At 61.6% G+C, this 114,394-nt stretch carries 98 protein-coding genes and 1 pseudogene (2 of these 99 cut by a window edge); 59 read left to right on the top strand and 40 right to left on the bottom strand.

Translation table 11 applies throughout. From position 1 onward, the window contains the following. The 9 genes from ACLH0H_RS03985 to ACLH0H_RS03945 form a co-directional block, all read right to left on the bottom strand. Nucleotides 1–54: the 5' portion of a DUF1120 domain-containing protein gene (locus tag ACLH0H_RS03985; RefSeq protein WP_411381072.1), read on the bottom strand. 576 nt of this gene lie to the left of the window's left edge; only the first 54 of its 630 coding nucleotides appear in the window; the start codon lies at nt 52–54; its stop codon lies off the left edge, out of view. A gap of 79 nt (nt 55–133) precedes the next feature. Continuing rightward, nucleotides 134–757 (bottom strand): DUF1120 domain-containing protein, encoded by a 624-nt coding sequence (locus ACLH0H_RS03980; protein WP_411381071.1) that lies wholly within the window; start codon nt 755–757, stop codon nt 134–136. A gap of 36 nt (nt 758–793) precedes the next feature. Next, entirely contained in the window at nt 794–1,417 is a 624-nt protein-coding gene (locus ACLH0H_RS03975; RefSeq protein ID WP_411381070.1) for a DUF1120 domain-containing protein, read from the bottom strand. Nucleotides 1,418–1,626: 209 nt separating this feature from the next. Then, nucleotides 1,627–2,250, bottom strand: a complete 624-nt coding sequence (locus ACLH0H_RS03970) for a DUF1120 domain-containing protein (RefSeq protein WP_411381069.1) — start codon at nt 2,248–2,250, stop codon at nt 1,627–1,629. A gap of 146 nt (nt 2,251–2,396) precedes the next feature. Beyond that, a complete protein-coding gene (locus ACLH0H_RS03965) occupies nt 2,397–3,038 on the bottom strand; it encodes a DUF1120 domain-containing protein (RefSeq protein WP_411381068.1) in 642 nt (213 codons plus the stop codon). 209 nt (nt 3,039–3,247) lie between these two features. Then, nucleotides 3,248–3,868, bottom strand: a complete 621-nt coding sequence (locus tag ACLH0H_RS03960; protein WP_411381067.1) for a DUF1120 domain-containing protein — start codon at nt 3,866–3,868, stop codon at nt 3,248–3,250. Nucleotides 3,869–4,072: 204 nt separating this feature from the next. After that, nucleotides 4,073–4,717 (bottom strand): DUF1120 domain-containing protein, encoded by a 645-nt coding sequence (locus ACLH0H_RS03955; RefSeq protein WP_411381066.1) that lies wholly within the window; start codon nt 4,715–4,717, stop codon nt 4,073–4,075. Then, a complete protein-coding gene (locus ACLH0H_RS03950) occupies nt 4,717–5,340 on the bottom strand; it encodes a DUF1120 domain-containing protein (protein WP_411381065.1) in 624 nt (207 codons plus the stop codon). Before ACLH0H_RS03950 ends, ACLH0H_RS03955 begins: the two co-directional genes overlap by 1 nt. Nucleotides 5,341–5,551: 211 nt before the next feature. Then, a complete protein-coding gene (locus ACLH0H_RS03945; protein ID WP_411381064.1) occupies nt 5,552–6,178 on the bottom strand; it encodes a DUF1120 domain-containing protein in 627 nt (208 codons plus the stop codon). A gap of 338 nt (nt 6,179–6,516) precedes the next feature. On the opposite strand from ACLH0H_RS03945, the gene ACLH0H_RS03940 reads away from it, so the two are divergent. The 9 genes from ACLH0H_RS03940 to dacB all read left to right on the top strand — a co-directional run bounded on the left by ACLH0H_RS03940 (nt 6,517) and on the right by dacB (nt 16,628). Then, on the top strand, nt 6,517–7,371 hold the full coding sequence (locus ACLH0H_RS03940; RefSeq protein WP_411381063.1) for a response regulator: 855 nt from the start codon (nt 6,517–6,519) through the stop codon (nt 7,369–7,371). A gap of 197 nt (nt 7,372–7,568) precedes the next feature. Continuing rightward, complete coding sequence (locus tag ACLH0H_RS03935; protein WP_411381062.1) at nt 7,569–8,204, top strand: response regulator; 636 nt, start codon at nt 7,569–7,571, stop codon at nt 8,202–8,204. 242 nt (nt 8,205–8,446) lie between these two features. Further along, a complete protein-coding gene (locus ACLH0H_RS03930) occupies nt 8,447–9,091 on the top strand; it encodes a DUF1120 domain-containing protein (protein ID WP_411381061.1) in 645 nt (214 codons plus the stop codon). A gap of 112 nt (nt 9,092–9,203) precedes the next feature. Continuing rightward, nucleotides 9,204–9,674, top strand: coding sequence for a nuclear transport factor 2 family protein (locus ACLH0H_RS03925; protein ID WP_411381060.1), 471 nt, complete (start codon nt 9,204–9,206; stop codon nt 9,672–9,674). Nucleotides 9,675–9,712: 38 nt separating this feature from the next. After that, on the top strand, nt 9,713–9,988 hold the full coding sequence (locus ACLH0H_RS03920) for a GIY-YIG nuclease family protein (RefSeq protein ID WP_076951294.1): 276 nt from the start codon (nt 9,713–9,715) through the stop codon (nt 9,986–9,988). Between the two features lie 101 nt (nt 9,989–10,089). Next, nucleotides 10,090–11,265, top strand: coding sequence for an ATP-binding protein (locus ACLH0H_RS03915; protein WP_411381059.1), 1,176 nt, complete (start codon nt 10,090–10,092; stop codon nt 11,263–11,265). Nucleotides 11,266–11,360: 95 nt separating this feature from the next. Beyond that, nucleotides 11,361–12,296, top strand: coding sequence for a glutathione S-transferase family protein (locus tag ACLH0H_RS03910; protein WP_411381058.1), 936 nt, complete (start codon nt 11,361–11,363; stop codon nt 12,294–12,296). 242 nt (nt 12,297–12,538) lie between these two features. Beyond that, nucleotides 12,539–14,959 (top strand): TonB-dependent siderophore receptor, encoded by a 2,421-nt coding sequence (locus ACLH0H_RS03905; RefSeq protein ID WP_411381057.1) that lies wholly within the window; start codon nt 12,539–12,541, stop codon nt 14,957–14,959. A 223-nt stretch (nt 14,960–15,182) separates the two neighbouring features. Next, nucleotides 15,183–16,628, top strand: a complete 1,446-nt coding sequence (dacB, locus tag ACLH0H_RS03900; RefSeq protein ID WP_411381056.1) for a D-alanyl-D-alanine carboxypeptidase/D-alanyl-D-alanine-endopeptidase — start codon at nt 15,183–15,185, stop codon at nt 16,626–16,628. 1 nt (nt 16,629) lies between these two features. On the opposite strand, the gene ACLH0H_RS03895 is transcribed toward dacB, so the two are convergent. Next, the gene (locus ACLH0H_RS03895) at nt 16,630–17,409 is read right to left on the bottom strand and encodes an IclR family transcriptional regulator (RefSeq protein ID WP_411381055.1); all 780 of its coding nucleotides are present in this window, start codon (nt 17,407–17,409) and stop codon (nt 16,630–16,632) included. Nucleotides 17,410–17,529: 120 nt separating this feature from the next. Here ACLH0H_RS03895 and hmgA point away from each other — a divergent pair, with 120 nt between their 5' ends. The 3 genes from hmgA to maiA are packed head-to-tail and all read left to right on the top strand — an operon-like array spanning nt 17,530 to nt 20,753. Next, on the top strand, nt 17,530–18,813 hold the full coding sequence (gene hmgA, locus ACLH0H_RS03890) for a homogentisate 1,2-dioxygenase (protein WP_411381054.1): 1,284 nt from the start codon (nt 17,530–17,532) through the stop codon (nt 18,811–18,813). 3 nt (nt 18,814–18,816) lie between these two features. After that, complete coding sequence (gene fahA / locus ACLH0H_RS03885) at nt 18,817–20,103, top strand: fumarylacetoacetase (RefSeq protein ID WP_411381053.1); 1,287 nt, start codon at nt 18,817–18,819, stop codon at nt 20,101–20,103. 11 nt (nt 20,104–20,114) lie between these two features. Continuing rightward, nucleotides 20,115–20,753, top strand: coding sequence for a maleylacetoacetate isomerase (maiA, locus tag ACLH0H_RS03880; RefSeq protein WP_411381052.1), 639 nt, complete (start codon nt 20,115–20,117; stop codon nt 20,751–20,753). A gap of 153 nt (nt 20,754–20,906) precedes the next feature. Here maiA and ACLH0H_RS03875 read toward each other — a convergent pair whose 3' ends face one another. Continuing rightward, nucleotides 20,907–21,710 (bottom strand): SirB1 family protein, encoded by an 804-nt coding sequence (locus ACLH0H_RS03875; RefSeq protein ID WP_411381051.1) that lies wholly within the window; start codon nt 21,708–21,710, stop codon nt 20,907–20,909. 188 nt (nt 21,711–21,898) lie between these two features. Here ACLH0H_RS03875 and ACLH0H_RS03870 point away from each other — a divergent pair, with 188 nt between their 5' ends. After that, nucleotides 21,899–22,918 carry a Leu/Phe/Val dehydrogenase gene (locus tag ACLH0H_RS03870; RefSeq protein ID WP_411381050.1) on the top strand — a complete coding sequence of 340 codons (1,020 nt, stop codon included), beginning with the start codon at nt 21,899–21,901 and terminating at the stop codon, nt 22,916–22,918. Nucleotides 22,919–22,973: 55 nt separating this feature from the next. Here the strand turns inward: ACLH0H_RS03870 and ACLH0H_RS03865 are convergent, their stop codons facing one another. Further along, on the bottom strand, nt 22,974–23,234 hold the full coding sequence (locus tag ACLH0H_RS03865; protein WP_012722374.1) for a YebG family protein: 261 nt from the start codon (nt 23,232–23,234) through the stop codon (nt 22,974–22,976). A gap of 347 nt (nt 23,235–23,581) precedes the next feature. On the opposite strand from ACLH0H_RS03865, the gene ACLH0H_RS03860 reads away from it, so the two are divergent. The 3 genes from ACLH0H_RS03860 (at nt 23,582) to ACLH0H_RS03850 (ending at nt 24,685) form a co-directional block, all read left to right on the top strand. Continuing rightward, entirely contained in the window at nt 23,582–23,770 is a 189-nt protein-coding gene (locus tag ACLH0H_RS03860) for an antitoxin (protein WP_411381049.1), read from the top strand. Next, nucleotides 23,760–24,029 carry a type II toxin-antitoxin system RelE/ParE family toxin gene (locus tag ACLH0H_RS03855; protein WP_411381048.1) on the top strand — a complete coding sequence of 90 codons (270 nt, stop codon included), beginning with the start codon at nt 23,760–23,762 and terminating at the stop codon, nt 24,027–24,029. The genes ACLH0H_RS03860 and ACLH0H_RS03855 overlap by 11 nt, the downstream gene beginning before the upstream one ends. Before the next feature lie 167 nt (nt 24,030–24,196). After that, complete coding sequence (locus ACLH0H_RS03850; RefSeq protein ID WP_411381047.1) at nt 24,197–24,685, top strand: phosphate-starvation-inducible protein PsiE; 489 nt, start codon at nt 24,197–24,199, stop codon at nt 24,683–24,685. On the opposite strand, the gene ACLH0H_RS03845 is transcribed toward ACLH0H_RS03850, so the two are convergent. Then, nucleotides 24,682–24,996, bottom strand: coding sequence for a DUF3509 domain-containing protein (locus ACLH0H_RS03845; protein WP_411381046.1), 315 nt, complete (start codon nt 24,994–24,996; stop codon nt 24,682–24,684). The genes ACLH0H_RS03850 and ACLH0H_RS03845 overlap by 4 nt on opposite strands. Before the next feature lie 583 nt (nt 24,997–25,579). On the opposite strand from ACLH0H_RS03845, the gene ACLH0H_RS03840 reads away from it, so the two are divergent. Then, nucleotides 25,580–25,990, top strand: coding sequence for an HPF/RaiA family ribosome-associated protein (locus ACLH0H_RS03840; protein ID WP_076951308.1), 411 nt, complete (start codon nt 25,580–25,582; stop codon nt 25,988–25,990). A 66-nt stretch (nt 25,991–26,056) separates the two neighbouring features. Here the strand turns inward: ACLH0H_RS03840 and fecA are convergent, their stop codons facing one another. The 3 genes from fecA to ACLH0H_RS03825 all read right to left on the bottom strand — a co-directional run bounded on the left by fecA (nt 26,057) and on the right by ACLH0H_RS03825 (nt 29,910). Then, nucleotides 26,057–28,393, bottom strand: coding sequence for a TonB-dependent Fe(3+) dicitrate receptor FecA (gene fecA / locus ACLH0H_RS03835; protein ID WP_411381045.1), 2,337 nt, complete (start codon nt 28,391–28,393; stop codon nt 26,057–26,059). Nucleotides 28,394–28,483: 90 nt separating this feature from the next. Next, entirely contained in the window at nt 28,484–29,425 is a 942-nt protein-coding gene (locus ACLH0H_RS03830) for a FecR domain-containing protein (RefSeq protein WP_411381044.1), read from the bottom strand. After that, nucleotides 29,422–29,910, bottom strand: a complete 489-nt coding sequence (locus ACLH0H_RS03825) for a sigma-70 family RNA polymerase sigma factor (RefSeq protein ID WP_411381043.1) — start codon at nt 29,908–29,910, stop codon at nt 29,422–29,424. The genes ACLH0H_RS03830 and ACLH0H_RS03825 overlap by 4 nt, the downstream gene beginning before the upstream one ends. Before the next feature lie 182 nt (nt 29,911–30,092). Between ACLH0H_RS03825 and ACLH0H_RS03820 the strand changes: the two genes are divergently transcribed. From ACLH0H_RS03820 to ACLH0H_RS03800, 5 genes are read left to right on the top strand one after another with little or no spacing between them, the layout of a single operon-like run. Beyond that, nucleotides 30,093–30,392, top strand: coding sequence for a DUF3649 domain-containing protein (locus tag ACLH0H_RS03820; protein WP_411381042.1), 300 nt, complete (start codon nt 30,093–30,095; stop codon nt 30,390–30,392). Continuing rightward, nucleotides 30,389–31,963 (top strand): PepSY-associated TM helix domain-containing protein, encoded by a 1,575-nt coding sequence (locus ACLH0H_RS03815; protein ID WP_411381041.1) that lies wholly within the window; start codon nt 30,389–30,391, stop codon nt 31,961–31,963. Before ACLH0H_RS03820 ends, ACLH0H_RS03815 begins: the two co-directional genes overlap by 4 nt. Next, nucleotides 31,964–32,290 (top strand): DUF3325 domain-containing protein, encoded by a 327-nt coding sequence (locus ACLH0H_RS03810; protein ID WP_411381040.1) that lies wholly within the window; start codon nt 31,964–31,966, stop codon nt 32,288–32,290. Between the two features lie 7 nt (nt 32,291–32,297). Then, complete coding sequence (locus ACLH0H_RS03805) at nt 32,298–32,876, top strand: RNA polymerase sigma factor (RefSeq protein ID WP_411381039.1); 579 nt, start codon at nt 32,298–32,300, stop codon at nt 32,874–32,876. Continuing rightward, nucleotides 32,873–33,850 (top strand): FecR family protein, encoded by a 978-nt coding sequence (locus tag ACLH0H_RS03800; RefSeq protein ID WP_411381038.1) that lies wholly within the window; start codon nt 32,873–32,875, stop codon nt 33,848–33,850. Before ACLH0H_RS03805 ends, ACLH0H_RS03800 begins: the two co-directional genes overlap by 4 nt. On the opposite strand, the gene ACLH0H_RS03795 is transcribed toward ACLH0H_RS03800, so the two are convergent. Next, nucleotides 33,851–34,201 (bottom strand): glutaredoxin family protein, encoded by a 351-nt coding sequence (locus tag ACLH0H_RS03795; protein WP_411381037.1) that lies wholly within the window; start codon nt 34,199–34,201, stop codon nt 33,851–33,853. It lies immediately after the preceding gene. Beyond that, nucleotides 34,201–35,205, bottom strand: coding sequence for a nucleoid-associated protein YejK (gene yejK / locus ACLH0H_RS03790; protein WP_411381036.1), 1,005 nt, complete (start codon nt 35,203–35,205; stop codon nt 34,201–34,203). The genes ACLH0H_RS03795 and yejK overlap by 1 nt, the downstream gene beginning before the upstream one ends. Before the next feature lie 396 nt (nt 35,206–35,601). Between yejK and ACLH0H_RS03785 the strand changes: the two genes are divergently transcribed. Next, a complete protein-coding gene (locus ACLH0H_RS03785; protein ID WP_003188840.1) occupies nt 35,602–35,883 on the top strand; it encodes an HU family DNA-binding protein in 282 nt (93 codons plus the stop codon). Nucleotides 35,884–36,492: 609 nt separating this feature from the next. On the opposite strand, the gene rlmF is transcribed toward ACLH0H_RS03785, so the two are convergent. The 5 genes from rlmF to ACLH0H_RS03760 form a co-directional block, all read right to left on the bottom strand. Then, entirely contained in the window at nt 36,493–37,512 is a 1,020-nt protein-coding gene (gene rlmF, locus ACLH0H_RS03780; protein WP_411381035.1) for a 23S rRNA (adenine(1618)-N(6))-methyltransferase RlmF, read from the bottom strand. A 216-nt stretch (nt 37,513–37,728) separates the two neighbouring features. Next, nucleotides 37,729–40,575 (bottom strand): valine--tRNA ligase, encoded by a 2,847-nt coding sequence (locus ACLH0H_RS03775; RefSeq protein ID WP_411381034.1) that lies wholly within the window; start codon nt 40,573–40,575, stop codon nt 37,729–37,731. Nucleotides 40,576–40,787: 212 nt separating this feature from the next. Further along, nucleotides 40,788–41,150 (bottom strand): DNA polymerase III subunit chi, encoded by a 363-nt coding sequence (locus ACLH0H_RS03770; RefSeq protein WP_411381033.1) that lies wholly within the window; start codon nt 41,148–41,150, stop codon nt 40,788–40,790. Between the two features lie 7 nt (nt 41,151–41,157). Further along, on the bottom strand, nt 41,158–41,586 hold the full coding sequence (locus ACLH0H_RS03765) for a DNA polymerase III subunit chi (RefSeq protein ID WP_169378426.1): 429 nt from the start codon (nt 41,584–41,586) through the stop codon (nt 41,158–41,160). A 147-nt stretch (nt 41,587–41,733) separates the two neighbouring features. Next, nucleotides 41,734–43,224 carry a leucyl aminopeptidase gene (locus ACLH0H_RS03760; RefSeq protein WP_411381032.1) on the bottom strand — a complete coding sequence of 497 codons (1,491 nt, stop codon included), beginning with the start codon at nt 43,222–43,224 and terminating at the stop codon, nt 41,734–41,736. A gap of 284 nt (nt 43,225–43,508) precedes the next feature. On the opposite strand from ACLH0H_RS03760, the gene lptF reads away from it, so the two are divergent. The 10 genes from lptF (at nt 43,509) to tadA (ending at nt 54,010) form a co-directional block, all read left to right on the top strand. Further along, the gene (lptF, locus tag ACLH0H_RS03755) at nt 43,509–44,627 is read left to right on the top strand and encodes an LPS export ABC transporter permease LptF (protein ID WP_411381031.1); all 1,119 of its coding nucleotides are present in this window, start codon (nt 43,509–43,511) and stop codon (nt 44,625–44,627) included. After that, complete coding sequence (lptG, locus tag ACLH0H_RS03750) at nt 44,620–45,699, top strand: LPS export ABC transporter permease LptG (protein ID WP_411381030.1); 1,080 nt, start codon at nt 44,620–44,622, stop codon at nt 45,697–45,699. Before lptF ends, lptG begins: the two co-directional genes overlap by 8 nt. 152 nt (nt 45,700–45,851) lie before the next feature. Then, entirely contained in the window at nt 45,852–47,651 is a 1,800-nt protein-coding gene (gene lepA / locus ACLH0H_RS03745) for a translation elongation factor 4 (RefSeq protein WP_186691589.1), read from the top strand. A 5-nt stretch (nt 47,652–47,656) separates the two neighbouring features. Continuing rightward, on the top strand, nt 47,657–48,511 hold the full coding sequence (lepB, locus tag ACLH0H_RS03740) for a signal peptidase I (protein WP_076951327.1): 855 nt from the start codon (nt 47,657–47,659) through the stop codon (nt 48,509–48,511). Nucleotides 48,512–48,661: 150 nt separating this feature from the next. Continuing rightward, a complete protein-coding gene (rnc, locus tag ACLH0H_RS03735) occupies nt 48,662–49,351 on the top strand; it encodes a ribonuclease III (RefSeq protein WP_017136295.1) in 690 nt (229 codons plus the stop codon). After that, entirely contained in the window at nt 49,344–50,246 is a 903-nt protein-coding gene (gene era / locus ACLH0H_RS03730; RefSeq protein ID WP_003234112.1) for a GTPase Era, read from the top strand. Before rnc ends, era begins: the two co-directional genes overlap by 8 nt. Nucleotides 50,247–50,401: 155 nt before the next feature. Beyond that, nucleotides 50,402–51,088: a DNA repair protein RecO gene (recO, locus tag ACLH0H_RS03725; protein ID WP_411381029.1), complete on the top strand. Its 687-nt coding sequence runs from the start codon at nt 50,402–50,404 to the stop codon at nt 51,086–51,088. Nucleotides 51,089–51,139: 51 nt separating this feature from the next. Continuing rightward, complete coding sequence (pdxJ, locus tag ACLH0H_RS03720) at nt 51,140–51,883, top strand: pyridoxine 5'-phosphate synthase (RefSeq protein ID WP_411381028.1); 744 nt, start codon at nt 51,140–51,142, stop codon at nt 51,881–51,883. Between the two features lie 253 nt (nt 51,884–52,136). Continuing rightward, nucleotides 52,137–53,513 (top strand): multicopper oxidase family protein, encoded by a 1,377-nt coding sequence (locus ACLH0H_RS03715; protein WP_411381027.1) that lies wholly within the window; start codon nt 52,137–52,139, stop codon nt 53,511–53,513. Continuing rightward, nucleotides 53,513–54,010, top strand: a complete 498-nt coding sequence (tadA, locus tag ACLH0H_RS03710) for a tRNA adenosine(34) deaminase TadA (RefSeq protein WP_411381026.1) — start codon at nt 53,513–53,515, stop codon at nt 54,008–54,010. The genes ACLH0H_RS03715 and tadA overlap by 1 nt, the downstream gene beginning before the upstream one ends. Nucleotides 54,011–54,164: 154 nt before the next feature. On the opposite strand, the gene cmoB is transcribed toward tadA, so the two are convergent. The 6 genes from cmoB to ACLH0H_RS03680 form a co-directional block, all read right to left on the bottom strand. After that, entirely contained in the window at nt 54,165–55,121 is a 957-nt protein-coding gene (gene cmoB, locus ACLH0H_RS03705; RefSeq protein ID WP_411381025.1) for a tRNA 5-methoxyuridine(34)/uridine 5-oxyacetic acid(34) synthase CmoB, read from the bottom strand. After that, the gene (cmoA, locus tag ACLH0H_RS03700; protein ID WP_411381024.1) at nt 55,118–55,861 is read right to left on the bottom strand and encodes a carboxy-S-adenosyl-L-methionine synthase CmoA; all 744 of its coding nucleotides are present in this window, start codon (nt 55,859–55,861) and stop codon (nt 55,118–55,120) included. Before cmoA ends, cmoB begins: the two co-directional genes overlap by 4 nt. Nucleotides 55,862–56,010: 149 nt before the next feature. Further along, the gene (locus tag ACLH0H_RS03695) at nt 56,011–56,439 is read right to left on the bottom strand and encodes a hypothetical protein (protein WP_411381023.1); all 429 of its coding nucleotides are present in this window, start codon (nt 56,437–56,439) and stop codon (nt 56,011–56,013) included. A gap of 197 nt (nt 56,440–56,636) precedes the next feature. Next, nucleotides 56,637–57,026, bottom strand: a complete 390-nt coding sequence (locus ACLH0H_RS03690; protein WP_411381022.1) for a protease inhibitor I42 family protein — start codon at nt 57,024–57,026, stop codon at nt 56,637–56,639. A 199-nt stretch (nt 57,027–57,225) separates the two neighbouring features. Then, nucleotides 57,226–59,649: an endopeptidase La gene (gene lon, locus ACLH0H_RS03685; RefSeq protein ID WP_411381021.1), complete on the bottom strand. Its 2,424-nt coding sequence runs from the start codon at nt 59,647–59,649 to the stop codon at nt 57,226–57,228. 864 nt (nt 59,650–60,513) lie between these two features. Next, on the bottom strand, nt 60,514–61,503 hold the full coding sequence (locus ACLH0H_RS03680) for a GntR family transcriptional regulator (RefSeq protein ID WP_411381020.1): 990 nt from the start codon (nt 61,501–61,503) through the stop codon (nt 60,514–60,516). Between the two features lie 335 nt (nt 61,504–61,838). On the opposite strand from ACLH0H_RS03680, the gene ACLH0H_RS03675 reads away from it, so the two are divergent. The 13 genes from ACLH0H_RS03675 (at nt 61,839) to ACLH0H_RS03615 (ending at nt 76,591) form a co-directional block, all read left to right on the top strand. Then, nucleotides 61,839–63,161, top strand: coding sequence for an amidase (locus tag ACLH0H_RS03675; RefSeq protein WP_411381019.1), 1,323 nt, complete (start codon nt 61,839–61,841; stop codon nt 63,159–63,161). An 11-nt stretch (nt 63,162–63,172) separates the two neighbouring features. Then, a complete protein-coding gene (locus tag ACLH0H_RS03670) occupies nt 63,173–64,051 on the top strand; it encodes a polysaccharide deacetylase family protein (RefSeq protein ID WP_411381018.1) in 879 nt (292 codons plus the stop codon). A gap of 31 nt (nt 64,052–64,082) precedes the next feature. Continuing rightward, a complete protein-coding gene (locus tag ACLH0H_RS03665; RefSeq protein ID WP_186691566.1) occupies nt 64,083–65,423 on the top strand; it encodes an MFS transporter in 1,341 nt (446 codons plus the stop codon). A 10-nt stretch (nt 65,424–65,433) separates the two neighbouring features. Beyond that, nucleotides 65,434–66,195, top strand: a complete 762-nt coding sequence (locus ACLH0H_RS03660; RefSeq protein WP_411381017.1) for an SDR family NAD(P)-dependent oxidoreductase — start codon at nt 65,434–65,436, stop codon at nt 66,193–66,195. Nucleotides 66,196–66,333: 138 nt separating this feature from the next. After that, nucleotides 66,334–67,083 (top strand): SDR family NAD(P)-dependent oxidoreductase, encoded by a 750-nt coding sequence (locus tag ACLH0H_RS03655; protein WP_411381016.1) that lies wholly within the window; start codon nt 66,334–66,336, stop codon nt 67,081–67,083. A 13-nt stretch (nt 67,084–67,096) separates the two neighbouring features. Continuing rightward, entirely contained in the window at nt 67,097–67,396 is a 300-nt protein-coding gene (locus ACLH0H_RS03650) for a hypothetical protein (protein WP_411381015.1), read from the top strand. Further along, nucleotides 67,393–68,367 (top strand): CobW family GTP-binding protein, encoded by a 975-nt coding sequence (locus ACLH0H_RS03645; protein WP_411381014.1) that lies wholly within the window; start codon nt 67,393–67,395, stop codon nt 68,365–68,367. Before ACLH0H_RS03650 ends, ACLH0H_RS03645 begins: the two co-directional genes overlap by 4 nt. After that, on the top strand, nt 68,364–69,539 hold the full coding sequence (locus ACLH0H_RS03640) for an ABC transporter substrate-binding protein (RefSeq protein WP_411381013.1): 1,176 nt from the start codon (nt 68,364–68,366) through the stop codon (nt 69,537–69,539). The genes ACLH0H_RS03645 and ACLH0H_RS03640 overlap by 4 nt, the downstream gene beginning before the upstream one ends. Before the next feature lie 154 nt (nt 69,540–69,693). Beyond that, complete coding sequence (locus ACLH0H_RS03635) at nt 69,694–72,084, top strand: putative bifunctional diguanylate cyclase/phosphodiesterase (protein ID WP_411381012.1); 2,391 nt, start codon at nt 69,694–69,696, stop codon at nt 72,082–72,084. A gap of 209 nt (nt 72,085–72,293) precedes the next feature. Beyond that, nucleotides 72,294–72,971 carry a methylamine utilization protein gene (locus ACLH0H_RS03630; protein ID WP_411381011.1) on the top strand — a complete coding sequence of 226 codons (678 nt, stop codon included), beginning with the start codon at nt 72,294–72,296 and terminating at the stop codon, nt 72,969–72,971. Continuing rightward, the gene (locus tag ACLH0H_RS03625; protein ID WP_411381010.1) at nt 72,955–75,303 is read left to right on the top strand and encodes an EAL domain-containing protein; all 2,349 of its coding nucleotides are present in this window, start codon (nt 72,955–72,957) and stop codon (nt 75,301–75,303) included. The genes ACLH0H_RS03630 and ACLH0H_RS03625 overlap by 17 nt, the downstream gene beginning before the upstream one ends. Nucleotides 75,304–75,308: 5 nt before the next feature. After that, nucleotides 75,309–76,172, top strand: a complete 864-nt coding sequence (locus ACLH0H_RS03620; protein ID WP_411381009.1) for a DUF3034 family protein — start codon at nt 75,309–75,311, stop codon at nt 76,170–76,172. Continuing rightward, on the top strand, nt 76,172–76,591 hold the full coding sequence (locus ACLH0H_RS03615) for a group I truncated hemoglobin (protein WP_411381008.1): 420 nt from the start codon (nt 76,172–76,174) through the stop codon (nt 76,589–76,591). Before ACLH0H_RS03620 ends, ACLH0H_RS03615 begins: the two co-directional genes overlap by 1 nt. A gap of 220 nt (nt 76,592–76,811) precedes the next feature. Here ACLH0H_RS03615 and ACLH0H_RS03610 read toward each other — a convergent pair whose 3' ends face one another. Next, nucleotides 76,812–79,223: a glucose/quinate/shikimate family membrane-bound PQQ-dependent dehydrogenase gene (locus ACLH0H_RS03610; RefSeq protein ID WP_411381007.1), complete on the bottom strand. Its 2,412-nt coding sequence runs from the start codon at nt 79,221–79,223 to the stop codon at nt 76,812–76,814. 450 nt (nt 79,224–79,673) lie between these two features. Beyond that, nucleotides 79,674–81,692: a TonB-dependent receptor gene (locus tag ACLH0H_RS03605; protein ID WP_411381006.1), complete on the bottom strand. Its 2,019-nt coding sequence runs from the start codon at nt 81,690–81,692 to the stop codon at nt 79,674–79,676. 139 nt (nt 81,693–81,831) lie between these two features. Between ACLH0H_RS03605 and ACLH0H_RS03600 the strand changes: the two genes are divergently transcribed. Then, entirely contained in the window at nt 81,832–82,065 is a 234-nt protein-coding gene (locus ACLH0H_RS03600) for a VF530 family DNA-binding protein (RefSeq protein WP_048720273.1), read from the top strand. 4 nt (nt 82,066–82,069) lie between these two features. After that, nucleotides 82,070–82,693, top strand: coding sequence for a Pr6Pr family membrane protein (locus ACLH0H_RS03595; protein ID WP_411381005.1), 624 nt, complete (start codon nt 82,070–82,072; stop codon nt 82,691–82,693). Between the two features lie 114 nt (nt 82,694–82,807). Here ACLH0H_RS03595 and ACLH0H_RS03590 read toward each other — a convergent pair whose 3' ends face one another. Together ACLH0H_RS03590 and ACLH0H_RS03585 are read right to left on the bottom strand one after the other, a co-directional pair. Beyond that, nucleotides 82,808–83,575 (bottom strand): siderophore-interacting protein, encoded by a 768-nt coding sequence (locus tag ACLH0H_RS03590; RefSeq protein ID WP_411381004.1) that lies wholly within the window; start codon nt 83,573–83,575, stop codon nt 82,808–82,810. Then, a complete protein-coding gene (locus ACLH0H_RS03585; RefSeq protein WP_411381003.1) occupies nt 83,572–84,111 on the bottom strand; it encodes a PadR family transcriptional regulator in 540 nt (179 codons plus the stop codon). The genes ACLH0H_RS03590 and ACLH0H_RS03585 overlap by 4 nt, the downstream gene beginning before the upstream one ends. A 478-nt stretch (nt 84,112–84,589) precedes the next feature. Here ACLH0H_RS03585 and ACLH0H_RS03580 point away from each other — a divergent pair, with 478 nt between their 5' ends. From ACLH0H_RS03580 to ACLH0H_RS03555, 6 genes are all read left to right on the top strand, one after another. Next, the gene (locus tag ACLH0H_RS03580) at nt 84,590–85,078 is read left to right on the top strand and encodes a CS1 type fimbrial major subunit (protein WP_307386826.1); all 489 of its coding nucleotides are present in this window, start codon (nt 84,590–84,592) and stop codon (nt 85,076–85,078) included. A 107-nt stretch (nt 85,079–85,185) separates the two neighbouring features. Next, nucleotides 85,186–87,708, top strand: coding sequence for a CS1-pili formation C-terminal domain-containing protein (locus ACLH0H_RS03575; RefSeq protein WP_411381002.1), 2,523 nt, complete (start codon nt 85,186–85,188; stop codon nt 87,706–87,708). A gap of 22 nt (nt 87,709–87,730) precedes the next feature. Next, the gene (locus ACLH0H_RS03570; protein ID WP_411381001.1) at nt 87,731–88,978 is read left to right on the top strand and encodes a hypothetical protein; all 1,248 of its coding nucleotides are present in this window, start codon (nt 87,731–87,733) and stop codon (nt 88,976–88,978) included. Nucleotides 88,979–89,015: 37 nt separating this feature from the next. Beyond that, nucleotides 89,016–89,756, top strand: coding sequence for a molecular chaperone (locus tag ACLH0H_RS03565; RefSeq protein WP_411381000.1), 741 nt, complete (start codon nt 89,016–89,018; stop codon nt 89,754–89,756). 29 nt (nt 89,757–89,785) lie between these two features. Beyond that, nucleotides 89,786–90,262: a CS1 type fimbrial major subunit gene (locus tag ACLH0H_RS03560; protein ID WP_411380999.1), complete on the top strand. Its 477-nt coding sequence runs from the start codon at nt 89,786–89,788 to the stop codon at nt 90,260–90,262. 216 nt (nt 90,263–90,478) lie between these two features. Next, on the top strand, nt 90,479–91,696 hold the full coding sequence (locus ACLH0H_RS03555) for a hypothetical protein (RefSeq protein WP_411380998.1): 1,218 nt from the start codon (nt 90,479–90,481) through the stop codon (nt 91,694–91,696). Here ACLH0H_RS03555 and ACLH0H_RS03550 read toward each other — a convergent pair. Both ACLH0H_RS03550 and ACLH0H_RS03545 read right to left on the bottom strand, forming a co-directional pair. Then, nucleotides 91,693–92,637 (bottom strand): tyrosinase family protein, encoded by a 945-nt coding sequence (locus ACLH0H_RS03550; RefSeq protein WP_411380997.1) that lies wholly within the window; start codon nt 92,635–92,637, stop codon nt 91,693–91,695. The two genes, ACLH0H_RS03555 and ACLH0H_RS03550, sit on opposite strands and share 4 nt — an antisense overlap. Before the next feature lie 300 nt (nt 92,638–92,937). Next, nucleotides 92,938–97,752 (bottom strand): NEL-type E3 ubiquitin ligase domain-containing protein, encoded by a 4,815-nt coding sequence (locus tag ACLH0H_RS03545; RefSeq protein WP_411380996.1) that lies wholly within the window; start codon nt 97,750–97,752, stop codon nt 92,938–92,940. A 134-nt stretch (nt 97,753–97,886) separates the two neighbouring features. Between ACLH0H_RS03545 and ACLH0H_RS03540 the strand changes: the two genes are divergently transcribed. Further along, the gene (locus tag ACLH0H_RS03540) at nt 97,887–102,404 is read left to right on the top strand and encodes a hypothetical protein (protein WP_411380995.1); all 4,518 of its coding nucleotides are present in this window, start codon (nt 97,887–97,889) and stop codon (nt 102,402–102,404) included. Between the two features lie 28 nt (nt 102,405–102,432). Here ACLH0H_RS03540 and ACLH0H_RS03535 read toward each other — a convergent pair whose 3' ends face one another. Further along, nucleotides 102,433–105,501 (bottom strand): transglycosylase domain-containing protein, encoded by a 3,069-nt coding sequence (locus ACLH0H_RS03535; protein ID WP_411380994.1) that lies wholly within the window; start codon nt 105,499–105,501, stop codon nt 102,433–102,435. A gap of 375 nt (nt 105,502–105,876) precedes the next feature. On the opposite strand from ACLH0H_RS03535, the gene ACLH0H_RS03530 reads away from it, so the two are divergent. Continuing rightward, nucleotides 105,877–107,298, top strand: a complete 1,422-nt coding sequence (locus ACLH0H_RS03530; protein ID WP_411380993.1) for an amino acid permease — start codon at nt 105,877–105,879, stop codon at nt 107,296–107,298. 21 nt (nt 107,299–107,319) lie between these two features. On the opposite strand, the gene ACLH0H_RS03525 is transcribed toward ACLH0H_RS03530, so the two are convergent. The 3 genes from ACLH0H_RS03525 to ACLH0H_RS03515 form a co-directional block, all read right to left on the bottom strand. After that, the gene (locus ACLH0H_RS03525; protein WP_411380992.1) at nt 107,320–108,432 is read right to left on the bottom strand and encodes an OpgC family protein; all 1,113 of its coding nucleotides are present in this window, start codon (nt 108,430–108,432) and stop codon (nt 107,320–107,322) included. A 172-nt stretch (nt 108,433–108,604) separates the two neighbouring features. After that, nucleotides 108,605–110,224: an FMN-binding glutamate synthase family protein gene (locus tag ACLH0H_RS03520; protein WP_411380991.1), complete on the bottom strand. Its 1,620-nt coding sequence runs from the start codon at nt 110,222–110,224 to the stop codon at nt 108,605–108,607. Nucleotides 110,225–110,245: 21 nt separating this feature from the next. After that, nucleotides 110,246–111,016, bottom strand: coding sequence for a response regulator transcription factor (locus ACLH0H_RS03515; RefSeq protein WP_411380990.1), 771 nt, complete (start codon nt 111,014–111,016; stop codon nt 110,246–110,248). Between the two features lie 93 nt (nt 111,017–111,109). Between ACLH0H_RS03515 and ACLH0H_RS03510 the strand changes: the two genes are divergently transcribed. The 3 genes and pseudogenes from ACLH0H_RS03510 to ACLH0H_RS03500 form a co-directional block, all read left to right on the top strand. Continuing rightward, nucleotides 111,110–111,928, top strand: coding sequence for a carbon-nitrogen hydrolase family protein (locus tag ACLH0H_RS03510; RefSeq protein WP_411380989.1), 819 nt, complete (start codon nt 111,110–111,112; stop codon nt 111,926–111,928). A gap of 228 nt (nt 111,929–112,156) precedes the next feature. After that, nucleotides 112,157–113,482: an APC family permease gene (locus ACLH0H_RS03505; protein ID WP_411380988.1), complete on the top strand. Its 1,326-nt coding sequence runs from the start codon at nt 112,157–112,159 to the stop codon at nt 113,480–113,482. A gap of 5 nt (nt 113,483–113,487) precedes the next feature. Further along, nucleotides 113,488–113,589: pseudogene (locus tag ACLH0H_RS03500) on the top strand (50S ribosomal protein L31); the annotation flags it as partial. 22 nt (nt 113,590–113,611) lie between these two features. Here ACLH0H_RS03500 and ACLH0H_RS03495 read toward each other — a convergent pair. Next, nucleotides 113,612–114,394: the 3' portion of an ATP-binding protein gene (locus ACLH0H_RS03495; protein WP_411380987.1), read on the bottom strand. Its footprint extends 597 nt past the window's final position; 783 of the gene's 1,380 nt are visible here — the last part of the coding sequence; its start codon lies off the right edge, out of view; it ends in the stop codon at nt 113,612–113,614.

The following is a 114,394-nucleotide window of genomic DNA, read 5'->3' as shown; positions in this document are numbered from 1 at the left end:
GGCCGCCAGGCAGAGAAAACAGAGGGTCACCAGTCGGCTTGAGAGCGTGTTCATGGTCGGGTCTTGGAACCGTGATTAAGGGAACATCTGTGATAACCAGGGCGCGCAACGCCAGGCGCTGCGCGCGTCTGCGTTACAGGTACTTGACGGTCAGGGTCACGGAACCGTCGATGGCGACTTCGTTGGTAAGGGTCAGGCCGTTGGCTGGGGCGATGATCGGAGACAGGGTCAGACTCGACGTGAGCAATTTGACCGGAATCGGCGCGATGGTGGTGGTGTTGGCCACCGAGGTGATGCCTGCATTGGTTAAATAGATGGACCGGGACCAGGTCAAACCGGCGTCGCTCGAGACGATCGGTCCCACTTCCTCGCCGTCGGCAATCAGTGATGACAGGTTCATTGCGAAAGAGCCGAGTTTTTCGCTGCCGTTGATCAGGCCCAGGCCGAACGTGGCCGGGTCGCTTTCAAAGCTCGAACCCGCGCGGTTGTCCTGAGGCTCTATCGCCATCAAAGTCGCGGCATCGCAGGTCACCGTCAGTTGCAAGGTGTGCTCGGGCAATACAGTGCTTTTGTCGACGTTCAAATCCTTGGCGGAAATCTTGCCGATGTCATACACACCGCCACTGGACAAGGTTGGCTCGCACGCACTTGGCGTGATCAGACCTTTCACGGTCAGATCAACGCTGGAGGCGGCCATGGCACTGCCTGCTCCAGACAGTAGCACCATGGCGAAAAGGCTTTTCAACGACGTGTTCATAGTGTGGCTCCTAGGGAGGAAAGGCTAAGCAAGGGGTTACAAATACTTCAGCTGCAGCGTGGCCTGGCCGTCGATGGGCACTTCATCCACCACCGTCAGGTCCTTGGACGGCACGATGACGGTGAAGGCGCGCAACCGTGCGTTCAGCAACTCAATGGCGATCGGCGTATTGGGGCCGTCGGCGGCGGCGAACGAGGTCAACGCCTCATGCCCCAGATACGGGTTGACGACCCAGTTGACGCCGCCATTGCGCGAAACGATGGTCTTGACCGCCACCGCGTCGGCTATCGGCTCGAACAGAGCGAACGCGACGCTGCCCAGTTTCTGGTCGTCATTGATCATTCCCAGGCCGTGGTGCGCGGCGTTGATGGCCGAGGTGCCGGCCCGGTTATCGAAGGTGGTCAGGGTAAAAAAGGTCGCCCCTTCGCAAATCACTTCAAGTTGCATTTCAGCCGGGTCAAGCAGCGTGGGCCTGACCTGCTCGAGGTCCTTGGCGGTCAACTTGCCGTGGTCGATCACCCCGTCGTTGGACAGGCGCGGCGTGCATGAGCTGGGCGTGATGCTGCCGGTCACACTGAGGTCGATGCTGCTGGCGGCGAGCGCGCCAGGTGTGCAGGTCGCCAGCAGCAGGGCAAAGGCGGCGCGGGTGGTTTTCTCCATGGGCACGATTCCTTGTGATGCAGTGGTGGGGGCGTGGTTTGGACGTGGTGCCGTTTCTCAATCAGCCCTGATTCAAGGGATTGAGGGCACGCCCTGCTTCCAGGGAAAGCGGAAAGGAATTTATCGCCGGTGCCGTTCGGGAGGAATGCAACAAATACGAAACTGCACGGCCAATGCGCGCCACGTTGGGCGCGCTCGGCTTTTTATTGCTATAGGTACTTGACGGTGAGGGTCACGGAGCCGTCGATGGCGACTTCGTTGGTAAGCGTCAGGCTGTTGGCGGGGGCGATTGCAGCGCTGAGGTTTAAGTCAGCGGTCAATAGTTTCACCGGCACGGGGGTCAGGGTCGTGGTATCGGCCACCGAGGCGATGCTGTCGTTGCGCAAGCGCCGTTCACTGGTCCAGGTCAGACCACCGTCCGCTGAGGCGATAGCCCGACCTGGCACTCCGTCGGCCAGCAGTGAGCTGAGCCAGATTTCCAGAAAGCCGAGCTTTTCCGTACCGTTGATCAGGCCCAGCCCGAAGCGTGGAGGCACATCATCGGAACTCGTTCCTGGGCGATTGTCCTTAGGCTCGATGGCCATCAGCGTTGCGGCGTCGCAGGTGACGGTCATTTGCATTACGTGGTCCCCCACGGCAGTGAGGTCGTCGACATTCAGATCCTTGGCCGAAATCTTGCCGATGTCATACACGCCACCGCTGGACAGCGTCGGCTCACAGGCGCTCGGCGTGATCAAGCCACGCACGCTCAGGTCGACGCTGGAAGCGGCCATGGCGGTGCCGGCACTGGTCAGCATCAGGGCGGTTATCAGGGTTTTCAAAGCAGTGTTCATGGTTTGGCTCCTAGGGGGGAGAGGTGTACAAACGGATTACAGGGACTTCAGTTGCAGCGTGACCGGGCCCTCGATGGGCACTTCATCGCGCACGGTCAGGTGGTCCGCCGGCGCGATGAAGGTGAAGGCCCGCGGGCGTAGAGGGGCTAGAGGTAAATCACATCCACCGTGACACTGCCGTCCAAGGGTATTTCTTCGGTCACCGTCAGGGTTCTGAGCGGTGCAATTGAGGCGCGTATGCGCAGGTCCACGGTCACATTGCCAACGGGCTTTGGCGCGTTTACGCCGTTGAGGTGTTCGCCGAACGCAAGCCAGGCCGTGTGCTGGAAGTAGCTGCCAACGGGGTTGGCGATCCAGAGTTGGCCACGGTCAATCGAGAAAAGCGGAATGACTTCGGTATCGGCGACGGGGTTGAACACCTCGAAGCGGTAGTTGCCCAGCTTCTGGTTGGGGTCGCCATTGGCAATGCCCAGTCCGTATAGATGGGAATGGTCGTAGTAGGCGGTACCTACTCGGTTGTCCTTGCCATGCAGCGCGAACAATGTCGGCGCTTCACAAATCAGGCTCAGCCCAAGATTGGCGTCGGGCAAGGGAGTCGTTGAGTTGAGGCTCAGATCCTTGGCGGCGACCTTACCGAAGTCGACGATTCCGCCTTGAGTGATGGAGGGCACGCAGGCGCTTGGCGTAATGCTGCCTTTGACCGTCAGGTCCACGCTGCTGGCGGCCTGCACGAAGGTGCAGCCAGCGATCAGCAGGGCGCCGACCAGGGGGGTGAATAGGGCGTTCATTGGAAAGGAATTCCTGTGCAAGGTGTAAGGGACAGATAGGGTGCGCGGGTGAGTTGCCCTTGGTTTTAGGGTTGTGAGGGGCACGCGCTGCTTCTAGGGAAAGCGGGGAGAATTTATCGCCGGTGCCGACCGGCTGGAATGCAACAAGTACGAATGTGCCGTGTGAGCGCGTGTGTGGGCGCGCAATCCGTGCACGCTCCGCTTTACCGCTACAGGTACTTGACGGTCAGGGTCACGGAGCCGTCGATGGCGACTTCGTTGGTAAGCGTCAGGCTGTTGGCGGGGGCTATCGATGCTGAAAGGCTCAGGTCTGTCGTGAGCAATTTCACGGGGATCGGCGCCATGGTGGTGGTGTCGGCCACAGAGGTGATGGTGTCGTTCGCCAAGCTGGGCTTGCGAGCCCAGGTCAGGCCACCGTCCGCAGAACCAATCGGGCGACCTTCAACCCCGTCGGCCAGCATGGAAGAGAGCCACATTTCCAGGAATCCGAGCTTTTCGGTGCCGTTGATCAAGCCCAGCCCGAATCGCGTGTTTACGTCATCGGAGGAGGAGCCTGCGCGGTTATCCTGCGGCTCAAGCGCCATCAAGGTTGCGGCGTCGCACGTGACGGTCAGTTGCAAAATGTGTTCGCCTAAATTGGTGATGTCATCGGCGTTGAGGTCTTTGGCCGAAATCTTGCCGATTTCATACACGCCGCCGCTGGACAGTGTTGGTTCACAGGCGCTGGGCGTGATCAAACCGCGCACGCTCAGGTCGACGCTGGAGGCGGCCATGGCGGTGCTGGCGCCGGCCAGCAACAGGGTGGTTATCAGGGTTTTAGCAGTGTTCATTGTTTGGCTCCTAGGGGGGAGAGGCATAAAAACGGATTACAGGGACTTCAGTTGCAGCGTGACCTGACCGTCGATGGGGACTTCATCGAGTACGGTCAGGGGTCGGCTGGCGCGATCAGGTCGGTGCTGCTGGCGGTGATCGCCGCGGCACGGCGAGCGTGGGTGCGGTGAGTCGATGCATGGACACTGATCCTTGGGCGGTGGTTAGAGGTAAAACAGTTCCACCGTGGCCGACCCGTCCAGTGCAACTTCTTCGGTCAGGGTCAGGCCGCTGGTGGGTGCAATGTAGGTGTACACATTGAGTGCGCTGGTGACGGTTTGCAGGGCGACCGGCGCCGGAAGCCCGGCTTCAGAATTGCCGAATGCGCTCATTTGGTTTGGGCTCAGCCAGGTTCCGTCGGGGAACTGCCACCAACTCTCGCCGTTGTCGAGGGACATCAGCGGGTACAGCGCCACGCCGGGCGATACCGGCGTATCGATAATCAGGAAGTAATTGCCCAGGCGCTGGTCTCCGTTAATCAGGCCCAGGCCAAAGGTGTTCTCTCTATCATCGTCGTAGGCGGTGCCTGCGCGGTTGTCCCGACCACGCAGCGCAAACAGCGTGGGCCCGGCGCAGCTGACGCCCAACTGCAGGTTTACGCGCGGCAGGGTGGTCATGGTGTCGACGTTCAGATCCTTGGCGGCGAGCCTGCCGTAATCGACCACGCCGCCCTGGCTCAAGGTGGGTGTGCAGGCGCTGGGTACGATCAGACCTGTCACGGTGAGGTCGACGCTGCTGGCGGCGAATGCTTCCTGAGTGAGCGCTAGCAGTAGCAGCGCAGCAGGCCTGCGGAGGTTGAGCCTGCCCATCACAAGTACCTCAGCTCAAGGGTGGCAGAGCCATCCAGCGAGATCGTTTCGCCTGTGGGAATCAGGTGTTTTGAAAAGATTGTCGGCGATACCAGCATGTCCAGCGAAACGTCCTTGACGGGCGTGGGGGCCAACTGGCCTGTGAGTGTTTTGGCAAACGCTAGCAGCGTGCGGGGGTACCAGTTCTGGATCGTTGGATAAGCCTCCCAGCTCGCGCCATTGTCCTTGGAGTAGATCGCATGGACGTTTTGGTTGTCAGCGATGACGTTTCTCGTAATCAGGCTGAAGTTGGCGATCCACCAGGTGGGGCTGGTAAACCCCATTGCAAAATAAATACCGCCGTCGGGATGGTTGTTGTCAATGGAGTACAGTCCGAACAAGCTGGGGGAGTCGCAACTTACCGCCAGTTTGAAGGTGGCTGGCAGCAGTGCCGTACCAAAGTCGTCCAGGTCCTGCATCGAGATCTTGCCGTAATCCACTGTGCCGTCGTTGCTGATACTCGGCAGGCAGGCGCTTGGCGTTATGGCACCGGTGACGGCCAGGTCGACGCTGCTGGCGGCGAGTGCCCAAGGGCAACCGGCGAGCAGCAGCACCCCGGTTAAGGCGGCGATTGAGGCTTTCATTGGCGAACGTATTCCTTTGCAAGGCGTAAGGGACAGATAGGGGGTGCGGGTGAGTTGCCCTTGGTTTTAGGGTTATGAGGGGCACGCGCTGCTTCTAGGGAAAGCGGGGAGAATTTATCGCCGGTGCCGACCGGGTGGAATGCAACAAGTACGAATATGCCCGGCGAATGCGCGCCTGGGCGTGCATCCGTGCACGCTTTCGTTTTTACCGCTACAGATAGTTCATGGTCAGGGTGACGGAGCCGTCGATGGGCACTTGTTCGGTCAGGGTCAGCGTGGCGGCGGGGGCGATGGTTGGCAGGATGTGCAGGTCGGCGGTCATGAGCTTGAACGGTAACGGCATCAGCGGAACACTGCCGTCGGAGACCGAGGTCATGTAATGGTGTGACATCACGGGGGACGGTGCCCAGGTGCCCATATCCGCAGAGCCGATCGGGCGTGCCGCGACGCTGTCGGCCACGACTGAGCTCATCTCCAGGTTCATGTTGCCGAGCTTTTCGTTGCCGTTGATCAAGCCCAGCCCGAACTTGATGGGGGAGGCGCTATCGGAGCTGGAGCCGAGGCGGTTGTCGGTGGGTTGCAGCGCCACCAATGTCAGCGCGTCGCAACTTACGGTCAGTTGCATAAGGTGCGCGGGTAAGGCGGTGGGCCGGTCCTTGTTCAACGCTTTGGCGGCAATCTTGCCCAGGTCGTACACGCCGCCATTGGACAGGCTGGGTTCACACGCGCTCGGGGTGATCAGCCCAGTGACGCTGAGTTCGACACTGGAGGCCGCGATGGCGCTGCCGGCGGCGCCGAGTAACAGTGTGCCGAACAGGTAAGAAAGTGATTGGCTCATGAGTGTGCTCCGACGTGCAACGGGGTTAAGGGTGGCAGCCTCGTCGAGCAAGTGAGCACTGCCATAAATGGCCGGCGAACGGTATGGCCTGATCACAACAGGAAAAATGCAACTATTACGAGAGTTCTGCTGGGCGCTGATAAGGGGCAGGTCGCGATAAATGGCTTTGCATTTACTTGGAAAAACCGGCGTTGTCGTAGTTGTTGTATCGCGACGATTCAATCATTCGGATATTTTTCGCCCTCTTTCAACGCGGTTAATTCACTCAATTGAGTGATCCGCTTTTATAGCGCGCAACCCCCTCTAGCGATACCGTGCTCCAAGGCGGGCCTGGAAACATGTTGCTGCGCGTGAGGGGCAGCATGCCGGGCAATTCCAAAAGGCCGGGCACAACACCCAGTGAAGCGTCGTCCTCTTCCAATGGCGACGCGCTGACCGGCCGGCGGCAGGCGCGGGTGCTGGTGGTTGACGACCATGGCCTGTATCGCGCATTCATGGGGGTCCTGCTCGATGCGTTGGGTGTGCGCCACGTCCTGTGCAGCGATGCGCACAGTGCGTTGCGGGCGCTGGCGGACGAGCACTTTGACCTGATCATCAGCGACTGCCGTATGCCGGTGATGGACGGTTACGCGATGACCCGAGAACTTCGGCGCCTGGAACGCGAAGGCGGGCGAGCGCGAATACCAGTGGTTGCGTTGACCGGGCGCATGGGCCCGGAAGAAATCCGCCGCTGCGTGGAATGCGGGATGGACGGCTGGCTGCTCAAACCCATCGGCGTTGAACAATTGCGCGACGTGCTGTGCGATTGGCTACCCATGTCGACTCCTGAGCCCGCCTCTCATGTCAATACCTCAACGCCGCGTCCGCCTGGCTTCGCCAGCCGCGAAAGCCTGATCGCCGCGTTTGGCTCATGGGAGCTGGTAGAGCCAATGTTGTGCAAATTGATTCAGGAAGCCAATGAGGACCTTGAGGCGCTATGGCAAGCCCAGGCGGCCGAAGACGAACACGCCACCACTCAACACCTGCATCGACTGGTGGGCAGCGTGGCCTTTCTGGGCGCTACAACGCTGGAATACCGTGCCGTGCGCTTGATTGATCGTGTGCACCTGAGCGGTGTGGCGGCTAACCACAGTGCGCTCGGCCGCTTCTACCAAGACATCGAAATTTACTTGAATTATCTATATAAGCTCTAGCCGCTAGTTGCATCTGAAGGAAAACTTCCGTTTGTGTGTAGTACTTTTCTGTATGTCATTTCTTTTAATTTTGTAGGCATTGGTGTAGGGCCCTTAAAACACGGGCTGCGTCGCAAAACAGGTGTTTTATTGCTAGTTGTTACAAAAGCAGTGTCAGGGTATTTTGGTGCTACCTAATTGCCATCATGGAAAATACGATGATTCGCATCATTATTGCCGACGACCACCCTATTGTGCGTGTCGGGCAAAAAGTAGTTATTGAAGCGAGCGGCAAGTGCAAAGTAGTGGGCGAGGCCGACGGCCCCGATCAACTGCTGGCCTTGCTCAAGTGCACACCGTGTGACGTGATCGTGACGGATTTCGCGATGCCGGGTGATCAGCAGGTGGATGGTTATGGCCTGCTGGGGTTATTGCATCGTCAGTACCCCAAGGTGCCGATGATTGTGGTGACCATGTTCGCCAACGTCGCCACGTTGCGCGCGGCCATGGCCCATGGCGCGAAATCGGTACTGGCCAAAAGCGCCTCGGCGCGTGAGTTGCCCCAGGCTATCCATTCTGTGTACCAGGGGCGCACCTTCATCAGCGAGTGCCTGCGCGTGCAACTGGAGCAGGCCTGCGTGGCGCAGCCAACCCAGGCGCCTCGGCTATCGGGCAAGGAACAGGAGGTGGTGCGCCTGCTGGCCAGCGGCCTGACGGTGAGCGAGATCGCCGCGCGGGCCAATCGCAGCATTTCCACCATCAGCAAGCAGAAGAGCACGGCGATGCAGCGTTTGTGCATTTCCACGGATGTGGATTTGTTTGCGTATGCGCGGGATGTGGGGATGGTGCCATGAAGTGGCGATGAAGTTACGAATTGATAGGGGCGCGCGTTAATTAAATTTTTGCGTCACTTTGGAAGTTCGTATTAGTTGTATGTTGGTAGTTATGCGCACGCTTTAGATTATCGAGCTGTTGCTACTGTTCGCAGTGGTAATAGTTAAACATCCCTAGTCTAATTATTCGAATCGAACGCATTGGGTTGTCGTCGTTTGCGCGCGGCTGCCCGGTGTGTGCAGATTCAAAGTGAGCATAAACAATGAAGAACTCAATATTCACGGCTGCCTTATTGTTGGCCGGTGTTTCCAATGTACTTGCGGCGTCCAGTGTAGACCTGAGCGTCACCGGTGCTATCACGCCGGCGGCCTGTACGCCTGCCCTGTCGGGAGGCGGGGTGGTGGACCATGGCAAGATTTCGTTCAGTGACCTGAACCCGGTTCCGAGTCGTGACACTGCCTTGCCCGTCGCGTCCCTGGCACTGAGCGTCAATTGCACGGCCGCCACGCTGTTTGCGATCAAGAGCAGCGATAACCGCGGCGGAACATCTGCTGAGCCAGGCGCTGGCTTGTCCAGTTTTGGTCTGGGTCTGGTCAACGGCGACAAGAAGGTGGGTTGGTACACCTTGAAAACGAGCAGTTCCCTGGCCGATGGGGTTTCGCAACCCGTGATCGAATCCGCTGATGGGAAGGTCTGGTTCAACGCCCCCGAAGATACCCAGATCTGGCAGCCCGATTGGATGCGCGCCTTCAACGCTGGCACCGGCACCAATCCCGCACCGCTGCCGGTACAGGCCATGACATCGGATCTGTTGATACAGACCACGATCTTGCGTAAGGACCAACTGCCCACCGGCCAGGAACTCCAGCTTGACGGCAGCGCTACCCTGGACGTCGTCTACCTGTAACTCCCGCCCTACCTCCAAAGCCATGTTCATTCCGTCGATGAATGAACATGGCCTTCTGCGCCCGCGCAGACTATCGTGCAGCCCTACCGATAAAAAACACGGAAGCCGCCGCATGAGTGACGCCCACACCGCCCTGATTACTCACTTCTACGAGGCTTTCCAACGCCTTGACGCCGAAGCCATGGCCGCCTGCTACACGGACGACATAGTGTTCAGCGACCCGGCGTTCGGCGAATTGCGCGGCCGCGACGCCGGCGACATGTGGCGCATGCTCACCACGCGGGCCAAGGATTTCTCGCTGACCTTCGACAACGTGCGCAGCGACGAGCGCACGGGTGGCGCGCATTGGGTCGCGACCTACCTGTTCAGCGCCACCGGCAACACGGTGGTCAACGATATCCAGGCGCGCTTCGTGTTCCGCGATGGCAAGATCTGCGAGCACCACGATCATTTCGACCTGTGGCGCTGGTCGCGCCAGGCCCTGGGTACCAAAGGCCTGCTGCTGGGTTGGACGCCGCTGGTGAAAAACGCCGTGCGTGCCCAGGCCAACAAGGGCCTGAAGGCATTCCAGGCCAGTCGTTGATAAACTCGGCGCTTCTTCTGGTTGATTGAATCCTCGCCGTGACTGACCCCGTTGAACCCAAACCCTGGTACGTCTACCTGGTGCGCGCCGCCAATGGCGCGCTGTATTGCGGCATCAGCAACGACCCGGTGCGCCGCTTTGCCTCGCATCAGCGCGGCAAGGGCGCACGATTCTTTTTGTCCAGCCCGGCGGTGGCGCTGGTGTACACCGAGCAATGCGCGAGCAAGGGCGAGGCGCTGCGCCAGGAACGGCTGATCAAAAAGCTCAAGAAGAGCGCCAAGGAGTGTCTGGCGGCGAGTGGTTCATTGATCTGACTGATGGTTCTACCAATTGCTATTAAAAGCTACCGAGAGCTACCAAGTTTTGGTATCTATTAGTATTGTTTGATAGAGATCACTTTCTATGGACCGTTCAGATGGATCCCTACCGCAACCCTTTTGCGCCAGGCGCCGGAAGCCGCCCCCCCGAGCTCGCCGGCCGCGATAAAATCCTCGAAAATGCAAGAATCTCTTGCGGCCGGGCAATCCTGGGACGTAATACGCGGTCCATGATGTTGCTCGGGCTGCGTGGCACCGGGAAGACGGTGTTACTCAATGAGATCGCGAGAGTAGCGGAGGAAGAAGGTCTGCTGGTTTCCAAAGTGGAAGCTCCGGAACATGAAAGCCTTGCCCGGCTGCTCTATCCCCAAATGCGCAAGGTGATGCGCTCGCTGTCAGGCGTCGAGGCCGCCAAACACATTGCTGTTCGAGGGCTGCAGGGGCTTCGCGGTTTTGCGGCTATTTTCAGGATTGAAGTCGCGGGCGTCGAAGTGGGTGTCGAACCTGAGCCAGGGCTTGCCGACAGCGGTGATCTTCAGTACGACCTTCCCGAATTGTTTTCCGTCATCGGAAGAGCCGCCAAAGCTGCGGGAAGAGGCTGGATTCTGCTGATTGATGAAGTCCAATACCTGTCCGATGCGGACCTCTCTGCGTTGATTGTTTCGATTCATCGCATGTCTCAGGAGGGCTTGCCCATTCTGCTTGTGGGAGCAGGGCTTCCGCAGGTAGCTCGTCTTGCAGGAGAGGCGAAGTCATATGCCGAACGGCTTTTTCTCTACCCTGGCTTGGGGGCGCTCGATTCGGTTGACGCCGCTCAGGCGGTAGAAAAACCGGTGATTGAGGAAGATGCGTCGATTGCCCCTGATGCGCTCGCGACGATTGTCGAGCGCACACGTGGCTACCCGTTCTTCCTTCAAGAATGGGCATCTATCGCATGGAACAACGCCGAGGGCCCGCAGATTACGGCGGAGGATGTAAACCACTCTTATGCAGAGACGTTGGCAACACTTGATGCGGGGTTCTTCAGGGTTCGCCTTGATCGATTGACCAAAGCGGAAGTCCAGTTTGTGAAAACCATGTCGGATTTAGGCGACGGTCCATACGCCATGGCCGACATAGCGAAGGCAATGGGACGCGCCCAGTCATCCTTGGGGCCAACCCGAGCAAAGATCATTGCCAAGGGAATGATCTACAGCACCGATCACGGATACCTGGATTTTACCGTCCCGCTGTTTGCCGATTACATGCGACGCCAGGGTGGGGCGTTGCCATGACACCCCTGCATTGATCTGACTGATAGCTTCCCATCACACCACCCGAGACGGTTGCGCGCTAAGCTGCAGGTTCATTTTGCCAAGTGGACCCGCGCATGTCTGAGCTCATCCTGCACCACTACCCTACATCCCCCTTCGCGGAAAAAGCCCGACTGCTGCTGGGTTTCAAAGGCTTGTCCTGGCATTCGGTGCACGTCTCGCCGGTGATGCCCAAGCCGGACCTGACTGCCCTGACCGGCGGCTACCGTAAAACCCCGGTGTTGCAGGTCGGCGCCGATATCTATTGCGACACGGCCCTGATCGCGCGCCGCCTGGAACAGGAAAAAGCCGCGCCGGCGCTGTTCCCCTTGGGCCAGGAAATGATCACCCAAACCTTCGCCACCTGGGCCGACAGCGTGGTATTCGCCCATGCGGTTAGCCTGGTGTTCCAGCCGGAGTCGGTGGCGGTGCGCTTCGGCAAATTGCCGCCGGAAGCGATCAAGGCGTTCCTCGCCGACCGTGCTGCGCTGTTCAGCGGCGGCACCGCGAGCAAACTGCCGATCGAAGTGGCCAAGCACCAGTGGCCGGCGATGATGGCGCGGTTGGAGCAGCAGTTGCAGCGTGAGTCGGGAGATTACTTGTTCGGCGAGCCGTCGATTGCCGACTTCGCCATGGCCCACCCGTTGTGGTTCCTCAAGGCGACGCCGGTCACCGCGCCGTTGGTGGATGCGTACCCGGCGGTAGTTGCGTGGCTGGCGCGAGTACTCGGTTTTGGACATGGCACGGCGAGCCCGATGAGCGCCGAACAGGCGCTGGACATTGCGCGCGACGCCACGCCGGCGGCGCTGCCGGATGAACGCTTTGAAGACCTGAATGGCTTCCGGGCCGGCCAGCAGGTGACCATCAGCGCCATCGATTACGGCGTCGATCCGGTTGCCGGGGAACTGCTGTTTGCCGGGCGCGAGGCGCTGATCCTGCGCCGCACCGACCCACGTGCCGGCACCGTGCATGTGCATTTCCCGCGTTTCGGTTTCCGCATCCAGGCGCAGTAATCCCAGCCAGTGATCGTTCCCGCGCTCTGCGTGGGAATGCAGCCATGGACGCTCTGCGTCTGCTTCTAAAGCGGGACGCGGAGCGTCCCAATAGGCATTACCACGCGGAGCGTGGGAACGATCTATGCGATCTGCGAAAATTATTTTGAAAATCAGGTGAGGTAAACCCGCCGCTCACTCGTGTAGTGCTTGAAACTGCGATCAATTCGCATTAACAGCTTTTCTACACGGGTTCTCACAGCATGAAGTCGACGGCGGGCGGTTGGGTTAAACAGTGGTTGGGAGCCTCGGTTTTGGCGGTATCGGGGCTGGCGTTACTGCCCCTGGGCACGGCATGGGCGCAAGAGCAACAAAGCGCCCAGTTCAACTTTGCCTTGGCCGCCAAACCTCTGCCCCAGGCCCTGAGTGATTTCAGCCGCGTGACCGGGATCAGCGTGATCTACACCGATGAAGCACCCTACGGGCTGAACGCGCCTGCGGTCAGCGGCCGGATGAGTGCGCCCCAGGCCCTGCAACGCCTGCTCGGCAACAGCGGCTTTACCTTCCGCCAGATCGATGCGCGCACCCTGGCCCTCGAGCCCGTGCCCACCGACGGCGCGGTCAACCTGGGCGCCACCACCATCAGTGGCGTTGGCCAGCAAACCCAGGACTCCACCAGCTATCAGCCACCACCCACCAGTTCGGTGATGCGTTCGCGCGCGCCGCTGCTGGAAACCCCTCAAACCGTCAACGTGGTGCCGGCCCAAGTGCTGCGCGACCAGACCCCGCGCAACCTGGATGACGCCTTGGGCAATATCAGCGGCATCACCCAGGCCAACACCTTGGCCAGTACCCAGGACGCAGTGATGCTGCGCGGCTTTGGCGACAACCGTAATGGCTCGATCATGCGTGACGGCATGCCGGTGGTGCAGGGCCGTGCGCTGAACGCCACGGCCGAGCGCGTCGAGGTGCTCAAGGGTCCATCGTCGTTGCTGTATGGCATCCAGGACCCGGGCGGCGTGGTGAATATCGTCAGCAAAAAGCCTGAGCTGGTGCAGTCCACCGCCCTGACCGTGCGCGGCTCCACCTTCGGCGACGGCAAGAACGGCAGCGGCGGCAGCCTCGACACCACCGGCCCGATTGGCGATAGCGGCCTGGCGTACCGGTTGATCGTCGATCATGAAGACGAAGACTACTGGCGCAACTTCGGTACACACCGCGAGACTTTGGTGGCGCCGTCCCTGGCCTGGTTCGGCGACAGCACCCGATTGCTGTTCGCCTACGAGCACCGCGAATTTCTCTCGCCGTTCGACCGGGGCACCGCCATCGACAAGTCCAATCACCCGCTGGACATCCCATCCACCCGCCGCCTGGATGAACCCTTCAACAACATGGAGGGCCGGTCCGACCTGTACCGCTTCGAAGCCGACCATGACCTGAATGACGACTGGAAGGCCCACTTCGGCTACAGCTGGAACCGCGAAACCTACGACGCCAGCCAAGTGCGCGTCAGTGCCGTGAATACCAACGGCACCCTGACCCGCAGGATGGATGGCACCCAGGGCGCGATCACCACCGACCGCTTCACCACCGCCAGCTTCGAAGGCAAGGTGAATGTGTTCGGCCTGCAGAACGACCTGGTGTTCGGCCTGGACGACGAGTACCGCAAGATTTATCGCGCCGACCTGATTCGTCAGAATTCGCGCGGCGCCTTCAACTACAACAATCCGGTGTACGGCAACGAAGTCGCGGGCACCACCGTCAGCGCCGCCGACAGCGCCCAGACCGACCTGCTGCGCAGCGACTCGCTGTTCTTCCAGGACGCGATTCACCTCACCGACCAGTGGATTTTCGTCGCCGGTGCGCGCTATCAGATGTACGACCAGTACGCCGGCAAGGGCGTGCCGTTCAAGGCCAACACCGATGGCAAGGGCCAGGCCTGGGTGCCGCGCGCCGGCCTGGTGTATCGCTACACCGACGAACTGTCGTTTTACGGCAGCTACACCGAGTCGTTCAAACCCAACTCCACGATCGCGGCGCTGAACGATGGCAGCACCTTAACCGGTGACCTCACGCCAGAGGAGTCCAAGTCCTGGGAACTGGGGGCCAAGCTCGATATTCCAGGGCGCATTACCGCCAGCGCGGCGTTGTTCACGATCAACAAGCGTAACGTGCTGGTGTCGGTGGGTTCCGGCGCGAACACGGTCTACAGCATCGCCGGCCAGGTGCGCTCCCGGGGCCTGGAACTCGACGCCAGCGGCCAGTTGACCGACCAGTGGAGCCTGATCGGCAGCTACGCCTACACCGATGCCGAAGACATCAAGGACAACGACCCAACGCTTGAAGGCAACCGCCTGCAAAACGTCGCCAAGCACACCGGCTCGCTGTCGGTGGCTTATGATTTTGGCAACGTGTTTGGTGGCGATCAATTGCGAGTGGGCACGGGCGCGCGGTATGTCGGCGAACGCGCAGGCGATGCGGCCAACGACTTCAACCTGCCGGGGTACACGGTAGCGGATGCGTTCGCCACCTACGACACGCGGATCGATGGGCAGAAGGTCAAGTTCCAGCTCAACGTGAAGAACCTGTTCGACCGCACCTATTACACCTCGGCGGCCAGCCGGTTTTTTGTGTCGTTGGGTGACGCGCGGCAGGTGTCGCTTTCAAGCACCCTGGAGTTCTAACACTCGATAGAGATCCTGTGGCGAGCGGGCTTGCCCCGCGTTGGGGTGCGAAGCGCCCCCAATGAAGACGAATGGGGTGTATCAGATACGCCTCTGTGCCTGGTTTGGGGCTGCTTCGCAGCCCAACGCGGGGCAAGCCCGCTCGCCACAACAAGCCCGCTCGCCACAAGGGTTAGGAGCTGCTAGCGTTGCAGGCACTGATGGTTTGGCGGAAACAATATTGATGCACTTTGGACGATGGCTGCACCTGCTGTGCCTTGGCTTTTTACTCGGCGGCTGCGCCAGCGTTTCGCAAACATCCACCCCGGCGATCCTCGATCAGTTGCTGGCCGATCCGGCGCTGCAAGGCGCCACCGTCTCCCTGACGGTGCGCGACGCCCGCACCGGCAACACTCTCTACCAGCACAACCCGTACACGCGCCTGGTTCCCGCGTCCAACCTGAAATTGCTGACCACGGCGGCGGCGATGGATGTGCTGGGCCCGCAGTACCGGTTCTCGACCCAGTTGTTAAGCAACGGTACACAACAAGGCGAGCGCCTGAGCGGCGATCTTTACCTGCGCGGCCTGGGCGACCCGACCACGCAGTTCGCCGATTACCAGGCGCTGGCCGACCAACTGGCGCGCTTGGGCGTGCGCCAGGTGCAAGGCGACCTGGTGTTCGATGACACCTGGTTCGACGCTGAACGCCTGGGGGTCGATTGGGCCCAGGACGACGAAAGCACCTACTACGGCGCGCAGATTTCAGCGCTGACCGTGTCGCCTAACACGGATTTCGATGCCGGCACCTTGATCGTCACGGCCACAGCGCCGGTTGGGCTCGGCCAGCCTGTCAGCGTTCAGGTGTTTCCTTCCACCGATTACATGCAAATCAACAATCGTGCGGTCAGCGGCCCGGGTGACACCTACAGTGTCACCCGCCAGCACGGCACCAACCTGCTGCAACTCACGGGCGCGCTGGCGCCGGGCAAGCAACGCCGGGAATGGGTCAGTGTGTGGGAGCCGACGCAACTGGTGGCCAATTTGTTCGAACAGGCGCTGGCGCAGCAGGGCATCAAGGTGCTGGGCCGGCGCGTGATCGGCGGGACGAGCCCGGCTACCGCGACGGTCCTGGCAGAGCACCAATCGGCGCCGTTGCAGGAGCTGATCACGCCACTGCTCAAACTCTCCAACAACAACATGTCCGAAGCGCTGCTCAAGGCCATGGGGCGTCAGACCGCCAATGCGGGCACCGCCCAGGCAGGGGTGGCAGCGGTGGCGGCGTTCATGAAACGCCAGGGGCTGGACCCGGCGACACTGAGCCAGGTGGACGGCTCGGGCCTGTCGCGGCGCAACCTGGTGTCGTCGCAACACCTGAGCGACCTGCTGCTGGCGACTGCCCGGCAACCCTGGTTCAACACTTGGTACAACGCCCTGCCAATTGCCGGCAACGCGGACCGCATGACCGGTGGCAGCCTGCGCTATCGCCTTCGCGGGACGGCCGCCGAGAACAACCTGCACGGCAAGACCGGCTCCATGGCCGGCGTGTCATCGTTGAGCGGGTACCTCAGCGATGCCGAGGGGCGGCGCCTGGTGCTTTCAATGATCAGCAACAATTACCTGGGCGACGCCGCGCCGATCCGTGCCCTGGAAGATCGCGTAGCCCTGGCCCTCGCGACTTGGCACCAATGACTCAAGGCTGATAGCCCATCCGCCAACTGACGGCCCGGGTCGCTGCCAGCAAACGCTGCGCCGCCGGGCCGTCTTCATCGGCATGGAACAACGAGGTGGGGCCGACCACCGTCATCACGGCGGCCACCTGCCCGATGGCGTTGAACACCGGTGCAGACAGCGCATCCACGCCGGGCATCAACAGGCCATGCACAAAATGCAGGCCACGGGCGCGAATCTGTTCGCACGTGGTGGCGTAGGCCCGGTCGTTTGCCAGCGCGTGGGCGGTACCGGCCTGAATCTCGCGCTCCCGCAATTCGACGGTTTCCCGGGTCGGCAGGAAAGCGCTGAACACCAGCCCGGTGGACGAACTGAGCAGCGGCAGCACCGAACCCAACTGCGTCACCACCGTTACCGCGCGCACCGCCGGCTCGATCTGCACGACCGTTGCGCCCTGGTTGCCCCACACCGCCAGAAAGCACGTTTCATTGAGCTCATCGCGCAGCTCCGCCAGGGGCAGGGCGCCGACTTTCAATACGTCCATGCTGCCCAGCGCCGCCAGACCCACGCGCAAGGCTTCGCGGCCCAGGCCGTAATGGTTGGTGGCGGCGTTCTGCTCGGCAAAGCCTGAGGCAATCAGCGCCTGCAAATACCGATGCACCTTGCTGGCGGGCATCTGCACATGGTCGGCCAGGCGCGACAGCGACGTGGCGGGCGACAGTTCGGCCAGGGCCTTGAGGATGTCGGTGCCCACTTCGGCCGAGCGGACTTTCTGTTTACCGGTGTCGCGGGGCTTTTCCATGGAGGGGCGAGAATCCGAGAGATGAATGGGCGTCTTTATAGCTTGACGGTGGATAGCGATCAAATTACGTTGTGCGTAACTGGATTACGATAAAAACAACTTCCTTGCAGAGGATGGTCCATGAACCTCGAATACCTGTCGGGCTTCGGCAATGAATTCGCCAGCGAAGCCTTGCCCGGCGCCTTGCCGGTCGGCCAGAACTCCCCGCAAAAAGCGCCTTACGGGCTTTATACCGAACTGTTCTCCGGCACCGCCTTTACCATGCCGCGCAGCGAAGCCCGCCGGACCTGGCTGTATCGCATCCAGCCGTCGGCCAATCACCCGGCGTTCGTCAAGCTTGAGCGCCAGTTGGCCGGTGGCGCCTTGGGGGCCGTGACACCCAATCGCCTGCGCTGGAACCCTCTGGATATTCCCGACGAGCCGACAGATTTTATCGACGGCCTTGTGGGCATGGTTGCCAACGCCGCGTCGGAAGACCCCTCTGGCATCAGCATTTACACCTACCGCGCCAACCGTTCGATGCAGCGCGTGTTTTTCAATGCCGATGGCGAACTGCTGATCGTCTCCGAGCAAGGTCGCCTGCGCATTGCCACGGAGTTGGGCGTGCTGGACGTGGCGCCGCTGGAGATCGTCGTGTTGCCGCGAGGCCTCAAGTTTCGCGTCGAGCTGCTCGATGCCCAGGCGCGTGGTTACGTTGCCGAGAACCACGGCGCGCCATTGCGCCTGCCGGACCTGGGGCCCATCGGTAGCAACGGCCTGGCTAACCCGCGCGACTTTCTCACGCCGGTCGCCCGCTACGAAGACCTGAAACAACCTACGACGCTGGTGCAGAAATTCCTTGGCGAACTCTGGGCCTGTGAGCTGGACCATTCGCCGCTCAACGTCGTCGCCTGGCACGGTAACAATGTGCCGTACAAATACGACCTGCGCCGGTTCAACACGATTGGCACCGTCAGCTTCGATCACCCGGACCCGTCGATCTTCACCGTGTTGACCTCGCCCACCAGCGTGCACGGCTTGGCCAACCTGGACTTCGTGATCTTCCCGCCGCGCTGGATGGTGGCCGAGAACACCTTCCGCCCGCCGTGGTTCCACCGCAACCTGATGAACGAATACATGGGCCTGATCCAGGGCGCCTACGACGCCAAGGCCGAAGGCTTCCTGCCCGGCGGCGCGTCGCTGCACAGCTGCATGAGCGCCCACGGCCCGGACGGCGAAACCTGCACCAAAGCCATCAATGTCGAGCTGGCGCCGCACAAGATCGATAACACCATGGCCTTCATGTTCGAGACCAGCCAAGTGCTGCGTCCCACGCAGTTCGCCCTGGAATGCGCGCAGCTGCAAACCACTTATGACGCGTGCTGGGCCTCGCTGCCTGCCACCTTCAACCCGAACCGGAGATGATCGATGACGCAGCCAACCCTTACCCGCAGTTGGGTAGCCTCCGCCAATGGCCACTCGGATTTCCCCTTGCAGAACCTGCCGCTGGGGGTGTTCAGCATCAACGGTTCGGCACCGCGCAGTGGCGTGGCGATCGGCGATTGGATCCTCGACCTTCATGCGGCGATCGACGCGTTCGACGGTGACGCCCGTCGCGCCGTCGAAGCGACCGCCGGCGGCCAACTGAACCGCTTTTTCGAACTGGGCCGTGGTCCACGCGTGGCCTTGCGCGAGCGCCTGCTGGAACTGCTGGCCGAAGGCAGCACGTTGCAGACGCGTGAGGCGCAGGTGCTGCATCACGCCGCTGATTGCCAGATGCACCTGCCGGCCAGGATCAATGACTACACCGACTTCTACGTTGGTATCGAGCACGCGCAGAACGTCGGCAAACTGTTCCGCCCCGACAACCCTCTGCTGCCCAACTACAAGTACGTGCCGATTGGCTACCACGGCCGCGCTTCGACCATTCGCCCCTCGGGCACCGATGTGCGTCGTCCCAAAGGCCAGACCTTGCCCGCCGGCCAGTCCGAGCCGACGTTTGGCCCGTGCGCGCGCCTGGACTACGAACTGGAATTGGGTATCTGGATCGGCCAGGGCAATGAGATGGGCGATTCGATTGCCATCGGTGACGCGGCCGATCATATCGCCGGTTTTTGCCTGCTCAATGACTGGTCGGCGCGGGATATCCAGGCGTGGGAATACCAGCCGTTGGGGCCGTTCCTATCGAAAAGCTTCATCACCACCATTTCGCCCTGGGTCGTCACGGCTGAAGCCCTGGAGCCGTTTCGCAAGGCTCAACCGCCACGGCCAGACGGTGACCCGCAACCGCTGCCGTACCTGCTGGACCCACGTGACCAGGCCGCCGGCGCCCTGGATATCGAGCTGGAAGTGCTGCTGACCACCGCCGCGATGCGCGAACAGCACCTGCCGGCCCATCGCTTGGCCTTGAGCAACAGCCTGCACATGTACTGGACCGTCGCACAGCTGGTGGCGCACCACAGCGTCAACGGCTGCCAGTTGCAGGCCGGCGATCTGTTTGGCTCGGGCACCTTGTCCGGCCCGCAGGTGGGGCAGTTTGGCAGCCTGCTGGAAATGACCGAAGGCGGTAAAAAAGTCGTGGAGTTACCGTCCGGCGAAGTGCGCAAGTTCCTTGAGGATGGCGACGAAATCATCCTGCGCGCCCGCTGCAGCCGCGAGGGGTTTGCCTCCATCGGCTTTGGCGAATGCCGCGGCACCGTGGTCGCGGCGCGTTAAGAGGGCAGGGGATGGAACTCTATACCTACTACCGTTCCACCGCGTCGTACCGGGTGCGTATTGCCCTGGCGCTCAAGGGGCTGGATTTTACCGCCGTGCCGGTCAACCTGCTGGTGCCGGCGGGCGGTGCGAATCGCCAACCCGAGTACTTGGCGATCAACCCGCAGGGCCGTGTGCCGGCGTTGCGCACGGATGAAGGGGCGTTGTTGATTCAGTCGCTGGCGATCATCGAGTACCTGGAGGAGCGTTATCCACAGGTACCGCTGCTCTCCAAGGGCCTGGTGGCCCGCTCCCATGAACGGGCAATCGCGGCGCTCATCGCCTGTGATATTCATCCGCTGCACAACTCCAGTACCCAGAACCTGCTGCGCCATTGGGGGCACGATGAAGCGCAGGTGCTGGAATGGATCGGCCATTGGGTCAGCCAGGGGCTGGGCGCGGTGGAGCAGTTGATTGGCGATGAGGGCTTTTGCCTGGGCGACCGGCCGGGGCTGGCCGATGCGTTTCTTATACCCCAGCTGTACGCGGCGGAGCGTTTCAAGGTGCCGTTGGCGGCTTATCCAAGGATTGGCAGGGTGGCGACATTGGCGGCGCAACATCCGGCGTTCATTCAGGCGCACCCTGCGAACCAGCCTGACACCCCTGAGTGAAATTTTGTGTAGGCGCGAGCTTGCTCGCGAAGAACTTACAGGCTCTGCATTTTATCCAGGATGCACGCGTTATCGTTGACGTTTTTCGCGAGCAAGCTCGCTCCTACAAAAGCTTGTGCGCCACGGCCAGAGGAAAATATGTTCCTGGCGAGTTCAATGCACCACTGAATTGGGCGGCAAGTGCCCCAGGCGCTCCGTGAGGCGCAGACGCTGGATCGGGTCTTCGCTGAGCATCAGCGCGTGCTCCAAGTCGAAGCGCTCAGCGTTGGGGCAGTCCAGGCGCTGGTACAGGCTGGCCCGCGCCAGGTAATCGGCGGCGCTGGCGTTGCCCAGCTCCAGTACGCGTTCGGCATCGACCAGGGCCTGCAGCGGGGCGTCGTTGGCAAGGTGCAGTTGCCGCAGGTTGCGTGACAGCCGTTGCAGAATCGAACGCGGGTTGGCGGTAAGCAGGTGGTCGGCCTGTAGCTTGAGGTTGGGGCCGTACTGGCGCTGCAACAGGTCGCGGCAATCATTGGGGTACAGGCGCCGGCCGCCGCACGGGTCCAGCACGTGATCAGCGCCGGGTACCCGAAGCAGGAAATGGCCGGGGAAGTTCACGCCCACCATCGGGATATCGAGGCGTCGCGCCAGTTCCAAGGCAATCAGCCCCATGGCCAAGGGCTGTCCGCGTTTGCGCTGCAGCACTTTGTCCAGCAGGGCAGCGGCGGGGCGCAGAGGGGTGAATTCATCCTGGGCAAATCCCAGGTCATTCAGGCGCCGCAACAGCGGTTGGCCCAGTTCATGCGCCGGCAGCAAAGGCATGCCCAGGCTGACCTGCTGTTGCAGCGAGATCAGCTCCTGCAGCACCAGCAAAGGCTGCACCGTCGGGTCATGCTCGGCAGCGATCCACAATGCGGCTTCAAACACCGCAGGCGGGGAGCGTTCCAGGCAGGCGAAAAAAGCTTTGCGGGGATTCATTGCATTCTCCGGCGGATGCCCCCGTTTTAGCCTTGCCGGGAATTTTCGTCCAGTGGCTTGGAAAATAATCCTGCACGCTTATGTCAGAAGTCCCTCGAAAACCGGCTGCTTATTCCAGCGTGGTCCGGCAGTTTTTTGCCTTAAGCCTATACTTGGCCCACTACCAGAAGTGATTCGGGAGCTTGACGATGTTTGCTCTCATGCACAGCACCCGCCTTGAATCGCTGCACCTGAGTGTCGACCCGGCCACCGGGCTCAAAGCGGTCATCGCCATCCATAACAGCCGCCTGGGGCCTGCCCTCGGTGGCTGTCGTTATCTTGCCTACCCCGACGACGAAAGTGCCGTGGCCGACGCCGCGCGCCTGGCCCAGGGCATGAGCTACAAGGCTGCCCTGGCCGGTTTGCCCACCGGCGGCGGCACGGCTGTCATCATCCGCCCCGCGCATGTGGAAAACCGCGCCGCGCTGTTTGAAGCCTTCGGCCGCTGCATCGAGCAACTCGGCGGCCGCTACATCACCGCCACCGACAGCGGCACCTCGGTGGCCGACATGGACTGCATCGCCCAGCACACCCGCTACGTCACCAGCACCACCGCCGCCGGCGACCCCTCGTCCCACACCGCCATGGGCGTGTTCACCGGCATCCGCGCCACCGCCATGGCCCGCCTGGGCAGCGACAACCTCGAGGGCCTGCGCGTCGCCATCCAGGGCCTGGGCAATGTCGGCTACGCCTTGGCCGAACAGCTGCACGCCGCCGGTGCCGAACTGCTGGTGAGCGACATCGACCACGGCAAGGTGCAACTGGCCATGGAGCAACTGGGCGCGCACCCCATCGCCAACGATGCCTTGCTCAGCACGCCCTGCGACATCCTCGCACCCTGCGGCCTCGGCGCCGTGCTCAACCGCCAGAGCGTTGGCCAACTGCGTTGCGCCGCCGTGGCCGGGTCCGCCAGTGCGCAACTGACCAACCTGCCGGTCGCCGACCAACTGGAAGGGCGTGGCATCCTCTACGCGCCCGACTACGTGATCAACTCCGGCGGCTTGATTTACGTCGCCCTCAAGCACAGCGGGGCCGAACTGCCGACCATCACCGCGCACTTGTCCAATATCGGCACGCGCCTCACCGAAATCTTCGCCCACGCCCAGGCCGAAAAACGCTCACCCGCACGGGTGGCCGATGAACTGGCCGAGCGCCTGCTGTACCGATAGCCAGGTATTAAAAAGGCCCTGAATCATGGATTCAGGGCCTGTTCAATTCGGGCTTTTATTCCGCTGGTGCGTTGAGCAACTCGGACAGCGCGTCCGGCTGGCTCTTGAACGCCTTGGCAAATACATCGCGATTCTTCGCCATGTAGATCCCGGCTTCTTCCACCTGCTGCTCGCTCAGGGACGGCACGGCTTTTTGCAACACCTCTGCCAGCAACTCAGCGAGTTCAAGCATCTTGTCATGACGGTCAGCTTCGGCTTTATCCATGAACAAACGCTCCAGATCTCGGCTGCTGCGGTATACCACTTCGACGGCCATTCACCACCTCACATGCCTTCACGATAGTTGTCTATTGCGACTACTGTATTTATATACAGCTAAAAGGGTAAGCCAAACCAGAGCGTTTGGGTAGCAGTTTTTTAATGTAGTCGGGAAATGGGGGTTTGCTACAAGGGAAATATCTGACGACATATTGAGGTTGCCGCGTAATCCTACAGTGGCTTACCTTTTCCGGGCCTTGCAAACGCAAGGCCGAGCGTTTGTGGGAGCGGTCAAAAAATAATCATGATGGCTTCGATTTTTCCTGTTACTCACTTCATCGCTCAAAGCACGACAGCGAAAACCTCAGCGACTAGACTCCTTCTTCATCGACAACGGAGGCTTTTATGGACACTTCCTTTTTCTCTGGTATCCAAGCAGATATTGACGAGCAGGCTGACAGCTACGACCGCTGGTTTCGCGCCAGGGTGCAAGCTGCTCTTGATGACACAAGTCCCCGCATTCCTCACGACGAGGTAATGGCCGAGATGCAAGCTCTGATCGAGTCCAAGCTCAAGAAAGGCGATGCTGATTGAGTGGGTGCCCGCAGCGCGGGTGGAGCTTCGGCAAATTATTGAATACCTCAGTCATCGCAACCCTGTAGCCGCTCTCGAGTTAAAGCGATCAATCGAAGCCTCGGTGCTGGCTCTCTCCCGTAGACCCCATCTTTACCGTCCAGGCAGAATCATCGGTACGCGAGAGATGGTGGTACATCCGAATTATCTGGTCGTATACAAGGTCACAGACAATATTTGGATTCTCTCGGTTTTACACGCCCGCCAGCAATATCCTTGAAGATCGGTTTTTCCAATAAGCAGCGTACCTACTCTGCTCATACTCATACGTGTCTCATGTCACCCCGCCACCATCTCATACCCGCCCCTGGCCTTTTTTCTGCATGCAGAACAACCGTCACGTCCAACCCGCATTATCCGGTCGAACCGACCTAAGGAAGCATCATCGTGAAAATCAACTGGGCCGACAGGCTGCGCCAGCAAGTACATGCCCTGGCCGAGTCCCTGGGCAATCTGTTTGTCGAGTCGTTCCACTACCTGGCGCTGTTCGCCATCGGTGCGGTGACGGCCTGGGCGGCGGTGATGGAGTTTTTGGGGATGCTCGAAAACGGGCATATCAAGATCGACGACATCTTGCTGCTGTTCATCTACCTGGAATTGGGCGCCATGGTCGGGATCTATTTCAAGACCAACCACATGCCCGTGCGGTTCCTGATCTACGTGGCAATCACCGCACTGACGCGCTTGCTGATCTCCAACGTGTCCCACCACAACCCGCCAGACGTGGGAATCATCTACCTGTGCGGTGGGATTCTGCTGCTGGCATTTGCAATTCTGGTGGTGCGCTACGCATCGTCGGCCTTCCCGTCGGTCAAGGTCGAAGGCCCGCGTCGCAAAGGCGAGGCGAGCCAGGAAACCGAGAAGGGCGAGCTTTAAAGCCCGACGCTGAACGGCAGGGCGCGGGTGGAGGGTTGCGGTGGCACTGTGTGATCCCCATCCGTCATCACCGTCAGGAGTTCCATGGCGCTGTGGCCCTGTTCGATAGCGATGCCAAACTGGATACTCTGCACCAGGCGTTTGAGCCGTTTGGGATCGTTGCGCTGTTCGGCGCTGATCATGCGTTTGGCCACCACGCCTTGATCGTTGGAGAGGGTCAGCATGATGCTGCCGTCCAGCCGCTGGATGCTGAGGTTGACACGGTATTGCGGGGTGAATGTGTCGGTGATGATCTGAAAAGGATTGTCCATGGTGCGTTACCGCCTGATAAGAACATGCAGTCATTGACGACCGGTGTCGGGATTAGTTCGCATTGCCTGACCACCGGCCACTTCGTCGCTGAGGGTTCACAAAGTCCGTTTGCCCCATGGCTGTACAGCAAAGGGCGTGCCGTACAACGAGCTATCTGCCAGCGGAATGCCAATGTGGGAGCGGGCTTGCTCGCGAATGCTGTGTGCCGGTCAATAAATACTTGGCTGACACACCGTATTCGCGAGCAAGCCCGCTCCCACATTTGGTCCGTGTTGTCTTCAGGTGGATGTTCTATTTCAGGGCAGTGCACAGAAAACGATCGCAGACAGCGCAAACCGGATGGCAGCCGTCAACAAGAGGGGAATCGCGAGGATTTTCGGGGGTAAGAAGATGTAACTAACTCCCCACCCTAACAGCGTTTACGCTTGTCGTCAGGCTTAATTTGTAATGTAGGATTTATCTTTGAAAAGGGGTTGAATTGTTTCAGCAGGTGCTCAATTGTGTAATCAAGAGGTCATGGTTTCACCACCCCGGTGTAGCAGTTGTGACCTCTGGCGAGCTAGCTGAAATAAGGGAAGAACTATGCAAATCCAAGTCAATAGCGATAACCATATTGAAAGCAGCATCCGACTGGAGGAGTGGGTACGTACTACCATTGAAAGCACGCTCGAACGTTACGAAGAAGACCTGACCCGAGTGGAGGTCTACCTGCGGGATGAGAACGGCGACAAGCCAGGTCCCCACGATTTAAGTTGCCGCCTGGAAGCGCGCCCAAAAGGCCATCAAGCGCTGTCGGTCCTGCACAAGGCCGATACCCTGGAACAGGCGATCGACGGTGCGGCCACCAAGCTGGAGCACGCGTTGGAGCATCTATTTGGCAAACTGCAAGGCAAGCCCCGCGCTGCCGGGAAAAGCCAGCCAACCACCAAAGTCAACGAAGATGAGCTTGAGCAGGAGTTTCTGGAAAAAGAACGTGCCGTGTTCAACGGCTGACCGTTTCTTCACGCTTGACTAAAAAACGGGCCTGCATTTTCAGGCCCGTTTTCGTTTCAGGTGGTTTTAGAACGCGATGGAAGTCTGCACATAGACCGTGCGCGGCTCGCCCACGTATTTACCCTTGTTGTTATCGTCGAACGAACGGGTGAAGTACTGGGTGTTGAAGATGTTTTTCACCCCGACCGCCACATTCAAATCCGACAACTGCGGGCCGAAGTCATACGCCGCGCGGCTGCTGAACAGCATGTAGCCAGGGATGCGTCCGTTGGCACCGTCGGCAGTTTCCCTCTGGGTGTTGGCGTTGTCGGCGAACTGGCTGCTCTGGTAACTGCTGTCCAGGTTGAGCTTCCAGCGGCCTTCGGTATAACCCACGCCCAGGGTGCCTTTGTGTTTGGACGAGAAGGGCACGCGGTTGCCTTTGTTCGGGCCGTCTTCGCGGATGGTGGCGTCAACATAGGCGTAAGTGGCGTACACATCAAAGCCGGCCAGCGCGGGGCTTAAGCCATCGAGTGCATAGTTGACGCTGGTCTCGATCCCCTGATGGCGCGTTTCGCCGCGGGCAATCACCGAATCGTTGGTCTGGTTGCTTTCGTACTGGTTGTCGAAGTTGATCAGGAATGCGCCGATTTCCGCGCGCAGGGTGCCGTCGTCGTAGCGGGTACCCAGTTCCCAGGTGCGGGCCTTTTCCGGTTTCACTTCGCCGCTGGTCACGCGGTTCGGCATCTGGCTGTACTGCACGCTGCCGAACGAGCCTTCGGTGTTGGCGTAGAGGTTCCAGCTGTCGGTGAGGTGGTAGAGCACGTTCAGCGCCGGCAACGCGGTGTTGTAGTCGCCCTTGTATTTGACGTTAGTCAGGTTGTTGGTCTGTTGCGACTCGATCATCTCGTAGCGAATGCCCGGCGTGATGGTCCACTTGCCGATATCTATCCGGTCGTCGATGAAGAACGCATTGGCTTCGGTGCCGCCACGGGTGTCGCGGTCGTTGCGGCTGTCGGTGCTGGGGATCTGCTGGTTGACGGCAATCGGCGTGCGGTAGCGCAGTTCGTGGCCCGCCTCGTTGATGTAGCGGTAGCCGACGCCCACTTCGTGGCTGGTCGGGCCCAGGTCGAAGCCTTGGGCGAAGCGGGTCTCTATGCCGCGAACCCAATATTCACGCGGGGACAGCGACAGGAAAGTGCCCTGGTCCAGATAACCGCTGCGCAACGTCTTGGTGAAGAAGCTGTTGATGGTGAATTCGCGACGGTCCTGCTCATAGCGATAGCCGACGTTGAACATCGTGCGGCGGCCCCAGAACTTGTCGTAGGCGCGGGTGGACTGATACGGGTCGGCCTTGTAGTCCGCAACGTTCAAGCCGCCGGGCATATCGGCCTGGCCTTCGTAGTACTGCGCCATGGCGTTGAAGCTGTTGGCGTCGTCGAGTTGGTATTTGCCCTTCAGGATCAGGTCGTCGATACGCGTGCCGCTGTTTTCGCGCCAGTCGCCGCCACGGGTGCCGGAGTACAGCAGCGCACCGCCCAGGCCATTGTCGGCGGTGCCACCCGCGAGCAGGTTGCCGGTGGTCTTGAAGCCATCATGGCTGGAGGAAGGGCTGGTCTCGGTTTGCAGGCCGCCTTTGACGGTGGGCGCGTCCGGAATGGCGCGGGTCACGAAGTTGACCACGCCGCCGACGTTCTGTGGGCCGTAGCGCACGGCGCCGCCGCCACGTACGACGTCGACGGCGTCCATGTTGCCCATGCTGATGGGGGCGAATGAAAGCTGCGGCTGGCCATACGGTGCGAAAGGCACCGGGATGCCGTCCATCAGTACCGTGGAGCGCGACGCCAGGCGCGGGTTGAGGCCGCGAATGCCGAAGTTCAGCGCCATGTCGTGGCTGCCGGTGCCGTTGTTATCCGGGGCGTTGACGCCGGGGATGCGGTTGAGCACATCCTTGGCCTGGGTGGCGCCCTGGCGCTCGAACTCTTCGCGGCGGATCACATCGCGCGCACCGGGGTGTTCGAACACATTGGTTTGCGCCGCGTCGCCGAGCCAGTCGCCGACCACGCTGGAGGTGCCCAACTCGATACTGGCCGGTGCCGTGGCCGGTTGCAGGCTGTAGGCATTGTCACCCTCGGCGCGGGCCTGCAGGCCGGTGCCTTCCAGCAGTTTCTGCAGGCCATCCGCCGCGCTGTAATTGCCGGACAACCCACGGCTCTGCATGCCCGCCGTGATCTCGGAACCGAACGAAATCAATACGCCGGCTTCACGCCCGAATTGATTCAGCGCGGCTTCAAGCGAGCTCGGGGCGATGTGATACGGCTTGGCGTCGGCCGCCATCACTGGGGGCAGCACGGTAAGACTGAGGCTGGCGCCGAGCAGGAGTTGGCGCACGGTGCGGGCTAGAAGCGTCGGTTGCTGGGGCATGAAGAGCGGTCCTGAGAAGGAAAGATCAAGGTGGCTTGCCTTCTCTGTCACGCGAGGTGTGGAAAACGGCTCACAAGTTTCGAAAAAAATTCAGGCGCGTGCCTGGACCGTCACCCAGTAGCGGGTAAAGCGTCGCACCTTGACCGGCAAGCTCACTTCCAGCAGCTCGAGAATGCGCTCGCTGTCGTCCAGCGGGTAGCTGCCGGATATCAGTAGGTCGGCCACCTGTGGATCACAATTGAGCTGGCCGCGGCGGTAGCGGCCGAGTTCGCCGAGGAAATCTTCCAGGCGCATGTGGGCGGCAACCAGCATGCCGTCGGCCCAGGCGCCACTGTTGGTGTCGGTGGGACGCGGGGTGTCCCAGCCTTTGCGGGTGACGTTGACCTGGTGCGAGGCCAGGACTGTCAGCGGCAGGCCGCTGTAGGTGTTGGGCATCACGTCGACGCGCCCGCCTAACACCGCCAATTGCGTGTGATCGCTGAACTGCCGCACGTTCAAGCGCGCCGCCTGGCTGGTGAGCAGGCCCTGGCCGGTCAGCACCTGCAGCGTTGCGTTGCCGGCGGCGCCGGTCAACAGGATCTCACCCTCAAGCAGGCGAACCAGGCGCTGCTGGCCGTCGAAATGCACATCCACCGCAGTGCCGGTGTTGAGCTGCAACTGGCTGCCGTCGGCCAGTTGCACCTTGCGTCGCTGGCCGACCGGGCTGCGGTAATCGGCGCTCAGTGGTGGCAGTAGATGTTGCTGGCGCAGGCTCCAGGCGGCGGCCGAGCCGGCACCCAGGATCAACAGCAGTTTCAGGGCCTTGCGCCGGCTGGTGGACGTCGGCGCGTTCAGTGCCGCGTGCGCCAGCGGGGAGGGCATGCCGCGCAGGCGCTGGTTGACGCGCTGCATGTGGTCCCAGGCGCGCTGGTGATCGCTATGGGCGTTCAACCAATGCTGCCAGGCCGCCTGCTGGCGCGGGTTGAGGGCGCCTTGCTGCATTTCCAGCAGCCAGTGCACGGCTTGTTCGGCGACTTGAGTAGAAAAATTCATAGGGCGAAGTAGCAGCGCATGGCCGCTTTGTTCAAGTGGCGTTTGACGGTGGCGACGGAAATGCCCAGTTCAGCGCCAATTTGCGCGTAGGTCAGGCCATCGAGTTGAGCCAGCAGGAAGGCGCGCTTGACCTGGGTCGGCAAGCCATCGAGCAGTTGATCCAGCTCGAGCAAGGTTTGCAGGATGATTGCGCGTTCTTCTTCCGACGGCGCCACGTGTTCGGGCATTTGCGCCAATGCATCGAGGTAGGCGCGCTCCAGGTCCTGGCGGCGATAGAAGTTGAACAGCACGCGCTTGGCGACGGTGGTAAGGAACGCGCGGGGCTCGATCAACGTCGGCGTTTCCCGAGCGGTGAGCACGCGGATGAAGGTGTCCTGCGCCAGGTCGGCGGCACTCTCCGGGCAGCCGAGCTTGCGTCGCAACCAGCCGGTGAGCCAGTGGTGGTGGTCGTTGTACAGAACTTCGACGGTGTTGGACGGGCTCAACTGGAACGCTCCGCTGGCATCGGCATGCTTTAGAGAACAAGAATTGTTCTCATTGTAGGGGGCGCGAGGGGCTTCGGCAATCCTGCATCTCATTATGTGGCGCAGGCGATTCATCCGTTCTGTTTTGCTTATGAGAATATTTATCATTAATATTGTGGGCTGATGAACCTGGCGCCTCCCGCATGAAAAGCAAAACCTTGCCTGTCTCCTATCGCCTCGCCGTTACCTCGCGCGTGCTGGCTGCCGTCATCGGTGGTTATCTGATGGCTTCCCTGGCCAGCATCTGCCTGGCGCTGTGGATGCCCACTTCCCGCGCCGACGCCGTGATCACCGGCATGATGAGTTCATTCGTGTTCTATCTGTTGGCCGTGCTCTGGTGTTTCGCCTGCCGCAGCGCCGTGCGCGCCTGGTTCGGCGTGATACTACCGAGCGCGGCATTTGCCACGCTGGCGGGGCTGGGTTTTTGGATGGCCCGCACATGAAAGAGGGCTTTCGTCAGGCCATGGCCTGGTTGCATACCTGGGCCGGGTTGATTTTCGGCTGGCTGCTGTTCGCGATTTTCCTGACGGGCACCCTGGCGTATTTCAAGGATGAAATCAGCCACTGGATGCAGCCGGAAGTGCAGGCCCATCCCCTGGACGATGCGCGCAGTCTGAGCGTCGCCCAAACCTATTTGCAGCAGGTGGCGCCCACGGCCGCGCGCTGGTTTATCACCCTGCCGGACAGCCGCGACCCCGGCCTGTCGGTGATGTGGCAAGACAAGGTCGACCCCGGCAAACGCGGCAATTTCGTGCGCAAAACCCTCGACCCGGTTACCGGCCAGGCTGTGGAGGCCCGTGAAAGCATGGGCGGCGAATTTTTCTACCGTTTTCACTTCCAGTTGCAAATGCCGCACCCCTGGGGCCGCTGGCTGTCGACCATCGCCGCGATGGTGATGTTTGTCGCGCTGATCAGCGGGATCATCACCCACAAGAAAATCTTCAAGGACTTCTTCACCTTCCGTCCGCGCAAAGGCCAGCGGTCGTGGCTCGACGGGCATAACGCGGTGGGCGTGCTGGTGTTGCCGTTTCACTTGATGATCACCTACAGCAGCCTGGTGATTTTCATGAGCATGGTGATGCCGGCGCCGATCCTGGCTTCCTATGGCAACGATACCCGCGCCTTCTTCAGCGAGGTGTTCCCGGCCACCGACAATGCGCCGGCGCTCGGGCAGCCTGGGCAGTTGAAGCCGCTGGTGCCAATGTACGAACAGGCGCGCGCGCAGTGGGCGGGTGGACACGTGGGGCGCCTGGCGGTGAATAACCCAGGCGATATGAACGCCTCGGTCAATGTGTTCCGCGCCGGTTCCGACAGCCTGGTGCACGACTTCGGCACTACGGTGTCCTTCAACGGCAACACGGGTGAACTGCTGCGAGTCAGTGGCGAGCCGTCGCTGCCTGCGGTGATCGGCGGCAGTTTCTACGGCCTGCATATGGGGCATTTTGCCGGTCCGGTATTGCGCTGGTTGTACTTTATCTGCGGCCTGGCGGGCACGGCGATGATCGGCACCGGGTTGGTGATCTGGCTCGGCAAACGCCAGCTCAAGCACGTCAAAGCGGCGGCAATGCCATTTGAGTTGCGGCTGGTGGAAGTGCTGAATATCGCCAGTATGTCCGGACTGATGATCGCCATTGCGGCGTTTTTCTGGGCCAACCGTTTGTTGCCGGTGAGCTTCGCAGAACGGTCTGGCTGGGAAGTGCAAAGCTTTTTTATCGCCTGGGGCCTGAGCCTGTTGCACGCCATGTTGCGTCGCGGCCGCCAGGGGTGGGTCGAGCAACTGAGCATCGGCGCGCTGCTGTTTATGGCCATCCCGCTGCTCAATGCGCTGACCACCTCGCATCACTTGGGCGTTTCACTGGTGACCGGCGACTGGGCCATGGCCGGCTTCGACCTGACCTGTCTGGCCAGCGGCGTGTTCCTCGCCTGGGCCGCCTGGAAGATGCAGCATCGCACCGCGCCGCACGCCAAGGCTGAGCGCGCGCGGCCGTTGGCGCTCAAGCAGGGGGTGAACTGAATGTTCCTCGCATTGCTGATGTGTTACGCCGGCTTCGTGGCACTGTGCCTGTCTACCGACCGTCACCATGGCGAACTGCTGCACAGCAAACCGTCGCCGTGTCGGCGCCTGGGCTTGCGTGTGCTGGGAGGGTTGCTGCTGACCGTGGCGATCTGGCCGGCAGTCGCTGTCGCCGGTTGGGGCCAGGGCTTGGTGCAGTGGTGCGCCGTATTGATGCTCAGCGCGTTGCTGCTGGTGCTGCTGCTGCCGTATCGGCCAAGGCTCGCATTGATTCTGGCGGGCGTCGGCCTGCTGGCCAGTCCCGTTGCGGCCTTCGCTACCCTCTGAGCCACCGATGATGATCAGCACCCCACCCGATTCCCAGGACAGCCAGCACGCTGAGGCGGCAGGTGGGCGTGCGCATTTCCTGCAGGTGTTCCTGTCCCAGCGTTCGCAGATGGAAGCCCTGGTTAATCGCCGCGTGGGTTGCCGCGCCACGGCGGCCGACCTGGTGCAGGACCTGTTCCTGCGCTTCTGGCGCCGGCCGTTGGTGCAGGTCGAGGAACTGAGCACCTACCTGTTGCGTTGCGCCGGCAATATCGCCATCGACCACCTGCGCAGCGAAGGCGCACGCGTACGTCGCAGCGAAGGCTGGCTGCCCGAACAGCACGGCAATCAGGGCTGCGAACCCCAGGCGGCGCTGGAAGCCGGCAATGATCTGCGCCACGTCGAGGCCGCGTTGCGCAGCTTGCCGGAACGCACGCGGCAGATCTTCCTGCTCAACCGTATCCATGGCCGCAAGTACGCAGAGATCGCCAAGGCCATGGGCCTGTCCCAAAGCGCGGTGGAAAAACATATGATGCGCGCGCTCCAAGCCTGCAAAGCCAGCCTTCGCGAGCCATCAAACCCACGTACGCCAGGGAATGCACCGTGAACGTCACCCCCACGCCCGACCAGGAACACGCCGCACTGGCCTGGCTGAGCCGGTTGCACGACCAACCCAGCAGCGCCGACCAAGCCACTTTCAGCCGCTGGCTGCGGGCGGACCCTGCGCATGTCGAGGCTTATTCGCGGGCCCAGGTGCTGTGGGAGCTGAGCGAGGTCCCGGCGCGAACATTGGCGGACGAGGAGGCGCTGGCGCTGCAGGGCTACCTCAAGGCGATGAACACATCGAAGCGCTCACGGACGCTGCGTTGGTCCGGCGCATTGGCGATGGCGGCCTGCCTGATGCTGATGATCACCACGGGCGCCGGCTGGCAGCCGTCACGTTGGGTCGATGATTTCGGCGCCGATTACGTGACGGCGCCGGGGGAGGTCAAGACCGTCACACTGGCCGACAACTCCCGGGTCACCCTCGATGCCGACAGCGCCATTGCCGTCAACTTCAGCCAGGGTGAGCGGCATATCCAACTGCGCCGTGGCGCCGGTTTTTTCAGCGTGGCCCACACCGGTGAGCCCTTCGTCGTGGAGGCCGGCAGCGGTGAAGCGCGGGTGTTGGGGACGCAATTCGAAGTGCGCCTGCAACCGGCGGGGGCTCAGGTAACGGTGCTCTCCGGGCGGGTTGGCGTGGCGCCATCCAGGCAGCGCCTGCAGCAGATTCTTACAGCAGGACAGCAAGTGGCTTACGCCGACGGCGTCGCCGACCCGCTGCACGCGGTCGACAGCGAAGCCAGCCTGGCCTGGCGCGATGGCTGGCTCAACTACTACAAGGCGCCCCTGGCCGATGTGCTCAAGGACCTAGAGCGTTATTACCCGGGTCGCATCCTGTTGCTCAACGGCGAGTTGGGCGCCCGGCGCGTCAGCGGCAGCTTCCCGAGCAAGGACCCGCAGGCGGTGCTCAATGCCTTGCAGGCTGTGCTGGGGTTCGAGCAGCACAGCGTACTGGGCCGGATGATTGTGCTGCGCTGATTACTCCAGCGCGGCCATGATCTTCTCGGGGCTGTAGTCGCGGATCAAAGTGCCGTTGACCGCCACGAATGGAATCCCGCCACCGCCCAACGCCTCATACGCCTTGCGCGCCTGGGCATCCTTCTCGATATCGAACGCTTGGTAGGGGATGCCCTTCTGGTCCAGGAAGCGGCGGATCTGCTTGCAGTAGCCGCACCACTCGGTGGCATACAGCGTCACTCGCGCTGAAGCGCGGATCTGCTGCGAAACCACCTGCGACGGGTTGAACACCCGCTCGATCTTGCCCCAGTTTTGGATCACCGCCACGACCAGCAACACCAGCAGGACTTTCTTGAAGACCCCGCCCAGCATCAGTTACGACGCTTGAGCTGGTCGGTCAGTTGAGTTGGCAGGCCCTTGATGATCAAGGTGCCGGCAGCTTCGTCGTACTCGATCTTGTCGCCCAACAGATGCGCTTCAAAGCTGATGGACAAGCCCTCGGCGCGGCCGGTGAAGCGGCGGAACTGGTTGAGGGTGCGTTTATCCGCCGGGATTTCCGGTGACAAGCCGTAATCCTTGTTGCGGATATGGTCGTAAAACGCCTTCGGCCGATCTTCATCGATCAAACCCGACAGTTCTTCCAGGCCCATGGGCTCGCCGAGCTTGGCCTGGCTGCTGGCGTAGTCCACCAGGGTCTTGGTTTTCTCGCGGGCGGATTCATCCGGCAGGTCTTCGCTCTCGACGAAGTCACTGAAGGCCTTGAGCAGAGTGCGGGTCTCGCCCGGGCCGTCGACGCCTTCCTGGCAGCCGATGAAGTCGCGGAAGTATTCCGAGACTTTCTTGCCATTCTTGCCTTTGATAAATGAGATGTACTGCTTGGACTGCTTGTTGTTCTGCCACTCGGAGACGTTGATGCGCGCCGCCAGGTGCAACTGGCCCAGGTCCAGGTGGCGCGACGGGGTCACGTCCAGCTCGTCGTTCACCGCCACGCCTTCGCTGTGGTGCAGCAGGGCAATAGCCAGGTAATCGGTCATGCCTTGCTGATAGTGGGCAAACAGTACGTGGCCGCCGACGGAGAGGTTGGATTCTTCCATCAGCTTCTGCAGGTGTTCCACTGCCGTGCGGCTGAAGGTGGTGAAATCCTGCCCGCCGTCGAAATACTCCTTCAACCAGCCGCTGAACGGGTGTGCGCCGGACTCGGCATGGAAGAAACCCCAGGCCTTGCCTTGTTTGGCGTTATAGCTCTCGTTGAGGTCGGCAAGCATGTTCTCGATGGCGGCCGACTCGGCAAGCTCGGAGTCGCGGGCGTGGAGAATTGCGGGTGTGCCGTCGGGTTTTTTGTCGATCAGGTGGACAATGCAGTGACGGATCGGCATAGGCTTCTCGGCTGGTTGAAGGGGAGCGGTGGGCCTCCCCAAAAAGTCGCCCAGTGTACCGCACCCATTGGCCGAGACACGCCTGGAAGGCGGTTTTGGGTACCGTCCGACGTGCGATATGCCTTTTTTTCACGGTTTAGAGCGATAAAGCTGACCAAATGGGTAGGTAGAAGCGGATATTTCCCCGTCTCTGTGCTAGTTTTGCCCCGTCTTACGCCAAGTCTCGGCGATAAGCGTGCATTCAGCATCTGTCAGGTCGAACCAATCCCCGTTTCAAGCATCTATAACCCCGATCTCCGTGGTTATAGCCGGGGGTGCCAGGCCTTGACGGCCGGGCTCGATGGCTGACACTGCACTCTGCAATCCATATGAATTTGATAGGGAAGGAACACCACAATGGCTATTACTAAAGACCAACTGATCGCTGACCTGGCTGAAGCAGTAGACGCACCGAAAACCACCGTGCGCGCTCTGCTGGACCAACTGAGCCAAGTTGTTGCTGATCAGCTGGAAAACGGCGGCGAAATCACTTTGCCTGGCGTTGGCAAACTGAAAGTGACCGAGCGTCCTGCCCGTACTGGCCGTAACCCTTCGACTGGCGCTGCCATCGAAATCGCTGCCAAGAAAGTTATCAAGCTGGTTGTGGCCAAAGGCCTGACCGACGCTGTTAACAAGTAAGACGCAGCAAAAAAAACCGTGCTCCGGAGCGATCCGGGCACGGTTTTTTGTTGCCTGCGGTTTTACGTCTTACCGTAGGAGCGAGCTTGCTCGCGAAGAACGTTAACGATAACGCGGTCATCCTGGACCATTATTGTAGAGTCGGCAGGTGCCAGTGCGTTTTATGTAAGTGACACCGATACCTCCGTGGGTTATGCGAGTCCACTCGATATTGGCGTTGCTGGTAGCGCTCTTAGAGAAGGTAAAAAACTCGGTATTTATAATCGGGGTTCAAAGGCGATAGTGGTGGGTACCAATAATACCAATCTGACTTCTCCGCTGACTATTCCAGCCAATCACAGCGTTGTGTTTGTTGTAACGTCGAAGGTCTGGGTCCCTACAGGTGTAAAAGCCGATGAAGCGCCTGGCACGCCGGGGACCGGTCAGGTGAATGTTCCACCTGTGTCTAATTAGTTGCTGCAAAAAGCAGATTGAAGTCGACGAAAAAATCACTTTGCCAAGCGTTGGTATACTGAAAATGATTGACGACGCTATCAATAAGTAAGACGCAGTAAAAAAAACCGTGCTTCGGAGCAATCCGGGCACGGTTTTTTGTTGCATGCGATTTAGTCAGTCGCGTACCCAGCGTTGGCGCCAGATCTGCTGTTCATTCTTGGTTTGAAAGGTCCAGGCTACAAAGCGGCTTTGTTTCTGCCCTTGGGACATTTCCACCACTTGGCTTTCCAGCACGCCGGCTTTTTTCAAGGCGGTCTCGATTGCTGGCAAGTTCGACGCTTTTGACACCAAGGTGCTGAACCACAATACCTTATGAGCAAAATTCGCGCTCTCGGCGATCAACTGTGTCACAAAGCGCGCTTCACCACCTGGGCACCACAACTCGGCCGATTGGCCACCAAAGTTCAGCACCGGCAACTTGCGCTTGGGATCAGCCTTGCCCAACGCACGCCACTTGCGCTCACTGCCCTTGGTGGCTTCGTCCATGGACGCGTGGAACGGTGGGTTGCACATGGTCAGGTCAAAGCGTTCGCCCGGTTCCAGCAGGCCCAGCAGGATGTGCTTGGGATTGCTTTGCAGGCGCAGTTGGATGACTTTGCTCAGGTCGTTGGACTGCACGATGGCCTTGGCGGCGGCCACGGCGGTGGGGTCGACCTCCGAGCCGAGGAAGTTCCAGCGGTACTCCATGTAGCCAATCAGCGGGTAGACGCAGTTGGCGCCCATGCCGATGTCCAGCACCTTGACGATCGAGCCGCGCGGGATCTTGCCTTCGTTGGTGCTGGCCAGCAGGTCGGCGAGGAAGTGCACATAGTCGGCACGCCCTGGCACCGGCGGGCACAGGTAATCGGCCGGGATGTCCCAATGCTGGATGCCATAGAACGACTTGAGCAACGCCCGGTTGAACACCCGCACCGCATCGGGGCTGGCGAAGTCGATGCTTTCCTTGCCGTAGGGGTTGATGATCACGAATTGCGCCAGTTCCGGCGTGGTCTTGATCAGCGCCGGGAAGTCGTAACGGCCTGTGTGGCGGTTGCGCGGGTGCAGAGTGGCCTCTTTGCGCGGTGCGACGGGTTTGGCCGTGGCTGCGGTCTTAGGCTTCTTGCGCGGAGGTTTTGGCGTAGTGGGGGCGGTCATGTTGATTCTGGTGTTGGCTCAAAGTGGTGGGCATTGTCACACATTCTGAGCCCAACTCACTCAACTGTGGGAGCTGGCTTGCCTGCGATGGCATCACCTCGGTTTGGTAGTTACGCTTCAGTCGCCTGTATTGCATGCAAGCCAGCTCCCACATTGATTGGGTTTCAAGGCGAAAAAAAGAGACCCGAAGGTCTCTTTTTCTACACGGCTTACACCTTACAGGCTGGAAATCCGCGCATGTTGCTCCGCCAGCTTGCCCAGGGCCTGTTCAGCCTCGGCCAGTTTGGCGCGTTCCTTGTCGATGACTTCAGCCGGTGCCTTGTCGACGAATGCTGCATTGGACAATTTACCACCCACCCGCTGCACTTCACCCTGCAAGCGTGCGATCTCCTTGTCGAGGCGGGCCAGTTCCGCGCCCTTGTCGATCAGGCCGGCCATCGGCACCAGCACTTCCATCTCGCCAACCAGTGCGGTCGCGGACAGCGGTGCTTCGGCATCAGCCGCCAACACGGTGATCGACTCCAGCTTCGCCAGCTTCTTGAGCAACGCATCGTTCTCGTTGAGGCGACGCTGATCTTCGGCGCTGGCATTTTTCACGAACACCGCCAATGGCTTGCCCGGCCCGATGTTCATCTCGGCGCGGATGTTGCGCGTGCCGAGCATCAGGGTCTTGAGCCATTCGATATCGCTTTCGGCGGCCTCGTCGATGCGTGCTTCATTGGCCACCGGCCAAGGTTGCAGCATGATGGTCTTGCCTTTGATACCGGCCAGCGGCGCCAGGCGCTGCCAGATTTCTTCGGTGATGAACGGCATGAACGGGTGCGCCAGGCGCAGCGCCACTTCGAGCACGCGCACCAGGGTGCGACGGGTGCCGCGCTGGCGTTCGACCGGCGCGTTTTCGTCCCACAGCACCGGCTTGGACAGTTCCAGGTACCAGTCGCAATACTGGTTCCAGATGAACTCGTACAAAGCCTGTGCGGCCAGGTCGAAACGGAACTGGTCGAGTTGGCGGGTCACTTCGGCTTCGGTGCGCTGCAGCTGCGAGATGATCCAGCGGTCGGCCAGGCTCAGTTCGAAGGCTTCGCCGTTCTGGCCGCAGTCCTCGCCCTTGTCCAGCACGTAGCGCGCGGCGTTCCAGATCTTGTTGCAGAAGTTGCGATAGCCTTCGACGCGGCCCATGTCGAACTTGATGTCGCGGCCGGTGGAGGCCAGCGAGCAGAAGGTGAAGCGCAGGGCGTCGGTGCCGTAGCTGGCGATACCGTCGGCGAACTCGTCGCGGGTCTGCTTCTCGATCTTTTTCGCCATTTTCGGCTGCATCATGCCCGAGGTGCGCTTTTGTACCAGCGCTTCGAGTTCGATGCCGTCGATGATGTCCAGTGGGTCCAGGACGTTGCCTTTGGACTTGGACATCTTCTGGCCCTGCCCATCACGCACCAAGCCGTGAACGTAGACGGTCTTGAATGGCACCTGCGGCGTACCGTCGTCGTTTTTCACCAGGTGCATGGTCAGCATGATCATCCGGGCAACCCAGAAGAAAATGATGTCGAATCCGGTGACCAATACGTCGGTCGGGTGGAATTTTTCGAGGAACGCGGTTTTTTCCGGCCAGCCCAGGGTAGAGAAGGTCCACAGCCCGGCGCTGAACCAGGTGTCCAGCACATCGTTGTCCTGGTTCAGGACCAAGTCGGCCGGCAGGTTGTGCTTGGCACGTACTTCAGCTTCGTCGCGGCCGACATACACCTTACCCGACTCGTCGTACCAGGCCGGGATACGGTGGCCCCACCACAGCTGACGACTGATGCACCAATCCTGGATATCGCGCATCCATGAGAAGTACATGTTTTCGTACTGCTTGGGCACAAACGCGATGCGGCCATCTTCGACGGCGGCAATCGCAGGCTCAGCCAAAGGCTTGGTGGACACGTACCACTGGTCGGTCAGCCACGGTTCGATCACGGTGCCGGAACGGTCGCCCTTCGGCACTTTCAGGCCGTGGTCGTCGACGCTGACCAGCAAGCCGGCGGCGTCGAAGGCGGCAACGATTTGCTTGCGCGCTTCAAAACGGTCAAGGCCTGCGTATTCGGCCGGAATCTTGCCGTCGACACTGTCGTTTAGAGTACCGTCCAGATTGAACACCTGGCAGGCCGGCAATACGGCGGCGTTTTTGTCGAAGATGTTCAGCAAGGGCAGGTTATGACGCTTGCCGACTTCATAGTCGTTGAAGTCGTGGGCCGGGGTGATTTTCACGCAGCCGGTGCCGAATGCCGGGTCGCAGTAGTCGTCCGCGATGATCGGGATGCGGCGGCCAACCAGCGGCAGCTCGACGAACTTGCCGATCAGCGCCTGGTAGCGCTCGTCGTTCGGGTTAACCGCGACGGCGGCGTCGCCGAGCATGGTTTCCGGGCGGGTGGTGGCGACGATCAGGTAGTCATTGCCTTCAGCAGTCTTGACGCCGTCGGCCAGCGGGTACTTCAGGTTCCACAGGAAGCCTTTCTCGTCGTGGTTTTCCACTTCAAGGTCGGAAATCGCCGTGTGCAACTTGGTGTCCCAGTTGACCAGGCGCTTGCCGCGGTAGATCAAGCCGTCTTCATGCAGGCGCACGAAGGCTTCTTTCACGGCTTCCGACAGGCCGTCGTCCATGGTGAAGCGTTCGCGACTCCAGTCGACGGACGAGCCCAGGCGACGGATCTGACGGCTGATATTGCCGCCGGACTGGTCTTTCCATTCCCAGATTTTCTCCAGGAATTTCTCGCGGCCCAGGTCATGACGGTTCTGGCCAGTGGCTTCGAGTTGGCGCTCCACCAGCATCTGCGTGGCGATACCGGCGTGGTCGGTGCCCGGCTGCCACAGGGTGTCTCGACCCTGCATGCGGCGGAAACGGATCAACGCATCCATGATCGCATTGTTGAAGCCATGGCCCATGTGCAGGCTGCCGGTGACGTTCGGCGGCGGGATCATGATGGTGTAGGCATCGCCCGCGCCTTGCGGGGCGAAATAATTCTCGGATTCCCAGGTGTTGTACCAGGAAGTTTCGATAGCGTGCGGCTGGTAGGTCTTATCCATGCGCGGCGGGACCCTAGTTGGCATTTATTCAGGAAAGCCGGCAAGTATAACGGGGGATGGGGCGCAGGGCGAGGCGAAGACAGGCTTGGGGTGTACGCTGAACAAATGTGGGAGCGGGCTTGCTCGCGAAGGCAGCGCATCAGCCAAACATGTGTCGACTGACACTACGCCTTCGCGAGCAAGCCCGCTCCCACAGGGGATCTGTGTTTGATTCAGTTTTGGTACTGGCTGAGCAACCGCTCCATCCGCGCATCCAGCCGGCGCTTGATCTCGGTTTCGATATGCGGGGCAAAATCGTCGATCACGTCCTGCATGATCAATTGCGCGGCGGCGCGCAGTTCGGCATCCAGGTGCAGCAGCAGGGCGTCCTGGGTTTTTTCGGCGGCAGGTGCTTCGGCCGGCGTGGGAGCAGGCTTGCCGTCGGACATTTCCAGCAACATTGGAATCTGCACCACCTCATTGACCAACTCGGTCAGAAGTGGCGGCTGCAAGCCATCATCACCCAGCAACTGGCGGATCGACTCGAGGTCGTCCAGCAGGTGATCGTCTTTTTTCAGCGGGTTTGGAGTGTCCATCATGTGCTCAAAGTCGTTGTAGCCGGTGATCTTGCAGAGGATAGCCCTGTTCGCGGTAGAAACGGAAACTCTCCCGCGCGGCCTGACGAATCGCCGGATCTTCCACCACCACTTCCGCCACGCGAGCGAAGCCCTTGGCAAACGGCGGCACTTTCAGGTCCAGGTTGACCAGCAGGTCATGGTGATCGCCGCAACTGTCGCCCAAACCCAGTACCACCAGGCCTTCGGGTTCAGACTCGGCGGGGCCGTGGGGCACGAAGCTTTCGCCCTTGAAGCGCCACAGGCGGGCATCAAGTTCGTCGCGCTGGGCGGCATCGCTGCAATGCAGGTAGATGCGGTGACCCATGCGCCAGGCTTTTTCGGTGAGCTTGCAGGCGAAATCCAGGCGCGCGAGCGGGTCGGCGCTGGGCAATATATAGAAGTCAACTTGGGTCATTGCAGTTCCTGAGACCGGGACGGCGCGGTGACCGTCCCGGAATTTGTAGGAGCGAGCTTGCTCGCGAAAAGCCTGAGGACAACACTATCATCCAAGATGAAAGCGTTATCGTTAACGACCATCGCGAGCAAGCTCGCTCCTACAGGGTTAGGCCTTGGCGCGGTCCAGCAGGTATTGGGTCAGCAGTGGCACCGGACGGCCGGTTGCGCCCTTGTCCTTGCCGCCGCTGGTCCAGGCCGTGCCGGCGATGTCCAGGTGGGCCCAGTTGAAGTTCTTGGCAAAGCGCGACAGGAAGCAGGCCGCCGTAATGGTGCCGGCTTTCGGGCCGCCGATGTTGGCGATGTCGGCGAACGGGCTGTCCAGTTGCTCCTGGTATTCATCGAACAACGGCAGTTGCCAGGCGCGGTCGTCGGCGGCCTTGCCGGCGCTGAGCAGTTGCTCGATCAGCTCGTCGTTGTTGCCCAGCAGGCCCGAAGTATGGGCACCCAGGGCCACCACGCAGGCGCCGGTCAGGGTCGCGATGTCGATCACCGCCTGCGGCTTGAAGCGCTCGGCGTAGGTCAGCGCATCGCACAGCACCAGGCGGCCTTCGGCGTCGGTATTGAGGATTTCGACGGTCTGGCCGCTCAGGGTGGTGACGATGTCGCCCGGACGGGCCGCGCCGCCGCTCGGCATGTTCTCGGCGCAGGCCAGGATGCACACCAGATTGATCGGAAGCTTGAGCTCCAGTACGGCGCGCAGGGTGCCGAACACACTGGCGGCGCCGCCCATGTCGTACTTCATCTCGTCCATGCCCAGGCCCGGCTTGAGGCTGATGCCGCCGGTATCGAAGGTGATGCCTTTGCCGACCAGGGCATAGGGCTTCTCGGACTTCTTGCCGCCGTTGTATTGCATCACGATCAGGCGTGGCGGCTGGTCACTGCCCTGGCCCACTGCATAGAACGAGCCCATGCCCAGTTCCTTGATTTTCTTCTCGTCCAACACTTCAACCTTCAGGCCCTTGAACTCTTTGCCCAACGCCTTGGCCTGTTCGCCCAGGAAGGTCGGGTGGCAGATGTTCGGCGGCAGGTTGCCCAGGTCGCGGGTGAAGGACATGCCGTTGGCAATTGCCGTGGCGTGGGTCACGGCGCGTTCGACTTCAGCCTGGGCCGCCTTGATGGTCAGCAGGGTGATTTTTTTCAGGGCGCGTGGTTCGGCTTTCTGACTCTTGAATTGGTCGAAGAGATAACCGCCGTCTACCAGGCTTTCAGCCAGCAGGCGAGTCTTGCCGTAGCTGTCACGGCCTTTGACCACGATTTCATCGAGCGCCAGTGTCGCGTCGCTGCCACCCAGGCCCTTGAGGGTGGTGAGGATAGCGCTGATGATTTTGCGGAACGGGCGGTCGCCGAGTTCGGCATCCTTGCCCACGCCCACCAGCAATACACGGTCGGCCTTGAGGTTGGGCAGGCTTTGCAGCAGCAGACTCTGGCCGACTTTGCCGGCCAGGTCGCCGCGCTTGAGCACCGCGCTGATGGCGCCGCCGCTGAGTTCGTCGAGTAGCTTGGCGGCAACGCCGAGCTTGCGGCCTTCGCCGATGGCGACCACGAGGGTGGCGGTTTTCAACGTTTCGGGGCTAACGCTTTTTACAACCAATTCCATTTTCGGGTCCCTTATAAAGGTCGGTTAGCCAGGAGTCTGTACTCCGGCTTTAATACCGGGCAGCTGTGTAAGCCGCCGGCGACAAAGGCCGCAGTTTGAACCTCGCCGGCGGAGCCTGACAACCCTTGCCACCGGCTTTATGCATGTGCGTGAGCAAGCTCCGTGACAGGCGCGGTCAATCACAGGATAATGCGCCATCTTTTTAGCCGGCCCTGTGTAGAGGGGCTGACTCGGTATGCTTGCTTGTTTGGCCGCCTTAGCCTGACAACCCTGGAGTGTCTGGTTTGATCGTCTTCCGTTATCTGTCCCGCGAAGTCCTGTTGACCCTGAGTGCCGTGAGTGCGGTCCTGCTGGTCATCATCATGAGTGGTCGTTTCGTCAAATACCTGGCCCAGGCTGCCTCCGGCGCGCTGGACCCGGGCTCGCTGTTCCTGATCATGGGCTTTCGCCTGCCAGGCTTTTTGCAGCTGATCCTGCCGTTGGGCCTGTTCCTCGGGATACTGCTGGCCTATGGCCGTTTGTACCTGGAAAGCGAAATGACCGTGCTCTCGGCCACGGGCATGAGCCAGCAACGCCTGCTGGGCATGACCATGATCCCGGCGGCCGGCGTCGCGCTGATCGTGGCCTGGCTGAGCCTGAGCCTGGCACCCCAGGGCGCCATGCAGTTCCAGTTGGTGCTGAACAAACAGGACGCGATGACCGAGTTCGACACCCTCGAACCCGGCCGTTTCCAGGCGCTCAATGACGGTTCCCGGGTGACCTACACTGAAACCCTGACCGACGACCGCGCCAACCTGGGCGGGGTGTTCATCTCCGAGAAACGCCTGGGCCAGGACAAGAAGGATCGCGGCATTTCCATACTGGTGGCGGATTCGGGTCGCCAGGAAGTCCGCCCCGATGGCAGTCGTTACCTGATCCTGGAGAACGGCTACCGCTACGATGGCAGTCCGGGCATGGCGGATTACCGCGCCATCCAGTACGACACCTACGGCGTGATGCTCGCTCGTCCGGATATCAGTGACGAAGTTACCGACCGCGACGCCATCCCGACCAGCGAACTGTTCGGCAGCCAGGAGCTGCGCTCCATCGCCGAGCTGCAATGGCGAATCTCACTGCCGCTGCTGGTATTTATCGTGACCTTGATGGCCGTGCCGCTGTCGCGTGTCAACCCGCGCCAGGGCCGTTTCCTCAAGCTGCTGCCGGCAATCCTGTTGTACATGGCGTACCTGACCATCCTGATCTCTGCCCGTGGCTCCCTGGAAAAAGGCAAGCTGTCGCCGACCCTGGGCCTGTGGTGGGTGCATGGGATCTTCCTGGTGATCGGCCTGGGGCTGCTCTATTGGGAACCGATCCGTTTGAAAATGAAGAGCCGTCGTGGCCAGAAGGAGTTGGCTCGTGGCTAAGCTCGATCGCTACATTGGTAGCAGCGTACTGATCGCCATCCTGGCGGTATTGGGCATCATCCTGGGGCTGGCGTCGTTGTTCGCCTTCATCGATGAAGTGGGCAACGTCAGCGATACCTATACCGTGTGGGACGTGCTGAGCTATGTGGCCCTCACCGCGCCGCGTCGGCTCTACGACATGATGCCGATGGCCGCGCTGATCGGCTGCCTGATCGGCCTGGGCAGTCTGGCCAGCAACAGCGAACTGACCATCATGCGCGCCGCCGGCGTGTCCATTGGCCGTATCGTCTGGGCGGTAATGAAGCCTATGCTGCTGCTGATGGCCTGCAGCGTGCTGATCGGCGAATACGTCGCGCCACCCGCCGAAACCACGGCCCAGGCCAATCGCGCCCTGGCCCAGGGTTCGGGCGATGCGCAAAGCGCCAAGCACGGCCTGTGGCATCGCCAGGGTGACCAATTCATCCACATCAACGCCGTGCAACCCGGCGGCCTGTTGATTGGCGTGACGCGCTACACCTTCGATAAGGAACGCCACCTGCTGGCCTCGAGCTTCGCCAAACGTGCGCAATACAGCGGCGAAAAATGGCAACTCAGCGATGTCACTACCACCTACTTCCGCAACATCGGCCAAGGCACCAAGGCCACCACTGAGGTGATCAACGTGCCGAGCGAGGAGTGGGATATCGCCCTCAAGCCGGAGCTGCTCAATACCGTTGTGATGATCCCGGAAAGCCTGCCAATCTCCGGGTTGTGGGGTTACATCCATTACCTCAAGGACCAGGGCCTGAACAATGGTCGTTACTGGCTGGCATTTTGGGTCAAGGTGTTGCAACCGGTCGTCACCGCCGCGCTGGTGCTGATGGCGATCTCGTTCATCTTCGGCCCATTGCGCTCGGTAACCCTCGGCCAGCGTGTGTTTACCGGTGTGCTGGTAGGGTTCACCTTCCGCATCGCCCAAGACCTGCTTGGCCCATCGAGCCTGGTGTTTGGCTTTTCACCGCTGTTCGCGGTGCTGGTGCCCACGGCCATCTGCGGCCTGGCCGGGTTCTGGCTGTTGCGCCGGGCCGGTTGATAGCGCGCTTATGCACAAAAAAATGCCCCGCTTGTATAAGCGGGGCATTTTTGTTCTGGTCAGCAAAGATGACGTCTGGCCCGAGCATCAGGTACAATTCCCGGCTATTTTTCAGCGGGCAATCTGCCTGCAGCCTTTTTGAGTGTTGATCCGTGAGTGATTTGAGTCATATCCGCAATTTCTCCATCATCGCCCACATTGACCATGGTAAGTCGACGCTGGCCGATCGATTCATCCAGATGTGCGGCGGCCTTGCCGAGCGTGAAATGGAAGCCCAGGTACTGGATTCCATGGACCTCGAACGCGAGCGCGGGATCACCATCAAGGCCCACAGCGTTACCCTGTACTACACCGCTAAAGACGGTATCAAGTACCAGCTCAACTTCATCGATACCCCGGGCCACGTCGACTTCACCTATGAAGTCAGCCGTTCCCTGGCCGCCTGTGAAGGCGCGCTGCTGGTGGTGGACGCGGGGCAGGGGGTCGAAGCCCAATCCGTGGCCAACTGCTACACGGCCATCGAGCAGGGCCTGGAAGTGATGCCAGTGCTGAACAAGATCGACTTGCCGCAAGCCGATCCGGACCGCGTAAAAGAAGAAATCGAAAAAATCATCGGCATTGACGCCACCGACGCCGTCGAGTGCAGCGCCAAGACCGGCCTGGGCGTCGACGAAGTGCTCGAGCGCCTGGTCAAGACCATCCCCGCGCCCACCGGCAACTACGAAGATCCGCTGCAAGCGTTGATCATCGACTCCTGGTTCGACAACTACCTGGGCGTTGTCTCCCTGGTACGCGTGCGCCACGGCCGTGTGAAGAAAGGCGACAAGATCCTGGTCAAGTCCACCGGCAAGATCCACCTGGTGGACAGCGTCGGTGTATTCAACCCCAAGCACACCGCCACTGTTGACCTGAAGGCCGGTGAAGTCGGCTTTATCATCGCCGGCATCAAGGACATCCACGGTGCACCGGTCGGTGACACCCTGACCTTGAGCTCCACCCCCGACGTTGACGTGCTGCCAGGCTTCAAGCGCATCCAGCCACAGGTCTACGCCGGCCTGTTCCCGGTCAGCTCCGACGACTTCGAAGACTTCCGCGAAGCCCTGCAAAAGCTCACCCTCAACGACTCGTCGTTGCAGTACACCCCGGAAAGCTCCGACGCCCTGGGCTTCGGCTTCCGTTGCGGGTTCCTGGGCATGCTGCACATGGAGATCATCCAGGAGCGCCTTGAGCGCGAATACGACCTGGACCTGATCACCACCGCGCCAACCGTTATTTTCGAGTTGTTGCTCAAGAGCGGTGAAACGATTTACGTCGACAACCCGTCCAAGCTTCCAGACCTGTCTTCCATCGAAGACATGCGCGAACCGATCGTGCGCGCCAATATCCTTGTGCCGCAGGAACACCTGGGCAACGTCATTACCCTGTGTATCGAAAAGCGTGGCGTACAGCACGACATGCTGTTTCTCGGTACCCAGGTGCAAGTGACCTACGATTTGCCGATGAACGAAGTGGTGCTGGACTTCTTCGACCGTCTCAAATCCACCAGTCGCGGCTATGCTTCGCTGGACTACCATTTCGACCGTTACCAATCGGCCAACCTGGTGAAGCTGGATGTGTTGATCAACGGCGACAAGGTGGATGCCTTGGCACTGATCGTGCACAAGGACAACGCGCACTATAAAGGTCGCCAGTTGACCGAAAAGATGAAAGAGCTGATTCCGCGCCAGATGTTCGACGTCGCGATCCAGGCCGCCATTGGCGGGCAGATCATTGCGCGGACCTCCGTCAAGGCACTCAGAAAGAACGTATTGGCCAAATGCTACGGCGGTGACGTAAGCCGTAAGCGCAAGCTGCTTGAGAAGCAAAAGGCCGGTAAAAAACGCATGAAGCAAGTGGGCAACGTGGAAATTCCACAAGAAGCCTTCCTTGCGGTGCTCAGGTTGGATAGTTAGGTCCTATGTCGCTAAATTTCCCGCTGTTGCTGGTCATCGCCGTTGCCGTCTGCGGTCTGTTGGCATTGCTCGATCTGGTGTTCTTCGCCCCGCGTCGCCGGGCGGCTATCGCGTCCTATCAGGGCAGCGTCAGCCAGCCCGATGCGGTGGTGGTCGAGAAGCTGAACAAAGAGCCTTTGCTGGTTGAATACGGCAAATCGTTCTTCCCGGTGCTGTTCATCGTGCTGGTGTTGCGTTCGTTCCTGGTGGAGCCGTTCCAGATCCCGTCGGGGTCGATGAAACCTACCCTGGACGTGGGCGACTTCATCCTGGTGAACAAGTTTTCCTACGGGATCCGTTTGCCGGTGATCGACAAGAAGGTCATCGAAATCGGCGACCCGCAGCGCGGCGATGTGATGGTGTTCCGCTACCCGAGCGACCCGAACGTCAACTACATCAAGCGTGTGGTCGGCCTGCCGGGCGACGTGATTCGCTACACCAGCGACAAGCGCCTGTTCATCAACGGTGAGTCGGTGGCCGAGAAGCTGCTGGGGTCCGAGCCGAACACCCTGGGCAGCGCCGAGCTGTATCAGGAAAAACTCGGTGCGGTCGAGCACCAGATCCGCAAGGAAATGAGCCGCTACCGCGCCACGCCGGACGGCCAGTGGAAAGTGCCGGCCGGGCACTATTTCATGATGGGCGACAACCGTGACAACTCCAATGACAGCCGGTACTGGGATGATCCCAACATTCCCAAGGACCTGCTGGGCATGGTTCCCGACCAGAATATCGTCGGCAAGGCCTTTGCGGTCTGGATGAGCTGGCCGGAACCCAAACTCAGCCACCTGCCGAATTTCTCGCGGGTCGGGCTGATCAAGTAATACAGGCGGCGCTGTGAACACAGCGCCGAATGCTTTTCTGGGGTGGGGACAAATCGGTCCTGCCTCATGCAGCACCAACCAGGATTTGAATTTGAACACTGCGTCAATCGTCGATGGCCGCCGGTGCCACCAAACAGATATGGGTAAACCGTGAGCGTTTCTTTAAGTCGTCTCGAGCGCCAGCTCGGCTACACCTTCAAGGACCAGGAATTGATGGTCCTTGCCCTCACACACCGCAGCTTTGCAGGGCGCAACAACGAACGCCTGGAATTCCTCGGTGATGCCATCCTCAACTTCGCCGCCGGTGAGGCGCTGTTCGAGCGTTTTCCTCAAGCGCGCGAAGGCCAGCTTTCGCGCCTGCGTGCACGCCTTGTGAAAGGCGAGACCCTGGCCGTGCTGGCACGAGGTTTCGGCTTGGGCGAGTACCTGCGGTTGGGTTCCGGTGAATTGAAGAGCGGCGGTTTCCGTCGCGAGTCGATCCTGGCGGATGCCCTGGAAGCCTTGATCGGTGCCATCTACCTTGATGCGGGGATGGAAACGGCCAAGGAGCGCGTGGTCGCCTGGCTGGCTTCGGAAATCGAAAGCCTCACATTGGTCGACACCAACAAAGATCCCAAGACCCGTCTGCAGGAATACCTGCAGTCCCGTGGTTGCGAACTGCCACGCTACGAAGTGGTGGATATCCAGGGCGAGCCGCATTGCCGCGTGTTCTTCGTGGAATGTGAAATCACCTTACTGAATGAAAAAAGCCGAGGTCAGGGTGTGAGCCGTCGTATTGCCGAACAGGTAGCGGCCGCTGCAGCACTGATTGCCCTGGGCGTGGAGAATGGCCATGACTGATTCAACCGCAACACGCTGTGGCTATGTTGCCATCGTCGGCCGTCCCAACGTGGGCAAGTCCACGCTGCTCAACCACATCCTCGGCCAGAAGCTGGCTATCACGTCGCGCAAGCCGCAGACCACCCGTCACAACATGCTGGGCATCAAGACCGAAGGCAGCGTGCAAGCGGTCTACGTCGACACCCCGGGCATGCACAAAGGCGGCGAGAAAGCCCTCAACCGCTACATGAACAAAACCGCGTCGGCGGCGTTGAAAGACGTCGACGTGGTGATCTTCGTGGTCGACCGCACCAAGTGGACCGATGAGGACCAGATGGTCCTCGAGCGTGTGCAGTACGTCACCGGCCCGTTGATCGTCGCGCTGAACAAGACCGACCGCATCGAAGACAAAGCCGAGCTGATGCCGCACCTGACCTGGCTGCAGGAACAACTGCCCAATGCCCAGATCATGCCGATCTCGGCCCAGCACGGGCATAACCTCGAAGCTCTGGAGCGCGTAATCGCCGGCTACCTGCCGGAGAACGAGCACTTCTTCCCGGAAGACCAGATCACCGACCGCAGCAGCCGTTTCCTCGCCGCCGAACTGGTGCGTGAGAAAATCATGCGCCAGATGGGCGCCGAGCTGCCGTACCAGATCACCGTCGAAATCGAAGAGTTCAAGCAGCAGGGCAAGACCTTGCACATCCATGCGCTGATCCTCGTCGAACGCGATGGCCAGAAGAAGATCATCATTGGCGACAAGGGCGAGCGCATCAAGCGTATCGGCACCGAGGCGCGCAAGGACATGGAATTGCTGTTCGACTCCAAGATCATGCTCAACCTGTGGGTGAAGGTGAAGGGTGGCTGGTCCGATGATGAGCGTGCGTTGCGCTCCCTCGGTTATGGCGACCTGTAACCGGTTCAGAGCACACCGCAATACACTGTGGGAGCGGGCTTGCCCGCGATGAGGATGTAACATTCAGCAGAGATGTTGACTGTGAGACCGCCATCGCGGGCAAGCCCGCTCCCACATTGGATCGGCGCTGTTTCACGTTCTGCGAAGAGAGCCCAATGTCCGCTTCCCCCCCCAGCCAACTCGCCTACGTCCTGCACAGCCGCGCCTACCGCGAGACCAGCGCTCTGGTGGACTTCCTCACGCCCCAAGGTCGCCTGCGCGCGGTCTTGCGTAGCGCGCGGGGCAAGGCCGGCACGCTGGCGCGGCCCTTCGTGGCCCTGGACGTGGAGTTTCGCGGCAAGGGCGAGTTGAAGAACGTCGGTCGCCTGGAAAGCGTCGGCACCTCCGCCTGGCTCAATGGCGAGGCCCTATTCAGCGGCCTCTATCTCAATGAGCTGCTGATCCGCCTGCTCCCTGCTGAAGACCCCCACCCCGGCGTCTTCGATCACTATGCTGCAACCCTGTTGGCGTTGGCCGAAGGCCGCCCGCTGGAACCACTGCTGCGCGCCTTCGAATGGCGCTTGCTCGACGACCTGGGCTACGGCTTCGAACTGTCCAACGACCTGCACGGCGACCCCATCGCCGCCGACGGCCTCTACCGCCTGCAAGTGGACGCCGGTCTTGAGCGCGTGTATCTGCTGCAACCCGGCCTGTTCCAGGGCGCCGAGCTGCTGGCCATGAGCGAAGCGGATTGGACCGCGCCGGGTGCGCTGTCCGCCGCCAAGCGTCTGATGCGCCAGGCCCTGGCGGTGCACCTGGGCGGGCGGCCGCTGGTCAGTCGCGAGTTGTTTCGAAAGCCCTGACATCCCCGTGTATGCTGTGCACCGATTCTTTCCCTTTTCAGGAGCGCTTCCGTGACCACCAGCAATCGCATTCTTCTTGGCGTCAACATCGACCACGTCGCCACCCTGCGCCAGGCCCGGGGCACCCGCTACCCTGACCCGGTCAAGGCCGCGCTGGACGCCGAAGAAGCGGGCGCCGACGGCATCACCGTGCACCTGCGCGAAGACCGCCGCCACATCCAGGAGCGCGACGTGCTGCTGCTCAAGGACGTGCTGCAAACCCGCATGAACTTCGAAATGGGCGTCACCGAAGCAATGATGCAGTTCGCCGAGCGCATCCGCCCGGCGCATATCTGCCTGGTGCCGGAAACCCGCCAGGAGCTGACCACCGAAGGCGGCCTCGACGTGGCCGGCCAGGAAGCGCGGATCAAGGCGGCGGTGGAGCGCCTGTCGAAAATCGGCAGTGAAGTCTCGTTGTTCATCGACGCCGACGAGCGTCAGATCGAAGCCTCGCGCCGTGTCGGTGCACCAGCGATCGAACTGCACACCGGGCGTTACGCCGACGCCACCACCCCGACCGAAGTGGCCGACGAGCTGCAACGCATCATTGAGGGCGTGAGCTGCGGTCTCAATCAGGGCCTGATCGTCAATGCCGGCCATGGCCTGCACTACCACAACGTCGAGGCCGTGGCCGCGATCAAGGGTATCAACGAACTGAACATCGGCCACGCACTGGTGGCCCACGCGCTGTTCGTCGGTTTCAAGGGGGCGGTGGCCGAGATGAAAGCGCTGATCCTGGCGGCCACCAAGTCCTAAGCGAGCCCAGTCTAAAGCACACTGAGGAGCAAAATGTGTGGGCTTGCTCGCGAATGCGGTGTATCAGTCAAATATGTACTCACTGACACACCGCCTTCGCGAGCAAGCCCGCTCCCACATTGGGTCCGCAGCGAATTCCAGAACTCGGCCATGCGGCAATGCGGCAATGCGAAGCCTTACTGTTTAGCCGGTGCAGGTGTATCGTATCAGCCCTTCGCGGGCCCCTGGCCTGCCGCCGATACGCGAGGTTGTTGTGTCCCGATCCTTTTCCCGTCGACAAATCCTGGGTGGTCTTGCAGGCCTGGCCGTAGTGGGTGTGGGGGCCGGTGGCGCCTACCGCTATTGGCTGGGGAAAGTTGCCGAGGCCGAGGCTGGGCACGATTACGAGCTGATCGCCGCACCGCTGGACGTGGAACTGGTGCCGGGGCACAAGACCCAAGCCTGGGCGTTCGGCTCCTCGGCGCCCGGCACCGAGTTGCGGGTGCGCCAGGGCGAATGGCTGCGGGTGCGCTTTATCAACCACCTGCCGGTCGCTACCACCATCCATTGGCATGGCATCCGCCTGCCGCTGGAAATGGACGGCGTGCCCTACGTCTCGCAATTGCCAGTGCTGCCCGGCGAATACTTCGACTACAAATTCCGTGTGCCGGACGCCGGCAGCTACTGGTATCACCCCCATGTGAACAGCAGCGAGGAACTCGGCCGTGGCCTGGTGGGCCCGCTGATCATCGAAGAACGCGAGCCCACCGGTTTCAAGCACGAACGTACCCTGAGCCTGAAAAGCTGGCATGTGGACGAAGAGGGCGCGTTCGTCGCCTTCAGTATTCCCCGTGAAGCCGCGCGTGGCGGCACCGCCGGGCGGCTGTCGACGATCAATGGCGTATCCCAGGCGGTGATCGATCTGCCGGCCGGGCAGATCACCCGCGTGCGCCTGCTCAACCTCGATAACACCTTGACCTATCGCCTCAATATTCCGGATGTCGAGGCGCAGATCTACGCCCTGGACGGCAACCCCATCGAACCGCGCCCGCTGGGCAAGGAATACTGGCTGGGCCCCGGCATGCGCATCTGCCTGGCGATCAAGGCCCCGCCGGCCGGCGAAGAACTGTCGATCCGCAACGGCCCGGTGCGCCTTGGCACGTTCCGTTCGGTGGCCAGCACGGATGCCCCCGCGCAATGGCCGCCCGCACTGCCCGCCAACCCGATCAGCGAGCCGGACCTGGCCAATGCCGAGAAACTCAACTTCAATTTCGAATGGGTGGGCTCCGTCTCTGTGGATGACGGCAAGCCGCCGAGCCTGTGGCAGATCAACGGCAAAGCCTGGGACATCACCGACAAAACCTGCGCCGACCGCCCCATCGCCAAGCTGGAAAAGGGCAAGAGCTACATCTTCGAACTCAAGAACATGACCCAATACCAGCACCCGATCCACCTGCATGGCATGAGCTTCAAAGTGATCGCCTCGAACCGCCACAAGGTGATCCCTTACTTCACCGACACGTACCTGCTGGGCAAGAACGAGCGCGCGCGCGTGGCGTTGGTGGCGGATAACCCGGGGGTATGGATGTTCCATTGCCACGTGATCGACCACATGGAAACCGGCCTGATGGCCGCCATCGAGGTAGCGTGATGCGCCAGTTTCGCCCCACCGCGATCATCGACCGCAGCCGCGACCAGGACTTCATGCGCGAAGCACTGGCCCTGGCCGCCCAAGGCGCCGCATTGGGCGAAGTGCCGGTGGGCGCGGTGCTGGTGCAGGACGGCGAAATCATCGGCCGCGGCTTCAACTGCCCGATCAGCGGCAACGACCCCAGCGCCCATGCCGAAATGGTCGCCATCCGCGCGGCGGCGCAAGCCATCAGCAACTACCGGCTGGTGGGCAGCACCCTGTATGTAACCCTGGAACCGTGCAGCATGTGCGCGGGTTTGATCGTGCATGCCCGGGTGGCCCGGGTGGTATACGGCGCGTTGGAACCCAAGGCGGGGATTGTGCAAAGCCAGGGGCAGTTTTTTACCCAGGGCTTTTTGAATCACCGGGTGCTGTTTGAAGGGGGGGTGTTGGCAGAGGAATGTGGGACTGTGCTGAGTGAATTCTTCAAGGCTCGGCGGGCCAGGCCAGCACTCTAAAGAACACCGAGGACCAAAATGTGGGAGCGGGCTTGCTCGCGAATGCAGTGGGTCAGCCCTATATAAGGTGACTGACACTCCGCCTTCGCGAGCAAGTCGAATCGTCGCACCGCCGCTCCCACAGGGGATCCCATTCCTTCAGGGGAATTAGGGCTTACTTCTTGGCGATGATCACCGCCCGCATCGGCGCCGGCAGCCCTTCAATGGTCTTGCTGTGATCCTGCGGATCGAGAAAGTCACTCAACGACTGAAACTTCATCCACGCCGTTCCACGCTGTTCCTCGACCGTGGTCACACTGACGTCCACACAGCGTACATCGCTGAAGCCCGCGCGACGCAGCCATAGCATCAACGCCGGCACCGACGGCAGGAACCACACGTTACGCATCTGCGCGTAGCGATCTTCCGGCACCAGCACCTGTTGCTGATCGCCTTCGACCACCAGGGTTTCCAGCACCAGCTCGCCGCCCTTGACCAGGGTGTCTTTGAGCGCGAGCAAGTGCTCGATCGGCGAACGGCGGTGATAGAACACACCCATGGAAAATACCGTGTCAAACCCTTCCAGATTCGCCGGCAGGTCTTCAAACGGGAACGGCAAGTGCCAGGCCCTGGGCTCGGACAGGTAGCGCTGCACCGCCTGGAACTGGCAAAAGAACAGCCAGTTCGGGTCGACGCCGATCACACTGTCGGCGCCGGCGCCGAGCATGCGCCACATGTAGTAACCGTTGCCGCAGCCGACATCCAGGATGCGCTTGCCCCTGAGGTCCAGGTGCGGTGCGACGCGCGACCACTTCCAGTCCGAGCGCCATTCGGTGTCCACATGCACACCGAACAGGTGGAACGGCCCCTTGCGCCAGGGGCTCAACCCCATCAGCGCGGTGTGCATCTGTGCACGGGTGGCGTCGTCGCAGTCGGTGTCCAGCACCAGGCCGGTCAGCAAGTCGACTTCGGCCGGCATGATCTTCGGCAGCGCATCCAGCGCGCTCTGCCAGCGCTCCAGGTCGCCATGACCTTTTTCCATCTTGCTATCGAGTTGCGCTTGCAGGCCCTGGGCCCACACGGCCAAGGGAGTGCCGACCAAGTGGCGGGCGAGGGGGGACAGATCAATCATGGCAAGGCAATCAACGAGGCAAAGTTAAGACACTGGAACCACGGCACGACTTTGGAGAACCCCGCCGCCAGCAGGCGTTCGCGGTGTTCGTCGAGGCTGTCGGGCTTCATGACGTTTTCGATGGCGCTGCGCTTCTGGGCAATTTCCAGTTCGCTGTAGCCGTTGGCGCGTTTGAACGCGATGTGCAAATCGGTGAGCAGCGCGTGTTCTTGCGGATCGTTGAAACGCAGCTTCTCCGAAAGAATCAACGCACCGCCCGGCAACAGTGACTGGCGGATGCGCGAGAGCAACGCCAGGCGTTCATCGGGCGCAATGAATTGCAGGGTGAAGTTCAACGCCACCACCGAAGCCGGCTGGAACTGCAGCGCGAGGATATCGCCCTCGATCACTTCAACCGGCAGCAACTCCTGAAACATCGAGTCCTGGCCATTGAGGTATTCGCGGCAGCGCTCGACCATCGCCGCCGAGTTATCCACGGCGATCACCCGGCAGCCATCGGTGCGCACGTGGCGGCGCAACGCCTGGGTGACCGCGCCCAGGGACGAGCCCAGGTCATAAAGCACGCTGTCCGGCTGGGCAAACTGCGCCGCGAGCACGCCGAGATTTTCAACGATGGTCGGGTAACCGGGCACCGAACGCTTGATCATGTCCGGGAACACCCGCACCACGTCCTCGTTAAAGGCGAAGTCCGGCACCTGCGGCAGGGGCTGGGCGAATAGGCGATCGGGTTCTTTGCTCACGGTTGTTCCGGCGACGAGGGGGAAAGGCCGGCATTTTAGCCAAGTTGGTGCATTGATGCGCGGGTTGTCTCATAAACAGCGGCGGCAGGCTGCATTATCCATATGGTCACTTCCACTTAGCGATGTGGAAGTGACCTGGGTATCGGTCGCTATTGGTGTTTGCATGTATGAACCGGGGTGATGCCGCGAAGATCAAATACTCCGTCTACATAAATATACTCCCCCGTCCAGAGGTCATAGGCTTTGATTTTTACTGCTCCTTGATAGTGATCCCCGAGACGATCAAAATTTACAGATATCTCGCCGCTTTCAGTTACATAAAATTGGGAACCTGAAGCAATCAATCCGAGTTGGCGGATTTCCCGGTCGGCCTCGAAGTCATAGATTCCATCTGGAATATCAGGGTCGAGAGCAATGGCGATCGTCCGTACCAGACTATTAGCGTTGTCTTGTGTTCCGGCGATTTCCAGTGAGCGACCAGCCGTAAGTTGGCGAATATCATCGTTGAAGTTCGGGACACCATCGATGTTGGCGGTAAAGGTGCCGGTGGGTGCTGTGTAGGGCTTCTTCGTATTCATGATCGGTACCTGATTGGCCATACACTTGATTGTTTATGGCGTACCGGAAACCTATGAAAAATGGCTGAGTTTTATAACTGTCAAAAGTAACAGTCTGATAGATGGCTTTCTTATATGTGCCGGGAGTGGTCGTTATAAGTCGGTCGCTTTCTCTCTAAAATTCCACCGTCATCAACACACCAATCAGTCAAGGCATTTCAATTCACCGTAATGGCGCAGTCAAAGGTCTCGACAGGTTCAGCCTCCGGCTCCCAGGGTTGCTGGGAGGTCAGGCGCAAACGGCCCTGGCCTGCGTTGAAGGCCTGGAAGCGCCAGGTCGACTGACCACCGCCACCGATCACGCCGGATTCCGAACTGCTGTAGACCTCGGGGCTCAACGCGCGCAACACGCCGCCAGCGGAGTCCTGGATGGCCCAGCGGTAACCGGTGGTGGGGTTGCTCGGCAGGGTGAGGATCAGGTTTTGTCCGTTTTTAAGCGCAAGCGGGCAAGCGTCCTGGTTGTCCACGGTGACGTTTTGCTTTGGGGCACTGGCGCAGGCGGCCAGCAGGGCAAGGCTCAAGGGGAGAAGCAGGCGGGCAGCGGTCATGGAGGCTCCGTTGATGGGCGACGAAGGGCGAGCATAACCGAAGATGGGACGAGGTGTGACAGATGGCTTTGTGCTGGCCGAGCTGGCGCCTTCGCGAGCAAGCCCGCTCCCACATTCGACCGCATTCCATAAGATGTACTCGGTCAAATGTGGGAGCGGGCTTGCTCGCGAAGAGGCCCTTACAGACGTTGAAGACCTATCAGAAAAGCACTTTAGCTACATCCGCAAACCGCTTGGCAAAGTGCACGGTCATGCCTTCTTTAAGGTACTCCGGCAATTCCTCGAAACTGCCCCGATTCGGCTCCGGCAGGATCAGCTCATGAATCTTCTGGCGCCGCGCCGCGATCACCTTCTCGCGCACACCGCCAATCGGCAGCACATGCCCGGTCAGCGTCAGCTCTCCAGTCATGGCCACGCCTTTTTTCGGCGGCTGGTTGCGTGCCAGCGACAGCAACGCACTGGCCATGGTCACCCCCGCACTCGGGCCGTCTTTCGGCGTGGCACCTTCCGGCACATGCAAGTGCACGAAGGCTTCGTCAAAGAACTTCGGATCACCGCCAAACGACTTCAGGTTCGAGCTGATGTAGCTGTAGGCAATTTCGGCAGACTCCTTCATCACTTCACCCAGTTGCCCGGTGAGCTTGAAGCCGCGGTTGAGCGTGTGGATACGCGTCGCCTCGATCGGCAAGGTCGCGCCGCCCATGCTGGTCCAGGCCAGGCCAGTGATCACGCCGGTGCCGGACAGCACCTGCTCATTACGAAATACCGGCATGCCCAGGGAGCTTTCCAGGTCCTTGTTGCCGATCTTGATCACCGAGTCCGGCGCATCCAGCAGCTTGACCACCGCCTTGCGCACCAGTTTGCCCAGTTGTTTTTCCAGTTGGCGCACCCCGGCCTCGCGGGCATAACCGTCAATCAAGGCGCGCAGGGCGCCGTCGCTGATGGACAGGGTGTTTTTCGCCACCCCGGCTTTTTCCAGCTGTTTTGGCCACAGGTGGCGCTTGGCGATGGCGACTTTTTCTTCGGTGATATAGCCCGACAGGCGAATCACTTCCATGCGGTCCAGCAGTGGGCCGGGGATCGAGTCCAGGGTGTTGGCGGTGCACACGAACAGCACTTTGGACAGGTCCAGGCGCAGGTCCAGGTAGTGGTCGAGGAATTCGACGTTCTGCTCCGGGTCCAGGGTTTCCAGGAGCGCCGACGCCGGGTCGCCCTGGAAGCTCTGGCCCATCTTGTCGATCTCGTCGAGCATGATCACCGGGTTCATCACTTCCACATCCTTGAGCGCCTGCACCAACTTGCCCGGCATGGCGCCAATGTAGGTACGGCGATGACCCTTGATCTCGGCCTCGTCGCGCATGCCGCCGACGCTGAAGCGATAGAACGGCCGGCCCAGGGACTCGGCGATGGATTTGCCCACGCTGGTCTTGCCCACGCCCGGCGGCCCCACCAGCAGCACGATGGAGCCGGCGACTTCGCCTTTATAGGCGCCCACCGCGAGGAACTCGAGGATGCGACTCTTGATGTCATCCAGGCCCGCATGGTGTTTGTCCAGGACCTTGCGCGCGTGTTTCAGGTCGAGCTTGTCCGCGCCGTACACGCCCCAGGGCACTGAGGTGGCCCAGTCCAGGTAATTGCGCGTCACCGCGTATTCCGGCGAACCGGTTTCCAGGATCGACAGTTTGTTCAGTTCTTCATCAATGCGTTTTTTCGCCTGGGCCGGCAGCGTTTTGCCTTCAAGGCGTTGTTCGAACTGCTCGACATCCGCGCTGCGGTCGTCCTTGGTCAGGCCCAGCTCCTGTTGGATGACCTTGAGCTGTTCCTTGAGGAAAAATTCCCGCTGGTGCTCGCCGATCTTGCGGTTCACTTCGGCGGACAGTTCTTTTTGCAGGCGCGCCACTTCCACTTCTTTGCGCAGCATCGGCAGGACTTTTTCCATGCGCTTGAGCATGGGCACGCAGTCCAGCACTTCCTGCAACTCGTTACCGGTGGCCGAGGTGAGGGCGGCGGCGAAATCGGTGAGCGGCGACGGGTCGTTGGGGCTGAAGCGGTTGAGGTAGTTCTTCAGCTCTTCGCTGTACAGCGGGTTGAGCGGCAGCAGTTCCTTGATCGCGTTGATCAGCGCCATGCCGTAGGCCTTGACCTCATCGGTCGGCTCGCTTGGCTGGTGCGGGTATTCGACTTCCACCAGGTACGGTGGGCGGTGGTGTTTGAGCCAGGTCTTGATTCGCACGCGGGTCAGGCCCTGGGCGACGAACTGCAGCTTGCCGTTTTCGCGGCTGGCGTGGTGCACCTTCACCAGCGTGCCGTACAGCGGAAGGCTGGAGGTGTCGAAGTGGCGCGGGTCTTCCGGCGGCGTGTCCATGAAGAACAGGGCCAGGGAATGGTGGTCGGACTTGCTTACCAGCTCCAGCGTCTCGGCCCACGGCTCTTCATTGACGATCACCGGCAGCACTTGCGCCGGGAAGAAAGGCCGGTTGTGGATCGGGATGATATAGACCTTGTCCGGCAGGTTTTGCCCAGGCAGGGCCAGGCCGGTGTTGGACGAGGCGGCGTGTTCGGCGTTTTCGGGGTCTGCGTAATCGTTGATGTCGTAATCAGGGGATTCTTGCTGGTCGCTCATGGGGCACCTGCATCAGTAAGTATGGTGCTTAGATGGGGCAGGGTGGTGGTGGTTTCAATAGTGGGGGTGAGATAGCAACATATTGCATGGTATTTGTCGTCACACAGACCCTGCGGCGGCCTTAGAACCGACCGGTATTGATGTCGAACTCGGTTCAAAATGTGGGAGCTGTCGAGCCCCAGCGAGGCTGCGAAGGCGGCGGCACTGCTGGCATTTTCTTCGCCTGACACTCCGCTTTCGCAGCCTCGCTAAAGCTCGACAGCTCCCACAGAGGATGAAGTCAGCCTCTGAAAGTTGTGTAGATACCTATGCTGCGATGGCAGCAACCCGGTGTGCCTGATGTACCGAAGTGACAGCATCGCAGGCAAGCCAGCTCCCACAGAAAAGCAGATCGGTGGAGTGCCACCTAATCTGCTCTGGCTCTGGCTCTGGCTCTGGCTCTGGCTCTGGCTCTGGCTCTGGCTCTGGCTCTGGCTCTGGCTCTGGCTCTGGCTCTGGCTCTGGCTCTGGCTCTTGATCTGGCTTTTGATCTGGCTTTTGATTTTGATCTCAGGCGCCCCATCAACCACGCTGGCCGAACGCAGGCTTGAATCCGTGGGTAACCCGGCAGGACGCCGGGTTAGCCGTCTTGGGCCATGGATGGCCCATGACGGCGGCCCACGGATTCAAGCCTTCGTTCGGGCACACCGAGCCTAGGCGAGGTGCCGAGTGGTGGGGCAAGAGCCTTTTGGTTACTTTGGGGCTCTTTTCCAAAGTGACCCGCCGTAAGGGCGGAACCATAAGCCGCCGTCACCAAATAACGGATATGTACCCGGTCAAAACCCACGACATGGTCGGCCCTAAGGCCGCCACGTAAGCGCAAGGTCAGCTGATTTTATGCAGATAGCCAGGGAGCGGCTGTTCGGGCAACACCGACAGCACCTTCAACCGCTGCAACATCCGCTGCCGCGCCCGCTGCAAATGCTCACGCAAATTCAAAGCCGCCGCATCAAACGCCCCATGCAGCAACAACTCCAGAATCAACCGATGTTCGGCCAACATCGCCGGATCGGCGCCGATCCCCAGCAATCGATAAAAAATCCGGCTGATGATCATCGGGCTCTGCCCCTGACGAATCAGCGCTGCGATCTTGCGATTCTGCAGGCCGGCCAAGCAGCGTTGGTGCAAATCCTCCTCGATCCGCTCGATGGCTTCCAGGCTGCACTGCGGGCTGTTCTGGGCGTCCAGCACGCGTTGCAGCATGGCTTCGAGCAGCTCGCGGTCGAGGTTGGGCGCGCTCTGGCGCAGGGCTTCGGGCTCCAGGCAAGCGCGCAGCTCGTAGTCTTCGGTGACTTCCCGCGCGGTCAAAGGCCCCGCCAGCCATTGCGAGTAAGGTTCCTTCTCGACCAAGCCACGGTCGCGCAGGCGCATCAGCGCTTCACGCACCACCGCGCGGCTGACGCCGTAGTGGTCGGCGGCGGCTTGCTCATCCAGGCGGTAATGGCCGAAGGCAATGCAGGTAGACAACGCCGCGCCGATTTCCTCGACAATGCGCTCGCCCAGCGGCCGCGTGTCCACCAACTCGTCCTCACCGTTAAGCCCCAGGTGCGCATGGCTCAAGGGCAGGCGCAGCGGCTCCATGGCCAGGCCTTGCGGGTTGATGAGGTAGCCCCGGCCGTTGAAGCGGCAGATCAAGCCTTCGTCATGCAGCAGGTCCAGGGCCTTGCGCACCGGCACGCGGCTGGTGCCGAACAGTTCGGCCAGCGGCGCTTCCAGCAACACCAGCCCATGGCGGGCGGTGCCGTTGACAATCGCGTCGCGCATCACTTTGTGAATCATCGCGTAACGTGAGGCCGAGGCGGACACTGCTTTCATTGCGTTCTCAGAGGTGTAGGGACGGTTGGCCGGGGATTCTCTCATAGATGCGCCTGTCACTCTGCGCCACGTCAGCGGCACGTTTTTGGGGCCTCGACAGAAAAATTGTTACTTTTCTGCACTAAAATGTACTTATTAATAAAGGATACATTATTTCATTCAACGTCTTCGGCGACGACCAGCCCAGATTTTTTCCCTTCGTCAAAACCATCTACCCCGTGGCTCTGGTGGTAAATCCCGGCTTGGGCAAAACCCGTTGAACACAGACTGGCACGAAAGCTGCCTTTGTAAAATGTACATTTTATTAATATGTACGTTTTGTGAGGGTCAACCCGATGTCAGACGCCACTTCAATGGCCGAGGGCTTCGCCAGCGGTCGCAGTGACCCGGTGCAAGCCCTCGAACAGGCACTCGATAAGGCAAGCCAGGTTCCGTCGGTATTTATCAGCCTGACGCCCGAGCGCGCCCGCCGTGAAGCCGAAGCCGCCGCCGCGCGTTGGCGCGCCGGCCAGCCGTTGAGCGTGTTCGATGGCGTGCCGCTGGCCTGGAAGGATCTGTTCGACGTGGCCGGCAGCATCACCACGGCGGGCGCCGCCTACCGCCGCCATGCGCCCGTCGCGTTGCTCGATGCGCCCACCGTCGGCCTGTTGTGTCGTGCCGGGATGGTCAGCGTGGGCAAGACCAACCTCAGTGAACTGGCCTATTCCGGCCTGGGCCTGAACCCCCATTTCGGCACGCCGCACAATCCCCATGGTACGGATCAACCGCGCATCCCCGGCGGATCGTCTTCGGGCTCGGCCGTGGCCGTGGCCGCTGGCATCGTGCCCATCGCCATGGGCACCGACACGGCCGGTTCCATTCGCATCCCCTCGGCGTTCAACGGTCTGGTGGGTTACCGCGGCAGCAGTCGGCGCTACAGCCGCGACGGCGTGTTTCCATTGGCGCACAGCCTCGACAGTCTCGGCCCGATAAGCCGCAGCGTGCGTGATGCCCTGGCCGTCGACGACTTGCTGCATGGCCGCACCCACACCCACGTCGCCCGCAGCCTCAAGGGCCAGCGCTTCGTGCTGGCGCAGCAGGATGTCGAACCCGCCGTGCGCAACAACCTGCTGCGCGCGGTGGAGCAGCTCAAGGCCCACGGCGCGCTGGTGGAAGAGCGCGAATGCCCGGCCTTCCAGGCGACGCTGGAGCTGATCAAACACCACGGCTGGCTCGGCGCCTTCGAAGCCTTCGCCCTGCACCAAGCGTTGCTCGACAGCCCCGAAGCCGACCAGCTCGACCCACGCGTGCGCCGCCGCCTTGAAACCGCGCGTTCGCTGCCGGCGCGCCAACTGATCCACCTGACCGACGCGCGCCGTCGCCTGCAACAGCAACTGATCGAAGACCTCGACGGCGCCGTCCTGATCACCCCGACCGTCGCCCACGTCGCCCCGGCGTTGGCGGCGCTTGAAGCCGACGATGACCTGTTCGTCACCACCAACCTCGCCACCCTGCGCCTGACCATGCCCGGCAGTTTGCTCGACATGCCAGGCGTGACCCTGCCCAGCGGCCGCGATGCCCAGGGCCTGCCCACCGGGTTGCTGCTCAGCGCCCCGACGGGAGAAGACGCACGCCTGCTGCGCGCGGCGTTGTCCGTCGAATCCGTAATGACTATTTAAGGAGACACACCATGGCTAAAGACATCCTCTGTGCATTCGGCGTCGACGTTGACGCCGTCGCCGGCTGGCTCGGTTCCTACGGCGGCGAAGACTCGCCGGACGATATCTCCCGCGGCCTGTTCGCCGGTGAAATCGGCGCGCCACGCCTGCTCAAACTGTTCGAACGCTACGGCCTGCGCACCACTTGGTTTATCCCCGGCCACTCGATGGAAACCTTTCCCGAGCAAATGAAGGCCGTGGCCGATGCCGGCCATGAGATCGGCGTGCACGGCTACAGCCACGAAAACCCGATCGCGATGACCGCCGAGCAGGAAGAAATCGTCCTCGACAAGTCCATCGAACTGATCACCCAGGTCACCGGCAAGCGCCCCACCGGCTACGTGGCGCCATGGTGGGAATTCAGCAAGGTCACCAATGAGCTGCTGCTGAAAAAAGGCATCAAGTACGACCACAGCCTGATGCACAACGACTTCCACCCCTATTACGTGCGCAAGGGCGATACCTGGACCAAGATCGACTACATCCAGCACCCCGATACCTGGATGAAGCCCCTGGTGCGCGGCGAAGAAACCGACCTGGTGGAGATCCCGGCCAACTGGTACCTCGACGACCTGCCGCCGATGATGTTCATCAAGAAAGCCCCCAACAGCCACGGCTTCGTCAACCCGCGTCACCTCGAAGAAATGTGGCGCGACCAGTTCGACTGGGTCTACCGCGAACACGAACACGCCGTGTTCACCATGACCATCCACCCCGATGTGTCCGGCCGCCCGCAAGTGCTGCTGATGCTCGAGCGCCTGATCGAACACATCCAGAGTCATGCCGGCGTGCGCTTCGTCACCTTTGACGAAATCGCCGATGACTTCATCCGCCGTCAACCGCGTACCTGAACCTTTGCTCCCACCCCCTGAGGCGCGATCTATGTCCATCTACAACAAGCTTGACCTGACTGGCTGGAAACCCCGGCAACTGACCTCCCAGGAGGTGCGTTTTGCCACCTGGATCGCGTTTTTCGCCTGGGTGTTTGCGGTGTACGACTTCATCCTGTTCGGCACCTTGCTGCCGGAGATCGGCCGGCATTTTGGCTGGGGTGAAGTGGAGCAAGCTGAAATCGCGACCTGGGTGGCGGTGGGAACCGCCGTGGTCGCCCTGGCCATCGGACCGATCGTGGACAAGCTGGGGCGCCGCAAAGGGATTATTTTCACCGTGGCCGGTTCCGCGCTGTGCTCGGCGCTGACGGCGATTGGTGGAGCGTGGGGCAAGTCGCCGCTGATCCTGATCCGTTCGCTGGGCGGCCTGGGTTATGCCGAGGAAACCGTCAACGCCACCTATTTGACCGAGTTGTACGGCGCCTCCGAAGACCCGCGGCTGACCAAGCGTCGCGGCTTCATCTACAGCCTGGTGCAGGGCGGTTGGCCGGTCGGCGCGTTGATCGCCGCCGGGTTGACCGCGCTGTTGCTGCCTATCATCGGCTGGCAGGGCTGCTTCATCTTTGCTGCGATCCCGGCTGTGGTCATTGCGATCATGGCGCGCAAGCTCAAGGAGAGCCCGCAGTTCCAGATCCATGAACGCATCAGTCAACTGCGTAAAAGCGGTGCGGTGAGCGAAGCGCAAAACGTTGCGCAGACCTACGGCGTGGACTACGACGAGCACAGCAAGGCCGGTCTCAAGGCCGCCTTCCGTGGCCCGGCCCGGCGTGCCACGCTGGTGATCGGTGCCGCGCTGTTGCTCAACTGGGCGGCGATCCAAGTGTTCAGCGTGCTGGGCACGTCGGTGATCGTCAGCGTGCACCACATCTCGTTCGAGAACTCGCTGATCATCCTCGTGCTGTCAAACCTGGTGGGCTATTGCGGCTACCTGAGCCACGGCTGGATGGGCGACAAGATCGGCCGTCGCAACGTGATCGGCCTGGGCTGGATGCTCGGCGGGTTGTCGTTCGCCGGGATGCTGTTCGGCCCGAGCAACATGGCGATGGTGGTCGGGTTGTACAGCCTGGGCCTGTTCTTCCTGATCGGCCCATATTCGGCGGCGCTGTTTTTTATCAGCGAGAGTTTCCCCACCAGCATCCGTGCCACCGGCGGCGCGATCATCCATGCCATGGGCCCGATCGGTGCGGTGGTCGCAGGCTTTGGTGCGACCCAGGTGTTGTCCGCCGGCAGTGACTGGCAGACCGCCGCGCTGTGGTTCGGCGCCGTGCCGTGCTTTTTGTCCGGCATGTTGATGTTTGCCGCGCGCCATGTGCGTCCGGAAACCGTTCAGTAAGGAGTCAATGATGAGCCGTAAAGTTGCCTTGATTACCGGCGCCGCCAGCGGCATCGGCCAAGCCCTCGCCTTGGCCTATGCGCGCCATGGCGTGGCGGTGGTCGGCGGGTACTACCCGGCTGACCCGCATGACCCGCAGGCCACCGTCAGCCTGGTGCAGGCCGCCGGCGGCGAGTGCCTGATGTTGCCGTTGGACGTGGGCGATACCGTCTCGATGGATGCCCTGGCCGCGCAAGCCGTGCAGCATTTTGGTCGGCTGGATTACGCCGTGGCCAACGCCGGGTTGCTGCGCCGCGCGCCGTTGCTGGAGATGACCGATGCGCTGTGGGATGAGATGCTCAATGTCGATCTCACGGGGGTGATGCGCACCTTCCGCGCGGCGACCCGGCATATGCACGAAGGCGGCGCGCTGGTGGCGATTTCCTCGATTGCCGGTGGCGTGTACGGCTGGCAGGAACATTCGCACTATGCCGCCGCCAAGGCCGGCGTGCCGGGGTTGTGCCGGTCGCTGGCGGTGGAGCTGGCGGCCAAGGGCATCCGCTGCAACGCGGTGATTCCTGGGCTGATCGAGACGCCGCAGTCGCTGGATGCGAAGAACTCGCTGGGGCCGGAGGGCTTGGCGAAAGCGGCGAAAGCGATCCCGCTGGGACGGGTAGGGCGGGCCGATGAAGTGGCGTCGCTGGTGCAGTTTTTGACCAGTGAAGCGTCGAGCTATCTGACTGGCCAGAGCATCGTCATCGACGGCGGATTAACCGTACGCTGGCCCGACTGAATCTACGCGGTCTGAAAATGTGGGAGCTGGCTTGCCTGCGATGGCGGTGGGTCAGCTACCTATAAATCTACTGATACACCGCTATCGCAGGCAAGCCAGCTCCCACAGGGGAACGGTGTTTGCCTCGGGAGAATCTACATGACTCAACTCACCCACCGCCGTGCCGTCATCACCGGCGCCGGCAGCGGCATCGGTGCCGCCATCGCCCACGCCTACGCCGCAGAAGGCGCGCGCCTGGTGCTGGCCGACCGCAACGCCGCCAGCCTCGCCGAAACCGCGATCACCTGCCGCAACCTCGGCGCCGAGGTGTTCGAGTGCCTGGCCGACGTCGGCACGGTCGAAGGCGCCCAGGCCAGCGTCGACCGTTGTGTCGAGCAGTTCGGCGGTATCGATATCCTGGTCAACAACGCGGGCATGCTCACCCAGGCGCGCTGCGTCGACCTGTCCATCGAGATGTGGAACGACATGCTGCGCGTCGACCTCACCAGCGTCTTCGTCGCCAGCCAGCGCGCCCTGCCGCACATGCTCGCGCAGCGTTGGGGGCGGATCATCAATGTCGCCTCGCAACTGGGCATCAAGGGCGGCGCCGAACTGACGCATTACGCCGCCGCCAAGGCCGGGGTGATCGGCTTTACCAAGTCCCTGGCGCTGGAAGTGGCCAAGGACAATGTACTGGTCAACGCCATTGCCCCCGGCCCCATTGAGACGCCGTTGGTCAGTGGCATCAGCGATGACTGGAAGCGCGCCAAGGCCAGGGAACTGCCCCTGGGCCGCTTCGGCCTGGCCGACGAAGTGGCGCCCACCGCCGTGCTGCTGGCCAGCGAGCCGGGCGGCAATCTGTTCGTCGGCCAGACCCTGGGCCCGAACTCCGGCGATGTCATGCCATGAGTGGGGTGTAGCCATGTGCGGACTCTGCGGGTTGCTCGGCGAAGACCTGCACTGGAGCGACCCCCTGGGCGACGAGCTGCCCAGGCGTCGTGAACGCCTGCGCCGGATCGCGGCGATCAACCAGGTGCTGGCGGCGTTCCGGCTCAAGGTCGAAGACTTCCAGGGTGCGTCCTATCTGTTGTTGGGCGCGACCGGCAAACAGGCCCTGGCCAGCGGCCTGGATCAGCTGTGGCAGGCGGCGCAGGACATGCTCGGCCGTCCGTTGGACCCCCTCGACCCACGCCTGTTGGATTACTTGGAGTCCACCCCATGAGCATCGCCCTCAACGTCATTACCGGCTTTCTCGGCAGCGGCAAGACCACCTTGCTCAAACGCCTGCTGCACGGCGAGAGCCTGGGCGACACAGCATTGCTGATCAACGAATTCGGCGACGTCGGCATCGACCATTTGCTGGTCGAAGAGGTCGCGCCGGACACGGTGCTGCTGCCCAGCGGCTGCGTGTGCTGCTCGATCCGTGGCGAGCTGAAGGAGGCGTTGCTTACCTTGCTGCAACGTCGCGAGCGCGGTGAAATCCCGGCATTCAAGCGGGTGATCCTGGAAACCACCGGCCTGGCCGACCCGGCGCCGATCCTGGCCACGTTGAATAACGACGTGCAACTGCGCGGGCGTTTTCATATCGGCCTGGTAATTACCTTGGTGGACGCCAGCCACGCCGCCCTGCAGGAGCGCCTGCATCCGGAATGGCTGGCCCAGGTGGCGGCGGCGGATCGCTTGCTGTTGAGCAAGACCGACCTGGCGGGCGACTGCACGGCACTGCGCGCGCATTTGCGCGCGCTGAATGCCGGCACGCCGATCCTGGATACCCATGCCATTCACAGCGGCGACCAATTGCTGCTGGGCGAAGGCCTGCGCAGCGCCGAACCCGCCGTTGAAGTCGGCCGCTGGCAGCTGCATCAAACCACCACGGCCACCCACGGCGCCGCGCAAGTGTGCAGCCTGACCTTCGACCAGCCTTTGGACTGGGTCGGTTTCGGGGTGTGGCTGTCGATGCTGTTAAGATGCCACGGCGAACGAATCCTGCGTGTCAAAGGACTGCTCAACGTGAACGCCAGTAACGCCCCCATCGTCATTCATGGCGTGCAGCACTGCCTGCATGCACCAGTGCATCTGCCTGCGTGGCCGGGCAGCGACCGTCAATCGCGCCTGGTGTTTATCCTGCGCGGCCTCGAACCTGCGCTGTTGCGCCGCTCCTTTGATGTGTTCTCGCGGCGGTTCGCGGCATGATCACCTTAAGGGTCCTCGGCACGTCGGTCACCTTGCTCGAATGCCTGCGCGTGCGGGCCGAGCAGGAACTGGGCATTCGCCTGGTGTACCAGGTGCATGACGTCGAACAGGCGCAGCGCATCGCCGTGATGCAGCCCGACAGCTACGACCTGTACGACCAGTGGTTTCACAACGTCGATTTCGTGTGGCCGGCCCGGGCGATCCAACCCATCGACACCCGGCGCATCGCGTTGTGGCATGAGATCAATGACCTGCCCAAGCGCGGGCGCCTGTCACCCGATGATCGCCTGGGCAGCGGCAGCGTGCCCAGCGAGCGGTTGTTCGTGCAACACGATGGCAGCCTGGGCAGCACGGTCACCGAGCGCATCAGCATGCTGCCCCTGACCCACAACGCCGACAGCTTTGCCTACCGTCCCGAACGGCTGCCCGAGGGTTTCTGTCACGGCAACGAAAGCTGGGGCTGGCTGCTCGACCCTGCGTGGCGTGCGCGCACGGCCTTGCAAAGTGACGCCGCCATCGGCGCCCTGGATGCCGCACTGGCGGTGCAGGGAGCGGGGCTGGCCAGCTTCAGCGACATCGGCAACATGAGCATCGAAGAGATCGATGTGCTGGCCGACATCCTGGTGCGCAAGCAGAAGGAAGGGCACTTTGCGGCGTTCTGGTCCGATGACGAAGAAGCCGCTCAACTGATGCTCAGCCCGAGCATCGATATCCAGAGTCTGTGGTCGCCGACCTTGATGCGCCTGCACCGCGCCGGCGTGAAATACCGCCTGGCGGTGCCACGTGAAGGCTACCGGGCCTGGTTTGGGGGCTTGTCGTTGTCGCGCCATGCCAAGGGGCCGGTGCTGGATGCGGCCTACGCGTATTTGAATTGGTGGCTGTCGGGCTGGCCGGGGGCGGTGATGGCGCGGCAGGGCTACTACATCGGTAACCCGGCCCGTAGCCGCGATCACTTGAGCCGTGCGGAGTGGAATTACTGGTACGCGGGCAAACCAGCGCGGGAGGAACTGCCGGGCAGCGATGGCTTGCCGCTGATCGACATCGGCGAAGTGCGCGACGGCGGCTCCTATGAACAACGCATGGGGCATATTGCGGTGTGGAATTCGGTCATGGACGAACACAACTACCTGGTACGGCGCTGGGGGGATTTCATGCGCGCCCGAGGTGTTTGATCGAGGCTAATCTGATGTCGCCAATAAACCGCCGCTAAAAACCCCGGTTTTATTGGGTGCACTTACCCCAAGTCCCAGCTAATCTCTTCAAATCCAATATCCATAAAAAATGGATATTTTTTTGACGCCAGGTCAGCCCTCGCAGGGAATGCACATGACACCGGGACGCAGCGGCACGGAAAGGCGAAGGCGGCCGGGGGGCGCCGCAACGAGGTGGCGCCATACGTTCCAAACCCGCATCGCTGCGGTACTGGCGCTGTTGTTGCTGGTCGTGGTCGCCGCCACCTACTTCGCCGTCAAGACCGCCACCACACGCGCCGTGGAAAATCAGGCGCAAGTCCAACTGCGCATCGGCCGGCAGGTGTTCGAGCGTCTGCTCGACCTGCGCGGGCAGCGCCTGCAATACGGCCTCGACTGGTTGACCGCCGATCTCCCTTTCAAACACGCCGTGGCCGCCGGCCAGACCGCGCCGATACTTGCCGCCCTGCGTCGCCACGGCACGGGTATCCGTGCCAGCGAAGTCTTCGTGTTGGACCTGGCGGGCAAGGTCATGGTCAGCACCTTGCCGGTGCTCACCCGTGGCCAGCTGTTCCCCTATGACCAGGCTCTGCGCCATGCGCGGCGCAAAGGCCTGCAGAGGCTGATCGTGGCCATGGACGGTCGGCCTTATTTATTGGTGCAGGATGAAGTGCTCGACCCGCTGCCCATCGCGCGCATCGTCATGGGCTTTCCCATGGACGCACAGTTCGCCAATGAACTGCGCTCCATGAGCAAGCTGGACGTGTCGTTCCTCAGTGTGCACAACGGCAAGCCGGGCCCCTTGCTCAGTACCCAGCCGCAGGCATACCAGGTCGCTGCTCTTGACCTGTTGCGCGACCGGCCTGTCGACCCCGAGCCGATGATCCATGTGTTCCACGGCCAGCGCGTGTTGAGCCAGGTGCTGCCGCTGGCCAATACCGGCAATGGCGACGAAGTGCGGGTCTTGTTGCAAAGCCCGCTGGACCACGCGCTGGAATCCTTTGCGCCACTGGACCGGCAGTTCCTCGGGATTGCCCTGGCGGTGCTGCTGGTGTCGCTGGCCGGTGCGTTGTTCCTGGCACGGCGTGTGTCACGGCCGCTCAATGCCTTGGTGCAGGCGGCCGAGCGTATTGGTGACGGTCATTACCAGACCCCGGTGCGGGTACGCAGCAACGATGAGTTCGGCCTATTGGCCCGCGCCTTCAACGCCATGCAGAGCGGCATCGCGGTGCGCGAGCGGCAACTGGCGCACAACGCCCTGCACGACCCGCTGACCGGCCTGCCCAATCGCGCCTTGGCCATGGAGCGCCTGGGCAGTGCGATCAGTGCGCGGCGGCCAGTGGTGTTGCTGTACCTGGGGATCGAAAACTACCGGGTCATCAACGAAGGTTTTGGCCCCGAAGGCGTTGAAGAAATGCTGCGCGAGGCCAGCCGCTGCCTGTCCATGAGCCTGCTGCCCAGTGACACGGCGGCGCGCATTGCCGGCAGTGAGTTCTTGCTGTTGCTGGAAAACACCCAGGTCGATCGCGCCGTCGCCCGTGCCGACCGCCTGTACGCGCTGCTCACCGAGCCGCAGCGCATCGGCCATGATGAGCTGCGCCACGAAGTGAGCATCGGCATCGCCGCTTACCCCGCCGACGGCCAGCAGGTCGAAGAATTGATCAGCCGCGCCGCCATCGCGCGGCATGACGCTGCGAGCCTGCCGGGGCATTTGCAGGTCTACCAACAGGACCGCGACCTGGCCCATCAACGCCAGATCACCCTGATCCGTGACCTGCGCCGTGCCGCTCTGGAAGGCGAATTGTTCCTGTGCTACCAGCCCAAACTCGATCTCAAGCAGGGCCATGTAGGCCAGGCCGAAGCCCTGTTGCGCTGGCAGCACCCGACCCTGGGGCAAGTGTCGCCCGCTGAATTCATCCCCCTGGCCGAACGCACCGGCAGCATGAACAGCCTGACCCTGTGGGTGATTGAAGAAGCCATCCGCCAGATCGGCGAATGGGCGCGGCGCGGCATGCTGGTCCAGCTGTCGGTGAATATCTCGGTGGACGACCTGGCCGATGATGACCTGGCGATTCGCGTCACCGCGTTGTTGATGCAGTACCGGGTCGAGGCCGCGCAACTGATTTTCGAAATCACCGAAAGCGCGATCATGCACAACCCGCAACAGGCCCTCAGCGTGCTCGAGCAATTGCGCGGCTGCGGCATCAGCCTTTCGGTGGATGACTTCGGCACCGGCTACTCGTCGCTGGCGCAATTGCAGCGCCTGCCGGTGCAGGAGTTGAAGATCGACCAGTCGTTCGTGCGCAACCTCAACAGCACCAGCGGCGACGGGGTGATCGTGCGCTCCACCATCGAAATGAGCCACAACCTGGGGCTCAAGGTGGTGGCAGAAGGCGTGGAATTTGCTCCCAGCCTCAGGCTGCTCAAACAATGGAACTGCGATACCGCCCAGGGCTACCTGATCAGCCGGCCGTTGAATGCAATGGCCTTCGAAATGTGGATGCGCCGCGCGCGGCTGCAGATCTAGAAAAGCCTTTGCAGCCACCTACAGATATTTTGCGCAGGGTCGATAACTTCTATAACGACTGACGGGTTGCACAGGTTTTTAGCGACCGGCGGCCACGTGTTACTGCATACTCAATGATGGCAAATGGCCTTATTTGCGCCATCATGCATGCACATCTACGCTTCCGTGCCAAGGCTGGCCGCTTTTTAGCCCATTACTGCGGATCGACCATGGCTCGGATTTTCCACGTGTTACCCCTTGCGGCGCTGTTGTTGGCCGCTCTCGGCTCGGCGTCGGCGGCGACGCTTGATGTGTTGGCTTACCAGTCCGACGGCCGACCGGTCGCCGATGCCGTGGTGACGCTGCAAGGCCCGGCCGGTGCGCCGCAGGGTGCGTTCAAGGCCGATATGGACCAGCGTGACCAACGCTTCGCCCCCCATGTGCTGGCGGTGCATACCGGTACGCAGGTGCGCTTCCCCAACAGCGACAACATTCGTCATCAGGTGTATTCGTTCTCCACGGCCAAGCGCTTCGAGTTGCGTCTTTACGAGGGTACGCCGGCCGCCCCCTTGCTGTTCGACAAGCCTGGGGTGGTGGTGCTGGGTTGCAATATCCATGACTGGATGCTCGGTTATATCTACGTGACCGATGACCCGCGTTTCGGCGTCAGCGACGACCAGGGCCGGGTGCGCCTGGCAGACCTGCCGGCCGGTGACTATCGCCTTACCCTGTGGCACCCGCAACTGGCAGGTATGCAGCCGTTGGACGGCGGCACCGTGCACGTCCCGGCTGCCGGCTTCAGCCACCGTGTGGCGTTGACGCTTGCGCCTGCGCCCGCGGATTTGCCGCCAACACCCAGCGCCTTTGGCGATGCTTTCAATCGAGCCGCCCGTGAAACTGCGCAGTAGTTTCCAGGCGCGGGTCGCCGGCGTACTGATCCTGCTCTCGCTGGTGGTGATCGGTGCGTTGTATTTCAGCGTCAAGGCCGCGACCAGTTCGGCGGTACACCGCCAGGCCCTGGCCCAGTTGGAGGTGGGCACGCGGGTGTTCGAGCGCTTGCTCGACGTTCGTGGCCGGCGCCTGGCCGATGGCGTGCAGCTGCTGGCGGCCGATTTCGGTTTTCGCGACGCCGTGGCCAGTGGCGATTCGGCGACGATGCGCTCGGTGCTGCTCAACCACGGCAAGCGCATCAACGCCAGCGACATGATCCTGCTGGGCATGGACGGCAAAGTCCTGGCCAGCACCCTCAAGGAAGTCGCCGAGGGCTCGATTTTTCGCTATGACCTGGCCTTGCGCGAGGCGCGGCAGAATTACCAGGCGACGCTGATCGTGCCGTTGCAAGGCAAGCCGCACCTGCTGGTGGAGGCCTCGGTGCTGGCGCCGTTGCCGATCGCGCGGGTGGTGATGGGGTTCAGCATGGACGGTGCGTTCGCCGATGAGTTGCGCTCGCTGAGCAGCCTGGAAGTCTCGTTCCTGGCGATTGAGCAGGACCTGCCTGGCGAACTGGTCAGCACGCAGCCGCAGGGGTTGCGCGACAGTATCCGCGCGCTGATGCAAGGCGACTCGGCGCGCCGTGGCGTGTCCACCACCGATCACCTTGAGCAACGCTTCCTCAGCCAGTCGCTGGTGCTGGCCAGTGATGAAAACGGCAAAGTCCTGGCCCTGCTGCAAAGCCCGCTGGACGCGGCGATGCAGGCCTTTGCGCCGCTGGATGAAAAAATCCTCGGTATCGCCCTGGTCGCCCTGATTGCGTCGTTGATCGGTGCCTTGCTGCTGGCCCGCACAGTCTCACGCCCGGTGCAGGCGCTGGCGCAGGCGGCCGAACGTATCGGCAGCGGCGATTACCATACCCCGGTCGTGCTGGCACGCAGCGATGAACTGGGGCGACTGGCCCTGGCGGTCAATGCCATGCAGAGCGGCATTGCCGAGCGCGAACAACAGCTGGCGCACAACGCCCTGCATGATCGGCTTACCGGCCTGCCCAACCGCACGTTGGCGATGGAGCGCCTGGGCAGTGCGATTGCCCTGCAACGGCCGATGGCGTTGATCTACCTGGGCATCGACAATCTGCGCACTGCCAGCGAAACCGTCGGGCCCGAAGCGGTGGACCAACTGCTCCTGACCGTGAGCCAGCGCCTGCAAGCGGCGTTGCGCCCCGGCGATACCCTGGCGCACCTGATCGCCGATGAATTCCTGCTGTTGCTTGAAGGCGCGGGCAGCGACGAAGCGGTGGGCCTGGCCGACAAACTGCAGCAGCTGTTACTGCGCCCCCAGCGCGTCAACGGTCACGATCTGGCGCTGGACTGTCGCCTGGGCATCGTGGCGTACCCGGCGGATGGCGGAAGCCCCCAGACCCTGCTGGAGCGCGCGGCCATCGCCATGAAGGACGCCGCGCAAATGCCTGATCGCTTGCAGGTCTACGAGCATGGCCGCGACCTCGCGCACCGTCGCCAGATCAGCCTGATCCGCGACCTGCGCCACGCCCCCAGCCATGGCCAACTGCTGCTGCACTACCAGCCCAAACTGGATATTCGCCAGGGCATCGTGCGCCAGGCCGAAGCCCTGTTGCGCTGGCAGCACCCGCAGTTCGGCCTGGTCTCGCCGGCGGAATTCATCCCCTTGGCCGAGCGCTCGGGCAGCATCCGCTTGTTGACCCAATGGGTAATCGAAGAGGGCATTCGCCAGTTGTGCGAATGGAACCGGCGCGGCCTGGCCTTGCAGCTGTCGCTGAACATCTCGGCGGACGACCTGCTCGATGACGAGCTGGCCCATCGCGTGTCGGCCTTGCTGTGTCGCTATGGCTTGCCGGCGGAGCAACTGCTGTTCGAGATCACCGAGAGCGCTGTGATGCGCGAACCGGAAAAAGCCCTCAAGGTGCTCCACCTGCTGCGTGATTGCGGCATCGGCCTGTCGGTGGATGACTTCGGCACCGGTTACTCGTCATTGGCGCACCTCAAGCGCCTGCCGGTGCAAGAGCTGAAGATCGACCAATCCTTCGTGCGCAACCTCGATGAAACCAGTGAAGACGCGGTGATCGTGCGTTCCACCATCGAGATGAGCCATAACCTGGGCCTCAAAGTGGTCGCCGAGGGCGTTGAATATGCCCATAGCCTGCGCCTGCTGGAGCGTTGGCAGTGCGACACGGCCCAGGGTTACCTGATCAGCCGGCCATTGAGTGCCGATGCTTTCGAAGCCTGGGTGGCCTTGCCCCTCAGTGCGCAAACTTCCCTAGCTCATTGAGTGGAATGACAGTGCGTGTTTCTTTCCTGATCGGGTGCCTCGGCGCACTGACCCTGCCAGCGGCGCTGGCCGATAATGGCCGCCTGATCGCGACCGGAGGCGCCAGCAGTATCGAAGGCACGGCGGGGGGCGGTCTTACACCGTGGGCCGTGCTGGCCGGTTATGGCGAACAGCACGAGTGGGGCGCCACGGCGTTCGCCACCACGGTCAACCTGCCCGATTACCGGTTGGACGTGGCCGGTGTGGCGTTGGCCTACGACAACCGCGTCGAACTGTCTTTCGCCCGCCAGCGCTTCGACCTCGGCAGCCTGGTGCATAAGCTCAACCTGCCCGAAGACTCCCTGGGGCAAGACGTGCTGGGCCTCAAGGTGCGGCTGTTCGGCGACGTGGTCTACGACACGCTGCCCCAGGTCTCTCTGGGCCTGGAATACAAGCATCAGACTGACTTCGAGATTCCCCGCCTGGTGGGCGCCAAGCGTGACAGCGACGTTGAAGGCTACCTCGCCGCCAGCCGTCTGTTTATGGGCGCCGCGTTCGGCTACAACGTGCTGGTCAACGGCAGTCTGCGCTACAGCCGCGCCAACGAGACCGGCCTGCTCGGTTTTGGCGGTGACCGTCGCGACAGCCGCAGCCTGCTCAAGGAAGGCTCGCTGGCGCTGTTGCTCAACCCGCGTTGGGCGGTGGGCGTGGAGTACCGCGAGAAACCTGACAATTTGTCGTTTGCGGGGGAGAGTGATTGGGCTGATGTGTTCGTAGGCTATTTCCCCAACAAGCATGTGTCGTTCGTCTTGGCTTACGCACACCTGGGGGAAATCGCCACGCTGGACCACCAGAATGGCAGCTACTTGTCGGTGCAAGGGAGTTTCTGATGCGCTGGTTACCGGTTTGCTTGCTGCTGTTGCTCAGTGCCTGCGCCCAACAGCCGCCCAAGGACGACAGCCTCTATCGCGACCTAGGCGCGCTGCCGGGGATCACTCGTATCGTCGAGGGCATGTTGCTCAACATTGCCCGGGACGCGCGCATCGTCGAACGCTTCCGGCGCGTCGATATCCAGCGCCTGCGCAACAAGCTGATTGAACAGTTCTGTGTCGAGGCGGGCGGGCCGTGCACTTATACCGGCGACAGCATGGCCGAGAGCCATAAGGGCCAGAAGGTGAGCCGCAGTGACTTCAATGCGCTGGTAGAAGACTTGATTGCCTCAATGGACAAGGAAGGCATCGCCGTGCCCGTGCAGAACCGCCTGATCGCCCGGTTGGCGGCGATGCGCGGTGAAGTGATCGAACACTGATCCTGCGGCCAGCATTATTCGAAATGTGGGAGCGGGCTTGCTCGCGAATACGGTGGGTCAGCTACGTATGTTTTGACTGACACTGCGCCTTCGCGAGCAAGCCCGCTCCCACAGGGGGTTTGTGTCGAATGCCAAAAAGGTGAACACCCACAATTCCCTGTGGACATGAAAAAGGCGGCTACCTTTGGAGGGTAGCCGCCTTACTTACCGCCGATGAAGATCAATCCGGCAGTTTGAACGCCATCACATAGTCACCCTGCTTGGTGCCCAGGGAACCGTGACCGCCCGCCATGACCAGCACGTATTGCTTGCCGTCCTTGCCGGTGTAGGTCATCGGTGTGGTTTGCGCGCCTGCTGGCAGGCGGCCTTCCCACAGTTGCTTGCCGTTTTTCACGTCATAGGCACGCAGGTACTGGTCGAGGGTGCCGCTCAGGAACGCCACGCCACCGGCGGTGGTGAACGTGCCGCCCAGGCTCGGTACGCCCATGCTCAACGGGATCGGAACCGGCGAGCTGTCACGCACGGTGCCGTTCTTGTGCATCCAGATGGTCTTGTGAGTGGTCAGGTCGACCGCCGCCACGTAGCCCCAGGCCGGTGCCTGGCACGGCAGGCCCATGGGCGACAGCATGGCTTCGAGGATCACGCCATACGGCGCGCCTTTGTTTGGCTGCACGCCTTCGGTTTCGCTGACGCGCGGGCCTTGCTTGGCGATGTCGGCAGCCGGGATCAGCTTGGACTTGAATGCCATGTAGCTCGGGTTCACGAAGGCGATCTGGCGCACCGGGTCGACGGAAATACCACCCCAGTCGAACACGCCGAAGTTACCTGGGTAAACGATCGAACCCTGCAGCGAAGGTGGGGTGAAGGCCCCGTCGTAGCGCAGGGATTTGAAGTCGATACGGCACAGCATCTGGTCGAACGGCGTCACGCCCCACATGTCACGCTCTTTGAGCGGCGGCGGCATGAAGTTCAGCTCCGACTTGGGTTGCGTAGGGGAGGTGCGGTCGCCCGCCACTGCGCCCTGCGGCACCGCCACTTCGTGGATCGGCACCACCGGCTGGCCGGTCGCGCGGTCCAGCACGTAGATGCTGCCTTGCTTGGTCGACGCCATGACGGCTTGCTTCACGCCGGCTTCAGTCTTGATATCGATCAGCGACGGCTGGCCGCCCACGTCCATGTCCCACAGGTCGTGGTGGGTGAACTGGAAGGTCCACTTCACGTGGCCGCTGTTGATGTCCAGGGCGGTCAGGCCGGCGGCGTATTTTTCGGAATCGTCGGTACGGTCGCCGCCGTACTGGTCAGGCATCTGGTTGCCCATCGGCAGGTACAGCATGCCGAGTTTTTCATCCACGGCGAACATGGACCACATGTTCGGCGAGTTACGCGTGTAGGTCTTGCCCTCGGCCAACGGCGTGGTGTCGTCCGGGTTGCCGCTGTCCCAGTTCCACACCAGTTTGCCGGTGTGCACGTCGAACGCGCGGATCACGCCGCTGGGTTCGTCGACGGAGACGTTGTCGGTCACGTGCCCGCCGATCACCACCAGGTCCTTGGTCACGGCCGGTGGCGAGGTGGAATAGTAACCGCCTGGGGCGAAGCTGCCGATATTGGCACGCAGGTCGACCTGGCCTTTGTCACCAAAGTCTTCGCACATCTTGCCAGTGTCGGCGTTGAGGGCGATCAGACGGGTGTCGGCGGTGGGTACGAAAATGCGTTTCGGGCAAGCAGTCGGCGTAGCCGCTGGACTGGCGCTGCCGGTCGGGCTTTGTTCGGAAGCATAGACGGCGTCATCGTGATACGACACGCCACGGCAGGTCATGTGCGCCCAACCCTTGAAGTTCTCGGCACCCTGGCTGCTGATCTTCGGGTCGAAGCGCCAGATTTCCTTGCCGGTGTCCGGGTCCAGGGCAATCACCTGGCTGTGCGGCGTGCACACATAGAGCATGCCGTTGACTTTCAACGGGGTGTTTTCCGCGGTGGTCTCGCCCGGATCGTTCGGGCCAGGGATGTCACCGGTACGGTAGGTCCACGCCGGCACCAACTTGTGCGCGTTTTCCGGGGTGATCTGCGCCAGTGGCGAGTAGCGATCGCCGTAGGCCGAGCGACCGTAGGAGTTCCAGTCGCCATCCGCCTGGGCCGGGGCTGCATTGGCCATGCCCGGTACCGCGTCGCGGTCCAGTTGGCCTTTGATCTCGCCCGGGTTGGTGAATTGGCTGGCAATGGCAGCGGCGCCCGCCAGCACCACGGCCACGCTCAGTGCGCCAGTGCCCAGCGGGGCAGGCTGGCCGCGCAGTAACGGACGGCGAAACCATGGAAGCAGCATGACGAGGCCTACGGCAAACAGCAGTGCCAGGCGCGGCACCAACTGCCACCAGTCCAGGCCCACTTCCCACAGGGCCCAAAGGGTACTGGCGAACAGCACCAATGCGTACAGGCCCAGCGCGGCGCGGCGGGTGGCCAGCAGCAGAACGCCGGTCAGGGTGATGCCGATACCGGCCAGCAGGTAATACAGCGACCCGCCGAGCATCGTCAGCTTGATACCCCCGGCCAGCAAGGCCAGGCCCATGATCAGCAGCAAGACACCTAGCAGCCTGGGCAGCAGGCGGCTTGGGCTCGAAGCACCGTCAGCGCTCATAGTTGTATTTCTCCGTTACGTTGGAATTGTGTCCCCGTGTTTCTTCACTGTAGATGACGATTCGACAGGGGCTTGGTTCAGTGCAAATTCGGGTTTTCTGAGGACTAGCAGGGTTATCCACAGGCGGGCGATTTATCCCCAGGCGCGGATCTGGAAAAGACAGCGCTGTCTTGAGGGCGGGGGAAATTCGGCAAGATGGGGTCGACCGCAGAAGTGAAACGTTTCAGTTTGTTGCGGGCAAGGATAAAGGGAGTGGGCGTCCAGAGAAAGCGCAAATCGCAAGATGCATCATTTCAGAATTGGTAACAGTGACTAAATGTCGCTGCAAAAGGCGATGAGAACTGGTGTGTGGGAGCTGGCTTGCCTGCGATTGCATCGCCTCGGTGCAACTGGAATACCGAGGTGTCTGTATCGCGGGCAAGCCCGGCTCCCACATGGATTGGGGGAGGTTTAGAAGGTTGTGCGCACGCCAAATTGCACGCTTCTGCCTGGCGCCGGCGCAATGTCCCGCAGGATCGAGCTGGCGTACCGCACCGTCTGGTTGGTCAAGTTCTCGCCATTGACGAACGCCAGCCATTGGCTGCCGCCCATGTTGAAGCGATACCCCGCGCTCGCGCCCAGGGTGGTGTAGCCATCGGTGCCGCTCTCGTTATCCGGTACACGGCCTTGGCCAGCGGCATGTTCCACGTCGATGCGTGCCTGCCAGCGGTCCAGTTCCCACAGCAAGCCGCTGTTCAAACGCAGCGGAGCAATCCGCGGCAGGGCTTCGCCGGTGTCCAGGTTGGTGGCACGGGTGTAGTCGCCCGACAGTTCCAGAGCGAACTTGCCATAGGCACTTTCGCCAAGCTTCCAGTGATCCTGGGCTTCAAAACCGGCGAAACGCGCACGCACGCCGGAATATTTGTATTCAGGGATGCCGCCTGCATCCTCCTCGCCGTCATCGTTGAGCGTACGACCGCTGCCCAACAAACCGATGTAATTGGAGAAACGGCTGTAGAACACGCCGAAGCTGCCTTTGTGCGTGCCATTGTCAAAGCGCAGGGCCAAGTCGCTGGACACGGCTTTTTCTTTCTTCAGGTTCGCGTCGCCCAGTTCATAGGTGCCGGTGGCGACGTGGGCGCCGTTGGCATACAGCTCATAAAACGTGGGTGCGCGTTCGGTGTAGCCCAGGGTCGCGGCCAGGGACCAGACCGGTGTAAGCGTGTAGACCGCCCCCGACGACAGGCTGCCGGCGGTGAACTCATTGCTGTTGTCGGCCCCGGCAAAGCGCGCGTTGCCCTTGGCGTCCGGGTCGACGCTGGTGTGCTCCAGGCGCCCGCCGAGGCTGAGTTTCAGGCGCTCGGTGGCTTGCAGTTGTTCGAGGATAAACAGCGCGCCGGCATTGGTGTCGGTCTGCGGTACGAAGGCTTCCTCACCCAAGGCCGAGAACTCGTTGCGGGTCACTTGGGCGCCGACGACGCCGTCGAACGGGCCGATGGGCTGGTGACGCGCTTCCACACGCGCTTCATAACCTTTGTTCTTGAACACCGTGCCGGTTTCGCCGCCTTCGATTTCGCGGTGTTCGTAGTCGGTGTAGCCAGCGTCGATTTTCACCGAGGTAAACGGGCCTTGCAGGTTGCGGATTTCCGACGCGAAGGCGTAGTGGTCCTGTTTCATGCGAATGCGCACATCCTGTTCGGCCGGGGAGCCGTAGTTCGCATCATAGTTGCTGTAGGACACGCCGGCGTAACCGTCATCCCAGGTGTAGGAACCGCCCAGCGCACCGCCGTCCTGACGCCCGTCGCTGTTGCCCAGGCGGCCGTTCTTGCCGGGGGCGTCGTCGGTTTCCGGAGCGTGGCGGCTGCGGGCCTGACCCGGGATTTTCAGGTCGTTGAATTCCCGCGCATTCGCGTCCAGGTGCAAGGCAAAGGTGCCGTTGCCGGCCTCCAGCCTGCCGGCGCTGCTGCGCGTGGTGTCGGCGCCGCCGTAGCGCAATTCACCAACACCGTGAATGCCTTCGATGGCTTCGGTGGGGATGCGGTTGTCGAAGGTGTTGACCACACCGCCGATGGCGCTGCCGCCGTACAACAAGGCCGCCGGGCCCCGCACGATTTCAATGCGGTCGACGTTGACCGGGTCCAGCGGCACCGCATGATCGTAGGACAGCGACGACGCATCCAGCGCGCCCACGCCGTTGCGCAGGATGCGAATGCGGTCGCCATCCTGGCCACGAATGATCGGCCGGCTCGCGCCTGGGCCGAAGTACGAAGACGACACGCCAGGCTGCTTGTTCAGGGTTTCACCCAGACTACCTTTTTGTTGCAGGGTCAGGTCATCGCCTTCCAGCACGGTGGTCGGCGAGGCGAGCTGTTCATTGCCCAGCGGGTTGCCGGTGATGACCTGGGGTTGCAGCTCAAGGGCGTGGGCTTCGGAGCAGATCAGCAGCGCGGCGGCAAGCGGGGTCAAGCGCCACAGGGAGGAGAGGGACATCGGACATTCCTTGGAAAAACGACGAAAAGATTTGAGATCTATAGTTACAATATAACATCTCCTTTTCGCTTGGAACGGGAACTTTTATCGATCGTGTTAAAGTGCGCAGCTGTGTTTTCCATTTGGTAAAAGGCCCGGCATGACCGCGACAAGCAACGACCCTCTCCACGGAGTGACCCTGCAGCACGTCCTCACCACCCTGGTTGAACACTACGAATGGGCGGGCCTGGCCGAGCGCATTGATGTGCGCTGTTTCAAGAGCGACCCGAGTATCAAGTCAAGCCTGACCTTCCTGCGCAAAACCCCTTGGGCGCGGGAGAAAGTCGAGGGCTTGTACGTCAAGCTGATGCGTACCAAACGCCCGCTGGACTGATCCCATGAAGTGGTTTACAGCGGCAGCCGCCCTGGCCGGTTGGGCGGGGTTGGTGATTCAGCAGTACCTGATTTTCTATTCGCGCTGGGAGTCCGGCGCCAGCCTGCTGGGCGGGTTGGTCAACTTTTTCAGTTTCTTCACCGTGCTCACCAACACCCTGGCGGTGGTGGTGTTGAGTTATGCGTGGGTGGCGCGCGACAGTGCGGCGAAACGGTTTTTCGCTGGGCCGGTCATCAGCAGCGGCATCGCCGTCAGCATCCTGGTGGTCGGCCTGGCCTACAACCTGCTGCTGCGTCATTTGTGGCAACCCGAAGGCTTCCAATTCATTGCCGACGAGTTGTTGCACGACGTGATGCCTGTGCTGTTTTTTATCTATTGGTGGCAGTGCGTACCCAAGGGCAGCTTGCGGCTCAAGCACATCGCCGGCTGGGTGGTTTACCCGCTGGTGTACTTCGGTTATGCGCTGTTGCGTGGGGATTTGCTCGGGCAATATCAGTACCCGTTCATTGATGTCTTGACGCTGGGTTATCCACAAGTATTCGTGAATGCCGGGGGGATTTTGGCGGGGTTTGTGGTGATTGCGTTGACCGTTGTAGGCCTCGACACATTCCTGAAGCGAGCACGGTAAAAACTGTGGGAGCGGGCTTGCTCGCGAATGCGCAGTGTCAGTCGCCAGATGTGTTGGCTGACCCACCGCTTTCGCGAGCAAGCCCGCTCCCACAGGGTTAACCGCGTCAGGTTCTTACTCTTCTTCGCTACCCTCGGCCCGCCAGTAACCCACCGCCTTGAGGTATTCCTCATTGACCTTGTGCGTGTCCAGCAGCACGCGACGTACCTGGCGCGACAGTTTGGTTTCGGTCGCCACGAAGCTGTACAACACACCGTCTGGCGGCGTCAGGTTGCGCACCGTTTCGAGCAGGTCGTCCTGGCCGCGTATCACCCAGATCACTTGCACATCGGCGGCACTGTGCAGCGTCTGCTGCTCCGCCGCATTGGCGATTTCAATCACCGCCAGCACCTTGCGCCCGGCCGGCAGTTCTTCCAGGCGGCGACCGATGGCCGGCAGCGCGGTTTCGTCGCCGATCAGCAAGTAGCTGTCGAATATATTCGGCACGATCATCGAGCCGCGCGGACCGCCGATGTACAGGTGCTGGCCGACCTGCACCTGCTCGGCCCAGGTGGACGCGGGACCGTCGCCGTGCAGCACGAAGTCGATGTCCAGTTCGCCGCAGCTTGGGTCGTAACGGCGAGGCGTGTAGTCACGCATGGCCGGCTGCGGGCCATCGCCTTTGATGCTGAAGGTCGGGCTTTCCAGCGCGGCCTGTTCGGCGGCGTTCTGCGGGAACAGCAGCTTGACGTGATCGTCGCTGCCCAGGCTGATAAACCCCGCCAATTCCGGCCCGCCCAGGGTGACGCGGCGCATGCGCGGCGTGACATCCATCACCCGCAGTACTTCCAGGCGGCGACGTTTGATTTCATGGGTGACGCGGTGGATGGTTTGCGTGGTCATTGGTCTCTCCCGTCGGCAATGGCTTGAGCGGTGCGATTGAGCAGCGTGGCGACACGCGCGATTTCTTCCCGGCTCCAGCGCCCGTGATGCGCGTGCAGGGCGTGGCGCAGGTTGTGTACCGCCTCGTGGATTTCGGGCGGACGGTCCTGGCCGCGCAGTGAACGCTTGCTCACGTCGATACGCATGCGCACGCCCTCCACGGCAACCGCCTGTTCGCTCAAGAAGAGACGACCGGCGTCGGTGATTGTGTAGCGTTTTTTTCCGCCGTCGGTGTCGCCGGTGATCAGTTCGCTCTCTTCGAGGAACGTCAATGTCGGGTAGATCACGCCGGGGCTGGGGCTGTAGGCGCCGTCGAACAGGCTTTCGATGCGGCGGATCAGGTCGTAGCCATGGCACGGCTGTTCGGCGATCAGCGCCGGCAGCAGCAATTTCAGATCGCCCGGTGCGAATACACGGGGGCCACGGCCGCCGCGTTCGCGGCCCGGGCGTTTTTCGAAGCCGTCGCGGCCATCGTGATGTGGGTGGTGCTCTCTCATTTTTCTGCGCTCCGCCTTGGTTAGATACAACTTAAGATATATCTTAATGTATGGGCAATTTTCCCCGACCAACGGTCGCTGACCGCGCAGGTTTATTTAACGCCGCCATGGAAGTTGCCGATAAAGCAACTAGATTAATTGCTCAAGTTGCTTGCGTAGCGTAATTGCCGGGCTATTGCCGAATATGTAATCCAGTTCTTACAGATCTGATTCATGCTAAATTATTCTTGTCCGAACTCATGTAGTCCGGTTCTTACGGAAATATTTAAAGTTTTGGCAAAAAGCCATAATTTTCTTATAAGTTGTATCGCGCTTTAACTACGCAACTAAGCGAATCGGACGGCATACGCCTTTTTGATGGGTCTCGATACTTGCCTGGCGTTGAGGGTCCTACGACTTTCAATGCAATAAGTTGGAGAAATTAGTTTTCTCCAGCTGTTCTAAGAGCCCCCTGATTTTCAGATGACAGGTAATAACCATGTTCAAGAAGCTTGCATTCGCCGTGCCGTTCGTTGCGGCCGCCCTGAGTTCCTCGGTAGCTTATGCCGTTGACGACGCGCGTTCCTCCATCAACATCAAGGCCGACATCCCGACCAAGCAATTCCACGCTCAACCACGGGATCCAAACTTTGGTAAAGATGAAACCATGAGCTACAACACCGTCAGCGGTGAACTGAGCTCCCTGCGCGCCACCTTCGATGTGAAAAACACCGACGGTTCGGTGCATGCCTACATTGAAGGTGGCCCAACCGCCGCTTCGCTGTACAACGGTGCCGACAGCATCCCGCTGACCAACACCTTCAACGGCGTCGTGCTCACCGCCACCCCGCAGGAAGTGGTCGATGACCCGCAGTCCACGCCTGGTACCCAGGCTGACCTGGTGATCAGCGCCGCCAAGCCGGCCGATACCCAGAACGGCCTCTACACCGCCAGCTACACCGTGATCTTCGACGCCGTTCCGCGCTGATAGAAAGCCCGCCGGGATCAGGATGATCCCCCGTGTGTGCAAAAAGGGTCGGTGGCCGTTCTGGCCACCGACCTTCCTGACTGTCCGTACTGACGAGTATTCCGTTGATGTTTGCGAAGACGCCGATTGCGGCCGCGCTTGCGCTGTTGCTGTGGGGCAACGCTTTTGCCGCGCCGACCGCGCCTGGTACCACGCCGGGCAGCCTGCTGTCTCAGTCCGAGGGCTTGCCCAAGGATTTCGAAGCGCACTTTTTTGATGTACCGCTGGCGGTACGTGTCGAACTCGACCAGCAGTTTCTCGGCGAAGCCATGATTGTACTGGGGCGTGACGACCGCATTACCTTATTGGAATTCACCGACATCGGTGACAGCAACTTCACGGCTTCCGAACGCGACACCTGGCAGCAACTGCTGCAACAGGGTATGCCCCTGGGCGGGTGTGAAAGCAGCTGCCCGGCGCAACTGTTGGCCATTCACTACAGCCTGGAAAATTCACTGGTCTCGATCCTGACCGAGAACATCGAACGCAATGCCGATGTAAAACGCTTCTACGACCAGCCCGAAAGCGGCAGCCACGGGTTGATCATAAATAACCAGTTGAACCTCACGGGTGGCGAGAGCGAAGAAGTGGGCGGCCGTTATGGCCTGGAGGCCAGTTCCAGCATCGGCAACTGGACCCAGGCGTTCAACTTGCAAGTGTCACGCTTCGGCGGCACCGACACTACGCTTTACCACGCGGTGCACGAGCTTTATACCCAGCGCGAACTGGAAGGCAACTTCGTGCGCCTGGGTTATTTCACCCCCGGTTCCGATGGCCTGACGCGGCAGATCCGTTCATTCGGTGCCAGCCCCGACACGGCGGTAGGCGTGATGTACGGCAGCTCCGACAGCCTGCTGATCAACAATCCCAAGCCGAGCGTCTACCCGATCTATGTCACCGCCAGCCGCCAGGCCGCCGTGGAAATCTACCGCAACGGCTTGTTGATCAATACCCAGCCGGTCGCGGCCGGTTTGCAGACCCTCGACACACGCACCTTGCCCGGCGGCATTTACGAGGTCGAAGTGCGCCTGATCGAAGATGGCGTGACCACCTCGACCAGCCAGGAATTGGTGTACAAGCCCAACAACTGGCGCAACCCCGACGAACGCTGGCGCTACAGCACCTTTGCCGGGCGCGAGACCAAGTTGCTCAGCAATTGGGAAGAGCAGCGCACCGGCGCCATGACTTACGGCGCGGGTGTCAACTACCTGGCTCACCCGCGCTTGATCCTGGGTATGTCGACCCGCAAGGTGCGGGAAATGATGCAATACGGCACGTCCATCGACTGGACCCTGGCCAGCAGCACCAGCTTCTACGCCAATATCTATCAGACCCAGGACCATGGCACCGGCCTGGACCTGCAAGGCATGTACAGCTATGGCCACGGCAGCATCGTGCTCAGCCACAACCGCAGCTGGCTCGACACCACGCGCACCTTTGAAATCCTGCCTGACGGCACCCGCTTGCGCACCCGCAACGTGTTTGTCGGGCGCACCAGCAACTCCTCGCTGTCGATCAACCATCGCCTGAGCAACAAGAGTTCGATCAGCTCGCGGCTGTCCCACAGCCAGGGCAATATCGAAGGCGTTGGCCTGGACCTGGGCTGGAACCAGCGCAGCACCTTGTTCGGCAGTGACGCCAACTGGCGCTTGTCGGTGTTCGATCGCCCGGCCACTTCCAGCACCGGCGACAGGCGCAACCGTGGCGTCGACCTCAGCGTCAGCCTGGCCCTGGGATCGCCCGGCGAGCAATGGTCGGCCAGCATCGGCACGCGCACCGCGCGCGACGGCAGCCGCGACAACAATGGCTCGCTGACCTACCAGAAGACCCTCGACGACCACTTGCTGCAAAGCGTCTCGGCCACCGCCATTGCCGATACTTACGGTGTCGGCCTGTCCGGACGCGCCAGCTTCCAGAACGATGCGGTCTACGGTGACACCTTCGTGCAGCGCTCCTCCTACAACGAACGCCTCACTGGCGGCCTCAACCTCAGCAGCACCGTGGCCGTGGGCGCGCGCAAAGCCGTGCTCAGCAGTCAGCACCAGGGCAATGGCGCTGGCATGATTGTCGACGTCGAAACCGACCTCGACGCCTTTACCCTGCGCGCCGACGACCTCACCGGCGGCAGTGCCACCCTGCGCCCAGGCCGTAATTTCGTGCCGATCACCGCCTACAAGAACAGCGCCCTGAGCTTCGATTTCGAGGGCAACCATCCGCCGGCCGCCAACATCAGCCCCAACCGCATCCGCTATCACCTGAACAAAGGCGGCGTGGACTACCGCAAGATCAGCGTGATGAAAACCGTGACCGTCCTCGGGCGTCTGCTCGACGCCCAGGGCAAACCGCTCAAGGGGCACCACGTCATCAACCACGCCAGCCGCGCGGTCAGCGAGGTCGATGGGTTCTTCTCGATGGAGATGAATGCCGGCTCGCCAACCCTGGAAGTGCGCTACGCCAACACCCTGCTGTGCCAGTTCCGCCTCGATCCGAGCAAGGCACGCCAGGAAAGCGATGTGCTGTTGATCGGAGACCTGCGCTGCACGCCGGATACGTTGGCGGATGTGGCGACCACTGACCGGGCGGCGGGCTAACACCATGATCTGGAACCCAACGATGAACCCGACCCATGTTTGCATCTTACTGCGTAAGGCCTCCTGGATGATCGCCCTGTGGCTGGCGAGCGCACAGGCTTATGCAGGCTTCGCGGAAATCCAGGCTCAATTCCGTCCGGACCCGGCTAATCCAACGCTCAACCAGTTCAAGAACACCACGCCGAGCTCTGGCTACTGCGACTGGTTTTCCGCGTTCTGCTCTTCTCGCGGTTTGTTCAGTCTGAACCTGCCGCTCGGCGGGTTGCCCCAGACCACTGGCGGCCCGGTACAAGCCCGTCACACGGACCCGCGCCAGGGTGCCTACCTGAAAGTGCCGTCGGACTGGCGCATCGTAACGGTAACCAATGACCAAGGTGACAGCGCGCAGCTTGAGATACGCATTTCCGGTATCGGCGGGCGGCACGACTTGGGCGGAAGCGTGCATGACATTACCGGTGGCGGTGACCATGAACAGCTCTGGAGTACAGGCCGTTGGCACAAGGCCCCGACACCTTGTGTGGCGACCGGTGGCCTGAACGGTGCAGCCAACAACATCATCTGGTTCTGGCTGGTACCGGAAAATGCGGGCGCCTGTGCCACCCAGGCGCTGTTCGACATACCCGACTATTTCTACCGCTACGTGCATTTCGGCTATGAATTGCGCACACCCAACCCGCTGAAAATGCCGGCCGGGATCTATCGGGGTACCCAGGTCTACACCGTCGGCCCCGGCATGGACTTCGACCTGGGCGACCTGGTCTTGCCCCACGACAATATCGCCACCCTCGAATTTGTGCTGGATGTCGACCATATCCTCAAGGTCGAAGTGCCTCCGGGCGGTAACCGCGTGGAACTGGAGCCATCAGGCGGCTGGCAGTCCTGGCTGCAAAATGGGCGCAAACCCTCACGCCTGGCGCGCGACCAGACCTTCAGCCTATGGGCCAGCTCTCCGTTCAAAATGATCCTGGAATGTCCCGAACCCCTGGGCAATACCTGCAGTGTCGCCAACGCTGCCGGTGACCGCGTGCCGCTGGACGTTGCGGTCACCCTGCCGTTCGGTCTCACGGACGCAAATGGACGCGCGGTCAATCGATTGCCATTGCGTCTGGACGGTAGCGGCAGCGAGTTTTTCCAGCCGGCGCACTACGTTGATCGAAAACCCGCGACCTTGCACTTTTCGGTGAGTGCCGATGGCGCGGCGCAGATGCTCGACAGGGGCGGCAAAACCTACTCCGGTACGGCCACGGTGGTCTGGGACTCGGAAATTTGATAACGCCTTTGGGCTGGTTTTTCTACGAGGTTGAGTAATGAAGCGTTTATTGCTGTTGTGCAGCGCGTGTCTGTTTTCCCTGGGGGCCGTCGCCGGCCCGCAGATCAACGTGGGGGTGGTCTACGACTACCTCAGTGGCGACAAGAGCACCTACATGAAGCGGGTGTTCAACGGCGGCACTTCCACCGCCTTCGTCAAGGTCAACATCCTCGAGATGATCTACGACGACGAGGGGAACTACCGCGAAGTACCGCTCAAGGATCAGCTCGACAGCAGCGCCCGTGACGGCCTGATGGCCAGCCCCGCGCGGCTGATCGTGCCGGCCAACGGTACCCAGGGCACGCGTCTGTTGTTCATGGGCAACCGCGACAAGGAACGTTATTTCCGTGTGCGCTTCGTGCCGGTGGTGCCACAGAGCGACGATGAATTCGCCGCCACCGACGAAGAGCGCGCCGAATACAAGGACAGCCTCGCCGCCGGCGTCAAGGTGCTGGCGGGCTATGGCACGGTGTTTTTCGTGCGTCCCCAAAACACCCGTTTCGATACGGCGATCCAGGACGACGGCAAGCGCTACACCCTGCGCAACAATGGCAACAGCGTGGTGGTGATCGATGAGTTCAAGGACTGCGTCGCCGGCTCGCCGCGCGATTGCCGGCCGACCCTGCGCCATCACATCCGTGCCGGGCGCTCCTACGGGTTCGACAAGGAGCCGGGGCGTGAGTACCGCTTCAGCCTGATCGAAGGCGACGACAGCAAACCCATCGAGGTCAAGGGTTGAGCCCTGGCCTTCTGCAACAGGTGAAACCCATGTTCAAGAAAGCAGGATGCATCGTGCTTGGCCTAGGCCTGGGCTTGCCTGCGGCCCAGGCCGCCGTCGAGCGCGAAACCTTCGAAGTGTCGGTCACTATCCCGACGGCCGATTTCTATGTGTTGCCGGTTGATCCGCAACTGGTGCAGACCGAGCAAGTGCTGGCCTACAACCCGGTGTCGTCGCAGCTGGCGCCGTTGCATGCGCCGTTCGAGGTCAAGAATGTCGGCGGCGCGATAGGCGCGCGTCTGGATCAGGAAGCGTATCTGTACAACGGCACCGACCGCGTCGACCTGCGCGTGACGTTCAACCAGGTTGAACTGGGCTTGGACCAGAGCCAGGTCGTTACCAGCAACGACGCCCGGCCCGGCAAGCGCGTGATGCTGGAAATCGCCGCGATCAAACCCGGTGATGATTACAAGCCGGGCCGTTACTACGGCACCGTGCACATGGTGTTCGACGCCATCGCGCCTTGAGGGCTGTGGGGAGCTGGTTTGTGTGACTGCTGTGCAGACAACCAAATTGCAGCAGGTGTAAACCGGCTCAAATGTGGGAGCGGGCTTGCTCGCGAAAGCGGTGGGCCAGCCGCCTGATGCAGTGGTTGACACGGCCCCTTCGCGAGCAAGCCCGCTCCCACAATGACCGTGTCCGGCGGTAATGCCGTAGCGGCATCTATCTATGAGAACGAATGAATGAAACCTCTAAAAAGTGTGTGTCGTGTTTTCCTGTGGGGGTTGTTATTACCCGCGCTCGGCGCTCAGGCGTTCGTGCAGGAAATCACCGCTGAATTCCGGCCCGACCCGTCCAATCCGATGGTTAACATCTTCAAAAACACCACACCGGAAAGTGGCATGTGCCCGTGGCATATTCCGCTACGGTGCAAGCAATTGGGTATTTTTAGCATCCGTACCCAGGCTATTCAGTTCAGTTCCAATGCTCCTATCCGGGGTAATCACGCCGACCCGCGCAAGGGGGCGATGTTCAAGGCGCCGACTTCATGGCGAGACTTGACGGTGACCAATGTGGATACCGGGGAGACCGAAACCTTACTGGTGCGTATTGCAGGCATCGGCAGTAAATGGATGCTACAGCCACCGGTGACCAACACGGTCTGGGACAAAGGGAACTACTTTTGGATCTATCCGTCTCCCCCCTGTGTCAGCACTGGGATGGGAACCGGCCATGCCAGGTTGTTGCTCTGGGCGTGGATCACGCCGGTCGATGCGGGGGTGTGCAAAGTGCAGGCGGTCCAGGACATTCCAGCGATGGCCTATGACATTTTTGAATTTTCCTACGAATTGAAGACGCCCAACCCTTTGAAAATGGCGGCAGGCCGATATGTAGGCACCACCACCTACAGCATCGGCCCCGGCGGGGACTTCGACTACGGCGACATCATGATCCCCACCGATAACGCGCTGACCCTGAACTTTACGCTGGATGTCGACCACCACCTCAAAGTCGAAGCCCCCCCCGGCGGCAACCGCATCCAGCTCGAACCCCAGGGCGGTTGGCAGGCCTGGCTGCAAAACGGCCGCAAGCCCAGCCGCCTGTTCCGCGACCAGAGCGTCAACCTGTGGGCCAGCTCGCAGTTCAAGATGAGCCTGGAATGCGGCGAGCCCATGGGCAACACCTGCAGCCTGCACAACGCCGACGGCCATCAGGTGCCACTGGACGTGGCGGTGACCCTGCCGCCCGGCTTGAGCGACAGCGCCGGTCGCCCGGTCAACCGCCTGCCTTTGCGCCTGGATGGCAGCGGTACGGAGCTGTTCCAACCGGCGCGGTACATCGATCGCCAGCCGAGCACCCTGCATTTCGAGGTCAAGGCCGACGGCGTATCGCAGATGCTCGATCAGGGCGGCGGCACCTACAACGGCACCGTCACGGTGGTGTGGGATTCGCAGGTCTAGCGAGGGGGGTGCACCTGCCGATCCGCTGGCTCGGCTTCACACGTTGGCGGTACCGGCGCGCAGGTGGATATGGACGTGAACAGGCCGTAGGTGTAATCGAGGTTTTCGGTATTGATGACCTGGTCGATGGTCCAATTGCCCGGCCAAGGGGCTGGCATGTTGGGCGAATGAAATACCAGCGTAGCCTGGCGGTCGAGTACGGCGGCGCCCCCTGCCGACAGGTACGGCTCGGACGTCGGATGCTGGCGCTTCCAGCGCTCCCACAACAGGTCGAGATAACAGTGGTGCAGGAAAAAAATCGGGTCATTGGGTGAACTCGCCAGTCTCATGCTGCCTCCCACCCACCGATGCACCGGATCATGCAGCATGCCTTCGCAGTAATTGACCCAACTGTCCGGCCCTGGCGCGTAGGGTGTCTTGGCCAGAGCAGCGAGTACCTGTTCGTCGTTGGGCAAGTGTGCACCGGTTTCGGTGCCCAGTTCGCGGCGTAACCCATTGTTGCCCGTCTGCCGCTCACTCAGGCGAATCTCAAACCTGCCGCCCTTGGCAGCAAAGGGCCCCGAGGTGACGCTAAGGTCTTGCGCGCTGTCGCCATCGCCACCCATGAAACCCGGCGTGAACGGGTTGTTGGGACCGTCCATCGACCAGTCCCAGAATGGCAGGGTGATGCTCGGATCGTTGGCGACACGTTGCAGGTCGCGTTCGAACTCGCGCAGGAACACGCGGTGCCAGGGGAAAAACAGCGGCGTGCGATGGGGCATTGGCACGAAGGCGTCCGGACCGCCCATGGCGTTGAGGTGGACGAGCACATAGTCGTCATAGCGGTTTTGACGGCCGGGCCGCAGCACGCTGGGGGTGTCGTTTTTGAGTCGCAAAATCGCCTCGATCAGATTGGTTTTCTGTTCGCGGGTCATGTGGCGGTGGTTGATGCGGATGTCCATCGGAAGGCCTCCTGGCGTGAGAGAAGGCCAAATCTTGAGCGCCCGCCGCGCAGGTGGGTGGTAGCTGGGTAGTGAAAGCAGCACCAGGGCAATGGATAAACAAAACCCTCAAATGTGGGCGTTCACTCTTTTTTTCATTCGACACAAGCCACTGTGGGCGCAACTGTCTTGGTGGTTTTTATGTAGGCGCGAGGTGAATGTCTGGTTCTTGCTCGCGAAGATCGTCAACGATCCCGCGGGCATCTGAATGAACGCAGCGCCTGTAGTGGCGCCATCGCAGGCCAGCCAATTTTCGCCGGTTCAAACCGCGTGCGCCGTGTCTTGTTCCTCCAGCCGGCCTAAAGCCTCACGCGTCAGGCGCCGGGCCAGGTCCTGATCGCTGGTGTATGAACCGGCCAGAATCCGTTCGTAGGTCTGCGGCGTCATCGGTGCGCCGGTCAACACCTCTTCATGAGGGACGCTCAACGCGTCAGCCAGGCTCAGCAGTGCCTGCCTGGCTTCATCGCTACGCTCGGTGGCGGTGGCCCAGGCTTTTTGCGCGAACATCAGGTCGTCCAGCGGTTCGAGCACCTGGTTGGCCCGCTCGAGACTGGCTTGAAACGCCTCGGCATGCGCCGTGCGCAAATAAGTGTCCCAGAAATCCTGGGCGAGCATGCCATCCACCAGGCCGTCGCCGGCTTCCAGGGCCAGCACATTGTCGTGGGCTGCCTCGATCATGGCCGGGCTCACCTGGGCCGTGGCGCGGTAAGCCATATGCTCTGAAACCCAGGGCAACGACAACCGGCGCTTGAGCGCGCTTTGATAGGCCAGGTACACCTCGACCTCATCTACCGTGCCCGGCTCGCCATCCACTACGTGCGTGCTGAAGCGCAGGCCCTGGCCGCCTTCTTCCGCGGGGGCGATGCGCTGGCGGATGTCGGCCTGCGCCACCTGGTTGAGCCGTTCCAGTCGCGCCTTGCCCTTGGCCAGTTGCACCAGTTGGCGTTCCTGCTCAGCGCCGCTCAAATGGACGGTGATCTCATTGAGTTGGAACTCCACGCCCAGCGCATTGAACACATGCAGACCGGCATCGGCGCAGGTCACCGGGTTGCTGGCCATCATAAACAACCGGGTGCGCAGCGCTTCGTCGCCCTGCATCGCAATCAGCAACTGCCACACCTTGCCTGCCAGGTCGCGGTGGCTGATCTCGTAGCGCAGTCGGTCGCGCGGGTCTTCGAAGACCTCCGGTAGTTCCAGGCTTTTGAGTACTTCAAAAAAGCCCTGTGAGCCATGCTCCGCCTCAACCTCGTCCCACACCTCCTGGAACCAGGGTTGCAAATCGGCTCGCTCGTGGGCCAGCCAGAAACCGGCGTCACCGCGCGGCGGATAACTGCGGTAGGGGTCGAGGCCGGCGGCCAGGCGATAACCGATCAATGTGTGCTCGGCCTGCGTGCTGAGGCGATTGCGGTCGAGGCGGGTGCGTGCCACTAACTCGGCCTGCGATTGCCAGGGCAAAAACTGCGGCACGTGATCGATCTCGGTGTTTTGCAGGTCGAGCTCGAAGTCCGCCGGACGCGCCTCCGTAAAGAGGCCTTCGGGCCACTCGCGCACGCCGGTGCCGCGCAACGACAACGAGCGCAGGAACGGCATGCCGCTGATGTTCGGCGCGGCAGTCAGCAGGCGGTTACCGCCCAATGACAAGTGCCACAACCAGGGCAGGTGCTTGAACTGCGCCAGCCCCGCCGCATCCCATTGCACCGGGTTGTTATCCAGCACCAGTTCGCGCAGGCCGATCATTCGGGTCACCGGTTGCGGCAGGCGCGTCAACCCATTGCCTCGCAAGTTGAGGCTGACCAGCCGGGGAAAGTTCTCCAGAAATGGCATGTCGCCGTCGAGCAAGCCGGCCTCAATGAGGCTCAAATGTTGCACATGCTCAAAGCTGGCCTTGAGCCGCAGGTTACCCAGCAGGCCCCTCAAGGGCGGTCCGTTGTGGATAAGGGAGATGCCATGCGGATTAGGTTTGAAATTGAGTTCCCAAGCGTCGATCAACGAACGCGAGAGATTGCGCCGCACTTCGCCCAGGCTCGGTTCCTCACCGGCGGGGGCGAGGTTTAGCCAGCTATTGAGGTCGGTTTGCAACTCGAGTTTTTCTGCTTCACGAGCTTCAAAATCCAGCAGGTTTTCAGGGGCGTCGAGACGGAGCAAAAACGCATCGATGTCAGCCTGCTCAGCATGGGGGTAGAGTGCCTTGACCCGTTCTTCGAGGGTCGGCGCAAACAGCGCCGAACACCATTGTTGTGCGCGATGCATGGGCCTCTGCAGGAGCCCAGCTTTAGCCTTCCTCGGCTCGCGGCCGGCGCCGGGGTTTTCGAGCAGCACGCGACGTTCTTCGGGGGCGACGGCCCTGGCAATCATCCAGGCCTTGAAATCCTCGCTCTGGGCGGGTGTAAAACCCAACGCAGCCTGGCGGTCGAGGGGCAGGGCATGCAGGATGGCTTCAAAAAACGGGCCGTCGCGCATCAATACGCGCTGTTGGTCGTCGTGAATCACGTGCTCGGTATCGGTGTGCCTGACCAGTACGCGCACCCGGCGGGCATCGGACGCACCTGCCGAGGCGCGCAAGGGCCCGGTTGGGCCATTCAGGCGAACTTCCAGGCGCGTGTCATGCAGGGCGTCGCTGTGCAGGCGCAGGATGTTGAGCGCCATCCGTTCGCCGTCTTTGTTCAGCAGCGCCGGTTCGAGAAATCCCTCGAACCCATGGATGCCACGGGCCTGCAATTGCAGCTCACGGGCCAGGTTACGCAGGCGCAGCGGCACATGCTGTTCGATGGTCGCAAGCTCGGCGGGGCGGGCCTGCGCGATCACCTCCCGCGCCAGGGTTTTTGGCAGTTCACCCACGGCCTGGCGCACGCGCAAGGCGGCCGCGTCCAGCCCTTCTTCGCTGTGTCGGTACAGATAATCGAACACGGCTGGATGACGCTGTTCGAGGTTTTCTGCCAGACGATTGCGCAGGGCGTCGACCGGGTTGTCTGTGCCAATGTCACCGAGCATGTCTCGCAACTGCGCGTCATCGAGAAAACTCACAAGGCGTTCCGGTAGTTTGCCCAAGTTCAAGTCCTGACTGCTGATCTTCAGCACGTGCTCGGCGTCGGCCTCGCCGAAGCGCAGGCATCCACCGCTCAATTCGGGCGTTTCATACACATCGATCGCCTGGTTGGCCGGCCAGCCGGGCAGCTCGCGCGCCATATGCGGGCTCCAATAGGTGTCCTCGTCGACCGCGCGACCGGCGCGCAGGTTGTGCGGCAACTGACGCGCCTGTTGATTGAGCTCAAAGCGTTTGATGCTGTGCGCCAACAGCGCCGGCGTGGTGCCCTCGGCCCTGGCGGTGCGCAATACGCCATAATCGATGCCGCTGGTGGCCAGAATTTGCTCCGCTTGAGGCTGGGTGAAATCACCCAGGCTGCGCGACAGTTGCGTGTCGCTCCACGCTCGCGGGTCAGGGTTGTACTCCAACGGCGGAGCGTAGGCGTCGTCGCGGGCGGGGTGGCGAATGCGGTAGCTGCCGTCCGCCGGATCCTGTTGTACGGCATAGTAATGTTCGTCCATCGGCAGCAGGGTTTGCCCGCCATGGCTGTACAGGCCGCGCTCATCGGGGATGGCGTCTTGGGGCAGGTTGACCTCCGGTTGTCGATAAGGCCGTGGGTCGGGGTTCCACAAGCGGGTGCGCCCGTGTACTTCGACGGCTTTGAGTTGATCGATAAACGCCGAGCGGGCCAGTTGCCCGCCCACGCCGAACAGCCCCAGTTGCACCACGCCGCTGACCAATTCGACCAAGTGACTTGCCGCTTCCACCGCGTCGCCCCGGACCAGGTCCACCACCCCCTCGACTACTTCATCGAGCAGTTGGTAGGCGGTGTAGGCCAGGGTCAACTCACCGAGAAACGGCACGAAGGGCGTGGCCACGAATAGCGCGGCCTCGAATATGTCGGTCAGTATGCGGCTGAAATTGTCCCACCAGGCCCAGTAGTCGCGCAGGTCGACCAGCCAGGTAGGCACCGCTAGTTCCTGGGCGTCATTGAGGATTTTGTCCAGACTGCGTTGGTAAAGATGCGGCCACAATTGATCGTCGATACGCTGCGCTGCGAACGTGGTGCGCGCAGACTTGACGCCGAAAAAATGCCCGCGTTGGGATTGGTCGACGAATTGGCTGAAGAAACGCTGGTAGTCGGCATCCCGCAGTTTTTCGTTGAGTGCGTTCATGAAGGCATGGCCGTTGGCGTAGTGCTTGAGCGCGCCATGCGGATCATTGGGGATATAGGCCAGAACCGGCACGGGCGTCGTGGCGGCCTCCACATCGGCGCTTATCAGCAAGACGCCGGTCAGCAATGTGCCGCGCAGGCGCAGTTGGTAAAACCGCATGACCACGGGTTTGCTCTGGATGACCAGTTGCACCAGGGCGAAGGTGGAGGCGTCTATATCCTGCTTGAACAAGGCCAGGTGTGCGGCGCGGTCGAGGGCGGCTTGCTGGCTGGCGATCACCTCGGCCTGCAGCGCTTGGCGTGCAAGGGGGGCGGTGGGTAGCAGGTACTGTCGCAAGTGCGTCTGGTAGCGCCCGCCCAGGTCCAGTTCGCGACACAGCTGGGCGAACTGCTCGATGCTCATGCCTGACTTCAGCGGCAAGATCGTGAAATGCCCGCGCGCGTCAGGTTTGCTGATGTAGCTGGAGCTGTCGGTGTAGCTTTCGCTGCGCCCGAAGTTGTGCAGCGCGGCGCCCAGCAGCGACGTCGTGTGGCTGCTGGTCGCTTTAAGAATAATGCCCCGCTCTTTGACCAGGAACAGGTGGGTGGCGGTGACGTCAAGGTCCAGCCCGTGGCGCTCCTTGATCGCCTGGGTCAGCAGGGGGTGGGCAAAGGCGTGCAGGTCTTGCAAGTCCTTGAGGCGCTGGTCGATGCTGTTTTGCGTGGTCCAGGCCCGCGCATTGGCGCGCTTGAGCGCAGCCTGGGGGGCCGAGCCGATGAACTCGGGAAGCCGAATCAACGAGGTGCGGCTCAACGCCTGCGCCCTGGGCCAGCTTGTGTTGCGAAGCCAGTCCGGCAGGCTGCGCTTTATCAATGTGTAATGGGGGCCGTTGGGCATGACGAAGACCTTGAGTGGTAGACAAGGACGTCAGCCTAGGGAGCGCGTTGCAGGCCAGAGAGGTAAATGTCTAGCGCCAATGGGCGAGCCGTGGGGCGTAGCGTTTTGCGCTCCCTTCCCATGAGCGCTTGTCTATGCCTGCTTCACCCCGTCAGATTCATATCGAGCAGATTCACACCGTGTTCAGCGAGCCGCCGACCTTGGAGGCGGTGGCGCAGGACAGCGCCCAGGCCTGGCTGGATCAGTACCTGCCGGCGTGGCGCTTCAACGCCGCGCACACATTGCTGGTCGCCACTGAACGCTATCAGTCACTGGCCGAACTGGTGATAGAGCGCATGGCCGCGGCCAAGCCAACCTTGCTGGTGGTGGGTTATCACGTAGTCGTGCAGCGCAGCCGCGAGACCTATACACGGGGTGGCCCGAGCCTGGAGGACACCGAACGCTTGATCAACAGCTGTGGTACGCGCTTGCTTGGGCTGTTTTGCGAACGCCTGCAGGCCTGGTGGCGCCAGGCGCTGCCGGTGGACATGACGCGCTGGGGCTACCTGGCCGACGAATTGCTGGAGCTGCTTTACGATTCGCCCGCGCCGCCGGGCATGACCGCACAGCGCTTTGCCGAGGTGTTCCCCAAGTCGAGCCTGCACGCAATACGGCCGGACCGGCTGTGGCGCCTCGGGTTGCCGGTGTACACCGTGCACCTGCGCAATGCGGCCGATACACAGACACTGCCGCTGCTGCTGATCAGCCATGCGCCGTACACCTTGCTGTTCAGCCTGGCCAGCGGCGTGCACTTGTTGGACAATGTCGATGCCGTGCAACCGCTGCTGTCGGACTACGTCAGCCCTCTGCTGGCGAGCCCGGTCGGCCACTGGTTTACCCAGCGGGTCTACGGCGACCCATTCGATGCCCTGGCGGCGGCGTACCTTGCGCGCCAGTTGCAGGAAATCGCCAGCCTTGATACCCGTGTGCCGCGTCCGGTGCAGGCGTACCAGCAGCTGCTCGGTTACATCCTCGATACCAAGCGCTGGTTCGTGCCGGCCCTGAGCGCCGCGCAACGCGCGCTGCGCCCCGTACTGCCATTGTGGCTGGCCGCTGCCGACAGCGACGACAGTCTCGCCGGCGCGACGTTACTCCACGGCCTGGTGCTGGCCGCGCAACAAGATGGCAGCCAGGACTTTCTCGAGGGTATCGAGCCACTGGAAGTCTTCGCCGCGAGCCGTTTGCACGAATGCTTGAAACAAGACGAACCGCGCGCGGCAAACCTTGTACCCGGCGAGATCAGCCTGAGCTTTACGCGGGTGATCGCCGCGCCCGTGCCGGTGCCTGGCGGCTTTATCGCCGGTGAAGTGCACACCTTTACCCTCACCCTGACGGAGCTGGCGCTGGAAAACCTCGGTGGTTTGCCCCACGCCCCCAAGTCGATTCAGCTCAAGGGCGCCGCGGCGCCCGACTGGCTCACCTATGACCTGCTCAAGGCATGCGTAACCCGTGTCGATATCGGCCAGGCTTACCCCGCGTTGTTAAAAAAACACCTGATAGACGACGCCACCGATGCCACGCGCCGCCAGGGCCTGTTCAGCCGCCGATGGCGCGCGCAACTGCCATTGCAAGCATTGCAATGGAAAATCCAGGGCCTGCGTGGGCTGACGCGCATGGGCTTTCGCCGGCTCAATGCCGCCGTGCAGGCGGACAAGGCGCGGCGTGTGGTGGAGGGGCAGGCCGTGGCGCTGTGGCCGTTGGCATTCAAGGCTCGCCCCAGCGACTCGGCGGATGTTGTCGAAGGGCATTTCGTGATTGGCCCGCGCCACGGCGAAGAGGGCCCGCACGTGCTGTATCGACCCTTGTTCAGCCCGGTCGTGCTTGAATATTCGTCGCAGCAGGCCTTGTTCGCCGCGATCCAGGCCAAGGGCGAGTTGCAGGACAACGTACTGGCCTGGCTCGCCCCACGGCGCCAGTCGCTGTATGCCAACGATGGTTTTCGTCAACCGCATATTCGCTACTTCCTGCAGGGTGACGAGTTCACCACCTACACCACGCCTCAGCCGGTGGAACTGAGCCGACAGGTCAGCGACGTCGACCCTGCGCAGCAAGTGTTTGCCGCCACGGCCAAGGCACTGGTGACTCTGGCCGACCGGCAAACCGTTTCCAATGCCGAGCAGCGCTGGGCCAGCCTCAAGCAGGCCGGGTGGCTGCTGTTCAACAGCCTGATGCCGTTGATCAGTGGCCCGTTGATGCTTGGCGGTTGGTTGCTGCAAGTGATGGACAGCGCACGCAACGACTTGCCGGCACTGGCCAGTGCCGATGAGCAGGCTCGCAGCGCCGCCGTGCTCGACCTGCTGGTCAACCTGATGGCGATCCTGGCGCATCAGGCCGCGCCCCATGATGCCCATGCGTCGCTGGAACTGGACCATCCGGTATTCGCGCCCCTGGCGCTGCCCGAGCCTGTGTTGGCTGAATCGACGCGCATCGCCGCGCCAGTGAGCTTCGAAGCGCCGGCCAGCTGGGCGAACGCCCGCGATACCTTGACCGCATCATTGCAAACGCGGTTGAACGCGCTCAGCCTCAAAACCCTGGCCAAACCCTGGCCCAAGGCATTGCCCGGTGCCGAGCGCAGCGGCCCGTGGCAAGGGCTGCGCCGCGACACCACGCATAAGCCGCCGCACTGGCAGGCACTGGTGCGTGGCCAGCAATTTCGCGTGCGTATCGAACAAGGCCGCGTGCGCGTGATCAGCGCCGACGGCACCCGCACAGGGCCTTGGCTCAAGTCGCTGGGGCAGGGCGCGTGGGACTTCGATCTGCAACTGCGCCTGCGCGGTGGCGCCGATAGAAATGAGCTGCCCCCGCCGGATCGCCAGGCGCTGCAGCTTGAGTATAAAAAAGCCGGGCTGGATCGCACCAAGGCCCAGCTCGCCATGGAAATAGCGCGCAAATTGGTAGACAAGCCCGAGGGTGTGCTTGACCCACAGCAACGCAGCCGTGCCTGGTTCAGCTACCTCAACGGGATCAAGGACAAAGTGCGCGCCGCCCAGGAGGAGGTGCGTTTGCTCAAGTGCCTGCGCGAACTGGGGCCGCGCCCGCGCTACGAAGAAGAATTGTGCCAGGGGTTGGAGACCATCATCCTCTCGGCACAGTTGATGGATGCCCATAACCGCACGCAACTGCGCGAGCTCAATCAGCGCTTGCGGCCACTGCTCGATGCCGATAGCGATGATATGGACCCGCAGGCACACGCCGAATTGGGCAAGGGCATGCGCGAGGTAGCGGATAACCACCACAGCAGCATTTACTGGCGCTTGCTGGAGCAACGCTATGTGGAAGATCTCCAGGCCGTGCCCCGGCTCGGCCGCGACAAGGCCCGCGCGTTGACCGAAGCCATCCCGGCGCGCCCCTCGGTCCTTGATTTGCAGGCTTTGCAGGTGACCACGTTGTGGAGCATTGCCATAGACGTACCGGGGGAGGCGCTGGACGATGATTTTTTTGCGGGTATGAGCGCCACGATTGACCGCGCACGCAGGGCCAGTTGCTCCCAGGCCGATATGCAGCAGTTGCAGAGCAGCGACGCCGAACGCATTGCGTTGCTCGACAGCATTGATCATGTCTACGCGCAAACCGATGACCGCATCGAGTACTGGCGCGCCATGGAGCCGGACAAGTTCGACCTGCCTTATTTGCAGCGCTTACAGGAATTGCTGGCCACGTTGCATCGCCGGGTCGAGCAGGATTTGAGCGAGCTATTGCAACCGCCGCCCGAACCTGCACCAACGCCTGCGCCCAAGCCAGCTTCGACGGGACGCCGTAAAAAAATCATTCATACCCGCAATCGTGACATCTACGTTGCACAACTGGGCGACACGGGCGCCGAATTGCATGATGCCGGCGGTCAGGTTGTGGGTACGTTTACCGAGGCCGAAGATGGAGTGTTTGATCTCGAGGTCAAGCCTGAACCGGTACGCCCCGATCCCGAGCTGGGCGCGCTTTTGAAAAAGGCCGATGGCTTATTGCGTGATGTCGACAAAGCCATTGCAAATGCCGAGGCGATGGCCGAGAGCGCTAATGAGCCTGCGTCACTGCAGGGAACGCTACAGTACGAGGCCCGTCGACGAACAATGGCTGCCGATGCCATCGCGGGCAAGTTGCGCGGCCTGGACAACGCTCGGTTGGCGGCGGTGCAACTGGCCAAGGCTCGGCTCAAGGACAGCGAGTTGCGCACAGCGGCGGTGCGTCTGGAAACGGCAGGCTTGAATGCGCGGATTCGCGCCTCGCGCGGTAAGGTGCTGACCCAGGACGACGTCGAGTTTCTGCATGCCAACAACGCAGTGACCATCCATCGCCAAGGCGAGCGGGTGGGACTCAGGGGGCGCCGCGATGACTATCTGCAAGTGTATGAGGTGACGGAAGTGAGCACGGGACAGCCATTGTGTTTTGCACATTTTCATTATGCACGCCGTAACGGCCCGGACGACCACTTCACCGCTGCGCACCTGAAAATTCCCGAGCAGGAACGCCTGGGACGCCAGGCCCAGGCCGAAGTCGAGGCCCAGGCCTTCGCGCGCATGCGCCTGGGTTACACCGGACGGGTGCCGTCCCTCGAGATACACCGTTCGCAAATCCAGCTACCCCTGGCGCGGCGGTTGTTTTTCAGTGCCGACTGAGCCATCAGAAACCTGAAAATCCCGCTCATTACAGGCACAGCGTGCGGCCGCCGTGCTGCAAGTACGGCATCAGGATCGGCGCCATGCCCTTGAGCACTTGCACCGGCAGGGCCGAGGTGAAGGTGAACTGTTGGGCCGAGCGCCCCGGCACGTAGGCCGTGAGGGTGCCAAAATGATGCTCACCCAGGTAGAACACAAAGGTCGCCGTGCGGTTCAGCGATTTGGAGCTCAGCACACGTCCGCCCGCGCCGATGGCCTCGATCCGGTTGTCACCGGTGCCTGTCTTGCCGCCCATAGCCAGTGGCGTGCCGTCGGCCAGTTTGAAACTGCCGGCCACGCGTTTCGCCGTACCGGCGTCCACCACTTGCGACAGGGCACCGCGCAAGGCCCGGGCAACTTCGGCCGGCATCACCCGCTTGCCGGCGGCGGGGTCGCTGACCAGGTGGGTTTCGTACGGGGTATCGGCGGCAAAGTGCAGGCTGTCGATGCGCAGCACTTTGCCGCGCACGCCGTCATTGAGGATGATGCCCATCAATTCCGCCAGTGCCGCCGGGCGGTCGCCGGAGCTGCCGATTGCGGTGGCCAGGGACGGCACCAGGTGATCGAACGGGTAACCCACCGCCTGCCAGCGCTGGTGAATATCCAGGAACGCTTCGACCTCCAGTATGGTGCGGATGCGACTGTCGCGGGCGCTCTGGTGGCGACTCTTGAACAGCCAGCTGTATACCTCCTGACGCTCGAATTCGCTGGCCTTGACGATCTCGGCCCAGGTTGTTTCGGGGTGGTTGAGCAGAAAGCCCAGTAGCCATAGGTCCAGCGGATGAACCTTGGCGATGTAGCCCTGGTCGGGCAAGTCATAGGCCCCCGGGCCGTAGCTGGCGTAAAGTTTTTGCAGGCGTGCGTCGGTGATTTTTTCTGTCGTCAGGTGCGAGCGCACGAAGCGGTTGAAGCTGTCCTGGCTGGCATCCGGCAGCAAGTAACGGTGCACCGCCGCCAGGCGAATCGGTGTCGGGCGAACGCTGTCGAGAAAGGTGTCGAGGCGCGCCTGGGTGTCTTTCTTGCGGTACTTCTTCCAGAACTTCTGCAGAAACGCCGTGCCTTCGCGGTCGGCGAACCTGGCCAGGTATTCCTGGCGCCGTGGGTCATTGTCGTCCTTGAGTAACTGCGCGCTGTTGCTGGCGCCGCCGTAGGTGCTGTAACGCACCAGATCGCGCATCAGGCGAATGAACGGCAGGTTGATCGACTCGCGCAAGGCATCGCGCAGGGTCGGGTTGCGCCCGTCGTCCTGGCGGCGAAAGTTATGGAAGCGATGCACGCCACCGCCGGTGAAAAAGGCCTCGCCGGGGCTGGCCGAATACGTGCGGTCGAGGGCGGCGTCGAGCATTTTTTCCAGGGACCGGTCGGTGGTCTGCCGCAGGTAATCGACGGCCCAGCGGCTCAGCCGGTCCTGATCGTCGACCGCGACTTTAGACAAGGCGCTGGCGTTGAGACTGCCGAGGCGCTCATGCAACTCGGCGATGATTTGCAGGTAAGTGGTGAGCACGCGCAATTTGGCGGTGGAGCCCAGCTCCAGCTTGCTGCCTTCGTTGATGTCGAAGGGTTGGTCGGTGTTGTCGGTTTGCACGCGTACCCGCGCGCCATCCGTGGTCAGTTCAAACAGGGTGAAGCTGTAACGCACTTGCGGTGTGGTGGCCGGCGTGAGCAGGCGTTCGCCGAGCAGGCCGGTCTGGCGGGCAAAGTCGGGGTCGGCCAATTGCCTGAGGTATGCGCTGGCCTGGCCTTGCAACTGCGCTTGCAGGGTGGACGTGGCCGACAGATCAAGACGGTCCAGGTCGTACAACGGGCGGTTGAGCAGGCTGGCCAAGCGGCTGCGGGCGACGCTGATGCCCTTGTTGGTTTCAATCGGTTGCACGGTGGGTTGTTGCAACCAGTCGCGATAGACCAGGGGCGCGTTGAGCGCGGCTTGCAGCAGTGCGGCGTCGATCACGCCATTGCTTGCCAGCAAACGTAGATGGCTGTTGGTCAGTTGCCCGAGTTCCGCGCGGCCCTTGAGCAGGTAATAGGAGGGACGGCGCTGGGCAATGATCAGCGCCAACACCTGGCGCAGGGCCAGGCCGCGTTCTGCGACGTCGCTATGCGTGGCCGCGAGGGCGCCGTTGACCTGGTTGAAGTCAGCGCCAAACCACACGCGTAGACCTTCGGCCAGCCCATGCACTTCACCATGGCCGGGCACGGCGGACAGCGGCACGCTGTTGAGGTAATCACGCACGATGGCCTGGCGTGCCGCCAGGGTATCCGGGCCGTCGCGGTAGGCGCGGACGCTGGCGGAAACCATCTGGCGGATTTTTTCAGCGCCAGACAACGTGAGTCCATCGGGCGAATGCCGGTATTTTTCCAACTGGGTCGCCAGGGTACTGCCGCCCGCGCTCTGGCCCGGCAAATGCAGCAGCTTGGCGGCTTGCGACCACGCTGCCATGGCAAAACGCGGCCAGTCCACGGCCGGGTTTATGTGCGGGTGTGCGGGGTCGAGCAAGTCGCGGTTTTCGATGAACAGCAGGCTGTCGACCACCACCGGCGGGATCGCGGCAAAGGTGTCGTACAACTGCTGAGGGTAGCGGTACTGATACAGCGGCACGGCACGGCAATCGGTGATGGACAGGCCCGCCTGGATTTTTTCGGCATAGGGCACAAAGAAACCGTCGTGGACATAGTCCATCAACGGCTGGGTAAACCGCGCCTGGGCCTCTATCACGTAGCCGCGCTTGAGCAGCCGCTCGGTAAATGTACCGAGGTCGCTGTAGCCCATGCGTCGATCGAACGGCCCCTGGCCGGGATAAGCGATGGCGTTGCTGGGACCGGGCTCAAGTCGGTAGGTCAGGCCACTTGCCCAGTGGCTCAATTGGCGCGCCTGCCAGTTGGACGTACGTGTCTCGTCAGCCACTACCAGGCCCAGGGTGATCAAGGCGATCAGCAGCGCCAGCCAGAACAGACGCCGGGTCAGACGGGCTATCGGGTTTTTCGCGGGCAACGGCGCCGGGGTCTCGCTGTGGTCAGGTTCCACAGGCTGGGTCGAAGCGGTTTGCCACAGTGCGCCCATCGTCGATTGATCCATTTACGCAGATTGATCAGCCTTGGTTGAAGCTTAGACGGTGGGCGTCGGTCGCGAGGAAATTGTGCAGCGTTGCGCGCGCTGGTTTTGTCCGCACACATCACGCTGTGTAATACTCGGTGCCCGCCAAACAGGTGAGACACACCTGTTTTATCGCATGATTTTGAATTTTTTCACTGAATTGTTCGGTTTATATGGTGAAAGACCCTCTGTGAGCCTTTTTATACTGCACGTCCCGTTGATCTTGCCTGGCAAGACGGCCCCGTCCATGAGACGGCCCGGTTTCGACTGTGCTCCAGGCTTACCCGCCCGGGCATTGGAAACTCAAGGGACATTCCAATAACAAGATGAGGTTGTACCCCTATGCCCGTTGGCAAACCCCTGCCCCATGACGACACCGCTCAAGGCGGCCCGCTCAAGCGCGAACTCGGTGAACGCCATATTCGCCTCATGGCCCTTGGCGCCTGTATCGGCGTCGGCCTGTTTCTCGGCTCGGCCAAGGCCATCGAAATGGCCGGCCCGGCGATCATGCTGTCGTACATCATTGGCGGCCTGGCGATCCTGGTGATCATGCGCGCCCTCGGCGAAATGGCCGTGCACAACCCGGTTGCCGGTTCGTTCAGCCGTTACGCCCAGGACTATCTCGGCCCCTTGGCGGGCTTTCTCACCGGCTGGAACTACTGGTTCCTGTGGCTGGTGACCTGCGTCGCGGAAATCACCGCCGTGGCGGTGTATATGGGCGTGTGGTTCCCGGACACGCCGCGCTGGATCTGGGCCCTGGCGGCATTGATCAGCATGGGCACGATCAACCTGATCGCCGTAAAGGCCTTTGGTGAATTCGAATTCTGGTTCGCGCTGATCAAGATCGTCACGATCATTGCAATGGTCATCGGCGGCGTCGGCATCATCGCGTTCGGCTTTGGCAATGACGGCGTGGCCCTGGGGATTTCCAATCTATGGGCCCACGGCGGCTTCATGCCCAATGGCGTGACCGGTGTGCTGATGTCGTTGCAGATGGTGATGTTCGCCTACCTCGGCGTGGAGATGATCGGCCTCACCGCCGGTGAAGCCCGCAACCCGCAGAAGACCATCCCCAGCGCCATCGGCTCGGTGTTCTGGCGCATCCTGTTGTTCTACGTCGGCGCGCTGTTCGTGATCCTGTCGATCTACCCGTGGAACGAAATCGGCACCCAGGGCAGCCCGTTCGTGATGACCTTCGAGCGCCTGGGCATCAAGACCGCCGCGGGCATCATCAATTTCGTGGTGATCACCGCCGCGCTGTCGTCATGCAACGGCGGCATCTTCAGCACCGGGCGCATGCTCTACAGCCTGGCGCAGAACGGCCAGGCACCGGCCGCTTTCGGTACCACCTCCAGCAACGGCGTACCGCGCAAGGCACTGCTGTTGTCGATTTTCGCCTTGCTCCTGGGTGTATTGCTCAACTACCTGGTGCCGGAAAAAGTCTTCGTCTGGGTGACGTCGATTGCCACCTTCGGCGCGATCTGGACCTGGGCCATGATCCTGCTGGCCCAGCTCAAATTCCGCAACGGCCTGAGCCCTGCCGAGCGGGCCGGGCTCAAGTACCGCATGTGGCTGTTCCCGGTCAGCTCGTACCTGGCATTGGCGTTCCTGGTGCTGGTGGTCGGGCTGATGGCGTACTTCCCCGACACCCGCGTGGCGCTGTATGTGGGGCCGGCGTTTCTGATCGTGCTGACAGTGCTGTTTTATACCTTCAAGCTGCAACCCACCAACGCCGAGCGCGTTGCCCCGCAAGCCAGTCGTTGACCGACCCGTCCCACGCGCTACTCAGGTAGCGCGTTGGCTCAGGCGCTTGTTCAGTTCCAGCCAGGCGCCGAGCGCGGCCATCAACAGCACTCCCACCCACGCAGTCAGCAGTTGCATCGCCAGTGCATCGCCGGCCATGGCGTTGAGCATGTCGGCCAGGGGTGCAAGCAGCACACCCAGGCAGAAGATCTCCAGGGAATAACGGCCCATGCGGCACACCTGCGCGGCCACCGGGTTGTGCGTCCAGGCGTCGCCGGGCAACAGTTTGGCGGTGACGTAGGCCAGGGCGAGGAAGTGCAGCAGGCGCACGGGCGACAGGTCGGTCTTGCTGATCGGGTAGATCAGGTCGCTTATCAGGCTTGGCATGACCGCGTCATGCAGCTGCGGCCAGCGCCACGACAGGGTGATGATGCCGGTCACCAGTACGTACAGCAGCGCCGCCATGAACAGCGGCTGGCGCGGCAAGGGCCGGGTGTCGAGCGGCCTGGGTTGCCCGCTGCGAATGGCCGCCGCGCCGCCCAGCACAAACAGCAATTGCCAGGTCACCGGGTTGAAATACCACACGCCATCTTCGATCGCGCGCAGGTTCCAGCCCATCCAGGGCGCCAGCAGGTACACCGCCAATGACACCGCCACTACCACCCAGGGTTTACGCAGCATCAACGGCAACACCAGCGCCAGGCTGGCCAGCAACACGATGTACAGCGGCAACGGGTCCATCAGGTTCGGCTTGAAGCGCAGCAGCAATTCATCGAGTAGGGCTTGCTGCGGATGCGTGATGAAATGGGTCATGCCCATTTCTTGCACCAGGTCGCGCGTTTCTACATGGCTGTTGGCGAAAAACACGATGCCCATCAGCATCGCCAGCAAAAAGATGTGCACCACATACAGCACCCAAGTGCGCCGCAGAATTTTCAGGCAGGCCATCCAGTAGCCTTCGCGTTGCAGCACTTTGCCGTAGGCCATCACCGATGCAAAACCGGCGAGGAACACAAACACCTCCGCCGCATCGCTGAAACCGAGGTTACGCAGGGTGATCTGGCCGAGGGGGTTGTGGGGGACGTGATCCCAGAAAATGAAGATCAACGCCAGGCCCCGAAAAAAATCGATGCGCGGGTCGCGTCCGTTCAGCATGGCAGCGGGCTCTTGAACAAAAGGTTTATCGATGACAACGGGGCGTGGCTGATTTAAACGCCACGCTCGGGCGGGCGCAGGTTGGCGGTATTTTTAAACAATTGCAAAAGGCCGGGTATTTCTGAATGTCTCGATTGCCTGCCCAAGGCGGGCAGGCTGACTAGGGCCTGGATCAGGCCGCCACGACTTCCTGCGGCTCAAAACTATCTGCCCGCGCCATCTGCCACATGCGCGAATAAAACGCGCCGTTTACTTCCCCGGTGAGCAACTCACCGGGCTTGAGGAACACGTGCAACTGTGAAAACAGCTTGATCTCGCTCGCTGACATGCGTCGCACCAAATGCTTGGCCGACAGCTGCGACGGATGATCGAGACCGGCAGCAGCGAGCATTTCCGCCAACGCTTTGAGGGTATTGCGGTGGAAGTTGAACACACGCTGGGCCTTGTCCGGCACCACCAGGGCGCGCTGGCGCAACGGGTCCTGGGTGGCGACGCCGGTCGGGCATTTATTGGTGTGGCAACTTTGCGACTGGATGCAGCCGATGGCAAACATGAAGCCGCGCGCCGAGTTGGCCCAGTCGGCGCCGATGGCCAGGACACTGGCGATGTCGAACGCGCTGACGATCTTGCCGCTGGCGCCGAGCTTGATCTTGTCACGCAGGTTCAGCCCCACCAGGGTGTTGTGCACGAACAGCAGCCCTTCACGCAGCGGCACGCCGATATGGTCGGTGAACTCCACCGGCGCGGCGCCGGTGCCGCCTTCCTTACCGTCGACCACGATAAAGTCGGGGAGGATGCCGGTTTCGAGCATGGCCTTGGCGATGCCCATGAACTCCCACGGGTGGCCCAGGCAGAACTTGAAACCCACCGGTTTGCCGCCGGACAGTTCGCGCAGTTGGGCGATGAATTGCATCAGCTCGAGCGGGGTGGAAAACGCACTGTGGCGCGAGGGCGAGATGCAGTCTTCGCCCATCATGATGCCGCGGGTGTCGGCGATTTCCCGGGTGACCTTGTGCTTGGGCAGGATCCCGCCATGGCCGGGTTTGGCGCCCTGGCTCATCTTGATTTCGATCATGCGCACCTGCGGGTCCCGCGCTTGCACGGCGAAGCGTTCCGGGTCGAAACGGCCGTCGCTGGTGCGGCAGCCGAAGTAGCCGCTGCCCAGTTCCCAAGTCAGGTCGCCGCCATGTTCACGGTGGTAGGGGCTGATGCTGCCTTCGCCGGTGTCGTGGGCGAAATTGCCCAGCTTGGCGCCCTGGTTCAATGCGCGAATCGCGTTGGCGCTCAGCGAGCCGAAGCTCATCGCCGAAATATTGAACACCGACGCCGAATACGGCTGCGTGCACTGCGGGCCGCCGACCATCACGCGAAAGGCGCTGGGGTCGCTGAGCGGCGCGGGGCGCATGGAGTGGCCGATGAACTCGAAGCCGGACTGGTACACGTCGATCAGGGTGCCGAAGGGTTTGTCGGCGGTTTCATTCTTGGCGCGCGAATAGACCAGCGAGCGCTGGGCGCGGGAGAAGGGCAGGGCGTCGCTGTCGGACTCCAGCAGGTATTGGCGGATTTCCGGGCGGATGGCTTCGACCAGGTAGCGGATATTGCCCAGGATCGGGTAGTTGCGGCGCACCGCGTGCGGGCTTTGCAACAGGTCGAAAATGCCGATCAGGCTCAGTACGCCGGTGATCAGGGTGAACGGCCACAGCCATTCATGCCCGATAAAGGGAAGGCTGGCGAGGGTGAAGATGACGCACACGGCAAAGAAGGCGTAACGGCTCAGTAAAGACAGGCTCATACGGGGTTCCTGGGTTCGGACTCATCGGCTAGGCGTTTGCGCCTGTAGAAAGATCGAGAACAGCTCTGACTGGGATTTGATCCCCAGCTTGCTGTACATGTGTTTCTTATGGACTTTCACGGTTTCAACGGAGATTTCCAGCTTGCGCGCGATTTCCTTGCTGGAGCAGCCGCTGAGCATCAAGCGACCCACATCCAGCTCGCGGGCGGTAAGTTGCGCGCCCCAGCCATCATTCTGGAGCGGCGGCTGCGGGGCGCTGACCTGGTTCAGTTCATAGGGCAGGCGCTGGCGCAACAGGCCCAGCACCCAGGGCTGGATCAGCGACAGCAGGGCGATTTGCGCCGGGTCGAAACGCTGCCTGGAGCCCAGGGACAGGCACAATGTACGCCCATCCGGCAGGTGGCAATTGAACTGGATTTCATCGGCCACCACGTTCAGGCGGAAATAGCGCTGGTAGTACTCGGTGAGTTCGAAGTGCTCCGGCGCCACTTCGGCCAGGCGAAACAGCCCGGTGCGCGTGTGTTCGCGGCTGGCGATATAGAAGGGGTCAAGCAGGTACAGGCCGTTCAGGTAGTCCTGGAACAAATGATCGGGCGCGCCGTCGGCGCCTGGGCATTCAGCGAATACCAGCGGGCGATGTTGGCTTGCGAACAGCAACACCACCCAACTGTCGAACGGCACGTACTGGTCCAGCAGGCGCACAAGCTGGGTCCAGAAATTGGGCTGGTCCAGGGCGTCTATCATTTGCCCCACCGAACGGTGCCAGGCGATGTCCTGCAGCGACATGGTCATTGATCTACCCCTATCGGGTTACCCCCGCCGCGTGATTCCCTGGCCGGTTGCGCCTGCGCATACTGCGGTACGTACACAGAACAAGGAATACCCATGAAGGTCGAATTTGCCCAGTTGGCGGGCCGTGATAACGGTACAGCTTACAACCTTGAGCGGGCCTTGGCGGCGATCGCTGCCGCGGCGGCCGATACGCAACTGATCGTCTTTCCGGAAACCCACCTGATGGGCTTTCCGTCGGCCGAGACGGTCGCCGATGTCGCCGAGCCGCTGGACGGGCCCACGGTGCAGGCCGTGATCGACGCCGCGCGCGCGCGCAATATCGCGGTGGTGATCGGCACGGCTGAGCACGACGGCGGGCAATTCTACAACACCACTTTGTTGATCACGCCCGAAGGCATCGCCCTGCGTTATCGCAAGACCCACCTGTGGGCCTCTGATCGCGGGGTCTTCAGCCCAGGCGATCGCTATGCCACCTGTCTGTGGAACGGCGTACGCGTCGGCCTGTTGATCTGCTACGACATCGAGTTCCCGGAAAGCGCCCGCGCCAATGCGCAATTGGGCGCCGAGCTGCTGATCGTCACCAACGGCAACATGGACCCGTATGGCCCCACACACCGCACCGCGATCATGGCCCGCGCCCAGGAAAACCAGGCGTTTGCGCTGATGGTCAACCGCGTGGAAGAGGGCGATGGCGGGTTGTTGTTCGCCGGTGGCAGTACCTTGGTCGACCCGTTCGGCACGCTGCTGTTCGAGGCCGGGCGTGAGGAAGGGCAATTCACGGTTGAACTGGATCTCGACCAACTGGCGGCGGCGCGCCAGGACTACCGCTATCTGGACGACCAGCGCTTGAAGTTGCCGGGTGAGGTGATCGAGCGCAGCGATGGGACGCGCGAGCTGCTGATCCCCAAATGAATGGCTGATCTTGACCCTGTAGTGAGCGGGCTTGCCCCGCGCTGGGTGGCGAAGCCGCCCCATCTCAGGCACTGAGCTTTTCCAGTGAGAACTACGGTGTCCGGGTTTGGGGCGGCTTCGCCCCCCAGCGCGGGACAAGCCCGCTCACTACAGACCATAAAAACAACGACAGACGCTTTACCGACTTCAGTTCTGCCATAAATCTAATAATCGCGCGGAGAATTACCCATGGCTCGTTTGCAACGCACCCTGTCATTAGGGTCGGTGGTGCTGTTCGGCATCGCCTATATGACGCCGATCATAGTGCTCGGCACTTTCGGCATCCTGGCGCAATCCACGGCGGGCATGGTGCCCGCCGCTTACCTGGCGGCGCTGGTGGCGATGTTTTTCACCGCCATGAGCTACGGGCGCATGGCCTCGGCCTTTCCGGTGGCCGGTTCCGCCTACACCTACGTGCGCAAGGCCATCAGCCCCAAGTTGGGGTTTATCGCCGGCTGGGCGGTGTTGCTCGACTACCTGTTCCTGCCCATGGCCATCTGGCTGATCGGTGCGGCGTACCTCAACTCCGCATTCCCGACGGTGCCGCAGTGGGTCTGGGTGTTGGCGTTCATCGGCGTCACCAGCGCCATCAATATCGTCGGCCTCAAGCTGGCCAATGGCATCAATGCCTTGCTGATGCTGGTGCAGTTCCTGGTATTGATCGCCTTCGTGGCGCTGTGCATCCACTACATCGGCGGCGATCCGAGCAAGCCACTGTGGACAATCACTCCGTTCTTCAACGGCCAGATGCAAATGCCGTTGATCATGAGCGGCGCGGCCATCGCCTGCTATTCGTTCCTGGGCTTTGACGCGGTCAGTACCCTCACCGAAGAAACCCGCGACCCGCGCCGCACTATCCCCCGGGCGATCATGTTGATTACTCTCATCGGCGGGCTGATTTTTGTGGCGGTGTCCTACTTTGTGCAGATCGCACATCCGTCGTTTGAGTTCACTAACGTGGATTCGGCCGCATATGAAATCGCGCGCAACATCGGTGGCGACTTGTTTGTGTCGGTCTTCCTGATCGGCCTGATCGTCGGCCAGTTCGCATCGGGGCTCTCGGCCCAGGCCAGTGGTTCGCGCCTGTTGTTTGCCATGGGCCGCGACGGCGTATTGCCCAAGTCGTTCTTCGGCACCTTGCATGCGCGCTTCGGCACGCCGGTCAACAGCATCCTGTTGTGTGCGGTAGTGGCGCTGCTGGCGTTGAAGCTGGATGTGACCACGTCCACGTCGTTCATCAACTTCGGTGCGTTCCTGGCGTTCAGCCTGGTGAACCTGTCGGTGATCTTTCACTACTGGATCGGCGCCAAGCAACGCGGCGCACGGGAGTTGATCCTGTTCCTGATATTCCCGGCCGTCGGCCTGCTGGCGGACCTGTGGCTGATGATCAGCCTCGATCACCTGGCCATGTATCTCGGCCTGGGTTGGCTGGCGATCGGCCTGGTTTACCTGGGCGTACTCACCCGTGGCTTCTCGCAGCAGCCACCGGAGATGGACTTCCAGGAAGCCGCATAGGCCTACGAACCGGCCAGCAGCGCAAGACCCAGGCCGAAGGCCGGATCGCGGGGTTCAACAAGCGGTTTGCTTCGTTTGGGTCGAGTCCGAAAAAAACCGACAAGTGAGCACAATCCGGCGGCGTGTGTCCTACGCCGCCGTCTGCCGAATCGGCAACACCACTCGAAACGTCGTGCCCCTGCCCGGTTCGCTGCTGACGGCGATCGTGCCGCCGTGTTTCTTGACGATGCCGTACGACAGCGACAGCCCCAGCCCCGTGCCTTCGCCCACCGGTTTGGTGGTGAAGAACGGGTCAAAGATTTTCTGCAGTGCTTCAGGGGCGATCCCGCAGCCGTTGTCCGCCACTTCCAGCCAGATGTTCTCGCCTTCCACGCCGTTGCTGATGGTAATGATGCCGCGCTCCGGGCCCATGGCTTGCGCGGCGTTGATCACCAGGTTCATCACCACCTGGTTGAGTTGTGAGGCGAGGCATTCGATTTCCGGCAGTGGTTGGTAGTTCTTGACTACATCGGCCTTGTATTTGAGCTCGCTGGCGACGATGTTCAGCGTCGAGTCGATGCCCTGTTGCAGGTTCGCAAATTGCCAGGTCTGGTCGTTGTCCACCCGTGAGAAGTTCTTCAGGTCCTTGACGATCTGCACCACCCGACCGATGCCTTCCTTGGATTCCCTGATCAGGATCGGAATGTCTTCCGTGAGGAAATCCAGTTCGAGTTCAGTACGCAGTGCCTTGAGCTGGTCGCGCTGCTCCGGCGCCGCGATCAGTGGCTCGGCGTCTTGATAGGCTTGCAGTATCTGTTGCAACTGCGTGAAGTAGCCGTCCAGGGTGCTGAGGTTGGAAGAAATGAAGCCCACCGGGTTGTTGATCTCATGGGCGACACCCGCCGCGAGTTGCCCCAGCGACGCGAGTTTTTC

This window comes from Pseudomonas sp. MPB26, from assembly GCF_046605355.1.
Classification (GTDB): Bacteria; Pseudomonadota; Gammaproteobacteria; order Pseudomonadales; family Pseudomonadaceae; genus Aquipseudomonas; species Aquipseudomonas cedrina.
This window is presented reverse-complemented; position numbering and strand designations above follow the sequence as displayed.

What these genes read in the sequence shown, in the direction of transcription:
- ACLH0H_RS03690 (WP_411381022.1), bottom strand. Translation starts at nt 57,026, where the DNA reads ATGACCGCTGCCCGCCTGCTTCTCCCCTTGAGCCTTGCCCTGCTGGCC.
- ACLH0H_RS03915 (WP_411381059.1), top strand. Translation starts at nt 10,090, where the DNA reads ATGGATCCCTACCGCAACCCTTTTGCGCCAGGCGCCGGAAGCCGCCCC.
- ACLH0H_RS03770 (WP_411381033.1), bottom strand. Translation starts at nt 41,150, where the DNA reads ATGGACACTCCAAACCCGCTGAAAAAAGACGATCACCTGCTGGACGAC.
- cmoB (WP_411381025.1), bottom strand. Translation starts at nt 55,121, where the DNA reads ATGATTGATCTGTCCCCCCTCGCCCGCCACTTGGTCGGCACTCCCTTG.
- ACLH0H_RS03605 (WP_411381006.1), bottom strand. Translation starts at nt 81,692, where the DNA reads ATGTCCCTCTCCTCCCTGTGGCGCTTGACCCCGCTTGCCGCCGCGCTG.
- ACLH0H_RS03530 (WP_411380993.1), top strand. Translation starts at nt 105,877, where the DNA reads ATGCCCGTTGGCAAACCCCTGCCCCATGACGACACCGCTCAAGGCGGC.
- ACLH0H_RS03875 (WP_411381051.1), bottom strand. Translation starts at nt 21,710, where the DNA reads ATGAATCCCCGCAAAGCTTTTTTCGCCTGCCTGGAACGCTCCCCGCCT.
- ACLH0H_RS03855 (WP_411381048.1), top strand. Translation starts at nt 23,760, where the DNA reads ATGCTGATTGAGTGGGTGCCCGCAGCGCGGGTGGAGCTTCGGCAAATT.
- ACLH0H_RS03535 (WP_411380994.1), bottom strand. Translation starts at nt 105,501, where the DNA reads ATGGGCGCACTGTGGCAAACCGCTTCGACCCAGCCTGTGGAACCTGAC.
- ACLH0H_RS03660 (WP_411381017.1), top strand. Translation starts at nt 65,434, where the DNA reads ATGAGCCGTAAAGTTGCCTTGATTACCGGCGCCGCCAGCGGCATCGGC.
- ACLH0H_RS03510 (WP_411380989.1), top strand. Translation starts at nt 111,110, where the DNA reads ATGAAGGTCGAATTTGCCCAGTTGGCGGGCCGTGATAACGGTACAGCT.
- dacB (WP_411381056.1), top strand. Translation starts at nt 15,183, where the DNA reads ATGCACTTTGGACGATGGCTGCACCTGCTGTGCCTTGGCTTTTTACTC.
- ACLH0H_RS03980 (WP_411381071.1), bottom strand. Translation starts at nt 757, where the DNA reads ATGAACACGTCGTTGAAAAGCCTTTTCGCCATGGTGCTACTGTCTGGA.
- recO (WP_411381029.1), top strand. Translation starts at nt 50,402, where the DNA reads ATGTCCGCTTCCCCCCCCAGCCAACTCGCCTACGTCCTGCACAGCCGC.
- ACLH0H_RS03635 (WP_411381012.1), top strand. Translation starts at nt 69,694, where the DNA reads ATGACACCGGGACGCAGCGGCACGGAAAGGCGAAGGCGGCCGGGGGGC.
- ACLH0H_RS03515 (WP_411380990.1), bottom strand. Translation starts at nt 111,016, where the DNA reads ATGACCATGTCGCTGCAGGACATCGCCTGGCACCGTTCGGTGGGGCAA.
- ACLH0H_RS03640 (WP_411381013.1), top strand. Translation starts at nt 68,364, where the DNA reads ATGATCACCTTAAGGGTCCTCGGCACGTCGGTCACCTTGCTCGAATGC.
- ACLH0H_RS03670 (WP_411381018.1), top strand. Translation starts at nt 63,173, where the DNA reads ATGGCTAAAGACATCCTCTGTGCATTCGGCGTCGACGTTGACGCCGTC.
- hmgA (WP_411381054.1), top strand. Translation starts at nt 17,530, where the DNA reads ATGAACCTCGAATACCTGTCGGGCTTCGGCAATGAATTCGCCAGCGAA.
- ACLH0H_RS03540 (WP_411380995.1), top strand. Translation starts at nt 97,887, where the DNA reads ATGCCTGCTTCACCCCGTCAGATTCATATCGAGCAGATTCACACCGTG.
- ACLH0H_RS03695 (WP_411381023.1), bottom strand. Translation starts at nt 56,439, where the DNA reads ATGAATACGAAGAAGCCCTACACAGCACCCACCGGCACCTTTACCGCC.
- ACLH0H_RS03870 (WP_411381050.1), top strand. Translation starts at nt 21,899, where the DNA reads ATGTTTGCTCTCATGCACAGCACCCGCCTTGAATCGCTGCACCTGAGT.
- ACLH0H_RS03940 (WP_411381063.1), top strand. Translation starts at nt 6,517, where the DNA reads ATGTTGCTGCGCGTGAGGGGCAGCATGCCGGGCAATTCCAAAAGGCCG.
- ACLH0H_RS03555 (WP_411380998.1), top strand. Translation starts at nt 90,479, where the DNA reads ATGAAACCTCTAAAAAGTGTGTGTCGTGTTTTCCTGTGGGGGTTGTTA.
- ACLH0H_RS03895 (WP_411381055.1), bottom strand. Translation starts at nt 17,409, where the DNA reads ATGGAAAAGCCCCGCGACACCGGTAAACAGAAAGTCCGCTCGGCCGAA.
- ACLH0H_RS03505 (WP_411380988.1), top strand. Translation starts at nt 112,157, where the DNA reads ATGGCTCGTTTGCAACGCACCCTGTCATTAGGGTCGGTGGTGCTGTTC.
- ACLH0H_RS03610 (WP_411381007.1), bottom strand. Translation starts at nt 79,223, where the DNA reads ATGAGCGCTGACGGTGCTTCGAGCCCAAGCCGCCTGCTGCCCAGGCTG.
- ACLH0H_RS03620 (WP_411381009.1), top strand. Translation starts at nt 75,309, where the DNA reads ATGACAGTGCGTGTTTCTTTCCTGATCGGGTGCCTCGGCGCACTGACC.
- ACLH0H_RS03955 (WP_411381066.1), bottom strand. Translation starts at nt 4,717, where the DNA reads ATGGGCAGGCTCAACCTCCGCAGGCCTGCTGCGCTGCTACTGCTAGCG.
- ACLH0H_RS03925 (WP_411381060.1), top strand. Translation starts at nt 9,204, where the DNA reads ATGAGTGACGCCCACACCGCCCTGATTACTCACTTCTACGAGGCTTTC.
- ACLH0H_RS03905 (WP_411381057.1), top strand. Translation starts at nt 12,539, where the DNA reads ATGAAGTCGACGGCGGGCGGTTGGGTTAAACAGTGGTTGGGAGCCTCG.
- fecA (WP_411381045.1), bottom strand. Translation starts at nt 28,393, where the DNA reads ATGCCCCAGCAACCGACGCTTCTAGCCCGCACCGTGCGCCAACTCCTG.
- ACLH0H_RS03550 (WP_411380997.1), bottom strand. Translation starts at nt 92,637, where the DNA reads ATGGACATCCGCATCAACCACCGCCACATGACCCGCGAACAGAAAACC.
- ACLH0H_RS03560 (WP_411380999.1), top strand. Translation starts at nt 89,786, where the DNA reads ATGTTCAAGAAAGCAGGATGCATCGTGCTTGGCCTAGGCCTGGGCTTG.
- ACLH0H_RS03965 (WP_411381068.1), bottom strand. Translation starts at nt 3,038, where the DNA reads ATGAACGCCCTATTCACCCCCCTGGTCGGCGCCCTGCTGATCGCTGGC.
- ACLH0H_RS03520 (WP_411380991.1), bottom strand. Translation starts at nt 110,224, where the DNA reads ATGAGCCTGTCTTTACTGAGCCGTTACGCCTTCTTTGCCGTGTGCGTC.
- ACLH0H_RS03580 (WP_307386826.1), top strand. Translation starts at nt 84,590, where the DNA reads ATGTTCAAGAAGCTTGCATTCGCCGTGCCGTTCGTTGCGGCCGCCCTG.
- ACLH0H_RS03975 (WP_411381070.1), bottom strand. Translation starts at nt 1,417, where the DNA reads ATGGAGAAAACCACCCGCGCCGCCTTTGCCCTGCTGCTGGCGACCTGC.
- ACLH0H_RS03970 (WP_411381069.1), bottom strand. Translation starts at nt 2,250, where the DNA reads ATGAACACTGCTTTGAAAACCCTGATAACCGCCCTGATGCTGACCAGT.
- ACLH0H_RS03655 (WP_411381016.1), top strand. Translation starts at nt 66,334, where the DNA reads ATGACTCAACTCACCCACCGCCGTGCCGTCATCACCGGCGCCGGCAGC.
- ACLH0H_RS03585 (WP_411381003.1), bottom strand. Translation starts at nt 84,111, where the DNA reads ATGAGAGAGCACCACCCACATCACGATGGCCGCGACGGCTTCGAAAAA.
- ACLH0H_RS03650 (WP_411381015.1), top strand. Translation starts at nt 67,097, where the DNA reads ATGTGCGGACTCTGCGGGTTGCTCGGCGAAGACCTGCACTGGAGCGAC.
- ACLH0H_RS03765 (WP_169378426.1), bottom strand. Translation starts at nt 41,586, where the DNA reads ATGACCCAAGTTGACTTCTATATATTGCCCAGCGCCGACCCGCTCGCG.
- tadA (WP_411381026.1), top strand. Translation starts at nt 53,513, where the DNA reads ATGCGCCAGTTTCGCCCCACCGCGATCATCGACCGCAGCCGCGACCAG.
- ACLH0H_RS03665 (WP_186691566.1), top strand. Translation starts at nt 64,083, where the DNA reads ATGTCCATCTACAACAAGCTTGACCTGACTGGCTGGAAACCCCGGCAA.
- ACLH0H_RS03815 (WP_411381041.1), top strand. Translation starts at nt 30,389, where the DNA reads ATGAAAGAGGGCTTTCGTCAGGCCATGGCCTGGTTGCATACCTGGGCC.
- ACLH0H_RS03950 (WP_411381065.1), bottom strand. Translation starts at nt 5,340, where the DNA reads ATGAAAGCCTCAATCGCCGCCTTAACCGGGGTGCTGCTGCTCGCCGGT.
- ACLH0H_RS03565 (WP_411381000.1), top strand. Translation starts at nt 89,016, where the DNA reads ATGAAGCGTTTATTGCTGTTGTGCAGCGCGTGTCTGTTTTCCCTGGGG.
- ACLH0H_RS03805 (WP_411381039.1), top strand. Translation starts at nt 32,298, where the DNA reads ATGATGATCAGCACCCCACCCGATTCCCAGGACAGCCAGCACGCTGAG.
- ACLH0H_RS03795 (WP_411381037.1), bottom strand. Translation starts at nt 34,201, where the DNA reads ATGCTGGGCGGGGTCTTCAAGAAAGTCCTGCTGGTGTTGCTGGTCGTG.
- ACLH0H_RS03680 (WP_411381020.1), bottom strand. Translation starts at nt 61,503, where the DNA reads ATGAAAGCAGTGTCCGCCTCGGCCTCACGTTACGCGATGATTCACAAA.
- ACLH0H_RS03930 (WP_411381061.1), top strand. Translation starts at nt 8,447, where the DNA reads ATGAAGAACTCAATATTCACGGCTGCCTTATTGTTGGCCGGTGTTTCC.
- ACLH0H_RS03760 (WP_411381032.1), bottom strand. Translation starts at nt 43,224, where the DNA reads ATGGAATTGGTTGTAAAAAGCGTTAGCCCCGAAACGTTGAAAACCGCC.
- ACLH0H_RS03860 (WP_411381049.1), top strand. Translation starts at nt 23,582, where the DNA reads ATGGACACTTCCTTTTTCTCTGGTATCCAAGCAGATATTGACGAGCAG.
- ACLH0H_RS03575 (WP_411381002.1), top strand. Translation starts at nt 85,186, where the DNA reads ATGTTTGCGAAGACGCCGATTGCGGCCGCGCTTGCGCTGTTGCTGTGG.
- ACLH0H_RS03600 (WP_048720273.1), top strand. Translation starts at nt 81,832, where the DNA reads ATGACCGCGACAAGCAACGACCCTCTCCACGGAGTGACCCTGCAGCAC.
- ACLH0H_RS03910 (WP_411381058.1), top strand. Translation starts at nt 11,361, where the DNA reads ATGTCTGAGCTCATCCTGCACCACTACCCTACATCCCCCTTCGCGGAA.
- ACLH0H_RS03785 (WP_003188840.1), top strand. Translation starts at nt 35,602, where the DNA reads ATGGCTATTACTAAAGACCAACTGATCGCTGACCTGGCTGAAGCAGTA.
- ACLH0H_RS03775 (WP_411381034.1), bottom strand. Translation starts at nt 40,575, where the DNA reads ATGGATAAGACCTACCAGCCGCACGCTATCGAAACTTCCTGGTACAAC.
- yejK (WP_411381036.1), bottom strand. Translation starts at nt 35,205, where the DNA reads ATGCCGATCCGTCACTGCATTGTCCACCTGATCGACAAAAAACCCGAC.
- ACLH0H_RS03865 (WP_012722374.1), bottom strand. Translation starts at nt 23,234, where the DNA reads ATGGCCGTCGAAGTGGTATACCGCAGCAGCCGAGATCTGGAGCGTTTG.
- ACLH0H_RS03595 (WP_411381005.1), top strand. Translation starts at nt 82,070, where the DNA reads ATGAAGTGGTTTACAGCGGCAGCCGCCCTGGCCGGTTGGGCGGGGTTG.
- ACLH0H_RS03570 (WP_411381001.1), top strand. Translation starts at nt 87,731, where the DNA reads ATGAACCCGACCCATGTTTGCATCTTACTGCGTAAGGCCTCCTGGATG.
- ACLH0H_RS03545 (WP_411380996.1), bottom strand. Translation starts at nt 97,752, where the DNA reads ATGCCCAACGGCCCCCATTACACATTGATAAAGCGCAGCCTGCCGGAC.
- ACLH0H_RS03935 (WP_411381062.1), top strand. Translation starts at nt 7,569, where the DNA reads ATGATTCGCATCATTATTGCCGACGACCACCCTATTGTGCGTGTCGGG.
- era (WP_003234112.1), top strand. Translation starts at nt 49,344, where the DNA reads ATGACTGATTCAACCGCAACACGCTGTGGCTATGTTGCCATCGTCGGC.
- ACLH0H_RS03810 (WP_411381040.1), top strand. Translation starts at nt 31,964, where the DNA reads ATGTTCCTCGCATTGCTGATGTGTTACGCCGGCTTCGTGGCACTGTGC.
- ACLH0H_RS03820 (WP_411381042.1), top strand. Translation starts at nt 30,093, where the DNA reads ATGAAAAGCAAAACCTTGCCTGTCTCCTATCGCCTCGCCGTTACCTCG.
- ACLH0H_RS03645 (WP_411381014.1), top strand. Translation starts at nt 67,393, where the DNA reads ATGAGCATCGCCCTCAACGTCATTACCGGCTTTCTCGGCAGCGGCAAG.
- ACLH0H_RS03945 (WP_411381064.1), bottom strand. Translation starts at nt 6,178, where the DNA reads ATGAGCCAATCACTTTCTTACCTGTTCGGCACACTGTTACTCGGCGCC.
- ACLH0H_RS03840 (WP_076951308.1), top strand. Translation starts at nt 25,580, where the DNA reads ATGCAAATCCAAGTCAATAGCGATAACCATATTGAAAGCAGCATCCGA.
- ACLH0H_RS03675 (WP_411381019.1), top strand. Translation starts at nt 61,839, where the DNA reads ATGTCAGACGCCACTTCAATGGCCGAGGGCTTCGCCAGCGGTCGCAGT.
- ACLH0H_RS03630 (WP_411381011.1), top strand. Translation starts at nt 72,294, where the DNA reads ATGGCTCGGATTTTCCACGTGTTACCCCTTGCGGCGCTGTTGTTGGCC.
- ACLH0H_RS03960 (WP_411381067.1), bottom strand. Translation starts at nt 3,868, where the DNA reads ATGAACACTGCTAAAACCCTGATAACCACCCTGTTGCTGGCCGGCGCC.
- fahA (WP_411381053.1), top strand. Translation starts at nt 18,817, where the DNA reads ATGACGCAGCCAACCCTTACCCGCAGTTGGGTAGCCTCCGCCAATGGC.
- ACLH0H_RS03845 (WP_411381046.1), bottom strand. Translation starts at nt 24,996, where the DNA reads ATGGACAATCCTTTTCAGATCATCACCGACACATTCACCCCGCAATAC.
- lon (WP_411381021.1), bottom strand. Translation starts at nt 59,649, where the DNA reads ATGAGCGACCAGCAAGAATCCCCTGATTACGACATCAACGATTACGCA.
- rlmF (WP_411381035.1), bottom strand. Translation starts at nt 37,512, where the DNA reads ATGACCGCCCCCACTACGCCAAAACCTCCGCGCAAGAAGCCTAAGACC.
- ACLH0H_RS03525 (WP_411380992.1), bottom strand. Translation starts at nt 108,432, where the DNA reads ATGCTGAACGGACGCGACCCGCGCATCGATTTTTTTCGGGGCCTGGCG.
- ACLH0H_RS03615 (WP_411381008.1), top strand. Translation starts at nt 76,172, where the DNA reads ATGCGCTGGTTACCGGTTTGCTTGCTGCTGTTGCTCAGTGCCTGCGCC.
- lepB (WP_076951327.1), top strand. Translation starts at nt 47,657, where the DNA reads ATGTCGCTAAATTTCCCGCTGTTGCTGGTCATCGCCGTTGCCGTCTGC.
- ACLH0H_RS03590 (WP_411381004.1), bottom strand. Translation starts at nt 83,575, where the DNA reads ATGACCACGCAAACCATCCACCGCGTCACCCATGAAATCAAACGTCGC.
- maiA (WP_411381052.1), top strand. Translation starts at nt 20,115, where the DNA reads ATGGAACTCTATACCTACTACCGTTCCACCGCGTCGTACCGGGTGCGT.
- ACLH0H_RS03830 (WP_411381044.1), bottom strand. Translation starts at nt 29,425, where the DNA reads ATGAATTTTTCTACTCAAGTCGCCGAACAAGCCGTGCACTGGCTGCTG.